This window comes from Piscinibacter gummiphilus (assembly GCF_002116905.1).
Classification (GTDB): domain Bacteria; phylum Pseudomonadota; class Gammaproteobacteria; order Burkholderiales; family Burkholderiaceae_C; genus Rhizobacter; species Rhizobacter gummiphilus.
Genome location: NZ_CP015118.1, coordinates 3,437,160 through 3,549,912 on the forward strand (window position 1 = coordinate 3,437,160; position 112,753 = coordinate 3,549,912).

General features: G+C 70.1%; 104 protein-coding genes and 1 tRNA gene (2 of these 105 only partly in view). 42 read left to right on the forward strand and 63 right to left on the reverse strand.

What is annotated here, in order from left to right; genetic code table 11:
- On the reverse strand, window positions 1-914 hold the 5' portion of the coding sequence (gntR, locus tag A4W93_RS15375; RefSeq protein ID WP_085751437.1) for an HTH-type transcriptional regulator GntR. The gene continues 145 nt to the left of window position 1, outside the view; only the first 914 of its 1,059 coding nucleotides appear in the window; its start codon is at window positions 912-914; its stop codon lies beyond the left edge, outside the window.
- Between the two features lie 181 nt (window positions 915-1,095).
- Here gntR and A4W93_RS15380 point away from each other — a divergent pair, with 181 nt between their 5' ends.
- The 6 genes from A4W93_RS15380 (at window position 1,096) to A4W93_RS15405 (ending at window position 6,656) form a co-directional block, all read left to right on the forward strand.
- On the forward strand, window positions 1,096-1,596 hold the full coding sequence (locus A4W93_RS15380) for a gluconokinase (protein WP_237357547.1): 501 nt from the start codon (window positions 1,096-1,098) through the stop codon (window positions 1,594-1,596).
- Window positions 1,593-2,105, forward strand: coding sequence for a TRAP transporter small permease (locus tag A4W93_RS15385; protein ID WP_085751439.1), 513 nt, complete (start codon window positions 1,593-1,595; stop codon window positions 2,103-2,105). Before A4W93_RS15380 ends, A4W93_RS15385 begins: the two co-directional genes overlap by 4 nt.
- Before the next feature lie 22 nt (window positions 2,106-2,127).
- Window positions 2,128-3,417, forward strand: coding sequence for a TRAP transporter large permease (locus tag A4W93_RS15390; protein ID WP_085751440.1), 1,290 nt, complete (start codon window positions 2,128-2,130; stop codon window positions 3,415-3,417).
- Between the two features lie 28 nt (window positions 3,418-3,445).
- Window positions 3,446-4,450, forward strand: a complete 1,005-nt coding sequence (locus tag A4W93_RS15395) for a TRAP transporter substrate-binding protein (RefSeq protein WP_085751441.1) — start codon at window positions 3,446-3,448, stop codon at window positions 4,448-4,450.
- Window positions 4,447-5,187: an SDR family oxidoreductase gene (locus A4W93_RS15400; protein WP_085751442.1), complete on the forward strand. Its 741-nt coding sequence runs from the start codon at window positions 4,447-4,449 to the stop codon at window positions 5,185-5,187. Before A4W93_RS15395 ends, A4W93_RS15400 begins: the two co-directional genes overlap by 4 nt.
- A 95-nt stretch (window positions 5,188-5,282) precedes the next feature.
- A complete protein-coding gene (locus tag A4W93_RS15405) occupies window positions 5,283-6,656 on the forward strand; it encodes an esterase-like activity of phytase family protein (protein WP_085751443.1) in 1,374 nt (457 codons plus the stop codon).
- A 31-nt stretch (window positions 6,657-6,687) separates the two neighbouring features.
- On the opposite strand, the gene A4W93_RS15410 is transcribed toward A4W93_RS15405, so the two are convergent.
- From A4W93_RS15410 to A4W93_RS15420, 3 genes are all read right to left on the reverse strand, one after another.
- Complete coding sequence (locus A4W93_RS15410) at window positions 6,688-6,867, reverse strand: hypothetical protein (RefSeq protein ID WP_085751444.1); 180 nt, start codon at window positions 6,865-6,867, stop codon at window positions 6,688-6,690.
- Between the two features lie 95 nt (window positions 6,868-6,962).
- On the reverse strand, window positions 6,963-8,393 hold the full coding sequence (locus A4W93_RS15415) for an aminotransferase-like domain-containing protein (RefSeq protein WP_085751445.1): 1,431 nt from the start codon (window positions 8,391-8,393) through the stop codon (window positions 6,963-6,965).
- 18 nt (window positions 8,394-8,411) lie between these two features.
- Window positions 8,412-8,627, reverse strand: a complete 216-nt coding sequence (locus A4W93_RS15420; protein WP_085751446.1) for a hypothetical protein — start codon at window positions 8,625-8,627, stop codon at window positions 8,412-8,414.
- 133 nt (window positions 8,628-8,760) lie between these two features.
- On the opposite strand from A4W93_RS15420, the gene A4W93_RS15425 reads away from it, so the two are divergent.
- Complete coding sequence (locus A4W93_RS15425) at window positions 8,761-9,600, forward strand: universal stress protein (protein ID WP_085751447.1); 840 nt, start codon at window positions 8,761-8,763, stop codon at window positions 9,598-9,600.
- On the opposite strand, the gene A4W93_RS15430 is transcribed toward A4W93_RS15425, so the two are convergent.
- On the reverse strand, window positions 9,601-10,056 hold the full coding sequence (locus tag A4W93_RS15430; RefSeq protein ID WP_157782167.1) for a universal stress protein: 456 nt from the start codon (window positions 10,054-10,056) through the stop codon (window positions 9,601-9,603).
- Window positions 10,057-10,268: 212 nt separating this feature from the next.
- On the opposite strand from A4W93_RS15430, the gene A4W93_RS15435 reads away from it, so the two are divergent.
- Together A4W93_RS15435 and A4W93_RS15440 are read left to right on the forward strand one after the other, a co-directional pair.
- Complete coding sequence (locus A4W93_RS15435) at window positions 10,269-10,688, forward strand: response regulator (RefSeq protein WP_085751449.1); 420 nt, start codon at window positions 10,269-10,271, stop codon at window positions 10,686-10,688.
- 55 nt (window positions 10,689-10,743) lie between these two features.
- Entirely contained in the window at window positions 10,744-11,808 is a 1,065-nt protein-coding gene (locus A4W93_RS15440) for a DUF4272 domain-containing protein (RefSeq protein WP_085751450.1), read from the forward strand.
- Between the two features lie 25 nt (window positions 11,809-11,833).
- On the opposite strand, the gene A4W93_RS15445 is transcribed toward A4W93_RS15440, so the two are convergent.
- Window positions 11,834-12,832, reverse strand: coding sequence for a zinc-dependent alcohol dehydrogenase family protein (locus tag A4W93_RS15445; RefSeq protein ID WP_085754188.1), 999 nt, complete (start codon window positions 12,830-12,832; stop codon window positions 11,834-11,836).
- Window positions 12,833-12,939: 107 nt separating this feature from the next.
- Between A4W93_RS15445 and A4W93_RS15450 the strand changes: the two genes are divergently transcribed.
- Window positions 12,940-13,851 (forward strand): LysR family transcriptional regulator, encoded by a 912-nt coding sequence (locus A4W93_RS15450; protein WP_085751451.1) that lies wholly within the window; start codon window positions 12,940-12,942, stop codon window positions 13,849-13,851.
- Here A4W93_RS15450 and A4W93_RS15455 read toward each other — a convergent pair.
- On the reverse strand, window positions 13,787-15,022 hold the full coding sequence (locus A4W93_RS15455) for a YbfB/YjiJ family MFS transporter (RefSeq protein WP_085751452.1): 1,236 nt from the start codon (window positions 15,020-15,022) through the stop codon (window positions 13,787-13,789). The two genes, A4W93_RS15450 and A4W93_RS15455, sit on opposite strands and share 65 nt — an antisense overlap.
- 117 nt (window positions 15,023-15,139) lie before the next feature.
- On the opposite strand from A4W93_RS15455, the gene A4W93_RS15460 reads away from it, so the two are divergent.
- Complete coding sequence (locus tag A4W93_RS15460) at window positions 15,140-16,012, forward strand: LysR family transcriptional regulator (protein ID WP_085751453.1); 873 nt, start codon at window positions 15,140-15,142, stop codon at window positions 16,010-16,012.
- Between the two features lie 194 nt (window positions 16,013-16,206).
- Here A4W93_RS15460 and A4W93_RS15465 read toward each other — a convergent pair whose 3' ends face one another.
- The 5 genes from A4W93_RS15465 to A4W93_RS15485 all read right to left on the reverse strand — a co-directional run bounded on the left by A4W93_RS15465 (window position 16,207) and on the right by A4W93_RS15485 (window position 22,328).
- The gene (locus A4W93_RS15465; protein WP_085751454.1) at window positions 16,207-17,574 is read right to left on the reverse strand and encodes an ABC transporter permease; all 1,368 of its coding nucleotides are present in this window, start codon (window positions 17,572-17,574) and stop codon (window positions 16,207-16,209) included.
- Window positions 17,571-18,989 carry an ABC transporter permease gene (locus tag A4W93_RS15470; protein WP_085751455.1) on the reverse strand — a complete coding sequence of 473 codons (1,419 nt, stop codon included), beginning with the start codon at window positions 18,987-18,989 and terminating at the stop codon, window positions 17,571-17,573. Before A4W93_RS15470 ends, A4W93_RS15465 begins: the two co-directional genes overlap by 4 nt.
- Entirely contained in the window at window positions 18,986-19,726 is a 741-nt protein-coding gene (locus tag A4W93_RS15475; RefSeq protein ID WP_085751456.1) for an ABC transporter ATP-binding protein, read from the reverse strand. Before A4W93_RS15475 ends, A4W93_RS15470 begins: the two co-directional genes overlap by 4 nt.
- 2 nt (window positions 19,727-19,728) lie before the next feature.
- On the reverse strand, window positions 19,729-21,864 hold the full coding sequence (locus A4W93_RS15480; RefSeq protein WP_085751457.1) for a TonB-dependent siderophore receptor: 2,136 nt from the start codon (window positions 21,862-21,864) through the stop codon (window positions 19,729-19,731).
- Window positions 21,865-21,992: 128 nt separating this feature from the next.
- Complete coding sequence (locus A4W93_RS15485; protein WP_085751458.1) at window positions 21,993-22,328, reverse strand: DUF2946 family protein; 336 nt, start codon at window positions 22,326-22,328, stop codon at window positions 21,993-21,995.
- Window positions 22,329-22,498: 170 nt separating this feature from the next.
- Between A4W93_RS15485 and A4W93_RS15490 the strand changes: the two genes are divergently transcribed.
- Window positions 22,499-22,921: a hypothetical protein gene (locus A4W93_RS15490; protein ID WP_085751459.1), complete on the forward strand. Its 423-nt coding sequence runs from the start codon at window positions 22,499-22,501 to the stop codon at window positions 22,919-22,921.
- 6 nt (window positions 22,922-22,927) lie between these two features.
- Here the strand turns inward: A4W93_RS15490 and arsC are convergent, their stop codons facing one another.
- From arsC to A4W93_RS15510, 4 genes are read right to left on the reverse strand one after another with little or no spacing between them, the layout of a single operon-like run.
- Entirely contained in the window at window positions 22,928-23,350 is a 423-nt protein-coding gene (gene arsC / locus A4W93_RS15495; protein ID WP_085751460.1) for an arsenate reductase (glutaredoxin), read from the reverse strand.
- Between the two features lies 1 nt (window position 23,351).
- Complete coding sequence (gene arsB, locus A4W93_RS15500; RefSeq protein ID WP_085751461.1) at window positions 23,352-24,437, reverse strand: ACR3 family arsenite efflux transporter; 1,086 nt, start codon at window positions 24,435-24,437, stop codon at window positions 23,352-23,354.
- A gap of 3 nt (window positions 24,438-24,440) precedes the next feature.
- On the reverse strand, window positions 24,441-24,866 hold the full coding sequence (locus A4W93_RS15505; protein WP_085751462.1) for an ArsI/CadI family heavy metal resistance metalloenzyme: 426 nt from the start codon (window positions 24,864-24,866) through the stop codon (window positions 24,441-24,443).
- Between the two features lie 21 nt (window positions 24,867-24,887).
- Window positions 24,888-25,214 (reverse strand): ArsR/SmtB family transcription factor, encoded by a 327-nt coding sequence (locus tag A4W93_RS15510; protein ID WP_085751463.1) that lies wholly within the window; start codon window positions 25,212-25,214, stop codon window positions 24,888-24,890.
- A 511-nt stretch (window positions 25,215-25,725) separates the two neighbouring features.
- Between A4W93_RS15510 and A4W93_RS15515 the strand changes: the two genes are divergently transcribed.
- The gene (locus A4W93_RS15515) at window positions 25,726-26,256 is read left to right on the forward strand and encodes a hypothetical protein (protein WP_085751464.1); all 531 of its coding nucleotides are present in this window, start codon (window positions 25,726-25,728) and stop codon (window positions 26,254-26,256) included.
- 46 nt (window positions 26,257-26,302) lie between these two features.
- Here A4W93_RS15515 and A4W93_RS15520 read toward each other — a convergent pair whose 3' ends face one another.
- The 3 genes from A4W93_RS15520 to A4W93_RS15530 form a co-directional block, all read right to left on the reverse strand.
- Window positions 26,303-27,751, reverse strand: a complete 1,449-nt coding sequence (locus A4W93_RS15520) for a DUF1254 domain-containing protein (RefSeq protein ID WP_174694888.1) — start codon at window positions 27,749-27,751, stop codon at window positions 26,303-26,305.
- Window positions 27,752-27,823: 72 nt separating this feature from the next.
- A complete protein-coding gene (locus A4W93_RS15525; RefSeq protein ID WP_085751466.1) occupies window positions 27,824-28,618 on the reverse strand; it encodes a hypothetical protein in 795 nt (264 codons plus the stop codon).
- 13 nt (window positions 28,619-28,631) lie between these two features.
- On the reverse strand, window positions 28,632-30,053 hold the full coding sequence (locus tag A4W93_RS15530; protein WP_085751467.1) for a DUF1254 domain-containing protein: 1,422 nt from the start codon (window positions 30,051-30,053) through the stop codon (window positions 28,632-28,634).
- 94 nt (window positions 30,054-30,147) lie between these two features.
- On the opposite strand from A4W93_RS15530, the gene A4W93_RS29685 reads away from it, so the two are divergent.
- Window positions 30,148-30,303, forward strand: coding sequence for a hypothetical protein (locus A4W93_RS29685; RefSeq protein WP_157131669.1), 156 nt, complete (start codon window positions 30,148-30,150; stop codon window positions 30,301-30,303).
- Between the two features lie 23 nt (window positions 30,304-30,326).
- Here A4W93_RS29685 and A4W93_RS15535 read toward each other — a convergent pair.
- The 3 genes from A4W93_RS15535 to A4W93_RS15545 all read right to left on the reverse strand — a co-directional run bounded on the left by A4W93_RS15535 (window position 30,327) and on the right by A4W93_RS15545 (window position 33,541).
- Window positions 30,327-30,403, reverse strand: a tRNA-Val gene (locus A4W93_RS15535).
- A gap of 31 nt (window positions 30,404-30,434) precedes the next feature.
- Window positions 30,435-32,678, reverse strand: a complete 2,244-nt coding sequence (locus A4W93_RS15540) for a RelA/SpoT family protein (protein WP_085751468.1) — start codon at window positions 32,676-32,678, stop codon at window positions 30,435-30,437.
- Complete coding sequence (locus A4W93_RS15545; RefSeq protein ID WP_085751469.1) at window positions 32,675-33,541, reverse strand: alpha/beta fold hydrolase; 867 nt, start codon at window positions 33,539-33,541, stop codon at window positions 32,675-32,677. Before A4W93_RS15545 ends, A4W93_RS15540 begins: the two co-directional genes overlap by 4 nt.
- A 97-nt stretch (window positions 33,542-33,638) precedes the next feature.
- On the opposite strand from A4W93_RS15545, the gene A4W93_RS15550 reads away from it, so the two are divergent.
- The gene (locus A4W93_RS15550; protein WP_085751470.1) at window positions 33,639-34,409 is read left to right on the forward strand and encodes a 3-hydroxybutyrate dehydrogenase; all 771 of its coding nucleotides are present in this window, start codon (window positions 33,639-33,641) and stop codon (window positions 34,407-34,409) included.
- Between the two features lies 1 nt (window position 34,410).
- On the opposite strand, the gene A4W93_RS15555 is transcribed toward A4W93_RS15550, so the two are convergent.
- From A4W93_RS15555 to A4W93_RS15565, 3 genes are read right to left on the reverse strand one after another with little or no spacing between them, the layout of a single operon-like run.
- Complete coding sequence (locus tag A4W93_RS15555; protein WP_237357548.1) at window positions 34,411-35,142, reverse strand: SIMPL domain-containing protein; 732 nt, start codon at window positions 35,140-35,142, stop codon at window positions 34,411-34,413.
- 40 nt (window positions 35,143-35,182) lie between these two features.
- Complete coding sequence (locus tag A4W93_RS15560) at window positions 35,183-36,340, reverse strand: DUF1501 domain-containing protein (RefSeq protein ID WP_237357549.1); 1,158 nt, start codon at window positions 36,338-36,340, stop codon at window positions 35,183-35,185.
- 7 nt (window positions 36,341-36,347) lie between these two features.
- The gene (locus A4W93_RS15565; protein ID WP_085751472.1) at window positions 36,348-37,802 is read right to left on the reverse strand and encodes a DUF1800 domain-containing protein; all 1,455 of its coding nucleotides are present in this window, start codon (window positions 37,800-37,802) and stop codon (window positions 36,348-36,350) included.
- Between the two features lie 161 nt (window positions 37,803-37,963).
- Here A4W93_RS15565 and ompR point away from each other — a divergent pair, with 161 nt between their 5' ends.
- Entirely contained in the window at window positions 37,964-38,698 is a 735-nt protein-coding gene (ompR, locus tag A4W93_RS15570; RefSeq protein WP_085751473.1) for an osmolarity response regulator transcription factor OmpR, read from the forward strand.
- Between the two features lie 58 nt (window positions 38,699-38,756).
- Window positions 38,757-40,115: a sensor histidine kinase gene (locus A4W93_RS15575; protein WP_237357550.1), complete on the forward strand. Its 1,359-nt coding sequence runs from the start codon at window positions 38,757-38,759 to the stop codon at window positions 40,113-40,115.
- A gap of 84 nt (window positions 40,116-40,199) precedes the next feature.
- Here the strand turns inward: A4W93_RS15575 and ispF are convergent, their stop codons facing one another.
- Both ispF and ispD read right to left on the reverse strand, forming a co-directional pair.
- The gene (ispF, locus tag A4W93_RS15580; RefSeq protein ID WP_085751474.1) at window positions 40,200-40,697 is read right to left on the reverse strand and encodes a 2-C-methyl-D-erythritol 2,4-cyclodiphosphate synthase; all 498 of its coding nucleotides are present in this window, start codon (window positions 40,695-40,697) and stop codon (window positions 40,200-40,202) included.
- Window positions 40,694-41,389, reverse strand: a complete 696-nt coding sequence (ispD, locus tag A4W93_RS15585; protein ID WP_085751475.1) for a 2-C-methyl-D-erythritol 4-phosphate cytidylyltransferase — start codon at window positions 41,387-41,389, stop codon at window positions 40,694-40,696. Before ispD ends, ispF begins: the two co-directional genes overlap by 4 nt.
- Before the next feature lie 99 nt (window positions 41,390-41,488).
- Between ispD and mfd the strand changes: the two genes are divergently transcribed.
- Together mfd and serB are read left to right on the forward strand one after the other, a co-directional pair.
- The gene (gene mfd / locus A4W93_RS15590) at window positions 41,489-44,917 is read left to right on the forward strand and encodes a transcription-repair coupling factor (RefSeq protein WP_085751476.1); all 3,429 of its coding nucleotides are present in this window, start codon (window positions 41,489-41,491) and stop codon (window positions 44,915-44,917) included.
- A 22-nt stretch (window positions 44,918-44,939) separates the two neighbouring features.
- Complete coding sequence (gene serB, locus A4W93_RS15595) at window positions 44,940-45,638, forward strand: phosphoserine phosphatase SerB (RefSeq protein ID WP_085751477.1); 699 nt, start codon at window positions 44,940-44,942, stop codon at window positions 45,636-45,638.
- A gap of 69 nt (window positions 45,639-45,707) precedes the next feature.
- Here serB and A4W93_RS15600 read toward each other — a convergent pair whose 3' ends face one another.
- On the reverse strand, window positions 45,708-46,100 hold the full coding sequence (locus A4W93_RS15600; protein WP_157782168.1) for a DUF1090 family protein: 393 nt from the start codon (window positions 46,098-46,100) through the stop codon (window positions 45,708-45,710).
- A 152-nt stretch (window positions 46,101-46,252) separates the two neighbouring features.
- Here A4W93_RS15600 and A4W93_RS15605 point away from each other — a divergent pair, with 152 nt between their 5' ends.
- Window positions 46,253-47,278, forward strand: a complete 1,026-nt coding sequence (locus A4W93_RS15605; RefSeq protein WP_085751479.1) for an aldo/keto reductase — start codon at window positions 46,253-46,255, stop codon at window positions 47,276-47,278.
- Window positions 47,279-47,281: 3 nt separating this feature from the next.
- On the opposite strand, the gene A4W93_RS15610 is transcribed toward A4W93_RS15605, so the two are convergent.
- The 13 genes from A4W93_RS15610 to A4W93_RS15670 all read right to left on the reverse strand — a co-directional run bounded on the left by A4W93_RS15610 (window position 47,282) and on the right by A4W93_RS15670 (window position 66,128).
- Window positions 47,282-48,406 (reverse strand): RCC1 domain-containing protein, encoded by a 1,125-nt coding sequence (locus A4W93_RS15610; RefSeq protein WP_099959914.1) that lies wholly within the window; start codon window positions 48,404-48,406, stop codon window positions 47,282-47,284.
- A gap of 64 nt (window positions 48,407-48,470) precedes the next feature.
- Window positions 48,471-50,222, reverse strand: a complete 1,752-nt coding sequence (locus A4W93_RS15615) for a family 2A encapsulin nanocompartment cargo protein cysteine desulfurase (protein WP_169726612.1) — start codon at window positions 50,220-50,222, stop codon at window positions 48,471-48,473.
- A gap of 41 nt (window positions 50,223-50,263) precedes the next feature.
- Complete coding sequence (locus A4W93_RS15620; protein ID WP_085751482.1) at window positions 50,264-51,199, reverse strand: family 2A encapsulin nanocompartment shell protein; 936 nt, start codon at window positions 51,197-51,199, stop codon at window positions 50,264-50,266.
- Window positions 51,200-51,316: 117 nt separating this feature from the next.
- Complete coding sequence (locus A4W93_RS15625) at window positions 51,317-51,556, reverse strand: helix-turn-helix domain-containing protein (RefSeq protein ID WP_085751483.1); 240 nt, start codon at window positions 51,554-51,556, stop codon at window positions 51,317-51,319.
- A gap of 8 nt (window positions 51,557-51,564) precedes the next feature.
- On the reverse strand, window positions 51,565-52,485 hold the full coding sequence (gene epsC / locus A4W93_RS15630; protein WP_237357551.1) for a serine O-acetyltransferase EpsC: 921 nt from the start codon (window positions 52,483-52,485) through the stop codon (window positions 51,565-51,567).
- Window positions 52,486-52,493: 8 nt separating this feature from the next.
- Window positions 52,494-52,961 (reverse strand): rhodanese-like domain-containing protein, encoded by a 468-nt coding sequence (locus A4W93_RS15635; RefSeq protein WP_085751485.1) that lies wholly within the window; start codon window positions 52,959-52,961, stop codon window positions 52,494-52,496.
- Between the two features lie 106 nt (window positions 52,962-53,067).
- Window positions 53,068-55,023, reverse strand: a complete 1,956-nt coding sequence (gene recD, locus A4W93_RS15640) for an exodeoxyribonuclease V subunit alpha (RefSeq protein WP_099959917.1) — start codon at window positions 55,021-55,023, stop codon at window positions 53,068-53,070.
- On the reverse strand, window positions 55,020-58,607 hold the full coding sequence (gene recB, locus A4W93_RS15645; RefSeq protein WP_085751486.1) for an exodeoxyribonuclease V subunit beta: 3,588 nt from the start codon (window positions 58,605-58,607) through the stop codon (window positions 55,020-55,022). Before recB ends, recD begins: the two co-directional genes overlap by 4 nt.
- Window positions 58,600-62,004 (reverse strand): exodeoxyribonuclease V subunit gamma, encoded by a 3,405-nt coding sequence (gene recC / locus A4W93_RS15650; protein WP_085751487.1) that lies wholly within the window; start codon window positions 62,002-62,004, stop codon window positions 58,600-58,602. Before recC ends, recB begins: the two co-directional genes overlap by 8 nt.
- Window positions 62,005-62,053: 49 nt before the next feature.
- The gene (gene rraA, locus A4W93_RS15655; protein WP_085751488.1) at window positions 62,054-62,551 is read right to left on the reverse strand and encodes a ribonuclease E activity regulator RraA; all 498 of its coding nucleotides are present in this window, start codon (window positions 62,549-62,551) and stop codon (window positions 62,054-62,056) included.
- Window positions 62,548-63,033, reverse strand: a complete 486-nt coding sequence (locus A4W93_RS15660; RefSeq protein WP_085751489.1) for an Lrp/AsnC family transcriptional regulator — start codon at window positions 63,031-63,033, stop codon at window positions 62,548-62,550. The genes rraA and A4W93_RS15660 overlap by 4 nt, the downstream gene beginning before the upstream one ends.
- Before the next feature lie 116 nt (window positions 63,034-63,149).
- Window positions 63,150-64,865 carry a thiamine pyrophosphate-binding protein gene (locus A4W93_RS15665; RefSeq protein ID WP_085751490.1) on the reverse strand — a complete coding sequence of 572 codons (1,716 nt, stop codon included), beginning with the start codon at window positions 64,863-64,865 and terminating at the stop codon, window positions 63,150-63,152.
- 9 nt (window positions 64,866-64,874) lie between these two features.
- Window positions 64,875-66,128 (reverse strand): MFS transporter, encoded by a 1,254-nt coding sequence (locus tag A4W93_RS15670; RefSeq protein WP_085751491.1) that lies wholly within the window; start codon window positions 66,126-66,128, stop codon window positions 64,875-64,877.
- A gap of 98 nt (window positions 66,129-66,226) precedes the next feature.
- On the opposite strand from A4W93_RS15670, the gene A4W93_RS15675 reads away from it, so the two are divergent.
- The gene (locus tag A4W93_RS15675; RefSeq protein WP_085751492.1) at window positions 66,227-67,060 is read left to right on the forward strand and encodes an AraC family transcriptional regulator; all 834 of its coding nucleotides are present in this window, start codon (window positions 66,227-66,229) and stop codon (window positions 67,058-67,060) included.
- A 6-nt stretch (window positions 67,061-67,066) separates the two neighbouring features.
- Here the strand turns inward: A4W93_RS15675 and A4W93_RS15680 are convergent, their stop codons facing one another.
- Together A4W93_RS15680 and A4W93_RS15685 are read right to left on the reverse strand one after the other, a co-directional pair.
- Window positions 67,067-67,840 (reverse strand): sialate O-acetylesterase, encoded by a 774-nt coding sequence (locus A4W93_RS15680; RefSeq protein WP_085751493.1) that lies wholly within the window; start codon window positions 67,838-67,840, stop codon window positions 67,067-67,069.
- Complete coding sequence (locus tag A4W93_RS15685; RefSeq protein ID WP_157782169.1) at window positions 67,824-68,840, reverse strand: acyltransferase family protein; 1,017 nt, start codon at window positions 68,838-68,840, stop codon at window positions 67,824-67,826. Before A4W93_RS15685 ends, A4W93_RS15680 begins: the two co-directional genes overlap by 17 nt.
- Before the next feature lie 199 nt (window positions 68,841-69,039).
- Here A4W93_RS15685 and A4W93_RS15690 point away from each other — a divergent pair, with 199 nt between their 5' ends.
- Entirely contained in the window at window positions 69,040-70,284 is a 1,245-nt protein-coding gene (locus A4W93_RS15690) for a roadblock/LC7 domain-containing protein (RefSeq protein WP_085751495.1), read from the forward strand.
- Between the two features lie 15 nt (window positions 70,285-70,299).
- Here A4W93_RS15690 and A4W93_RS15695 read toward each other — a convergent pair whose 3' ends face one another.
- On the reverse strand, window positions 70,300-71,112 hold the full coding sequence (locus tag A4W93_RS15695; RefSeq protein ID WP_157131670.1) for a PEP-CTERM sorting domain-containing protein: 813 nt from the start codon (window positions 71,110-71,112) through the stop codon (window positions 70,300-70,302).
- Between the two features lie 219 nt (window positions 71,113-71,331).
- Here A4W93_RS15695 and nadA point away from each other — a divergent pair, with 219 nt between their 5' ends.
- From nadA to A4W93_RS15715, 4 genes are all read left to right on the forward strand, one after another.
- Entirely contained in the window at window positions 71,332-72,438 is a 1,107-nt protein-coding gene (gene nadA / locus A4W93_RS15700) for a quinolinate synthase NadA (RefSeq protein WP_085751497.1), read from the forward strand.
- A gap of 8 nt (window positions 72,439-72,446) precedes the next feature.
- Complete coding sequence (gene nadC / locus A4W93_RS15705; protein WP_085751498.1) at window positions 72,447-73,313, forward strand: carboxylating nicotinate-nucleotide diphosphorylase; 867 nt, start codon at window positions 72,447-72,449, stop codon at window positions 73,311-73,313.
- Window positions 73,314-73,410: 97 nt separating this feature from the next.
- Window positions 73,411-73,698, forward strand: a complete 288-nt coding sequence (locus tag A4W93_RS15710; RefSeq protein ID WP_085751499.1) for a late competence development ComFB family protein — start codon at window positions 73,411-73,413, stop codon at window positions 73,696-73,698.
- Between the two features lie 42 nt (window positions 73,699-73,740).
- Window positions 73,741-74,142, forward strand: coding sequence for a DUF3192 domain-containing protein (locus tag A4W93_RS15715; RefSeq protein WP_085751500.1), 402 nt, complete (start codon window positions 73,741-73,743; stop codon window positions 74,140-74,142).
- A gap of 9 nt (window positions 74,143-74,151) precedes the next feature.
- On the opposite strand, the gene nadB is transcribed toward A4W93_RS15715, so the two are convergent.
- Complete coding sequence (gene nadB, locus A4W93_RS15720; protein WP_085751501.1) at window positions 74,152-75,801, reverse strand: L-aspartate oxidase; 1,650 nt, start codon at window positions 75,799-75,801, stop codon at window positions 74,152-74,154.
- A 226-nt stretch (window positions 75,802-76,027) separates the two neighbouring features.
- Here nadB and A4W93_RS15725 point away from each other — a divergent pair, with 226 nt between their 5' ends.
- A complete protein-coding gene (locus tag A4W93_RS15725; RefSeq protein ID WP_085751502.1) occupies window positions 76,028-77,260 on the forward strand; it encodes a roadblock/LC7 domain-containing protein in 1,233 nt (410 codons plus the stop codon).
- Window positions 77,260-77,910, forward strand: coding sequence for a hypothetical protein (locus tag A4W93_RS15730; RefSeq protein ID WP_085751503.1), 651 nt, complete (start codon window positions 77,260-77,262; stop codon window positions 77,908-77,910). The genes A4W93_RS15725 and A4W93_RS15730 overlap by 1 nt, the downstream gene beginning before the upstream one ends.
- A 21-nt stretch (window positions 77,911-77,931) precedes the next feature.
- On the opposite strand, the gene ilvD is transcribed toward A4W93_RS15730, so the two are convergent.
- From ilvD to A4W93_RS15785, 11 genes are all read right to left on the reverse strand, one after another.
- Window positions 77,932-79,791 (reverse strand): dihydroxy-acid dehydratase, encoded by a 1,860-nt coding sequence (ilvD, locus tag A4W93_RS15735; RefSeq protein ID WP_085751504.1) that lies wholly within the window; start codon window positions 79,789-79,791, stop codon window positions 77,932-77,934.
- Between the two features lie 166 nt (window positions 79,792-79,957).
- Entirely contained in the window at window positions 79,958-82,552 is a 2,595-nt protein-coding gene (gene clpB, locus A4W93_RS15740) for an ATP-dependent chaperone ClpB (RefSeq protein ID WP_085751505.1), read from the reverse strand.
- 49 nt (window positions 82,553-82,601) lie between these two features.
- Window positions 82,602-83,099 (reverse strand): hypothetical protein, encoded by a 498-nt coding sequence (locus A4W93_RS15745; RefSeq protein WP_085751506.1) that lies wholly within the window; start codon window positions 83,097-83,099, stop codon window positions 82,602-82,604.
- Window positions 83,100-83,177: 78 nt separating this feature from the next.
- Window positions 83,178-83,576 (reverse strand): fluoride efflux transporter CrcB, encoded by a 399-nt coding sequence (gene crcB, locus A4W93_RS15750; RefSeq protein ID WP_085751507.1) that lies wholly within the window; start codon window positions 83,574-83,576, stop codon window positions 83,178-83,180.
- Window positions 83,573-84,049, reverse strand: coding sequence for a molybdenum cofactor biosynthesis protein MoaE (locus A4W93_RS15755; protein WP_085751508.1), 477 nt, complete (start codon window positions 84,047-84,049; stop codon window positions 83,573-83,575). The genes crcB and A4W93_RS15755 overlap by 4 nt, the downstream gene beginning before the upstream one ends.
- Window positions 84,050-84,054: 5 nt before the next feature.
- Window positions 84,055-84,306, reverse strand: a complete 252-nt coding sequence (locus tag A4W93_RS15760; protein ID WP_085751509.1) for a MoaD/ThiS family protein — start codon at window positions 84,304-84,306, stop codon at window positions 84,055-84,057.
- On the reverse strand, window positions 84,303-85,547 hold the full coding sequence (locus A4W93_RS15765) for a molybdopterin molybdotransferase MoeA (RefSeq protein ID WP_085751510.1): 1,245 nt from the start codon (window positions 85,545-85,547) through the stop codon (window positions 84,303-84,305). Before A4W93_RS15765 ends, A4W93_RS15760 begins: the two co-directional genes overlap by 4 nt.
- The gene (mobB, locus tag A4W93_RS15770) at window positions 85,498-86,049 is read right to left on the reverse strand and encodes a molybdopterin-guanine dinucleotide biosynthesis protein B (protein ID WP_085751511.1); all 552 of its coding nucleotides are present in this window, start codon (window positions 86,047-86,049) and stop codon (window positions 85,498-85,500) included. Before mobB ends, A4W93_RS15765 begins: the two co-directional genes overlap by 50 nt.
- The gene (gene thrC, locus A4W93_RS15775) at window positions 86,046-87,461 is read right to left on the reverse strand and encodes a threonine synthase (protein ID WP_085751512.1); all 1,416 of its coding nucleotides are present in this window, start codon (window positions 87,459-87,461) and stop codon (window positions 86,046-86,048) included. Before thrC ends, mobB begins: the two co-directional genes overlap by 4 nt.
- A 1-nt stretch (window position 87,462) precedes the next feature.
- Window positions 87,463-88,773 carry a homoserine dehydrogenase gene (locus A4W93_RS15780; RefSeq protein WP_085751513.1) on the reverse strand — a complete coding sequence of 437 codons (1,311 nt, stop codon included), beginning with the start codon at window positions 88,771-88,773 and terminating at the stop codon, window positions 87,463-87,465.
- Between the two features lie 61 nt (window positions 88,774-88,834).
- Window positions 88,835-90,067, reverse strand: a complete 1,233-nt coding sequence (locus A4W93_RS15785) for a pyridoxal phosphate-dependent aminotransferase (protein WP_085751514.1) — start codon at window positions 90,065-90,067, stop codon at window positions 88,835-88,837.
- 72 nt (window positions 90,068-90,139) lie between these two features.
- Here A4W93_RS15785 and A4W93_RS15790 point away from each other — a divergent pair, with 72 nt between their 5' ends.
- The 12 genes from A4W93_RS15790 (at window position 90,140) to A4W93_RS15845 (ending at window position 102,437) form a co-directional block, all read left to right on the forward strand.
- The gene (locus A4W93_RS15790) at window positions 90,140-90,532 is read left to right on the forward strand and encodes an Mth938-like domain-containing protein (protein WP_085751515.1); all 393 of its coding nucleotides are present in this window, start codon (window positions 90,140-90,142) and stop codon (window positions 90,530-90,532) included.
- Window positions 90,533-90,655: 123 nt separating this feature from the next.
- Window positions 90,656-91,132, forward strand: a complete 477-nt coding sequence (locus A4W93_RS15795) for a peroxiredoxin (protein ID WP_085751516.1) — start codon at window positions 90,656-90,658, stop codon at window positions 91,130-91,132.
- Between the two features lie 231 nt (window positions 91,133-91,363).
- Window positions 91,364-93,016, forward strand: a complete 1,653-nt coding sequence (locus A4W93_RS15800; RefSeq protein WP_085751517.1) for a PhoH family protein — start codon at window positions 91,364-91,366, stop codon at window positions 93,014-93,016.
- Between the two features lie 139 nt (window positions 93,017-93,155).
- Window positions 93,156-94,019 (forward strand): flagellin N-terminal helical domain-containing protein, encoded by an 864-nt coding sequence (locus A4W93_RS15805; RefSeq protein WP_085751518.1) that lies wholly within the window; start codon window positions 93,156-93,158, stop codon window positions 94,017-94,019.
- 169 nt (window positions 94,020-94,188) lie between these two features.
- A complete protein-coding gene (locus A4W93_RS15810; RefSeq protein WP_085751519.1) occupies window positions 94,189-95,061 on the forward strand; it encodes a flagellin N-terminal helical domain-containing protein in 873 nt (290 codons plus the stop codon).
- A 143-nt stretch (window positions 95,062-95,204) separates the two neighbouring features.
- Window positions 95,205-96,059, forward strand: coding sequence for a flagellin N-terminal helical domain-containing protein (locus A4W93_RS15815; RefSeq protein WP_085751520.1), 855 nt, complete (start codon window positions 95,205-95,207; stop codon window positions 96,057-96,059).
- A 151-nt stretch (window positions 96,060-96,210) separates the two neighbouring features.
- Window positions 96,211-98,136, forward strand: coding sequence for an O-linked N-acetylglucosamine transferase, SPINDLY family protein (locus tag A4W93_RS15820; RefSeq protein WP_085751521.1), 1,926 nt, complete (start codon window positions 96,211-96,213; stop codon window positions 98,134-98,136).
- Entirely contained in the window at window positions 98,133-98,909 is a 777-nt protein-coding gene (rfbF, locus tag A4W93_RS15825) for a glucose-1-phosphate cytidylyltransferase (protein ID WP_085751522.1), read from the forward strand. Before A4W93_RS15820 ends, rfbF begins: the two co-directional genes overlap by 4 nt.
- 6 nt (window positions 98,910-98,915) lie before the next feature.
- Entirely contained in the window at window positions 98,916-99,467 is a 552-nt protein-coding gene (rfbC, locus tag A4W93_RS15830; protein WP_085751523.1) for a dTDP-4-dehydrorhamnose 3,5-epimerase, read from the forward strand.
- Window positions 99,464-100,687 (forward strand): class I SAM-dependent methyltransferase, encoded by a 1,224-nt coding sequence (locus A4W93_RS15835; protein ID WP_085751524.1) that lies wholly within the window; start codon window positions 99,464-99,466, stop codon window positions 100,685-100,687. The genes rfbC and A4W93_RS15835 overlap by 4 nt, the downstream gene beginning before the upstream one ends.
- Entirely contained in the window at window positions 100,684-101,790 is a 1,107-nt protein-coding gene (locus A4W93_RS15840; RefSeq protein ID WP_085751525.1) for a DegT/DnrJ/EryC1/StrS family aminotransferase, read from the forward strand. Before A4W93_RS15835 ends, A4W93_RS15840 begins: the two co-directional genes overlap by 4 nt.
- A 5-nt stretch (window positions 101,791-101,795) precedes the next feature.
- Complete coding sequence (locus A4W93_RS15845; protein WP_085751526.1) at window positions 101,796-102,437, forward strand: NeuD/PglB/VioB family sugar acetyltransferase; 642 nt, start codon at window positions 101,796-101,798, stop codon at window positions 102,435-102,437.
- 21 nt (window positions 102,438-102,458) lie between these two features.
- Here the strand turns inward: A4W93_RS15845 and A4W93_RS15850 are convergent, their stop codons facing one another.
- From A4W93_RS15850 to A4W93_RS15860, 3 genes are read right to left on the reverse strand one after another with little or no spacing between them, the layout of a single operon-like run.
- Window positions 102,459-103,679: a glycosyltransferase family 2 protein gene (locus A4W93_RS15850; RefSeq protein WP_085751527.1), complete on the reverse strand. Its 1,221-nt coding sequence runs from the start codon at window positions 103,677-103,679 to the stop codon at window positions 102,459-102,461.
- 34 nt (window positions 103,680-103,713) lie between these two features.
- Window positions 103,714-104,349 (reverse strand): LbetaH domain-containing protein, encoded by a 636-nt coding sequence (locus A4W93_RS15855; RefSeq protein ID WP_085751528.1) that lies wholly within the window; start codon window positions 104,347-104,349, stop codon window positions 103,714-103,716.
- Complete coding sequence (locus tag A4W93_RS15860; RefSeq protein WP_085751529.1) at window positions 104,346-105,404, reverse strand: NAD-dependent epimerase/dehydratase family protein; 1,059 nt, start codon at window positions 105,402-105,404, stop codon at window positions 104,346-104,348. Before A4W93_RS15860 ends, A4W93_RS15855 begins: the two co-directional genes overlap by 4 nt.
- Before the next feature lie 171 nt (window positions 105,405-105,575).
- On the opposite strand from A4W93_RS15860, the gene A4W93_RS15865 reads away from it, so the two are divergent.
- Together A4W93_RS15865 and fliK are read left to right on the forward strand one after the other, a co-directional pair.
- Window positions 105,576-106,436, forward strand: a complete 861-nt coding sequence (locus A4W93_RS15865) for a flagellin N-terminal helical domain-containing protein (RefSeq protein ID WP_085751530.1) — start codon at window positions 105,576-105,578, stop codon at window positions 106,434-106,436.
- Window positions 106,437-106,496: 60 nt separating this feature from the next.
- On the forward strand, window positions 106,497-107,591 hold the full coding sequence (gene fliK, locus A4W93_RS15870) for a flagellar hook-length control protein FliK (RefSeq protein WP_085751531.1): 1,095 nt from the start codon (window positions 106,497-106,499) through the stop codon (window positions 107,589-107,591).
- 5 nt (window positions 107,592-107,596) lie between these two features.
- Here the strand turns inward: fliK and A4W93_RS15875 are convergent, their stop codons facing one another.
- From A4W93_RS15875 to flhA, 4 genes are all read right to left on the reverse strand, one after another.
- Entirely contained in the window at window positions 107,597-108,202 is a 606-nt protein-coding gene (locus tag A4W93_RS15875) for a PAS domain-containing protein (protein WP_157782170.1), read from the reverse strand.
- 90 nt (window positions 108,203-108,292) lie between these two features.
- Window positions 108,293-108,763 (reverse strand): LEA/WHy family protein, encoded by a 471-nt coding sequence (locus A4W93_RS15880; RefSeq protein WP_085751533.1) that lies wholly within the window; start codon window positions 108,761-108,763, stop codon window positions 108,293-108,295.
- Window positions 108,764-108,869: 106 nt separating this feature from the next.
- A complete protein-coding gene (locus A4W93_RS15885; protein ID WP_169726548.1) occupies window positions 108,870-110,564 on the reverse strand; it encodes a pectate lyase family protein in 1,695 nt (564 codons plus the stop codon).
- 654 nt (window positions 110,565-111,218) lie between these two features.
- Window positions 111,219-112,753: the 3' portion of a flagellar biosynthesis protein FlhA gene (gene flhA, locus A4W93_RS15890; RefSeq protein WP_085751535.1), read on the reverse strand. The gene runs 553 nt beyond the window's last position; the window shows 1,535 of its 2,088 coding nt (coding positions 554-2,088); the start codon falls outside the window, past its right edge; it ends in the stop codon at window positions 111,219-111,221.

Consider the following 112,753-nt stretch of genomic DNA (forward strand, 5'->3'; position numbering starts at 1 on the left):
AGCATCTGGTCGCTGCCCTCGAGGTCGTTGAAACCGGTCACCGCGATGCGCTCGGGCACCGGAATCCCCAGCCGCAGCGCCGCCAGCAGGCCGCCCTGGCCCAGGTCGTCGTTGCAGAAGAAGATGGCATCGACGTCCGGGTGCCGGGCCAGCAACGCCTCGAACATCTCCGCGCCGAGCGCGATCGACGAACGCCGCGGGTCGAGCCATTCGAGCGCCGCATCGTGCCGCCCCGCATCGCGCAGGCAGCGGCGGTAGCCTTCGAGGCGCTGCATCACGCGCGCGTCGAGCTGGGCGCCCACGAAGGCGATGCGGCGGCGGCCCCGTTCGACGAGGTGCCGCGTGACGGCGTGTCCGGCGTCCTCCTGCGAGAACCCCACGCAGAAGACGTCCGGCTGGGCGCTCGTCTCCATCACGTGCACGCACGGCAGCCGGCTCGACGCCACGAGGCGGCTCCCCGCCTCGCTGCGGTCGAATCCGGTCACGATCAGGCCCGCGGGACGGTGGGCCATGTAGCTGCGCAGCAGCAGTTCCTCCTCGTGCGCGTCGTAGTGCGTCACGCCGATCAGGCTCTGGTAGCCGGCCGGGAGCAGCACGCTCTGCACGGCCTCCAGCAGGTCGACGAACAGGCGGTTCGTCAGCAGCGGCACGAGCACAGCCACGTGCGTGCTGCGGCTCGACGCAAGCGCCCGGGCCGCGGGGTCCGGCACGTAGCCGAGCGCGTCGGCGGCCGCCTGCACCTTGGCCACCAGCGCCTCGGCCACTCCCCGGTCCCGGCGCAACGCACGGGACGCGGTGATGGGGCTCACGCCCGCGGCCTTGGCCACGTCGGCGAGGGTCACCCGGCCGGAGGAACGCCGGCGTTTTTCCACGGGTGGAGCGGCGGGCGGTGGCGCGGAGGACTCGGAAGGCACGGGTTATCCCTAGGGTGTTTTGTTCTGATGCGAGGACTAGGATAGCGCTATCCAACCGGGAAGTGCAAGCCAGAAGCGAGCGACGGCCCGGGACCGGAAACTGGGCGCGTGTCACCACGCGCCTTTTTTGGCCCCGCTGGGACAGCGCTGTCCTGTTCCAGCCCACCTCCTGCTCCACACGATGAACTCGCTGGTTTTCATGGGCGTCGCCGGTTGCGGCAAATCCTCCCTCGGAGCGGCCGTCGCGTCCGCCGTCGGGCTGCCGCTGATCGAGGGCGACGACTTCCATTCCGACAAGAGCAAGCAGCTGATGCGCAGCGGCGTGCCCCTGACCGACGAGCTCCGGGCCGGCTGGCTGGAGACCCTCGGCACCGAGCTGGCCGCCCGCCCGGACGGTGCCGTGCTCACCTGCTCGTCGCTCAAGCGCGCCTACCGCGAGGTGCTCCGCCGCCACTCGCCGGGCCTGCGCTTCGTCTTCCTCGACATCACCCGTGACGAGGCGATGCGCCGCGTGGCCTCGCGCGCCGGCGCCCACCTCTTCCCCACCACCCTGGTCGACAGCCAGTTCGCCACCCTCGAGTCGCCGGTCGGCGAAGCGGGTGTGCTGCGCGTCGACGCCACCGCTCCGCTGCCCGACCTCGTCGCGCAGGTGTCGGCCTGGTTCCCGAAGGACCGTCCATGACTCCCGTCCCCTCCCTTCCCCCCCGCCCGCTGTGGCAGCGCGCGGCCGAGACCGCGATGGGCCTGTGCCTCGCGGTGATGGCCGTCGCCGTGTTCGTCAACGTCGTGCTGCGCTACGGCTTCGGCGACGGCGTGCCCGCGAGCGAGGAACTCTCGCGCCTGTTGTTCGTGTGGATGGTGTTCATCGGCGCCACCGCCGCCTACCCGCTCGGCGAACACATGGCCTTCACCGCGCTGCTGCGACCGTTCCAGCACCGCAGCCCCGGGTTCCTCGCGCTGATGACCCGGCTGATCCACGCACTGGTGGTCTTCACCTGCGTGCTGATCGCCTGGGGCTCCTGGCAGCAGGTGGTCGTCGGCATGGACAGCACGAGCGTCGTGATGGGCTATCGCATGGCCCTGCTGCCGCTGCCGGCCTTCCTCTGCTCGGTGGCCATCGGCGTGATGGCCACCGTCGACCTCGTCCGCAACAAACCCATCGACTTCGGACACGAGTCCGAGGTCGAGTGACCGGCCCCCAAGGAACCTCGTCATGAACCAAGGTCTCGTGGCCGTCATCTTCCTCGTCGGCATGCTGTTCTTCATGGGCATCGGCGTGCCGCTCGCGTTCGCGCTGGTGCTCACCGGCGCCTCGATGGCGTATGCCCTCGGGTTCTGGGACACCCAGCTCTTCGCGCAGAACCTCGTCGCGGGCGTCGACAGCTTCCCGCTGCTCGCCGTCCCGTTCTTCATCCTCGCCGGCGAACTGATGAACGCCGGCGGCATCTCGAGCCGCATCATCGGCATGGCGCAGGCCTGGGTGGGCCACATCAAGGGCGGGCTGGGCTTCGTCGTGATCGGCGCGGCCATCCTGATGGCCAGCATGAGCGGTTCGGCGCTGGCCGACACCGCGTCGCTCGCCACCATCCTGCTGCCGATGATGCGCCAGGCCGGCTACCCGCTCGACAAGTCCGCGGGGCTGATCGCCTCCGGCGGCATCATCGCGCCGATCATCCCGCCGTCGATGCCGTTCGTGGTGTACGGCGTGACCACCAACACCTCGATCTCCGCGCTGTTCCTGTCCGGCATCGTGCCGGGGCTCATCATGGGCGCCGGCCTCATCATCGCGTGGAAGCTCGTGGTCCGGAAGACCGACCTCGCGCCGGGCGTGCCGCTGCCGATGGTCGACCGCCTCAAGGCCACCGCGAAGGCGTTCTGGGCGATCCTGATGCCGGTGATCATCATCGGCGGCATGAAGACCGGCGTCTTCACGCCGACCGAGGCGGCCGTGGTGGCCTCGGCGTACGCGCTCGTCGTCGCGCTGTTCGTGCACCGTGAGATGAGCTTCGCGCAATTGCACGGCGTGCTGATCCGCGCGGCCAAGACCACCGCCATCGTGATGTTCCTGGTGGCCGGCGCCCAGGTGGCGAGCTACATGGTCACGCTGGCCGACCTGCCCGCCACGCTGACCGAATGGCTCGGCCCGCTCGTCGACCACCCGCGCCTGCTGATGGCGCTGATGATGTTCGCGCTGGTCGTGATCGGCACCGCGCTCGACCTCACCCCGACCATCCTGATCATGGCCCCGGTGATGCTGCCCATCGCCACGAAGGCCGGCATCGACCCGGTGTACTTCGGCCTGATGTTCGTGCTGAACGGCGCCATCGGCCTGATCACGCCGCCCGTGGGCACCGTGCTCAACGTGGTGGCCGGCGTGGGCCGCATGCGGCTCGAGCAGGTGGTGCGCGGCGTGAACCCGTACCTGTTCACCTACCTGCTGATCCTCGCCCTGTTCGTCGTGTTTCCCCAGATCGTGACCGCGCCCGTGGCGTGGATGCGCTGACCCCCGCTTTACCCAGAAGGAGTTCCCCATGAAGTTCATTCGTCGCACGCTGATCGCCGGCCTCGTGCTGGCCGCCGTGGCCCCCGCCTTCGCGCAGGACATCAAGCCCCGCCTGATCCGGTTCGGGTACGGTCTGAACGAGCAGTCGAACCAGGGCCGCGCGGTGAAAGTCTTCCAGCAGGAAGTCGAGAAGCTGTCGGGCGGCAAGATGAAGGTGCGCGCCTTCGGCGCCGCGAGCCTCGGCCCGGACGTCCAGATGCAGCAGGCCCTGATCGGCGGCGCGCAGGAGATGATGGTGGGCTCCACCGCCACCCTCGTGGGCATCACGAAGGAGATGGCGCTGTGGGACACGCCGTTCCTCTTCAACAACGTGAAGGAAGCCGACACGGTGCTCGACGGCCCGGTGGGCGAGAAGGTCAAGGGCAAGCTCGCCGAAAAGGGCCTCGTGGGCCTCGTCTACTGGGAGAACGGCTTCCGCAACCTGACCAACAGCAAGCGGTCGGTGACCAAGCTGGAAGACCTGAACGGCGTGAAGCTGCGCGTGATGCAGAACGCGGTGTTCCTCGACAGCTTCAAGGCCCTCGGCGCGAACGTGGTGCCGCTGCCCTTCCCCGAGCTGTTCCCGGCGCTGGAGACCGGCGCGGTCGACGGCCAGGAGAACCCGTACAACACGATCCTCTCCAGCAAGTTCTACGAGGTGCAGAAATACCTGAGCGTCACGAACCACGTCTACAGCCCGTGGATCGTCACGGTCAGCAAGAAGTTCTGGGACGGCCTGAGCAAGGACGAGCAGAAGGTGCTGATGGACGCCGCGAAGAAGAGCCGCGACTTCGAGCGCAAGGACACGCGTGACGAGGCCGCGAAGGCGCTGGCCGAGCTGAAGCAGAAGGGCATGGTCGTCAACGAGCTGAGCCCGGCCGAGACGGCCCGCATGCGCGACAAGCTGACGCGCGTGAACGCCACGGTGGCCAGCAGCGTCGGCATGGACCTGTGGAAGGAAACGCAGGACGAGCTGGCGAAGATCCGCAAATGAGCACCGGCGCCTCCCGCATCGCGTGGGTGACGGGCGGTGGCACGGGCATCGGCCTGGCCGGTGCCCAGGCGCTCGCGGCCGAGGGCTGGACGGTGGTGCTGTCCGGCCGCCGCGAGGACACCCTCGCCGAGGCCTGCGCATCGATCACGGCCCGAGGCGGGCGGGCCGAGGCGCTCGTGGTGGACGTGGCGCACGCCGCGGCCACCGCCGGCGCGGCGGCGTCCATCGCCGCGAGACACGGGCGCATCGACCTGCTCGTGAACGCCGCCGGCATCAACGTGCCGAAACGCAGCTGGTCCGACTGCACCGCGGCCGACTGGGACCGCGTCATCGACATCAACCTCAAGGGCGTGGTGAACGCGATGCGTGGCGTGCTGCCCGCGATGCGCGCGGCCCATGGCGGCACGATCATCAACGTGGCCTCCTGGGCCGGCCGCTTCGTCTCGACGATGCCGGGCGCCGCGTACACCGCCAGCAAGACGGCCGTGGCCGCGCTGACGCACGAATTCAACATCGAGGAGTTCCGCCACGGCCTGCGGGCGTGCTGCCTGCTGCCCGCGGAGGTCGCCACGCCGATCATGGCGCAACGGCCGGTGCCGCCGTCGCCGGAGGACCTCGCGCGCATGCTGCAGCCGGAGGACCTCGGGCGGACGATCGCGTTCGTGGCGGGCATGCCGCCGCACGTGTGCGTCAACGAGATCCTGATCAGCCCCACCTGGAACCGGACGTTCCTCTGAGCCTTCATGGAGTGTGAATTCCGTCACGGCGTCGTCATCGCCGGTCGGTAGCGTGCGCGGGTTCGTCGTCGAGAACCCATCCCACAGGACCCCGCATGACCCCCCTCCTCCGCCCGCTGCCGCTCGTCGCGGCCCTCGCCTTCGCGTGCGCCTCGGCCCACGCCGCGCCCACGCTCGTCGGTTTCGCCAGGCTCGACGCGAACACCTTCTCCGACGGTCCCACGTCCGGCCAGTTCGTCGCCCCGGCCAACGGCATCACGCCGCCGTTCGTGCGCAAGCAGCCGGTGCAGGGCTTCTCGGCCGTGCTCGACGGACCGCGCCACGGCACGTACTACGTGATGCCCGACAACGGCTTCGGCACCAAGCCGAACTCGCCCGACGCGCTGCTGCGCATGTACGCGGTGGAGCCGCAGTTCCGCACCCGCCGCGGCGGCCGCGGCACGGTGGAACCGGTGTCCTTCGACAAGGGCCACGACACCCGCTCGTTCCACGCCGCCTCGCGCATCACGCTGCGCGACCCGGACCGCAAGCTCGGCTTCCCCCTCGTCGCCGACGGCACGTACTACCCGTACGGCGGCACCGGCCCGGGCAGCGCCACGATCCCCGTGGACCCGGCCATCCGCGCGGGCCGCCTGCTGACCGGCGCCGACTTCGACATCGAATCGGTGCGCGAGGACCGCTACGGCAACCTGTGGTTCGGTGAGGAGTTCGGTCCGTTCCTGATCAAGACCGACCGCACCGGCAAAGTCCTCGCCCGCGAGTTCCCGCTGGCCGGCGTGCAGTCGCCGCAGAACCCGTACCTCGGCACCGCGACGCCCACGCTGCGCGGTTCCAACGGTTTCGAGGGCATGGGCATGAACTCGGCCGGCACGAAGCTGTACCCGCTGCTCGAAGGCCCCCTCGTCGCCGACACGAACCAGAAGCGCCTGATCATCAGCGAGTTCGACATCAAGACCGAGGCCTACACCGGCCGCAAGTGGGCCTACCGCCTCGACGCCCTCGGCACGAACATCGGCGACATGACGGCCGTGAACGACAACGAGTTCCTCGTCATCGAGCGCAACGTCACGGCGGGCGACCCGAACCGTCCGGAGACGTTCCCGACGCCCGCCAACTTCAAGAAGATCTACAAGATCGACCTGAGCAAGGTGGACGCCGACGGTTTCGTCGAGAAGAAGGAGATCGTCGACCTGCTGAACGTCGCCGACCCCGACGACCTCGACCGCGACGGCTTCAAGCGCTTCACGTTCCCGTTCGTCACGATCGAGGACGTGCTGATCGTCGACGACCGCACGCTGCTGGTCATCAACGACAACAACTACCCGGGCAACGGCGGCCGCACGCTGACCGCGCCAGACGGCACCGAGTTCATCCTCATCCGCCTGGACGATGCGCTCGACACGCCGATCGAGGCCGACAACGGCGACGGCCGCGAGGACCATCGCCGCCACCGTCCCTTCCGGGACTGAGCCCCGCGCCCGGTCGCTCGGTCTCAGTGTCTCAGTGATAGTGCAACGGCGACTCGGGCACGATCGGCTGCGCCTGCACCGACTCGGACTCGACGTCGTCGGGCGCCTGCGCCGGCGTCACCACCGGTGACACCGGCGTGGCGCGCATGCGGTCCCAGGCCTGCTTCGCCAGCACGGCAGTGATCGCGACGGTGATGAGCTTGCGCAACATGATGGGCTCCTCGTGATGGACGGGCAGCCTCCAGCGTAGGACCAGGAGCGCGCGGTGCGCATCGGGCGCCGTCGCGGCCGCCCGTAGGCAGCGCCCTACGGCTGTCGGGCCGTGGCCCGCGGCGTACCGGCCTGCGACAGGCGCGGCGTGAGGTACTCGGCGAGCCGCACGTTCTGGCACGTGACCGCGTTGAAGCGGATGTGCGGGTCGTCCTTGGCCCCGCCCGCGAGGAAGTTCGACCCCGGCGCGAGCACGATCTGCTGCCCGTACGCCTCCTTCACGAGCGCCTGCACGTCCACGCCCTCGGGCACGCGGCCCCAGAGGAAGATGCCGGCGTCGCCGATCGAGTCGAGCTGGATGCCCGCGCCGCGCAGCGCCTTCACCGCCGCCACGCGGGCCGCGCCCAGGCGCTGCTGCATGCGCTCGGCGTGCTTGCGGAAGCGCCCGGTCGACAGCAACTCGAGCAGCACCAGTTCGTTGAGCGTGGGCGTGGTCAGCACCGACGAGATCTTCTGGCGCAGCAGCGGTTTGAGCAGCGCCGGCGACGCCGCGATGTGCCCCATGCGCAGCGCGGGGCTCAGCACCTTGCAGAAGCTCGAGAAGTAGATCACCCCCTCCAGGCCCGACAGCTGCGCGAGGCGCGTTGGCTGGCCCGGCTGGAAGTGCCCGTGCACGTCGTCCTCGGCGATCAGCACGCCGTGGTGCTCGGCGATGCGCAGCACCCGGTGCAGGTTGGCCGGCGTGCTGCTCCAGCCCGTGGGGTTGTGCAGCACCGGCTGGAGGAACGCGAGGCGCGGCTGGTGCGCGACGCACGCGGCTTCCAGCTCCACCAGGTCGACCCCGTCGGCGCGGCGCGTGACCGGCACGGCGCGCACGCCCGCCTGGCGCAGCCGCTCGAACAGCAGGAAGTACCCGGGATCCTCGACGATCACGGCATCGCCCGGTTTCAGGAACGTGCGCACGATCAGGTCGATCGCGTGGGTGCTGCCGTACGTCGTCATGATGCGGCTGGCATCGACCCCGATGCCCTGGGCGCGCATCGACATCGCGAGCCGCTCGCGCAGCGGGCTCATGCCCTGCGGCGGGCAGCGCGAGGCCATGCCGAGGCCGCTGTGGCTCAGCGCGCGCTGCACGAGGGCCGTCGGGATGGCGTCCTCGAGCCAGGCCATGGGCAGCGCGCCGCCACTCGCCTGCAGCACGCCCGGGCGCAGGTCGTTCGCCTGCTGAGCGAGCCAGACGGGCTCGTGGGCCTCGCCCGCTTCGAGCGGCGCCGCGTCGATCACCGCACCGGCGGACTCGGCCACGAAGTAGCCGGTGGTGCCGCGCGAGAAGACCAGGCCGTCGGCCACCAGGCGGTCGTAGGCCAGCACGACGGTGTTCGGGCTGACCTGCAGCTGAGTGGCGAGCTGGCGGATCGACGTCAGCTTGACGCCGGGCAGCAGCTGCCGCTCCGAGATCATGGCCCGCAGGCGGATGTCGATCTGCTCGGAGAGCGGGACGGTGGAGTCGCGGTCGAGCGGGAACATGGGCCCGATTGTGACGGATCAGCGCATCGGCCAGCGGGGGTCGTGCAACCCGTCCCGCTCGAGCGCGTGCAGACGGCGTTCGAGGTCCGCGAGGTCGTCCGCCTCGGCGAGGAAGCGGGCTTCGGCGGTCAGTCCGAGGGTGGCGAAGAGCCCCGCGAGCCGGTGCAGCGCAGGACGCCACGGGATCGACGGCAACAGGGCGGCGGGAGCGAGGGGGGTCTTGAGCGTGTCCATGGTCGTGACGATAGGCCTGGGACCCTGCCCGAGGAAGGCACAAGCCGACCCGGTACAGCCATGACCTGTATCAGTGCGGGGACCCACACAGCGCGCTATGCTCGTTGACACACCGTCCACCGAGGGCCGAACGATGAACCTGCGAGGCATCCTGGTGCTGCTGGGCGACGACGCCCCGTCGGCCGCGCGCGAACACCTGGCGTCGCGGCTCGCGGTGGCCCACCAGGCCCACCTGACCGGCATCGCGCCCACCGGCCGCCCCGACATCGAGGGCACCGCATCGGCCGCCCACGCCATCGAGGTGGCCGACCATGCGCGCGACGACGCGTGGCAACACGCCGGCCACCTGGCCCGGCGCTTCCGCGAGGCCGCGCGGGCCGAGGGCGTGGTCTCGGTCGACGCCGAGGCCGCCGAAGGTGCGGCGCTGCCGCTGCTGATGCACCACGCCGCCTGCCACGACCTCGTCGTCGTGAGCCCGCCGCCGGCCGCCAGTCCCGGCTGGCGCAGCGGCGTGCACTTCGTCGAACAGGTGCTGGCCCACAACCCGCGGCCCACGCTCGTGGTGCCCGGCGCCGGCCGTTTCGAGCAGGCCGGGCGCAACGTCGTGGTCGCCTGGGACGACAGCCCCGCCGCGGTTCGCGCCACCACCGACGCGCTGCCGGTGCTGCGCCAGGCCGAACGGGTGCTGCTGTGCGTGTGGCGGCGCGCCAGCGAAGCCGCCGACAACGGCATCGCGATGCGCCTGGCCGAGGTGTGCCGCTGGCTCGAACGGCACGGCGTGACGGCCGACACCCGCGTGACACGCGCGGCCGGCGCCATCGGCGACACCATGCTGTCCGATGCGGCGAAGCTGGGCGCCGACCTGATCGTGATGGGCACCTACGGCCATTCGCGCTGGATCGAGCGCGTGACCGGGGGCGTCACGCGCACGGCGCTGCTGCACGCGCCGATGCCGCTGTGGATGTCGCGCTGATCAGGCGTGCTTCAGAGGGTCTCGCACGAGCAGCACCGGCACCGGGCTCTCGCGCAGCACCAGTTCGGCGTCGCTGCCGAGCGTCAGGCGACGCAGGCCCTGTCGGCCGTGCGTCCCCATGACGATCAGGTCCACGCGGCGGTCGGCCGCTTCCTTGACGATCACGTCGCACACACGCAGGCCAGGCTCGCAACGCACCGCCACCTCCACGGCCACGCCCTTCGCGCGCGCCGCCTCGGAGGCCTTCGCGACCAGCCGTTCGCCCTGCAGCTGCCAGCTGTCGAGCACGTCCTTCGGCGGCACGGCCATCTCGGCCTCGGCGATCAGCAGGCGGGCGTCGACGACGTTGACGACGTACAGCGACGACCCGAGCTTCTCGGCGAGAGCGAGGGCCTCCTCGAGGCCGCGTTGTGCGGTGGAACTGCCATCGATCGGGACCAGGATGCGGGCGTACATGGAAGGGCTCCGGAGGTGGATGTCGGCCCCAGCGTACGCGCGGACGGGAGGCCCCATGTTGCGCCCGGTCAAACCGGTGGCCGTGCAAGCGGTGCGGCAATCCTTGCCGCTCCCGCGCCGTCCACCGTCCGGTTCCCAAGGAACACCGGCATCGGCATGAAGCCTGCTAACGGCGGTCGCATCAGCAGTACGCGGCCCCGCGCCGGAACGCCATGCACACGTCGACCGCTCCCTCGTCCGCCCCCCTGCCCCTCGGCGCCTCGCGGTACAAGGTGCTCGTCGTCGACGACCAGGCCGATGCCGCGGACTCCCTCGGCCTGCTGCTCGCCCAGATGGGATACGACACCTCGATCGCGTACGGCGCCCTCGAGGGTGTGCGCCAGGCCACCACCTTCTTGCCCGACGTCGTGATGCTCGACGTGCACATGCCCAGCATCGACGGGCTCGACGCCGCGCGGGCCATCCGGTCGTGCCGGCTGTCGTCCCATCCCGTGCTGGTGGCACTCACCGCCGACACCCGGCCCGGGGCGAAGGAGGCGACGCTGGCCGCCGGCTTCGACTTCCACCTGACCAAGCCGCTGCCCGCGGGGGACCTCGCCGCCCTCATGCGGGACGTGTTGCCCGCCCCTTGATCCCGGGGTCGCCCCGGCGCCGCGGCATCGAACGGGCGTGCGAAGATGCGCGCCCATGTTGAAGCGCATTTTTCGCCATCTCGCCAGCGACCGGTCCGCGCCCGCGTCCGGCCCCGACGTCCTGGTCAATGCGTACGCCACCGTCGCCACGCTCCCGCCCTTCGACTTCCCGCACACGCCCCGCGCCGCCCGCAGCGCGCCCGACGCCGGCCTGACCGATCACCTCCAGGGCTTCTCCGAGTTCGTGATGCGCGACGGCAGCACGATGACCCAGGCGCGCTACCACCTGCTCAGCCACCTGAAGCGGGTGCGCCACCACACGAGCGTGATGGTCCCCGAGTCGGCACTCGACGCGTTCGGCACCTGGGCCGCGCGGGCGAACGCGATCATGTTCTTTCCCGATGCCAGCATCCGCGACCCCGCCGGCAACGTCCTGCTGGGCGGAGACGGCTCGTCCTGCGACTTCGAGGCGCGGGTGCCCCATCCCGCGGATGCCTGGGCGCGCAAGGCCCGGTCGGAAGCGAAGCTCGCCGAACACGGACTGCGGAGCACCGCGTCGCTTCCGCCGCGCGACGGCGAGTCGGAAGCGCGCCTGCGGCCGGTCGACGAGGTCTGGGCCCGCACCGGCGCGCTGACCATCGTGGGCGTGCGGGCCGAGTCGATCCGGCGCGGCAACCCCGTGCCCGTCGAGTCCCTGAAGGAGCGGCTGCCCGACGGCTTCGCGCACCTGAGCCCCGCCGAGGAGGTGTTCCTGCAGACGGCGTCCCCCGACGCGGCCCGGCTCGACCGCTTCGGCGGGCGGCTCGAGGCGGCGCGCACGCTCGCCTGGGCGTTGTCCCTCGACGGCGACCTCCCGTTCCCCGCCGCGGCGAGCGACGGCTCCGCGGTCGCCCGGCAGGTGATCGGCGCCAGCCCCCGTGGCCTGCGCCCCACCGCCGTGCTGCTGGACGCCCTCGACTTCCATCACCGCGTGCACTGGGTGGTGAGGCAGGCCCACATCAACGGCCGCAACACCGTGGCCGGCGTCGACGGCGGCGTGGTCGCGGAACGCACCCGCGCCTTCAACTGGCTGGTGCAGTTCAAGGACGCGGCCTGGGACGACGTGGACACACCGACCTGACACCGCGAGCACGGCGCCCCGGCGGTCAGGACATCGTCACGACGACCTTGCCGAAGGCGCCTTCGCGCACCGTCTCCAGCGCCTGCGGCACCTGCTCGAACGGGAACGTCGCGTCCACCACCGGCTCGAACGGCCGGGCCTCGACCGCCCGCACCAGTTCCTCGAGGCTGCGACGGTGGCCCACGCCGACGCCCTGCACCGTCGCCCGGTTGATGATCGTCGGGTAGAACGGCAGGCGCAGGTCGGTGCCGGCCAGCATGCCGATGGCGGCCACGCGGCCGCCGGGGGCCAGCAGTTCCACCGAAGCACCGAAGCTGTCGCCGCCAGCGGTGTCCAGCACGTGGTCGACGCCGCGGCCTTCCGTCCAGCCACGCACCCGGGCCGGCCAGTCGGCCTCGCTGCGCAGCACCGCGTGCGATGCGCCGAGGGCGAGCACGCGGTCGCGCTTGGCGGCCGACGACGTGACGACCACGGCGCGGGCGCCATGCATGGCCGCGAGCTGCAGCCCGAACAGCGCAACCCCGCCCGTCCCTTGGATCAGCACCGTCTGCCCGGCGCGCAACGCGCCGTTCTCGACGAGGGCGGTCCATGCGGTGAGCCCCGCACACGGCAGCAGGCTGGCCTGCGCCGCGGTCCAGGTTCGGGGTGCGGAGACGAGGTCGTGTTCGCCGAGGACGGCGTGGGTCGCGAGCACCCCGGGCCCGGGTGCGCCGGCCGGCACCGAATGCGCGGGCCGCGCACCGTCCCACCAGTCGCTCCAGAAGGTGTTGATCACGACGTCGCCCGGACGCCAGCGCGTGACCCCGGCGCCGGCCGCCACGACCTCGCCGCAACCGTCGGAGCCGGGCGTGAACGGCAGGCCCAGCGGCATGCCCATGCCGTCGCCCACGATCAGCAGGTCGCGGTAGTTGAGGGAGGCGGCGCGGAGCTTCACGAGCACCTGGCCGGGGCCGGGTTCGGGCACGGTCCCTCGTGTCCGTTCGAGACCGTCGAGCCCGTAGCGGGTCACCTGCCAGCGTTGCATGTCCATGTCCTGCGTCCTCGGTTCGTTGGAAGAGGCCGCAGGTTATTGCTTCCCATCAGGATGCAGTGCTGTAATCCCGGCACCGCCGTGTAGAAGGAAGTTCGCCAATGAGTTCGTTGCCCTTTGCCCTGCTGGAGGTGTTCGTGGCCGCTGTCGAGACCGGCAGCTTCGCGGCCGCCGCGCGCCGGTTGCACCGCACGCGCTCGGCCGTCGGCAAGGGCATCGCGCGGCTCGAGGCGCAGCTGGGCGTGCGGCTGTTCGTGCGGGACACGCGCCACTCCACGCTCACCGAACCGGGTCGCGTGTTCTACGACCATGCGCTGCGCGCATCGGCCGAGCTGCTGTCGGCCATGGCCGCGGTGGAGAGCAGCCGCGACGAGCCCCGCGGCCGCGTGCGCGTGACGATGCCGGTGGCCGTGGGCCGGCACTGCGTGGCGCCGCTGCTGATGGCGCTCGGGCGCCAGCATCCGGCCCTCGAACTCGACCTCTCCTTCACCGACCGCGTGGTCGACGTGATCCACGAAGGCGTGGACCTCGCGCTGCGCGTGGGCCCGCTGCGCGATTCGCACGACCTCGTGGCCCGCCGGCTCGGGCTGCACCGCATGGTGGTGTGCGCGTCCCCTGGCTACCTGCAGTCGGCCGGCACGCCGTCGGGGCCGGACGACCTGCCGTCCCACCGCTGCCTCGTCTACGCCCGCAACGGCCGCTTCAAGCACTGGCAGTTCCATGACGCGGAGGGGCGGCTGGTCGACATGGACGTGACGCACCGGTGGCGCTTCGACGACCTCGAGGCCTTGCGCGACGCGGCGCTCGCCGGCGACGGCCTCGCGCGCCTGCCCACGTGGCTCGTGGCCCACGACGTGAGCCGCGGCGCGCTGGTGGTGCCCTTCGACGAACCGCGTCCCCTCACCTACGAGATGCACGCCGTGTGGCCGCGCATGCAGGCCCTGCCCCTCAAGATCCGTGTCGTGGTGGATGCGCTGGTGACGCAGTTGCCGCCGCTGCTGGAGCCCGCCTGAAGTCGAGCGCCACCGCGGCCGCCAGCGCCACGGCGCTGATCGCGAACAGCGCCTGGTGGTGACCCCCGGTCAGCGCGTAGACCGTTGAATAGGCATAGCCGCTCACGGCCTGGGTCAGCGCGAAGAACACGGTCGCGCGGGACCACATCGCCTGGCGCGTGTGGGTGTCGTGCACCAGTTCGTCGAGGCGGCCCAGCGCCAGGGCCGGGATGCCTGGCGGGAACGAACCGATCAGCACCGCCAGCGCGAGCAGTGCGCCGGGCATGCTGACCGCCGAGAACGCGAGCACGGCGAGCGCCTGCAGGCCCAGCGTGTACCGCACGGCACGTCGCGCGCCGAAGCGGTCCGCGGCCAGGCCGTACAGCAGCGGCCCCACCATCGCCCCCGCGCCGTACGCGACCCAGCCGGCGGCGCCCCATGCGTAGCCGAGCGACAGGCCCCGGCTCAGGTAGTCGACGAGGAACATCATCTCGGGCACGAGCCCTGCCGCCATCAGCGCGTACTGCCACAGCAGGATGCGAAGCGCTGCCGGCGTGCGGGTGCGCTTCAGCGTGGCGAGCGCCTGCGGCCGGTCGTGGGGATCGGCGGGCGGCCACGCGAACCAGGCGAGCAGCGTCAACACGAGCGACACGGCACCCAGCGTCAGCCAGGTCGTTCGCAGGCTCTGCGCGAGCATCAACGGCACCAGCGTGCCCGACAGCACCACGCCCAGGCCCACGCCGACGAACACGGCGCCGCTCGCGAACCCGCGCCGTTCTGCCGGCACGTGGTTCAGCACCACCCCCGTCACCAGCACCATGATCGCGCCGCCGGCCACGCCCGAACCCAGCCGCCACACGAAGAACCACACTTCCGACAGCGGGAACGCGCAGGCGAAGAAGGCCACCGAGGTCAGCGCCATCATCTGCCGCAGCACCGTGACCGGCGACGTGAAGCGGGCCATCGCCCGCCCCGACAGCGCACCGACGAGGTAGCCCGCGAGGTTCGCGGCGCCGAGCAGCGCGACCCGCCCGGCGGGGAACCAGTGTTCCTGCACCATGGGTGGAATCAGCGGCGTGTAGGCGAAGCGGGCGAGGCCGATGCCCACGACGCTCGCGGCGAGGCCCGCGAAGATCGCGAGGAAGGCGGTGCGCTGGTTCGGCGCGAGCGCCGTGAACGAGGCCGTGTTCATGTCGATTCCTTGAGGGATCGGCGGACCCGTTGCCGCCATCGGCAATCCTAGGGTTAACCCGTTGATTTTTTTGATGCATCATCTCTGCAAAGCCATGCAGATTTGCATCAACCTCCAATGAACTGGGACGACGCCCGACTGTTCCTCGCGCTCGGCCGCGAGACCACGCTGCGCGGGGCCGCGCGTGTGCTGGGCGTGGACCAGGCGACGGTCGGCCGCCGCATCGCGGCGATGGAGAAGGCGCTGGGCACGAAGCTGTTCCTGCGCGCGTCCGACGGCTACGTGCTCACCGCCGCCGGCGAGGTCGCCTTCGGCGCCGCCTCGCGCATGGAGACCGCGGCGCTCGAACTGCAAAGCAAGCTCGAAGGCCAGGACGACGCCCTGTCCGGCGTCGTGAAAGTCACGAGCACCGACTCCATCGCCATCGACGTGCTGATCCCCGCGATGGCCACGCTGCGCGAGCGGCATCCGACCATCCGGGTGGACCTCGAGGTCACGACACAGGTGCTGAACCTGTCGCGACGCCAGGCGGACCTCGCCATCCGCAACCAGAAGCCCGAGAACCCCGACCTCTTCGTGCGGCGCCTGGCCTCGTGGCCTGTCGGGCTGTTCGCCAGCGAGGACTACCTCGCGCGGCGCGGGGAGCCGGTGCCCGGCACCGAGTTCGCGGGGCACGACGTGGTGGGCTTCCGCCCGCACATCGAAAAAGGCGGCTGGTTCACACTGGTGGACGAACCCTCGCGCCAGGGCACCGTCGCCGCGGCCCTCAATGCGGGGCTGCTGATCCGCCACGCCGTCGCCGCCGGCCTCGGGCTCGCCGAGATGCCGCTCGTGCACGGCATTCGCGACGGGCTCGTGCGCGTGTGGCCCGAGCGCGTGCGCAAGGCCAGGTACGACGTGTGGCTGGTGATGCACCCGGACCTGCGCAACACGGCGCGGGTGCGGGCGGTGGCGGACTTCTTCGCGCGGGCGCTGAAGGACGAGGGCTGAGCCGCTACGCCTTGCGCCGCCGTGCCGGTGCCTGCTGCCGCACCCGTTCGGCCTCCTCGGATCGGGCTCGGGCTGACCACCACACCCGCGACGAGCATGACCACCGCCCCGGTTCCCGCGAACCGGGCCGGCATGGCCTCGGGCATGGACGTCGGCGCGCGGCTGACTCACGGCCGCGTTCAGCCTCGCGGTGCTCACGTCCCGTCCCGCACCGACACCCGGCCTGCCGCTCGTGCCCCGAGACCCGCAGCCACCGCCGCGATGAGTCCGAGCGCCGCCAGCGAGGCCCACGGCATCGCCGCCGCGGCCATCGGCGGCGTGAACCTCGGCTGCGCCGCGAAGTCGGCTTCGCCGAACCGCACCTCTTCGAACAGGTACGGATAGAAGAAGCGGCGCAGCTCGGAGTGGTACGCCGTGACCGCGTCCTGGTAGGCCAGCTGCGCGGTGAGGTCGGTGCCCGCCTGCCGGTGCAGCACGGCCTGCACGCCGACACCGGGCAGCAGCCAGCCCAGGCGTTCGGTCCAGCGCTGGCGCGTTGCCATGCCGGCGCGGTACGCGGCCACGCGGTCGGCCACGTGTTCGTCACCGAGCTGCTGGAACGCGAAGTACCACTTCCAGTGGAAGCCCTCGGGCAACGGCGCCGTGCCGCGCCACTCGGGGTGGGTGCGGAAGAACCGGTCCATCGTGTCGCCGGGCGGCAGGTCCCACGCCCCGTGCACGGCCTGCCGCTGCGCGAGCATCAGCGCCACGCCCTGATGCACCGGCACGCCACGGGACAGCGCGGCGTTCGCGAGGGTCGGCAGCAGCAGCGTCAGCACGGCCCACGTGCCCATCAGCGCCGTGGCGTGGACCGCGGCGCTGCCGCGCGCCGAGCCGATCGCGAGCGACAGCCCGCCCCAGAACACCACGCTGGCCGCCGTGGCCAGCAGCACCGTCGCGACCGCGGCCATGGGCATGCCGCTGACCACCGCGCCCGCGAGCACCGGCAGCACGAGCGCCAGGAACACCAGCGCGGCCCGCAGGCCGGCACGCCGCATCCACAGGCGCCGGCCACCGCCGGGCAGCGACATCAGCGTGGCGAGGCGGCCGGCACGCCGCTCGCCCGAGACGACGTCGTGCAGCAGCGCGATGAGGAACAGCGGCGCGAGGTACACCAGCACGAAGGCGTAGTCGAACCGTCCCGCGAGCACGAGCTCGGGGTTGAAGGTCTCGCCCTCGTGCAGCTGGGCCTGCAGCGCGAGGGCCCGCACGCGCAGCACGCCGGGCGCGGCGTCGCGCAGGCCGAGGGCGGTGAACGCCGCGGTGGATGGCGGGTCCCAGGTCCCGTGGAAGGTGTAGTACGCCACCGTGCCCGCGTCCTGGCGCGCGAGCCGGGTGCGGGCCTGTGCCTGCAGGTCCTGCGCCTGCAGCACCGCCAGCCGCGAGAGGGTCGCGTGCTGGGCCGCCACCTCGCGCAGCCCCAGCACCACGGCCAGCGAGGACAGCAGGAACAGCGCGACCAATGCGGCCACGGACACCGGCGAACGCCAGAGCAGCCGGGCCTCGTGGAGGATCGTGTTCATCGGGTCTCCTTTCCGAGCCGGTTGGAGGCGACGATCAGCACGGCCGACAGCGCCACCAGCCACAGCAGCAGCGTCCCCGCCGCCGAGGCCGCCCCGCGCATCGACGGGTCGGGCTCGAAGTGGAAGTCCGCCGCGCCGTGCCAGTGGGTGCTGGCGATGCGACTGTCCCGGCTCGACTTGTCGTCGCGGAAGGTCAGCTGCTCGGCCTGCAGCCGGTTCAGGTGCTGCACCAGCGCATAGCGATGCCGTTCGGCCTGTTCGACGAACCGGCGGTATTGCCACAGGTCGGTGCCGGCCACGGCCATCGACAGGCGCCGCAGCGCCACCATCGGGCTGAGCCAGGCGAACTGGTCGACCTGGGCGAGCTGGCGCTCCTGCCGCTCGAACGCTTCCGTCGCGTACCGTGCGAACAGCTCGCTGGTCAGCCGTTCGCCTTCCATGCCCACCAGGCCCTTGTAGTTGACGGGCAGGTCCTCGATGCGCGCCACGCCGTACCGGGCCAGCACCTGCCGGCGGAAGCCCGCGAAGTACGGGTCGTCGGGGTTGTGGCTGTCGCCGATGGCCGCGAGGTCACGGGCGATCGCGATGTCGGTCTCGAAACGCGTGGGCAGCGCGGTGCGGGCCAGGGCCAGCTCCGGCCCGAGCCGGGGCACCACCACGACCCATGCGGTCCAGGCGGCCAGCAGCACGAGCAGCACGTCGCGCCCCCGCGGCAGCCAGGTCGATGCGGCCGTGATGCCGACCACCCAGATCGCGAGCCACGCGGCATGGGCGAGCGCCAGCACGGCGGCCGGGCCGCCCTGCTCCGGCGTCGTCCACGCGATCGCCGCGAGCGCGATCACCGCGGGCGCCAGCACGAGGACTGCGACGCCGCCGAGGGCCAGCGCCTTGCCGGCCACGAGCTGCGCGGGCCGCACGCCCTGGGCCAGCAGCACCCGCAAGGTGCCGGACTCGCGCTCGCGCGCCACCGCGGCGTGCCCGACGAAGATCAACAGCAGCGGTGCGAGCACCTGCAGCACGAAGGCCGGCGTCAGCTGCCCGAAACGCAGCAGCAGCGACGACTGCCGCACGTCGCCGAAGTTCGCGCTGTTCTGCCGGTGCCCCTCGAGGAACAGCGTGTGGCCCGTGAAGGCGTCCACGCCAGGATCGAACGCCGCGAGCGCCCCGGGCGCGCGGAACACGAAGTGGCCGTAGTGCACCATGCGGTGCGGGTGACGGTCGGGCTGGGTGTCGAACTCCTGGTCCACCTGCGACTGGTGCAGCGCACGCGCGGCGGCCGCGGCCTGCCGCTGGTCCCATGCCGTGAACGCGGCGGCCACCGTCAGCAGCACGAGCAGCACGAGGCCGCCCATGGCCACGCGGTCGCGCCGCATCAGGCGCCATTCCTCGAAGGCGATGCGTCGGACCGGGCTCATCGGATGGCCTCGGCGTCGGCGTACCGCCGGTGCAGCGCACGCACGTCGAACCGTTCGGCGCCGTCGGCCGCCACCGACTCCACGAGGCGGCCTCCGGCGATGAAGCCGATGCGGTCGGCCACGTCGGCCGCACCGAGCAGGTCGTGCGTGACCATCAGCACGGCGATGCCCTTCCCGCGGAGGCGGCCCAGCAGCTGGTTGAACTCCGCCGTCGCCTGCGGATCGAGGCCCGACGTGGGTTCGTCGAGCAGCAACGCCGGCACGTGGCGCGCGAGCGCCAGCGCGATCGACACCTTCTGCCGCATGCCCTTCGAGAAGCCCGAGACCCGCCGGCCGTGGGCGTCCGCCGCGAGCCCGGCAGCCGACAGCGCGGAATCGATGTCGGACACCAAGGCCGGTTGCCCGGCCAGGTCCAGCAGGTAGGCCACGTTCTCGCGGGCGCTCAGGTGCTCGTACAGCGCGACGTTCTCGGGGATGTAGGCGAGGCGCCGCCGGGCCTCCGCCGGCGCGGCGACCGGGTCGACGCCCTGCACGCGCACGCGGCCCTGCGTGGGCGACACGAACCCGAGGAACAGGCTCAGCGTGGTCGTCTTGCCGGCGCCGTTGGCACCGAGCAGCGCGCAGATCTCGCCGGCCTGCACGGCCAGGTCGAGCCCGTGGAGGATGGTGCGGCCGCCGTAGCCGGCGACGACGTCGGCGGCTTCCAGCACGGGGGAGTGGGTGGAGGACTGGGTCATGGTCAGAAGCGGGTGTGGAGTCCGAGGGAGATCGTTCGCGGCGTGCCGGGCATGACCCACAGACGGCTGTACGAACTGGCGTAGTAGGTGGTGTCGAAGAGGTTGTCGACGTCGGCGACGAGGCGTGTGGACGGCGTGACCGACCAGCGCGCCGACAGCCGCGCCGTCGTGTAGGCGGGCAGCTGGAACGGCGCACGGCCCGCGTCGGCCTCGGCCTGCGTGTAGACCTCGCCCAGGCGTTGGCCCACGTGGGTGACGCCGGCGCCGAGGCTCCAGTCCTGCCCGTTCGGCAAGGTGTCCTCGTAGACCGCCATCGCGCTGCCGGTGATCCGCGGCACGTTGCGCAGCGGGCTGCCCACGGCCAGCCGCTCGTCCTCGGTGACCGCGACGTCGGTGTAGGCGAGGTTCGCGCTCAGGCGCCAGTGCGCCGTCAGCTGCCCGGCCAGGTCGAACTCGATGCCACGGCTGCGCACCTTGCCCGCCGCGATCGACCGCGTCGGATCGGCCGGGTCCGGCGTCAGCACGTTGCGCTTGCGGATCTCGAAGACGGCGAGGCTCGCCGCGACGGAGCGCGCGGCGTTCTCCCACTTCGTCCCCGCCTCGGTAGCGACGCCCTCCTCGGGGTCGAAGGTGTTGCCCGCCGAGTCCGCCGTGTTCGGCCGGAAGCTGCGGCCCGCGTTCGCGTACACGGTCCACCGGTCGTCCGGCACCCAGCTGAAGCCGATGCGCGGCGACGTGGCCGTGGGCTGCTGCGCCACCGTGCGCCCGGTGCGGCGGTTGTCGAGGCTCTGGTCGAAGCGGTCGAACCGGAGGCCGGCGACCAGGCGCCAGTCCGGGGCGAGCTTCACCGCGTCCTGCACGTAGAAGGCGGTGTTGCGCTGGCGTTCGAGGGTGCTGGTGTTCAGACCGAGCGCGGGCCGCGGCTGGCCGTAGACCGGGTCGAAGACGTCGATGGGGATCGGGCTGCCGCTGAGCGCGATCGAGTCCATGCGGTAGCGGAACGTCTCCACGCCGAAGAGCAGCTCGTGCTCGACCGGGCCCGTGGCGACCGAACCTTGCAGCTCGGCCTGCAGCGCGGTGTCTTCCGAGTTGTAGTCGCGGAAGTAGTACTGGCGGGTCTGGACGCCGGTGGTCGTCGGCGACCCCGTCGCCTGCGTCGTGTAGCCATGGAGCGAGGTGTCGAGGTACGAGAGCCCGAAGCGGCTGCGCCAGGCCGGGCTCCATTCGTGCGACAGCATCAGCTGGTGGCGTTCGTTCACGAGCGTGATGTCGCCGTCACCCGGTTCACCCAGGAATCGCTCGCGCGGCAGCGCATCCGGCCGGTCGCCCACCGCGACGACACCGCGGTCGAGCGGAACGGACTGGCGGATGAACTCGCCGCGGTAGTCGAGCACGGTGTCGGGGCCGAGCTTCCAGGTGATCGCCGGCGCCGCGATTTCACGCCGGGACTCGACGAAATCGCGGAAGCCGTCGCGCTCCTCGTAGGCCACGTTCAGCCGGTAGGAAAGCTGCTCGTCCACCGGCCCCGTGCTGTCGAAGGCCCCGCGGCGGAAGCCGAAGCTGCCCGCCTTCAGCTCGAGGTCGTTCGCCGCGGTGCGGCGCGGCCGCTTCGAGACGATGTTCAGCGTGCCGCCGGGTTCGCTGCTGCCGTACAGCGCGGCCGCCGTGCCCTTCAGGAACTCGATCGACTCGACGGCGGCGAGGTCGCGTGGCGCGTTGTAGCCGCGGTTGGCCGACAAGCCGTTGAACAGCGTCGCCATGCCGGTGTTGTCGTGGCCGGGCATGCCACGGATCGCGATGTTGTCCCACAGGCCGCCGAAGTTGTTCTGGCGGGAGACGCCGCTGACCTGGTCCAGCACGTCGTCGAGGCGCGTGGCGCCGAGGTCCTCGATGGCCTGCGGGGTCACGACCCGCACCGATTGCGGCAGTTCGCGCAGGGGCAGGTCGGTCTTGGTGCCGGCGGCTTCGTCCGCGACGAGCCCTTTCGAGGACGCGCGGTCCGTCACGAGGACGGGGCTGAGTTGCGGGGTGTCGGCCGCAGGGGCCTGCGCGCTCGCGAACGGCGGCAACAGCAAGGCGGAACACACGAGGGCGTGCGAGAGCGGCGTGCGGCGAAGCACGAAGGTACGTTGTTTCATGGACGGACGAGGAACGGCGCCGCGCGCGGTCCTTCCGCGCGCAGCGAATGCACAGGGCGGCCCGGTTCAGGCCGAACCGGGCCGCGGCGAGGGAGTGGGGAAAGCGCGCCGCGAACGCGGCGGCGGGGTCAGGCGCGTGGGGGGTCGCGCGAGGCGAAGGTCCACGGCCGGGCAGACCGGACGAGGGTGTCCGATGCCGGCGGGGCGAAGCGGTCCGCGGCAGGCGCCGGCGGCAACGTGACGGGGCCGGCCGCGACGGGCGCGAAGGCCTGCGCGTACGCATGGCACCACTCGCAGAGCTCGTGCAGCCCGTCGTCGTCCGGGGACTCGCTGTCCCCGTCCGCCTGCCAGCCCGCCACCGCCTCGCCGAGGTTTGGCAGGTGCTTCGCCTCGTGCGCGGGCAGGCCGATGGCCGTGTTGAAGAACACGGCGAGCAGCAGGAAACGAAGCAGGAGGCGGGTCATGGGGGACGGGGGAAGGCCGGGATCATAGCGGATCGACATCGGGCGTCACGATGCGCGAGCCTCTACATCGCCCATGACGGCATGCCATCCCCAACCTGGATGATGGGCCACGAAGCGGCATCGATAGACTGCGACACATCCCCCTGCCCCACCACTCCGGGAGCGCCCGCATGGCCGTCTCGTCGAACCCCTTTTCGCCCTGGACCGAGAACCCCTGGCAGCACTGGCTGCCATCGCCGTCCTTCGGCGGCAGCACGTTCGTGCAGCCCATCAACCCCTGGAACTTCACGATCAACCACATCAACTCCCGCGCACCGGCCACCGAGGCCGCGGTGGTGGCCAAGCACAGCTACGGCCGGCAGATCGGGCGCATCTCCGACCTGCTGCACACGCTCCTCACGAAGCACCACGCCGACTTGCTCGACGAGTCGTCCGCGGCGGAGTTCATGGCGATGTGGCGAGAGGTCGAGGCGATCAAGGCCACCGGCGCCGCCGAACGGGTCCGGCAGCTGGCGAAGGACCTGGCCGCGCTGAAGGTCGACGACCCGCTGGAACACGCTCGCCTGCGCAAGCTGGTCCAGGGCAGCCTGTAGCACGGATCAGGTCCGCCGAGCCCCCGAGTCCTCGACCACCTCGCCGTCCTCCTTGGTGAACGGCGCCAGCCTGCCGACCGGCAGCAGCTCCAGCACTGCCTCCGACGGGCGGCACAGCTTGGTGCCCAGCGGCGTGACCACCAGAGGCCGGTTCAGCAGCACCGGGTGTTGCCCGATGAAGTCGAGCAGTTCGTCGTCGGACCACTTCGGGTTGGCGAGGTCCAGTTCGGCGTAGGGCGTGCCCTTCTCGCGCAGCAGCTCGCGGACGGACAGGCCCGCGTCGGCCAGGAGCTGCTTCAGCTGGGCCTGGGTCGGTGGCGTCTTCAGGTACTCGACCACCGTGGGTTCGAGGCCGGCGTGACGGAGGAGGCCCAGCACGTTGCGGGAGGTGCCGCAGGCCGGGTTGTGGAAGATGGTGATGTCGGTCATGTCAGTTTCCCTTGAGTCCGCGTTCGTACCAGCCCTGCGATCGGTTCACCACGCCGACGACGGCCAGCATGATGGGCACCTCGATCAGCACCCCCACCACCGTCGCCAGCGCCGCGCCGGACTTGAAACCGAACAGGCTGATGGCCGCCGCGACGGCCAGTTCGAAGAAGTTGCTGGCGCCGATCAGGGCCGACGGGCCGGCCACGCAGTGCTGTACGCCCATCTTGCGGTTCAGCCAGTATGCGAGCCCCGAATTGAAGACCACCTGGATCAGGATGGGCACGGCCAGCAGCGCGATGACCAGAGGCTGTTCGATGATGGCTTCGCCCTGGAATGCGAAAAGCAGTACCAGCGTGGCCAGCAGCGCGCCGATGGACAGCGGGCCCAGCTTGGCAGCGACGCGCTGGAAATGCGCCGAACCTTTGCGCAGCAGGTGCTTTCGCCAGAGCTGCGCGAGGATGACCGGCACCACGATGTAGAGCACGACCGAGGTAAGCAGCGTGTCCCACGGTACGGTGATCGACGACAGCCCGAGCAGCAGCGCCACGATGGGCGCGAAGGCGACGACCATGATGGCGTCGTTCAGGGCCACCTGCGTGAGCGTGAAGTACGGGTCGCCCTTGCACAGCTGGCTCCACACGAAGACCATCGCGGTGCACGGTGCGGCGGCCAGCAGGATGAGACCCGCGACGTAGCTGTCGAGCTGATCCGGCGGCAGGAGCGGGGCGAAGACGTGCCGGATGAAGAGCCACCCGAGCAGCGCCATCGAGAACGGCTTCACGGCCCAGTTGATGAACAGCGTCACCCCGATGCCGCGCACGTGGCCCTTCACCCGCCCGAGCGCCGCGAAGTCGATCTTCAGCAGCATCGGGATGATCATCACCCAGATGAGCACCCCGACGGGCAGGTTCACCCGGGCCACCTCGAGCGCGCCCACGGCCTGGAAGAAGCCGGGCGCCAGCTGCCCGAGCACGACGCCCGCGGCGATGCACAGGCCGACCCACACCGTCAGGTAGCGCTCGAAGAATCCGATGGCGGGCCTGGCCTCGGCTGCGGCGAGACTGGGAGCGATGGGTGAGGTCGTCATCGTTCAGCAGCAGGAGCGGGTGCCGGTGCCGCACACGGCGGCAGGCACACGCGGCTCGTTGAACACGGGAATGGCCCCCAAGGTGTGGAACTGCTCCCACGGGATCCCCTGGGGGTCGGTCACCCAGTACTTCTCGCTGCGCGCGTAGCAGCACGTCGTTTCGCCCTCGCCGTGCAGCGCCACGTCGGCCGAAACCGCCCGGGCCTTCATCTCCGCGAGTTCCGCCTCGGTGTCCGCCTGGATGCCCAGGTGGTCGATGCCCGGTGTGCTGCCACGGGTCGAGATCGCGAAGTTGATGCGGGGGTCCTCCAGCATCCACTTCGCATAGTCGCCCTCGACACGCGTGGGCGGCGCGCCGAACAGCTTCGAATAGAAGGCGATGTTCGCCTGCAGGTCGTCGACATGGGCGTGCACGTGAAAGCGCTTCATGGTGGGTCTCCGGTCATGGGGTCAGCAGTCGCAGGCCTGTTCGCCCGGCGCCAAGGCACACGCCTCGCCGGCGCAGCAGTTTTCCGTGAGGTAGCCGAGCAGGCCGTTCATCTGTTCGAAAGAAGCCCGGTAGACGAGGTTTCGGCTGGCCCGTTCCTGCTTGACCAGGCCGGCAGCCACCAGTTCCTTGAGGTGGAACGACAGCGTGGTGGGCGGGATGCCCAGCCCCTCCTGCATGACACCCGGGGTCAGCCCCTGCGCCCCCGAGACGACCAGTGCCCGGAACACGCGGAGCCGCACCGGATGAGCCAGCGCCGCGAGGGCACGAACGACGAGTTCTTCTTCCATGGTGCGACTATACCAATATTCTGGAACTAACGTACTAAACGGAGGTGCGCAGAAGCAGGCGCACCACTGTTTGAACGAACTTCACTTTCATGACGAATCACCCTTTTCCAGCGCATTGATCGAGCAGTCATAGCCGCACCGAGAAGGCTGGTCGATGCCGCACGCTATGGCGGCCGGCGCGGCCACTCCAGCTCGCCGCGCGCCGGAGGCTACGGCGCGGTCGGCCTGTGGGCCAACGTCGACACCAGCGATGCGGCGGTGGTGCTGATCGCCATGCGTCGAAGACGCACAAGGCGTGGACAACATCCACGAGGCTTGCTGCGCACCGCCGCCCGGCGGGCCGTGGGCGCGTTCGACGGCTGGCGCCCTGGCAGCGGCCTGTTGCCTGCGAGGTCTTTTCTTGCAGGCGGGAAGGAGTCGGCAAAAATGCTGCAGTGCATCATCGTGCACACCCTGGACTTCGCCGCCGCATCACGAGTGCGACCCGTGCCCTCTCTGCGAGACCTGCCCCATGAACTTCCGGACCTCTCTGGCGGCCGTGAAGCTTCTCTTTCGAAGCATGGATGCGGTGCGCGACATTCCCGAGCGTGCCAGCGACCTTCGGCAGCGAGCGCTGGCCCTTCGAGATCCCGCGGTCCCCATGGACCGTTCGCGTGAGCCCACGCTCCTCCCCTCCGCCGAAGACGACCAGGCCGACTACGTCGCCCTGCTGGGCCTCACGAACGACGATCCGCCGGCGGTCTTCTCCAACGGCATGGCCCTCCTCTCGAACCGCGCGGCCAGGCTCGCCGCTCGCACGGGACTGAGTCCGCGCAGGGCTTTCGTGAGGCTGCTGGACGATCTCAAGGACGCCGGCCACCTCGACTTCGAGGCCTATGCCTTGCTGCGCGACCTCGCCAGCCTCGCGTCGGATGCGCTTCGGGCGCCGCCCGAGCACATCACGCGGACGGCTGCGCTCGACGTCGCACTGGCGGTACGCGGTGCCCATCGTCTTCTCGCGCGGCTGATCGCCGCGGAGCCGGACAAGGCCCGCCGCGGTTGAAGTCCCCACGCCCGCCCGAGGGCACCGGATGGAAGCGCCCGCAGCGTCAGTCCACGGCCACGAAGTCCGGCAGCTTGAACGTCCTGTCGTTGAACTCCGCCGTCGGCCCGTACAGGCGCATCGCCGGCAGCGGACGCGCCCCCGCGGTCGGGATCCAGTTGGACTCCAGCCCCGCCGGCGCTTTCGGCCCCACGTAGATCGTCACGCCGCCATCGCTGTTCTTCGTCATCTTGTCCAGGTCGTAGGAAGACAGCGTGGTGCGGTTCGTGTCGCTGTAGATGAACGACATGGTCGCGCGGTTGTAGACGGTCAGGGCCCAGAACTGCTTGACGGGCATCCGGGCGGGCACGTCGAGCTTGTACAGCTTGCCGGCCTCCAGCAGCTTGCCGTCCCGGTCGGCCATCGCCATCATGTACTGCGTGGCCGGCGTGTCGCTCAACTCCTTCGGCATGAAGGTGCACCAGAAGTACTCGGCCGCGCGGTCGATCAGGTCGATGCGCTCGTCGTCGGTGAACGTGAAGCGCCGGTTCCGATCGGTCATGAGCAGCGAGGCGTAGTGCCGGTCGGGCCAGTAGAGCCGGTCCTTCGGGATGTGGTCGAACCATTGCTGGAGATAGAACCACGCGTCGATGGCCGCCTGGCGCATCGCCCGCTTCGTGGTGTCGTCGGGCGCGAACGGTTTGCCCTTCTCGATGCCCAGCGACGCCAGCATTCCCATCATCACCTTGTCCTGCGGGTAGACGGGTTCCACGCTCATGACGGCGTGCAGATCATCGAAGTGTCGTTCGTCGTAGTACGGCAGCGTGGGGTACCGCTTGCCCAGCGACAACGGGTCGATGAAACGCTGCGCAGGGGGCTTCGCGGCTTCGGACAAGTAGTACATCCGCAGCTTCTTCGCATACTGGTAGGCGTCCGCCACGGTCTTGCCGGGCGCCGGCACCGACCGCAGCGCCAACCCGATGCGATAGTTCGGCGATGCGACGTGGAGGTAGCCCTTCGGAACCTTGCCCCGGTACCCCGGCGGGGTGAAGAGGACCTTGCCGCCCTTGCCCTTGTCGATGCCGGACGGCCCCACGTCCGCGATCGTGAACTGCCACGCGTCGACGACCTGCCCGTAGACGCTGCCCTGCGCGCCCGCGGCCGGCACCTCGAGCACCACCGGTCCCTTGCGAAGATCGGTGAACGAGGCGATGTACGGCGTGGTGCTGTTCGCGGTGATGGCTTCGAGCGTCGGCGTGGCGGTGCCCGAGTAGGAAATGATGTCGTTGTCCTTCAAGCCCAGCTCCTGGACCGCGCCACGCCGGAAGCTGTAGATCGCGATGGCCGGCATGTTCCACAGCACGGCCTCGAAGGCGCGCTGGTACTTGATCTGGTAGTCGAAGTCCTTGACGGAGGGGGTCGACCCCGGTGGCGGCTGCCCGCCGTTGGGCAGCTTGCCGTCCTGGGCGAGGCAGCCGGTCGCTGAAAGAAAGGCCACCACGAATCCCACGACCATGGTGAATCGATGTGTCGAGCGCATCTTCCAACTCCGGTTGACGGGGACCTGCCTCTTCGCGGTGACCCATTGCTACTTCGGGAACAGGAACGTGACGAGCAGGCGCGCGCCCCAGCCGTGCGGCCCGGACTCCGGACCGTCGGCCCAGTAGCGCGCGCCCACGCCGAGGCTGACCGGTTGGCCACCGAACTTCACGAGCTTGGAGACGACCAGGTTGACGGGCACCGCCCACTGCTCGTTCTTCCAGTCGTAGGTCGATTCGGTGTTGAGCAGGAAGGTCCATGCATGGGGCGTCGTGTAGGACACGAAGGGCTGCAGGAACGTGCTGCTCACGTCCTGCCGGGAGTCCACGCCGCCGAACCCCCAGATGTGGTTCGCCAGCGCGCCCAGGGTCCACGGGCCGTCCTGCTTCAGGAGCACGCCGGTCGGTCCGAGCCCCCACTTGCGTGCACTCAGCAGCGGGTCGGTGCCCGTGGGCAGCAGCAACACCGGGCCGACACCCCAGATCAATCCGCCGGCCGTCGGCGCCTTGGGAGAGAAGAAGAAGCTCTGCGTGGTATCACCCAGGCCCGACTGGCTCGTCCCCGGAGTGACGTCCTTCTGGTCGACGAGGGGCAGGATGGTCCGGGAGATGACGTTCCATTCGGCGTTGAGCGAGATCGGCACCACCGGCTGGACGTTGAGGTAGGTCTTGTGCCCCTGTCGGCCGGGTCCGAAGTCCTGGTCGTGGTTCAACTGGAACGGCACGCTGATCAGCGCCGCCACGGGGTTGCTCAGTTTCTTGGCGAGGTCCTGGGCGTCCTGGGCAGAGGCGGACGAAACACAGGCGACGCCGAGGGCCGCAAGAAGCGAGGAGAGCTTGTGCATCTGGCCCCTCCGTTCAAGGCACCGCATCGACTTGCGGCAGCGGCCACTGCCCATCGAGCAGCCCGCGCTGCGGCTGGTACAGGCGCAGGATCATGTAGAAGCCGCCCGCAGGCGTCGGCACCCAGTTGGACGTGTCGACCGGCCTGTCGTGCTGGAGCGCCAGTGTGAACGAACCATTCGGCCCGCGCACGAGCCCTGGCGTGCCGGACCCGAACTTGTAGCGCTGGATCGGGTTCTCGACCAGCATCTTGTCGTCGGCGTTGTAGATCGTGAGCGACCAGAACGCATCGACGGGCGGGTCCGAAGAGAAGCTCACCGTGTACTTCTTCGCGCCGGTCAGCGGCTGGCCCTTGCTGTCGGTGTACCGGATGGGGTACATGGCTTCCCGCTCACCCTGGCCGCCGAGGTACGGGCCAGCCACCGCCGCGCGAAGCGGGTAGTTGTAGCCGAAGCTGTCCAGGCCCTTCACCCAGTTCCAGCCGTTGCGCACCTCGGACGTGCCGATCACCGATGCCACCGCCACCGTTGGCGCGTCCTGCATGGCACGACGCATGCCGCGCAGGGTGGGCTCGCTGAGCTTGCCCGGGTCGAAACCCTTGTCGGTCAGGCCGATGCGGGCGAACTGCCCAAACAAGGCCATGTCCTGCGGGCGGACCGGGTTGTCCTTCAGCACCGCGGCCAGCTGGGTGAAGAGCCCGAACTCGTTGCCCTGGATGTCGGGCAGCGGTGCCAGGGTCTTCAGCGGGCTCGGCTTGCCATCGAGCCGCTTGACCGAGAACCCGTGGGTGAGCGTGACGACCGGTTTCGGATCCTCGCTGGCCTTCACCTCCAGGCGCCCCCAGAGCCAGACCTTGCTGGTCGAGACGTCGAGACGGCGGGCATCCTTCGGCAGCCGGCCTTTCCAGCCCGGCGGGACCAGCACGAACTTGCCCGCCCGGGTCCCGGTCACTCGCCGCCCGACGTAGTGTTCGAGTTCCTGCCACATGCTGAACACATCGACGACGTAGTAGCGGCCGTGGGTGTCGGGCACGGTCAGCACGTAGGGCTGATCGAGCACGAGCACGGTGCTGGTGTAGAGGGTGTCGTTGTTGGCGGTGGGCATGTCCCGGGCCGCTGGTGTGGCGAGCTGGGTCGCCCAGCCCATCTGGTTGAGCGGCGCCCTGTAGCTCGTCGGCGGCCGCGGTGACTGCACCTCGATGTACTCGCGCATCACGCGTTCCATCCGGACCAGCGGGTATCCCCAGTTGTAGGCCAGCACGGCCAGCGAGTACGCATCTGCCTCGCTGCCCTTCTCGACCACGTCGGGTGTCGATCCGAGTGTCAGGATGGGATCTTCGTACGCGGGCCCCGCCCATGCGACCGCCGACGACAGCGCAAGCAAAAGAAGCGCGCACCGGGAACGGAAGAGACAGACACCTTCGAGCCACTTGAGCATTTCGCCGTTCCTTTGGTCGAACGCCACATGCCCATGACCATCTGGTCCCTTCGGCCCGGATGAAAACCTTCGCCATGCGTCGTTTCGACGGATCATGCCGACGACGAAACGCGACCGCCATTGCACCTTGGTGCAGATCGAATGTGCCGAAGTTGCCGGCTGGTTGCAGGAGGCTCAACAGGCCTTGGCGAAGGACCGCGCCGCCTCGGGCGCCAGGCAACGAAAAAAGGCACTCAGCTTTTTGAGCTGAGTGCCTTTTCTTCCTACCGTCTGTGGTAGGCGCGATTGGACTCGAACCAACGACCCCCACCATGTCAAGGTGGTGCTCTAACCAGCTGAGCTACGCGCCTGCAAGACCACGACTATAGCACCCTTTTTGGGTCACCGTCTACGGGCAGATCGAACTCCTTCGATTTTTCCAACGAGACCCAGCACGTGGTTCAGTCTCGCGGAGTCCGCGACCTCGACCGTGAAGCTCATGCGTGCCGTGCTGCCGCGCAGGTCGCGGGCCGATTGGGTGTTCACGTTGGTGACGTTCATGCGCTCCTTCGTGAACACCTCGGAGATGTCGCGCAGCAGGCCCTGGCGGTCGGCCGCCTCGACCTGCACGTCCACGGGATACACCACCGCCTTGTCGCTGCGCGGGATGCCCCACTCCACCGCGATCACGCGTTCGGGCACGCGCTGGCCCATCTCGCGGAAGTTGGTGCAGTCGGCGCGGTGGATGGCCACGCCGCGGCCGCGCGTGACGTAGCCGCCGATGGCGTCGGGCGGCGCGGGACGGCAGCAGCGCGCGAGGTTGGTCAGCAGCGATTCGAGGCCCACCACGAGCACGCCACCCTTCGGCGCCTCGCCGTCGGGGCGCGAGCGGCGCTGAGCGATGACCTCGTCGGGATCGGGTGCGGCCTCGGGCGGGCGCAGCAGCGTCTCGATGTTGCGCAGCGAGTACTCGTCCTTGCCGATCACCTCGAACAGCGCGTCGGCCTGGCGGAAGCCCAGCTGCGTGGCGATGTCGTCGAGCTTCACCGCGGTCTTGCCTTCGCGCTGCAGCAGTTTCTCCACGGCCTCGCGGCCGCGGGCGATGGTGTGCTGCTGGGCCAGCGCGTTGAACCACGCCCGCACCTTTGCCCGCGAGCGGTGGCTCTGCAGGTAGTTCAGCTCGGGGTTCAGCCAGTCCATCGACGGGCCGCCCTCCTTCACCGAGATGATCTCGACGGTCTGGCCGCTCTGCAGCGGTGTGTTGAGCGGCACCATCGTGCCGTCCACCTTCGCGCCGCGGCAGCGGTGGCCGAGGTCGGTGTGCACCGAGTAGGCGAAGTCGATGGGCGTGGCATCCACCGGCAGCTCGACCACCGAAGCCTGCGGCGTGAAGACGTAGATGCGGTCGTCGAAGACGGCGTCGGCGCTCGGGGCGTCGCCGCCGCCCGCGAAGTCTCTCTCCCATGCGAGCAGCTGGCGCAGCACGGTCTTGCGCGCCTCGGCGATCTGGGCGTCGAAATCGCCCGCGGCGCTGACGCCGGCGTAGCCCTTGGTGCCCGCCTCCTTGTAGGCCCAGTGCGCGGCCACGCCGTGTTCGGCGTGGTCGTGCATGGCCTGCGTGCGGATCTGCACCTCGACCGCGCGGTGCTGGTCGTCGTACACGACGGTGTGCAGCGACTGGTAGCCGTTGGGCTTGGGGCGCGCGATGTAGTCGTCGTACTCGCCCGGCACCGGCGTCCACAGCGCATGCACGTGGCTCAGCACCGCGTAGCAGTCGGGGATGTCGGGCACGATCACCCGCATCGCGCGCACGTCGAACACGCGCTCGAAGTCGAGGCCCTTGCCGCGCATCTTCTTCCAGATGCTGTAGATGTGCTTCGGGCGACCCTGCACCTCGGCGTGGATCTGGTGCTGGGCCAGCACCTCCTCGAGCCGCGTGCGGAAGCGCTCGATGCCCTGCTCGCGCTCCAGGCGCTTCTCGTCGAGCAGGCGCGCGACGGTCTTGTACTGCGCGGGCTCGGTGAAACGGAACGCGAGGTCCTCCAGCTCCCACTTGATCTGCCAGATGCCCAGGCGGTTGGCGAGCGGTGCGAACACCTGCATCGACTCCCGCGCGAGCGCCACCGGGCACTCGGTCTTGGTGCTGGCGAAGTGGCGCAGCGTCTGCAGCCGCGAGGCCAGGCGCAGCAGCACCACGCGCAGATCGCGCGAGAACGCGAGCAGCATCTTGCGCACGCGTTCGGTCTGCTCCGCGCGCTTCTCCTCGTGCACCTGGGCCTCGCGCGCGGCGCGCTGGATCTGCACCAGCTTGCGCGTGTGCATCACGAGGCCGGCGTACGACGGGCCGAAGGCCTTGCTGACGACCTCCTCGGGCTTGTTCAGGAAGTCGCCCGCGTAGACGAGGTAGGCCGCGGCGCGCATCGACGGCGCGGCACCGATGCCTTCGAGGATGGCCGCGACACCGTCGGCGTGGACGAGCGCGTCCTCGCCGGTGTCGAGCAGCTGGCCGCCGAGCAGCGGCTCGGCGAAGGCCCGGGCCCGCGCGAGCTGCGACTGTTCGGCGGACGTGGCTTCGCCATGCCTCTCGTCGGTCAGCTGGACGATGGGCGCGGCGGTCTGGGTGCGGTCCAGCAGTCCGGTCTTCATGCCGACAGGAGGAAGGTGCGCACGGCCCCGATCTGTTCGTCGTTGGTCAGCATGGGCGCGTGGCCGACGCCCGCGAATTCACGCAGTTCGGCGCGGGGACCGCGCTCGCCCATGGCGCGCGCGGACGCGGGCGACAGCAGGTCGGAATCGGCGCCGCGCAATACGAGTGTGGGCGCGGTGATCTGGTCGTACATCGCCCACATCACCGCCTCGCCCGCCTTCGCGTTGGCCGGGGTCAGGTTCTTGAAGGCGACGGCGATGCTCGGGTCGTAGTGCAGCTTGAAGCCGGTGCCATCCGGGCGCAGCATGGGGCGCGTCAACGCGAGCCACTGCTCGGGCGTGTGCGGGCCGAACCCCTTCGAGATGGCCCACAGCGCCTCGGCGGCCTCCTGCTCGGTCTCCCAGTGCGCCGGCTGGCCCAGGTACGTGCCGATGCGCGTGACGGCGTCGGCCTCGATGGCCGGGCCCACGTCGTTCAGCACCAGGCGGGTGATGGGTGAATGGCCCAGCGCGGCCACCACCATGCCGATGATGCCGCCCATGGACGTGCCCACCCAGTGCACCTCGGGCACGTTCAGCCGGGCGATGAGCGCGACCATGTCGGCCGCGTACAGCGGCACCTGGTAGCCGTTGGGATCGGGCAGCCAGTCGGAGTGGCCGCGGCCGAACACGTCGGGGGCCACCACGCGGTACTGGTCCTTCATGGCCTGGGCGAAGGCGTCGAAGTCGCGCCCCTGGCGGGAGAGGCCGTGCACGCAGACGAGCACGCGGGGGTTGGCCGGGTCGCCCCACTCCCAGTAGGCCATGCGCTGGACCGCACGCCCGCGGAGGACGGGGACGTGGTGAAGGCGCGGTTCGTGCATGCTGATTCCTGTCTTGTTCCGAAGCCCGCCGTGCACACGAAGTTCACGAGGGGCCGACATAATGTCCCGCACTGTATCAACCCCCAGGAGAATCTTCATGCTGAAAGGGAAAACCGCCCTCGTCACGGGCTCCACCAGCGGCATCGGCCTCGGCATCGCGCTGACGCTCGCGAAACAGGGCGCCAACGTGGTGCTGAACGGTTTCGGGGCGTTCGAGGCGGCGCGCGACGAGGTGGCGGCCGCCGGCGTGAAGGTGGGCTACCACGGGGCGGACATGAGCAAGCCCGGCGAGATCGCCGAGATGATCGAGTATGCGAAGAAGGACTTCGACGGCGTCGACATCCTCGTCAACAACGCCGGCATCCAGCACGTGGCCAACGTCGAGGACTTCCCCGTCGAGAAGTGGGACGCGATCATCGCGATCAACCTCACATCGGCCTTCCACACCACCCGCCTGGCACTGCCCGGCATGAAGGCGCGCAACTGGGGGCGCGTGATCAACGTGGCGTCGGCGCACGGGCTCGTGGCCTCGGCGCAGAAGTCGGCCTACGTGGCATCGAAACACGGCATCGTGGGCTTCACGAAGGCCGTGGCGCTCGAGACGGCCACCACCGGCATCACGGTCAACGCCATCTGCCCGGGCTGGGTGCTGACCCCGCTCGTGCAGAAGCAGATCGATGACCGCGCCGCGCGCGAGAGCATCCCGGTCGAGCAGGCGAACCGCGAGCTGCTCCAGGAGAAGCAGCCCTCGCTGCAGTTCGTGACGCCGCAGCAGCTGGGCGAACTGGCGGTGTTCCTGAGCTCGCCGGCCGCCGACCAGATCCGCGGCGTGGCCTGGAACGTGGACGGCGGCTGGGTGGCTCAGTAACTCACTTGGTCATCTGCACGGTGCCGTTGACGTTGACGACCACCGTGCCCTTGCCCAGCTCCACGGGCAGGCCTTCATCGGCCTGGCCCGCCATCGCGCTCTTGGCACGCACCATCGGCGCGGCATACGCCACCTGATCGTTCGAGCCCACGTTCACCTCACGGATCACGTAGCCGGTGTAGCCGAAGTGCTTCGCGTACTCGGCGGCCTTCGCGCGGTAGGCCGAGATGGCCTGCGCGGTGAGGTCGCTCTCCACCTTCTCGCGCTGCTCGCGCGACAGGTTCGTGCCCACGCGGCCGATGGTCAGCGTGGTGATGCGCCCGGTCAGCTTGGCGATGCCCGGGATGTCGCGGCCTTCGACCAGCAGCTCGGCGGTGCCCTGCCAACCATTGATCACGCCCTTGTTGGTGTAGCGGGGGAACAGCGAGAAGTTGCCGGTCTGCACGTCGATCTGGCCCGGCTTGGCGGCCTTCTTCGCCTCGGCGAGCGCGGCGTCCAGCGCCTGCTTGAGCTGGGCCTGCACCTGGGCGGCCTCGGTGCCTTCGCGGGTGGTGGTGAGGGCCACGCTCAGCAGGTCCTTCGTGACCTCGGCGGTGGCGCTGGCCGACAGGCCCACCACGCCGACGGGCTGGGAGGAAGCGGGGTCGGCGGCCCACGCCGCCGAGGCGGACAGGGCGACGGCCAGCGTTGCGGCGCGGGTGGCCAGCTTCTTCATCGTTTTCGTTGTTTTCATTCGGATCTCCGGCAAGGGTCGAGCGGGAAACACGTGCGGGTCACGCACGCAGGAACGGCAGCGGGTCGAAGCGGCCCCGGATCACCTTCTCGGGAGGCACGCCCCACCACTGCCGGGCAATCGTCGCATACACCTGACGGAAGTCAGACGTGTGCACCAGGTTCTGTGTCGCGTCGAGGCGTTCGAGTTCCGGCATCGTGCCGATCAGCCCGCCCTTGACCGCACCGCCGAGGGCGAAGTGGGACGAGGCCGTGCCGTGGTCGGTGCCGCGGCTCTGGTTCTCGCGGGCGCGGCGGCCGAACTCGGAATAGGTCAGCACGAGGGTGCGGTCCCAGGCGCCGGCCTCGACCAGTCCCGCGCGCAGCGCGACCAGGCCCTCCGCCAGTTGCTTGAGCAGGCCCGCATGGGTGCCGGCCTGCTGCTGGTGGGTGTCGAAGCTGCCGAGGCTCAGGTGGAACACCGGCACGCCACCCTGCCCTGCCTGGCCGGCGACGATGCGGCACGTGGCACGCACCGCCTGGCCGAAGGCTCCGGCCGGGAACTCGGTGGCGAGCGGTGTGGCCGGCGGTGTGCGAAGGCCGTCGGCGGCCTTCATCACGTCGGACTCGACGCGCAGCACGTGGGCGAGCGCGGGCGAGCCGCCCCCGTCCACCGATCGCACCAGGCGCGACTGCGCGACGAAAGCGTCCACGTTGCCGATGGCCACCGCCCGCGCGCCCCGCAGCGCGCCGGGCCCGGCGCTGCCCAGCGCGACACCTTCCGTGGTGAAGTGCGCGCGGTCGCGCAGGCCGGCGGCCATCGCGCGGGCCACCCAGCCGTCGTCGAGGTACTCGTCGGAGGCGGATGCGCTGTCCCAGATCTCGATGGAGCGGAAGTGCGAAAGGTTCGGCGACGGGTAGCCCAGGCCCTGCAGCACCGCGAGTTCGCCCTGAGCCCACAACGGCATCAGCGGTGCGAGCGCGGGATGCAGGCCGACCTTTTCATCGAGGGGCAGCACGACGTCGGGCTTCAGCGCGAGCGTGGGCCGCAGCGCGGCGTAGGCCGGGTCGGCGTACGGCACGACGGTGTTGAGGCCGTCATTGCCGCCCTTCAACTCCACGAGCACGAGCACGCGGTCGACCACCGAGGCGGCACGGGCCCAGCCCGGCAGCCCGGCGCAGGCGGCGAGGGACAGCAGGTGTCGGCGATGCAGCTTCATGGCGGATTCACTTCAACTGGTAGGCCGGGTCGAGCGTCATCGCCCGCAGGTACGGCAGGCCCACGGTGCCGGCCGGCACGGGGTTGACCGGAGGCACCGGCAGCACGGCGGCCTGCAGGCGGGACGCGGTGGCCGCGTCCGGCTCGCGATCGGGCCAGGCGCCCAGCGGCCGCAACCAGCCGCCCGCATCGAACGCCACGCGGGCCGGGCCGAGGCGTCCGCGGCGCGCGCCGTCGGCCATCATGCCGGCGCCGTTCTCGAGGGCGAGGAACACCCGTTCGGTGAACCGCTTGCGCTCGAGCAGCGTGGCGCCGTCGATCCACGCGGTGTAGCCGGTCCAGCCCTTCACGTTGGGCGGTTGGAACAGGTCCTGGCCGAGCCGCCCGGTCAGCGCCTCGACGGGTCCGAAGTCATCGAGCGCGAGGTCGAACTGCCGCAGCGTGCCCACGGCCAGTTCCACCGGCGATTTGACCAGCACGCCGCGCGTGGCCGGGGCCCAGAAGGGGTCGCTCAGCAGCAGCACGCGCAGCGCGGCCGACGTGCGCCAGCCGTTGGCCCGCAGTTCGGCGGCGGCGCGCCCCGCGACGCGCAGGTCGGGCGTGGGCGACACGAACTCGCGCCACAGCTTGTCGACGATGAAGCGCGCCGACGCGGGCTGAGCCAGGATGTGGTCGAGCGCGGAGCCCATGTCGTAGCGCGCCGTCACCCCGAAGAGCGTCTTCGGGCCGGTGTCGAACTGCCTCGGCTGGAACGTCGCCTGCCAGTCGGTGCGGCGCACGCCCCAGCCCGAGAACGCGCGGGCGGCCTCGCGCACGTCGGCCTCGGTGTAGTGGCCTTCACCCAGCGCGAACAGCTCCATCACCTCGCGCGCGAAGTTCTCGTTCGGTGCCTTGGCGCGGTTGCTGCCGCCGTCGAGCCACACCAGCATCGCCGGGTCGCGTGCGACGGCCTGCAGCAGGTCGCGGAACGAGCCCAGCGCGTACCGGCGGAACAGCAGGTGCTGGACGTACATGCCCTGGGGCTGCCGCACCTTCTGCTCGGAGGTGGCGAAGTGGTTGTGCCAGAACAGGGTCATGCGCTCGGTGAGCGGCGTGGGCGACTCGCGCATCTCGACGAGCCACCAGGTCGACAGCGCCCGCGTGTCCGCGCGGTCGCGCACCCTCGCCTGGCGGCGCGCCGCCTCGTCGGGCAACTGGCCGTACGGCACGTGCACCGGCTCGGCCGTGAACGCCGGGGCCGGATGCCGCGGCGTGGCCACCTCCGCTTGCGCGAGCAACCGGTCGACCGCCGCGGCCGGGGTCATGCCCACCCACGGCGCGACCTCGGCCGGCGACGGGGCGAAGCCGGTGCGCCCCAGCAGGTGACGGACATCGGCTTCCGACAAGCGTTCGGGCACCTGCGCACCCGCCACCCCCAGCAGCATCGCCAGCCACCACCCCACGAGGAACCGGACTGAAATCATGGATGCCTAACGCCGCAATCGGCGGACCCGACGACACCCGGGCCCCGAAATTCGAGGCGTCCACGGGGTCAAACCAGTTTGTAACAAGTGGTCAGGGGTGCTAAAACTGAGTGTGAACATGCGCACAATCGGCGCTGTTACAAATGACCAGGGAGTACCCGATGACCACCACGACCAACCAGCGCCCCGACCGCATCGTCGTCGTGGATGATGACGCCCGCATCCGCGACCTGCTCCGCCGCTACCTCACCCAGGAAGGGTTCGAGGTGCTGCTGGCCGAAGACTCCAAGGCGCTGAACCGCGTGCTGACGCGCGAGACGGTCGACATGATCGTCCTCGACCTGATGCTGCCCGGCGAGGATGGTCTTTCGATCTGCCGCCGCCTGCGCGCCGCGAACGACCTCACCCCCATCATCATGCTGACCGCCAAGGTGGAGGACGTCGACCGCATCGTCGGCCTCGAGGTCGGCGCCGACGACTACCTGCCGAAGCCGTTCAACCCGCGCGAACTGCTGGCCCGCATCCACGCGGTGCTGCGCCGCCGCCCTGCCCTCGAGGCCCCGGGCGCGCCGGCCAAGGACGCGCTCACGGTGACCTTCGGTCCGTTCGAGTTCGACCTGGCGCTGCGCCGCCTGTCGAAGGACGGCGAGCAGATCGCGCTGACCACCGGCGAGTTCTCGATGCTCAAGGCGCTGGTGCGCCACCCGCGCCAGCCGCTGTCGCGCGACAAGCTGGCCCAGTTGGCCCGCGGCCGCGAGTTCGAGCCGTTCGACCGCAGCCTCGACGTGCAGATCTCGCGCCTGCGCAAGATGATCGAACCCGATCCGGCCCAGCCGCGCTACATCCAGACGGTGTGGGGTGTCGGCTACGTCTTCGTCCCCGATGGCGCTGCTTAAACGCAAGTCCCGCCGCAAGGGGCCCCAGAAGGGCCCTTTTTTTGCACCCACGGTGCAGATGAACGGCAACGCGATGCTCGAGGCGCCCGCCGCCCGGGGGACGGTGGCGCTGAGCCTGTTCTGGCGCACCTTCTTCCTGCTGGCGGTGCTGCTGATGGGCGGCGTGTTCGCGTGGGTGCAGACCTTCCGCGCGCTCGAGTTCGAACCGCGCGCGGTGCAGTCGGCGCAACAGATCGCGAGCCTCGTGAACCTGAGCCGCGCGGCGCTGAAGAACGTCGACGGCATCGACCGCGTCACCCTCGTCAAGACCATCTCGGCCGGCGAGGCCGTGAAGGTGCTGCCGCGCGAGCCGGGCGACAAGTGGGAGCCCTTCGAGCAGGACCGCTTCTCACGCGCCATCGGCGCCGAGCTGCGCTCGAAGCTCGGCCCCGACACGCTCGTGGCCAGCAGCGTCAACGGCGTGGGCGGCCTGTGGGTGGGTTTCCTGATCGACCGCGATCCCTACTGGCTGCAGGCCGATCCCACCCGCGTGCAGCCCATGGCCGGCAGCAGCGTGGTGCTGTGGGTCACCATCGCGCTGCTCGCCACCGTGCTGGGTTCGGCCGGCATCGCCCGCCTGATCAACCAGCCGCTGCGCGACCTGTCGTTCGCGGCCAGCCGCATCCGGGACGGCGAGTACGAATCGCAGCTCGACGAGAACACGCTGACCAGCGAGATCCGCCAGGTCAACATGGGCTTCAACCGCATGGCGCGTGAACTCGCGAAGGTGGAGGAAGACCGTGCCGTGATGCTCGCGGGCATCTCGCACGACCTGCGCACCCCGTTGGCCCGGTTGCGCCTGGAAGCCGAGATGAGCGTGTACGACGAGGAGGCCAAGCGCAACATGGCTCTCGACATCGACCAGCTCGACGCCATCATCGACAAGTTCATGGACTACGCCCGCCCGGGCGAGGTCAAGCTCGTGCCGGTGCACGTGAGCAGCCTCGTCGAACGCGAGATGGCGGGCTTCCGCGACCCGACGCAGATCCGCATCAGCTCGCGCGTGGCCATCGACACCAAGGTCATGGCCGACGAGACCGAACTGGGGCGTGTCTTCCAGAACCTGTTCGAGAACGCCCGGCGATACGGCCGCACCACGGAAACCGGCGTTGCCCGCGTGCAGGTGACGTACGCACGCACCGGCCCGTGGGTGATCCTGAGCGTGCGCGACTTCGGCCCGGGTGTGGCGCCCGAGAAACTCAAGCAGCTGACCACGCCGTTCTTCCGCGGCGATGCGGCGCGCACCGCGGCCACCGGCGCGGGGCTGGGCCTGGCCATCGTGGAGAAGGCGGTGCAGCGCATGGGGGGGCACTTCGAGCTGGCCAATGCGCTCGATGGCGGGCTGGTGGCCCACGTGAGGTTGAAGAAGGCCCCCTGAAACAATGTCATCCCGGCGCATGCCGGGGCCCTGGGCTTCGTTCACCGCACAGTGTCCCGGCATGCGCCGGGATGAGATGGCGGGTCAGGGCTTCAGCAACGTGCAGATCGCCCGCGTCTCGATCGACTCGAGCCTTCCGACCGGCCCCATCTTCTCCGCCGTCTTCGCCTTCACGTTGACCTGATCCAGCGAGATCAGCATCGCCGTGCACAGCCGCTGACGCATCGCCGGAATGTGGGGCGCCATCTTCGGCGCCTGCGCGACGATGGTGCTGTCGACGTTGCCGATCTGCCAGCCGGCGGCGCGCACGCGGCGCGCCGCCTCGGTCAGCAGCGCGATGGAGTCGGCGCCCTGGAACTGCGGGTCGGTGTCGGGGAAGTGGCGGCCGATGTCGCCGAGCGCGGCGGCGCCCAGCAGTGCGTCGGTGATGGCGTGGCACAGCGCATCGGCGTCGGAGTGGCCGAGCAGCCCGTGGGTGTGCGGGATCTCGATGCCGCCGAGGATGAGCTTGCGGCCCTCCACCAGCGCATGGGTGTCCCAGCCTTCGCCCACGCGGAACTTCGGAACGGGGCCTTTGATCATGGTCGGGTCCTCAGCAGGCGTTCGGCCAGCGCGAAGTCGGCCGGCCAGGTGATCTTGAAATTCTCGAGCGAGCCCGGCACGAGCAGCGGACGCTGGCCCGTCGCCTCGATGGCGCTCGCCTCGTCGGTGACGTTGCCGGTGGCCGAGGCCAGCGCGGCCATCAGCGGACCCAGCCGGAACATCTGCGGTGTCTGGGCCTGCCACATGCCGCCGCGGTCCACGGTCTCGCCCACGCGGCCGTCCGACTCGCGCTTGAGCGTGTCGGGCACCGGCAGGGCCAGCAGGCCGCCCACCGGGTCGGGCAGGCACGCGTCGATCAGCGTGTCGATCCACTCGGGCCGCACGAGGCAACGCGCCGCGTCGTGCACCAGCACCCAGTCGTGCAGCCGCGCCCCGCGGGCGAGCAGTTCGCGCAGGCCCTGGGCCACGGTGTCGGCGCGGGTGGCCCCGCCGCCGTGGCACACCCAGCCCGCGAAATCCGGCGCATGGACCGGGAACGCGGTGTCGCCCGGGCTCAGCACCACGAGCACGGCCTTCAGGCGGGTCACCGCGGCGAGCGCCTCGAGCGTGTGGGCCACGAGGCTGCGCCCCGCCACGTCGGCGTACTGCTTGGGGCCGCCGGCGCCGGCGCGCTGCCCCACGCCCGCGCAGGGCACCACGGCATACAGGTCAGGAGGGATGTGTTCGGTCATCGGGTCGTCGGAAGCATGCGAATTCTATAATCCGTCATTCACCGCCCCGGGGCCGTCACAGGCCTTCCGGGGCGTTCTGGTTTGGTTCGTCGACTCCGCATGCAACTGCCCACCCTCGCCCCCGGAAAACGGTTCACGCTGCCCCGCCCGGTCGGTTCGTCCGACGCCCTGCTGCTCGCGCGGTTCGCGCAGGCCCAGAAAGAGAGCGGCCGCCTCACGGCCGTCTTCACCGCCGAGCCCGCCGACACGCAGCGGCTCGAAGACGAACTCGCCTTCTTCGCGCCCGAGCTGCGCATCGCCGTGTTCCCCGACTGGGAGACGCTGCCCTACGACACGTTCTCGCCGCACCAGGACCTGATCTCCGAGCGCCTGGCCACGCTGTGGCGCATCCAGCAGCGCGAGGTCGACGTGGTGCTGATGCCCGCGTCCACCGCGCTCGTGCGCCTCGCACCACCCAGTTTCCTCGCCGCGTACACGTTCCACTTCAAACAGAAGGAAAAGCTCGACGAGGCCGCGCTGAAGTCCCAGCTCACGCTGGCCGGCTACACGCACGTGAGCCAGGTGGTGTCCCCCGGCGAGTACGCCGTGCGCGGCGGCCTGATCGACCTGTTCCCGATGGGCTCGCTGGTGCCGTACCGCGTGGACCTGTTCGGCGACGAGGTCGACAGCATCCGCACCTTCGACCCCGACAGCCAGCGCAGCCTGTACCCCGTGCCCGAGGTGCGCCTGCTGCCCGGCCGCGAGTTCCCGATGGACGACGACGCCCGCACCGCGTTCCGCGCCCGCTGGCGCGAGCGCATGGAGGGCGACCCGACCAAGGTGCGGCTCTACAAGGACATCGGCACCGGCATCGCCACCGCCGGCATCGAGTACTACCTGCCGCTGTTCTTCGACCAGACCGCCACCATCTTCGAGTTCCTCGGCGAGGACGCGGCCGTGGTGCTGCACGGCGAGGTCGACGAATCGCTCAAGCGCTTCTGGACCGACACCCGCGAGCGCCACCGCTTCCTGCAGCACGACAAGGAGCGCCCCATCCTGCCGCCGGAGGACCTGTTCCTGCGCGCGGAGGACTTCTTCACGCTCGCCAACGCCCATCCCGCGCTGGCGGTGCGCGGCAAGGAGCCCGTGGACTGGGCCCGCCCGCTCACCGACCTCAGCATCGACCGCGGCGCACCCGAGCCGCTCAAGCGCCTGCAGCAGCACCTTGCCAGCACCGCCCACCGAGTGCTGATCGTCGCGGAGAGCGCCGGCCGCCGCGAGAGCCTGCTGGAGCTGCTGCGCGACAGCAAGATCGACCCGCCGAGCGTCGAGGGGCTGATCTCGTTCGAAAGCGGTGACGAGAAGTTCGCGATCGCCGTGGCGCCGCTCGCCGAGGGGTTCTTCTGGACCGAGCCCGGCATCCAGTTCGTCACCGAGACGGAGCTGTTCGCCACCACGCCGACCACCCGCCGCCGCCGCAAGCAGGAACAGGTCAGCGACGTCAACGCGCTGATCAAGGACCTGTCCGAGCTGAAGGTGGGCGACCCGGTCGTGCACTCGAACCACGGCATCGGCCGCTACGTGGGCCTGATGAACATCGACCTGGGCGACGGCCCGAGCGAGTTCCTGCACCTCGAATACGCGGACAAGGCCACGCTGTACGTGCCCGTCGCGCAGCTGCACCTGATCAGCCGCTACACCGGCGTCAGCGCGGAAGAGGCGCCGCTGCACAAGCTGGGCTCGGGCCAGTGGGACAAGGCCCGCCGCAAGGCCGCCGAACAGGTGCGCGACACCGCGGCCGAGCTGCTGAACCTGTACGCCCGCCGCGCCGCGCGCGAGGGTTACGCGTTCCGTTTCACGCCGCACGACTACGAGGCCTTCGCGTCCAGCTTCGGCTTCGAGGAGACGCCCGACCAGAAGGCGGCCATCCACGCGGTGATCCAGGACATGATCTCGCCGAAGCCGATGGACCGGCTGGTGTGCGGCGACGTGGGCTTCGGCAAGACCGAAGTGGCGCTGCGCGCCGCGTTCGTGGCGGTGAACGCCGGCAAGCAGGTGGCCATCCTCGCGCCCACCACGCTGCTGGCCGAGCAGCACTACCAGAACATCTCCGACCGCTTCGGCAAGTGGCCGGTGAAGGTGGCCGAACTCTCGCGCTTCCGCTCCGCCAAGGAAATCAAGGTCGCGATGGAAGGCATCGCCGACGGCACGATCGACATCGTCGTCGGCACCCACAAGCTCATCAGCCAGAGCGTGAAGTTCAAGCGCCTGGGCCTGCTGATCATCGACGAGGAACACCGCTTCGGGGTGCGCCACAAGGAGGCCGTGAAGGCGATGCGCGCCGAGGTCGACGTGCTGACGCTGACGGCCACGCCGATCCCGCGCACGCTGGGCATGGCCCTCGAAGGCCTGCGCGACCTGAGCGTGATCGCCACCGCGCCGCAGCGGCGCCTGGCCATCAAGACCTTCGTGCGCAGCGAAAGCAGCGGCACCATCCGCGAGGCCGTGCTGCGCGAACTCAAGCGCGGGGGTCAGGTCTACTTCCTGCACAACGAGGTCGAGACCATCGGCAACCGCCTGCAGAAGCTGCAGGAGCTGCTGCCCGAGGCCCGCATCGCCATCGCCCACGGCCAGATGCCGGAGCGCGAGCTGGAACACGTGATGCGCGACTTCGTGGCCCAGCGCCACAACGTGCTGCTGTGCTCCACCATCATCGAGACCGGCATCGACGTGCCGAGCGCCAACACCATCGTGATCAGCCGCGCCGACAAGTTCGGCCTCGCGCAGCTGCACCAGCTGCGAGGCCGCGTCGGCCGCTCCCACCACCAGGCCTACGCCTACCTGCTCGTGCCGGACGTCGAAGGCCTCACGAAGCAGGCCTCGCAGCGCCTGGAAGCCATCCAGAACATGGAGGAGCTGGGCTCGGGCTTCTACCTCGCGATGCACGACCTGGAGATCCGCGGCGCCGGCGAGGTGCTCGGCGACAACCAGAGCGGCAACATGATGGAGGTGGGCTTCCAGCTCTACAACGAGATGCTGTCGGAAGCCGTGCGCTCGCTGAAGGCCGGGCGCGAGCCCGACCTGCTCTCGCCGCTGTCGGTCACCACCGAGATCAACCTGCACGCCCCCGCGCTGCTGCCCAACGACTACTGCGGCGACGTGCACACGCGCCTGAGCCTCTACAAGCGGCTGGCCTCGGCCGAGAAGGCCGACCAGATCGACGCGATGCTCGAGGAGATCACCGACCGCTTCGGCAAGCTGCCGCCGCAGGGCCAGACCCTGTTCGACGTGCACCGCCTGCGCGTGCTCGCCAAGCCCTACGGCGTGGTGAAGATCGACGCCGCGCCGGCGCTGATGGTGCTCAACTTCAAACCGAACCCGCCCATCGACGCCATCCGCATCATCGAGCTCGTGCAGAAGAACCGCCACATCAAGCTCGCCGGCAACGACAAGCTGCGCATCGAGCGCGAGACCAAGGACCCGAAGGACCGGGCCCAGCTCATCCGCGACGTGCTGCGCCAGCTCGGCCAGCCGAAGGCCGAGGCCTGACCCCTACCCATCCCACGCCACCATGACCACCGAATTCCAACCCGGCCTCGTGATCCAGGGCTTCACCGCCCCCCTGCCCCTGTCCCGCTTCAAGGTGATCGCGTTCGACATGGACTCGACGCTGATCAACATCGAGTGCATCGACGAGATCGCCGACGCCGCCGGCAAGAAGGCCGAAGTGTCGGCCATCACCGAGGCCGCGATGCGCGGCGAGATCACCGACTTCAAGGACAGCCTGCGCCGCCGCGTCGCGCTGCTGAAAGGGGTGCCCGCCACGTTCCTCGAACAGGTCTGGACCGAACGACTGCGCCTGAACCCGGGTGCCGAGACGCTGCTGGCCGCGGTGCACGCCGCGGGCCTGAAGAGCCTGCTGGTGTCCGGCGGCTTCACGTTCTTCGCGGACCGCGTGCGCGACCGCCTGAAGATCCATCGGGCGCAGTCGAACGTGCTCGGCATCAACGCGGCGGGGCTGCTCACAGGTGAGGTCATCGGCGACATCGTCGACGGCGCCGAGAAGAAAAAACAGCTGCTGCTCGCCTGCGAGCAGGCCGGCTGCACGCCGGCCGAGTCCATCGCCGTGGGCGACGGGGCCAACGACCTCCCGATGATGGGGGCGGCCGGCCTGTCCGTGGCCTTCCACGCGAAGCCGAAGGTGCGCGAGCAGGCGATGGTCGCCATCAACGAGGGTGGCCTGGACCGGCTGCTCGACGTGCTGCGCTGACGCGCACGAACACGACCGGGCCCCGGGAGGGGCCCGGCAAGGCCTGCCGGACGGCAGGCCGTCGACCCATCACTTGAGCGGGTCGGTCGCCTTCAGCTTGTCGAGCTTCGCCTGGGCAGCGTTCAGCTTGTCCTGCGCCTTCTTGGTCTTGCTGGCGTTGCCGCCGGCCGTGGCCTTGTCCAGCTCGGCCTGGCGCTTGGCCACCGTGGCCTCCTGCTTCTTCACCGCCGAATCGTGCATCGACGTGAGCTTGGCGTCGGTGCACTGCGAATCGATCGCGGCGAGAGACTTCTGCAGGCTGGACTGTTCTTCCGAGTTGCCGGTTTCCTTGGCCTTCGCGATCTTCGCTGCGACGGCGTCGTGCTTGGCCTGGCAGGCCGGGCTGAGCGTCGCGGCGAAGCCCGAGACGCTGGTGACGAGCAGAATGGCGGCGAGGGCCGCGGGACGGACAAGATTGGTCATTTTCAAGAAGTCCTCGAGTGTTTTTGGAGGCTGACTGTGCGGCGCCGTCTGAAACTCCCACGTCGCCACAACAGTATGTTGGAACCGCATCCATTCCACAACAATGCGGGTAATCTCGCGTCAGCCCTCAGTACCTCGAAGGAGTCCCTCGAATGGAGTACCGCCGCCTCGGAGGCTCAGGCCTCAAGATTCCCGCCCTCGTGCTCGGCACCGCCACCTTCGGCGGCGGCACGGAGTTCTTCCGGAAGTGGGGGGACACCGACTCGAACGAAGCCACGTCGCTCGTGAGCGTGGCCCTCGAACACGGCTGCAACATGTTCGACACGGCGGATGCCTATTCGCTCGGCCAGTCCGAGGAGATCCTCGGCGCGGCCATCCGCGGCCGCCGCGACAAAGTCCTGATTGCGACAAAAACCGGCATGGCGATGGGTGATGGTCCCAACGACATCGGCACGTCACGCGAGAAGATCATCCGCTCGTGCGAGGCCAGCCTGAGGCGCCTGGGCACGGACGTCATCGACCTGTACCAGCTGCACGCGTTCGACGCGCAGACGCCCGTCGAGGAGATGCTGCACGCGCTCGACGTCCTGGTTCGGTCGGGCAAGGTGCGCTACGTGGGCGTGTCGAACTACTCGGGATGGCACCTGATGAAGATGCTGGCCCTCGCCGACCGGCACGGCCTGCCCCGCCCGGTCGTGCACCAGGCGTACTACTCGCTGGTGGGTCGCGACTTCGAATGGGAGCTGATGCCCCTCGGCCTCGACCAGGACGTGGGCACGCTCGTGTGGAGCCCGCTCGCCGGCGCGAAGCTGAGCGGCAAGATCGGCCGCAACCGCCCGGCGCCGGCCGGCAGCCGGCTGGCCACCGACGCCACGTGGGACGTGCCGGAGGATCGCCTGTACAAGGTGACCGACGTGCTGGAGACGGTGTCAGCCGAGACGGGCCGCTCGGTCCCGCAGGTGGCGCTGGCCTGGCTGCTGTCGCGCCCCACCGTGTCGGGCATCGTGATCGGCGCGCGCAACGCGGCCCAGCTCGTCGACAACCTGGGCGCGTCGGACTTCCAGCTCGACCCCGCCCAGGTCGCGCGGCTCGACGAGGCGAGCGCGGTGACCCCGGCCTACCCCTACTGGCACCAGCGGCGCACGTTCACGAAACGGAACCCGCCGCCCGTGGGCTGACCGTCAGGCACGGGCAAACCCGTAGGCCGTGTGGAAGGCCGAGAAGGCGGGGGCGAGGTCCAGCGGCACCCGGGCCAGGCCCCGCACCTCGTCGAGGTCCGGTGTGCCGTCGCCCAACGCCCCGCACTGCGCGTGGCCGAAGCTCCACACGGCGCCGCTCGACTCCACCGCGAACCCGCACTGGCGGCCGAGCACGAAGTGCGCGAAGCGGTCGAGGTCCAGGCGTCGCACGAGGCCTCGCGGCACCGGGTCGGCCGGGTACAGCCGGTCGGTGCCGATGCCGGCGGTGAAGGTGTCGCCCGTGGCCGTGCGGTAGATCGCCAGCACGCCGCCGCCGAGCCAGAGGTGTTCGACGGCGTCGATGCCTTCGACACGCACCGGCGCCATCACGCGCAGCGTCTTCGCGGTGGGCGGGAGGAAACCGATCTCCGACTCGCTGTGCCCCCAGCCGTGGACACGGCCGTCGACCAGCAGTGCGAGGCAGGCGCTGGGCGCCGCGGCGATCGTGCGAACCGGGGCGGGCAACTCGACGCGGCCTGGCACGAGGTCGGCCCGGCGTTTGCCGCGGCCCAGTTCGCCCTCCCAGCCGCCGCCCCAGGACCAGAGGCCACCGTCGGCGTCCCGCGCATACACCGTGCCGGACTGGGGGTCGGTGGCCAGCTGCACCACCGGTGGCAGGCCATCCACGGGCTGCGGACCGGCGTCGCTCGGGCGTGCCTGGTGGTGTGGACTGCCCCAGCACCACACGCGCCCGGCGCGGTCGCGCACCCAGGCGTTGTCGGCGTGCATCGTGACGTCGACGATGTCGGCCAGCCCCTCGATGCGGGCCGGCGGACACACGGCCAGTTCGGGTTCGGTGACCAGGCCGCCATCGAGCCCGCAGCCCTCGGCCGCGCCGATCCGCCGGCCGGGCAGGCCGTGCATGCCGAGGCCCCATCCCCACACCTGCCCGTCAGCATCCAGCGCGAGTGCCGCGGTCCCGTTGCCGGTGACCGCGACCACGGGCGGCAGTCCGGGCACCGGCTCGGGCCGGAGCACGTCGGGCCCGGGACGGCCGGTGACCTGCCCCGTCCTGTTGGCGCCCCAGGCGAGCAGCGTGGCGGGGGTCGAACGAAACGATGTCACCATGGCAGGCGCCCTCCCCGGCGCCATCGGCATGCGATGGCCCCGGACTCTGCCACAACCCCCGTCGTCAGCGGCGGTTGCCCGACAGGCGTTTCACCACGGCCACGAGGCGGTCCACCTCCTCGCACGTGTTGTAGAAGGCGAGCGACGGCCGCACCGTGGTCTCCAGGCCGAAGCGGCGCAGGATCGGCTGCGCGCAGTGGTGGCCCGTGCGCACCGCGATGCCCTCCTCGTTCAGCGCCTGCCCCACCTGCTCGGTGGTGTAGCCGTCGAGCACGAAGGACAGCACACTCGCCTTGTCGGCCGCCGTGCCCACGAGGCGCACCCCGGGGATCGGCTTGACATGGTGCGTCGCGTACCCGAGCAGCTGGTGCTCGTACCGGCCGATGTTCTCGATGCCGATGCGCTCCACGTACTCCAGCGCCGCGCCCAGGCCCACCGCGTCGGCGATGTTGCCTGTGCCCGCCTCGAACCGCGTGGGCGGTGCGTGGTACACGGTGCGCTCGAAGGTGACGTCGGCGATCATGTTGCCGCCGCCCTGCCACGGGGGCATGTCCTCCAGCACGTCCCGCTTGCCGTAGACCACCCCGATGCCGGTCGGGCCGAAGATCTTGTGGCCCGAGAACACGAAGAAGTCGGCGCCGAGGGACTGCACGTCCACCTTCATGTGCGAGACCGACTGCGCGCCGTCCACCAGCGCACGGGCGCCGGCGCGGTGTGCCAGGTCCACGATCTCCTTGACCGGCACCACGGTGCCGAGCGCGTTCGAGACCTGCGTCACCGAGACGATCTTCGTGCGGTCGTTCAGGAGCTTCCGGTACTCATCCAGGAGGACTTGCCCCGAGTCGTCCACCGGGATCACGCGGATCTTCGCGCCCTTCTCGGCCGCGAGCTGCTGCCACGGCACGATGTTGGCGTGATGTTCCAGGTGGGACACGATGATCTCGTCGCCCGGCCCGACGTTCCTGGCGCCCCAGCTCTTGGCCACGAGGTTGATGGCCTCGGTGGTGCCGCGCACGAAGATGATCTCCTCCGTGGAGGACGCGCCGATGAACCGGCGCACCGTCTCGCGCGCCTTCTCGTACGCGTCGGTGGCCCGGGCCGCCAGCGCGTGGGCCGCGCGGTGGATGTTCGAGTTCTCGTGCGCGTAGAAATGCGCGATGCGGTCGATGACCGACTGCGGCTTGTGCGTGGTGGCTGCGTTGTCGAACCACACCAGCGGACGGCCGTTCACGCGCTCCCGCAGGATCGGGAAGTCGCGGCGCACGGCGTTCACGTCGAACGGCGGATGGGCCGACGCGGGCCCCTGCGGGATCTCGCGGCCCGTGTGGGTGCGGGCCGACGTGGTGTCCACGAAGTAGAAGCCGCCCGGCGCGGCGGGCAGCGGCGCTTCCGGAATGCCCGTGTCCTGCAGGAAGTAGAACGGGCCCGAGGTCTCGCGTGCACCCGGCAGGTCCAGCGGCGGCAGTCCGGTGGCATGGCTGCCCACGCGGCCGTCGTAGGCCGGCGCCGCGCCGAGCACGTCGTCGGGCACGTGGTTCGGTGCCTGCGCGTGCGGCACCAGAGACGGCGCCTGCGCGGCGACGTTCGCGGGCGGCTGCGGCGACGTCGGCACGAGGTTCGCGCCCGGGGCCAGTGCGCCGAACGGCACCACGGACGGCGTGGCCGGCCCGGCGGCGCCCGGCGGCAGCGACAGGCCCGGGGGTTGCGGGTTGGAGGGCACCGGCACACCACCGGCGGCGCTGCGGCCCGGCAGCGCGGCGAACAGTTCACCGGCCAGCCGCGCGATGGCGGCCGGGTCCGGCGCGCCCGGCGGCAAGCCCGGGCTCAGCACGTCGGCGTTCGACACAGGGCCTCCGGTCACTTGTAGGTGTCCGGGTACTCGTGGTACTTGCCGATCTCGACGTCCTCGAGCACGGCCAGCGCGTCCGGCGTCTGCACGGCCAGCGAGCAGTACAGCGAGATCAGGTACGACGAGATCGCGTTGCGGTTGATGCCCATGAACCGCACCGACAGGCCCGGGCTCTGCTCGCCCGCGAGGCCCGGCTGGTACAGGCCCACCACACCCTGGCGCTTGTCACCCACGCGCAGCAGCAGCACCTTGGTCTTGCCGTCGGCGACGGGCACCTTGTCGGACGGGATCAGCGGGATACCGCGCCACGTCAGGAACTGCGACCCGAACAGGCTCACGGTGGGCGGCGGCACGCCACGGCGCGTGCACTCGCGGCCGAACGCGGCGATGGCCAGCGGGTGGGTCAGGAAGAAGGCTGGCTCCTTCCACACCTTGGTCAGCAGTTCGTCGAAGTCGTCGGGCGTCGGAGCGCCGGTCAGCGGGTAGACGATCTGGTCGGGGTGGACGCTGGCCAGCAGGCCGTAGTCGGCATTGTTGATCAGCTCGCTTTCCTGGCGTTCCTTGATCGTCTCGATCGTCAGGCGCAGCTGTTCCTTGATCTGGTCGTGCGGGCTGCTGTAGAGGTCCGACACGCGGGTGTGCACGTCGAGCACGGTGCTCACCGAGTTCAGGAAGTACTCGCGCGGCTGCTCCTCGTAGTCGACGAAGGTGCTCGGCAGTTCGGCCTCGTCACGCTTGGCGCACAGCACCTGCACGTCCTGCGGGTTGCGCACGGTGTTCAAGCGGTAGATGCCCGCCTCGACCGGCAGCCACTGCAGCAGGTGCGTGAGCCAGCGCGGGCTGATGGTCGACAGGACCGGGGCGGTCTTGGTCGCGTTGGCCAGCTGGCGGGCGGCGTTGTCGCCGAGGGCGCGCTGGCCGCTCGCGGTCTGAAGGTCCGACATGGAAGCTCCTATGGAAGAAAAACGAGGATCGATCTCTGGAAAACGACTGAGACCAGTGTCGAGGGGCGCCGTCGCGTCCTCAACCGGCTATCGCCACCACACGCGGAAAATCGTTCGTCAGGCCGCGGCCGGGTCTTCGCAATGCGCGATGAGGTGCGACAGCGGCACCTGCAGCGCCTGCGCGAGCTTCGCGGCCGTGGCGAGCGACGGCATCGCCGTGGCGCGCTCGATCTCGCCCATGTACGAGCGGTTCAGCTCGGCTTCACCCGCCAGGTGTTCCTGCGACCACCCCCTCGCCTCGCGCAGCCGGCGCACCGCCGCCCCGAAGCGTTCCCCCATGTTCTTGTCGCTCGACATGCCATCCCCTACAGCAGCGTGCGCCCGGTGTCCGGGTCGCCTTCCCTCGACTGCGCCTGCGTGATGCGGCTGCCCGGCGGCACGCTGCGCGTGAGCCACACGTTGCCGCCGATGGCCGAGCCCCGGCCGATGGTGACGCGCCCGAGGATCGTGGCCCCCGCGTAGATCACCACCTCGTCCTCGACGATCGGGTGGCGTGCGCCGCCCTTCTGCAGCTGGCCGTCCTCGTCGGTGACGAAGCGCTTGGCGCCCAGCGTGACGGCCTGGTACAGCCGCACGTCGCGGCCGATCTCGGCGGTCTCGCCGATCACGACCCCGGTGCCGTGGTCGATGAAGAAGCCAGGCCCGATGCGGGCGCCGGGGTGGATGTCGATGCCCGTTTCGCCGTGCGACAGCTCGGCGACGATGCGGGCGAGCAGCGGCACGCCCAGCCCATGCAGCTGGTGGGCGATGCGGTGGTGGATCATCGCGTGGATACCCGGGTAGCACAGCAGCACCTCGTCGACGCTGTGGGCCGCCGGGTCGCCGCGGTACGCGGCGAGCACGTCGCTGTCGAGCAGTTCGCGGATGGCCGGCAGCGCGGCGCCGAACTCACGCACCACCTCCAGCGCCCGCGCCTCGGTGGCCGCGGCCTCCTCCGTGCCGCTGCGCGCCTGGTGGCGCAGCTCCAGCTGGACCTGGCCGTGCAGCGCACCGAGCGCGGTGTCGAGCGTGTGGCCGACGTAGAAATCCTCGTGGTCCTGGCGCAGGTCGGGTGGGCCGAGGCGCATCGGGAACAGCGCGCCACGCAGGCCGGCGACGATGGCCGACAGCGCTTCACGCGACGGCAGCTCGCGGCCACCCACCTCGCGCACGCGGTGCTGCCCATCGCGCCAGCGTTCTCGGGCGCGGCGCAGCTGGGCGACGATGTCGGCCAGCCCCGGAGTCACACCGCCGCTCACTCCTGCACCCACGGCAGGCCGCGGAAACGCCAGCCGTCGGCGCTGCCGCGGTGGTTGGCGCCGTCGAGTTCGCCCTCGAAACCCTCGAGCACGTTGAAGGCGGCGGCGAACCCGGCCTTGGTCGCGGCCTCGGCCGCCAGCGCGGAGCGCCTGCCGCTGCGGCACAGCAGCAGCACCACCTGTTCATGCTTCACCTTGGCCTCGAGCTCGCGCACGAAGCGCGGGTTGCGCGTCAGGGCCGTGCCGCTCGCCCAGGCGACGTGCACGGCACCGGGCACCTGGCCCACGAACTTGCGCTCCTCGGCCGAGCGCACGTCGACGAGCACGGCGTCCCCGGACTGCGCCAGGGACCAGGCCTCACCGGGGGCGATGCCACCCGCGTAGGGCAGGCCGATGCCTCGCGCGGCCTCGCGGGCCCGCTCGAGCACGGGGTGGAGGGCGATGTCGTCTGCGGTGATCGTCATGGTGCGCCGGGCCTTCTCTCGGTACTGAACACCAGCGAGAGCGTAGGCATTCGGGCGCGAGCGAGGAACGAACCGATGCGCCGGACGATATGAGGAAAGCGAGGGTTCAGGTCACCGCTTCGGCCAGCACGTCGAGCAAGCCGCTGAACCGCTGCGTCCGCTCCGCCAGCGCCTCCGCGAACGCCCGCTCCCGCCCGCTCACCAGCGTGAAGCGCTTGCGCGCCCGCGTGATGCCCGTGTAGACCAGCTCCCGCGTCAGCACCCGGCTGGGTGCCTCGGGCAGCACGAGCACGGTGTGCTCGAACTCGGAGCCCTGGGACTTGTGCACCGTCATCGCGAACGCGGTCTCGACGTCGGCGAGGCGGCTCACGCCCACCGACCGCACGGTGTCGCCCTCCAGGAAGTGCACGCGCAGCGCCCCCCCGGGAACGCGCAGCGCGATGCCGATGTCGCCGTTGAACACGCCGCTGCCGGCGATGTTGCGGGTCACCATCACCGGCCGGCCCTCGTACCACTCGCCCGACGGGCGCAGCAGCCCGGCATCGGCCAGCGCACGCTGCACCGCCGCGTTGAGGTCCACCACGCCCCACGCGCCGTCGCGCACCGCGCACAGCAGGCGGAAGCGATCGAACGCGGTCAGCACGGTGATGGGGTCGGCGCCGTCGCGCACGGCCTCGAAACAGCCGCGGTAGCCGTCGACGGCCAGCCGCACGGCCACGGTGGCCGAGGGATCCGCGGGCCAGCCGAGTTCGGCCGCGTGGGCGCGGTCGCGCAGCAGCGCCGACGCGCGGGCCGCGTCGCCGTCGTTGACCGCGAGCGCGAGCTGGCCGATGGCGCCGTCGAAGCGGCGGCTGCGGCGCAGCATCACCGTCTGCTGCGCGAGCGGCGGGCCGCCCGTGGCGAACGCCGGCGGCAGGACCTGGCCCGTCACGGCCTCGGCGTACCGCAACGTCTCGGCGTCGTAGCGCCCCTGCTCCGCGCCGCGGCAGAGGTCACCCAGCACGGCGCCGGCCTCCACCGAGGCCAACTGGTCCTTGTCGCCCAGCAGCACGATGCGCGCGTGCGGCGGCAGCGCGTCGAGCAGCGACGCCATCATCTCGAGGTGCACCATCGACGCCTCGTCGACCAGCAGCACGTCCACGTCGAGCGGATGGGCCGCGTCGTGCTGCAGCCGGCGCGTGCCCGGGCGTGCGCCCAGCAGCGAGTGCAGCGTGCGGGCCGACTCGAGGTGCCCCACCCACTCGGACAGCGCGAGCGAGTCCCCCACCCGCCCCTGCAGTTCGATGAGCGCACTGGAGATCGACTGCTTCAGCCGCGCCGCCGCCTTGCCCGTGGGCGCCGCGAGTGCGATGCGCAGCCGCGCGGGCGCCGGGTCCACGGCCCACAGCAGCGCGAGCAGGCGGGCCGCGGTGTACGTCTTGCCCGTGCCCGGGCCGCCGGTGATGACCGACAGGCGCGAGCGCAGCGCCACGGCACACGCGAACTTCTGCCAGTCGAAGGTGTCGTCGGGCGGGAACAGCGCGTCGAGCCAGCGGCGGGCCACGGCCTCGTCGACCGGCGCATGGTGGGACACCCGGCGCGACACCTGCGTGGCCACGCGCTGTTCGTCGACCCAGTAGCGGCGCAGGTAGAGCCGCCCCGCGGACAGCACCAGCGGTTCGCTGCCACCGGACCCCTCGCCCACCACGGGGCTGTGGCGCAGCGCGTCGAGCCAGTCCGCAGCCGTTCGCGGCAGGCGTGCGGCGACCGCTTCCCAGGCTTCGGCCTGCGTGCCGGTCCAGCCCAGCAGGTCGGCCACCTTCGCGATGCCGTCGTCGATCACGAGGCACGTGTGCCCGCGCCCTTCCATGTGCACGAGCAGCGCCGCCGCCATCAGCACCGGCGCGGGATCGTGCGGCGAGAGCTCGGCGACGAAGCGCGCGAACATGTGGTCGAGGTGGCGGATCCAGCCCGCGTCGGCCCAGCGGTGCAGTTCCTCGAGCGCCTCCGCGCCCGACAGCGGCGGCCGACGCTCCGGCGGCAACAGGTCGTCGAACGCGTCCATCTGGATGCCGGGGGTCATCGTGCACTCCCGAAAGCGGCGTCGAGCGCGTCGAGGAACACGCGGTCTGCCGGCACGTGGCAGCAGCCGCCGGCCGGGCCGTGCACGCCGCGCAGGTACAGGTAGACGGCGCCGCCGAGGTGCAACCCGGGGTCGTAAGTCTCGCCGAGGCGCACCGCGAGCAGCCGGTGCAGCGCGAGCATGTACAGCGCCGCCTGCACGTCGTAGCGGTGCTCGGCCATCGAGGCCTGCAGCGCGGCCGCGGTGTAGTCACCGTCGCGCGGGCCCAGCGCGTTCGACTTGTAGTCGAGCACCCAGTACTTGCCGCCGTGGAAGAACACGAGGTCGGCGAACCCCATCAGCAGGCCGCGCAGCTCGCGCTCGGGCAGCGGCGGGCGCGGCGCGCCGTTCAGCAGGTGCAGCTGGCACAGCCGGTCGACCTCGGCCGTGGGCAGCGCCTCGCTCGGGAACCAGAATTCCATCTCGGGCAGGCGCTGTTCGATGCCGTCGAGCGCCACGCCCAGCGGCGGCAGCGGCTGCGACACCACGTCGCCCAGCCACTCCAGCACGTCGTCGGCACGGTGGCCCCACCCCTGGCGGTCGCAGCGCTTGCGCAGGCGCTCGCGCAGCACCTCCGACCGCGCGAGGCCGAACTGCTCGTCGGCCAGCCATTCGAGCTGGTCGTGCAGGAAGTTGCCGGGCATCGCGCCGCGCGGGAAGGTGTGCCATGGCCGCGTGGCCGCGGCCGGCAGCGGCGCGGCGTCGTCCTCCGACAGGGCCAGCACCTCGTCTTCCCGCACGACACCGGCCAGCGCGGGCAGCGGCGCCGCGCCGATGTGGCGCACGAGCCCCGAGAAGCTCGACACCGACCAGCGCCGCTCGAACTTCCCGGCATACGCCGGTGCATCGCGCAGCGGCGGCGGCTCGTCGTGTCGGCGCAGCCGCGTGCGTTCGGCCGCGGGGTCGAGGCGCTCGGCGACGATCTCGCCGTGGCCCGACACCACGTGCTCGACGGCCATCGCGACCCCGTCCTCGGTGACCGCCGTGGCCCCCACCAGCACGTGCCCGAGCGCGCTGCGGTGCACGACACACGCCTTGCCCGACTTCGGCGCGGCCACGCCCACCCACAGCGCATGCCGCGCCCGCGTGAGCGCGACGTACAGCAGGCGCAGGTCCTCCTGCAGCCGCTCGCGGTCGGCGAGGTCCATCACCTCGGCCGACGGATCGAGGTGCAGCTCGCGGCCCTCCACGCCCATCACCGACACCACCGCATGCCCGCGCGACGACGGCAGGCGCGCGAGCGTCGCGAACGGCAGCAGCACCACCGGGTACTCGAGGCCCTTGGACTTGTGCACGGTGACGACCTTGACCAGGTCGGCATCGCTTTCGAGCCGCACGATCTGGTCCTCCGCCCCTTCGGCGTCGTCGGCGATGCGGTCGGCGAGCCAGCGCACCAGCGCGTGTTCGTTGTCGAGGTGGCTGCTGGCCGACTGCAGCAGCTCGGCGAGGTGCAGGTAGTTCGTGAGACGGCGTTCGCCTTCCGGCGCCGCGAGCCAGCGCGCCGGCAGCGACAGCACGTGCAACGTCTGCCGCAGCATCGTCAGCACGCCCTGGCTCAGCCAGGTGCGGTGCAGTGCCCGCAGCGCCTCGGTCTGGGCGTCGAACACGGCGTCGTCGTCGGCCAGCTCGGCGAGTTCGGCGAGCGAGCGGGCGAAGGTGTCGCTGGCGAACGCGGCCCGCACGAGGCGGGCGTCGAGCGGCGACATCACCGCATGCAGCCACCGCAGCAGGTCGCGCGCTTCGGGGCTCGCGAACACCGAGTCACGGTCGGACAGGAACACCGACGCCACGTGGCGCCGCCGCAGCTCGCGCCGCACGGCGTCGGCCTCGTCGCCCTTGCGCACCAGCACCGCGATGTCGGCCGGGCGCAGGCGCTGGAAGCCCAGCTCGCCCCCTTCGAAACCGGTCTCGGGGTCGTTCAGCCAACCGACGATGCGTTCGGCACAGGCGGCGGCGAAGCGGCGCTGGATCGATTGGGCGTCGAGCAGCTCGCCGTCCACGCACAGCGTGACCGCCGGCACCTCGCCGCCGGCCGTGCGCAGGTGCTCGGCGCGGCCCTTCGCCTTCACGGACAGGAACGGCAGCGGGTCGTCGCCGCCCGCACGCAGCAGGAACGCGCCCGCGCCGGGCCGCTGCTCGGCGATGTCGAACAGGTGGTTCACGGCCGACACCAGCGCGCCCGTGGAACGGTGGTTGGTGTCGAGCACGTAGTGCCGCCCCTCGGTCGCCCGCCGGGCCGCGAGGTAGCTGTGGATGTCGGCGCCGCGGAAGCCATAGATGGACTGCTTCGGGTCGCCGATCAGCAGCAGCGCCGTGGCCGGGTCGTTGGCCGCGGTGCGGTACAGGCGGTCGAAGATGCGGTACTGCACCGGCGACGTGTCCTGGAACTCGTCGATCAGCGCGACCGGGTACTGCGCGACGATGCGCTCGCGCAGGCGCTCGCCGTTCGGGCCGGCCAGCGCGGTGTCGAGCCGGTCCAGCATGTCCTGGAAGCCGAAGCGGCCGGACTGGCGCTTGAGGTCCTGCAGGCGCGCCGCGACGTGTGACGCCGCGTGCAGTCGCAGCGGGGCGGCCCAGTCCGGCAGTGCCATCAATTCGGCGAAGGCTTCGAAACCCGGAGGAAGGTCGAGCGGTGCAGGTCCGGTCCACACCTCGGCGAGGAACGTGGGCGTGAGCCGTTCGCAGCCCTTGTCGCCCAGGTCCTTGCGCAGCGCCGCGGGGCTGCCTGCACCGGCGGCCAGCGTGTCGAGGTTGGGGTTGAACCAGCGCGGCTGGAACTTGCTTTTCACGAAGTGCCCGGCCGCGTAGTGCGCCTCGAGCCATTCGCGCATCTCCGTCACCCGGCCCTGCACGCCGGCAAGCACCTCACGGAAGCGGCCCGCCTCGCGGTCCACCACCACCGCCAGCGGCTCGCCGGTCTCCGCGCGCGCCACCTGCGGCAGCAGCGCCCGCATGTCGGCGCGCAGCGCGTCCACGTCCTTCCACACCGACAGCGCCACGTCGAGCTGATCGGGCGAGAGCCGATAGAAGTGCTGCCGCCAGTAGTCACGCACGGCCTCGTCGCGCAACACGCCGTCGTCGGGCACCAGTTCCTCGTCGAACAGGCTGCCGCTGTCGAACGCGTGTTCGCGCAGCATGCGCTGGCACCAGGCGTCGATGGTGAACACGGCCGCGTCGTCCATGCTCTCCGCCGCGGCAGCCAGGCGCCACGCGGCGGCCGGGCGGGCCGCGCCGTCGTGGGCGGCCAGCAGTTGGGTGAGGAGACCGTCCGACGCCTCGGCGTCGCCGCGGAACACCCGCGCCGCCTCCAGCAGCCGGGCGCGGATGCGGTCGGACAGCTCGCGCGTGGCCGCGCGGGTGAAGGTCAGCACGAGGATCTCGGACGGCACGAGGGCCCTCGCATGGGCCTCGCCCTCCTCCCCATGGCCCAGCACCAGGCGCAGGTACAGCGCCGCGATGGTCCACGTCTTGCCGGTGCCGGCGCTGGCCTCGATCAGGCGGCTGCCCCACAGCGGCAGCGAGAGGGCGTCGAGCGGCTCACTCATCGCCGTCCTCCTCCGCGTCGCCACTGCCGTGCGGCATGACCTTCACGGCGCCTTCGATCCAACGCGCCACCGGGCCGTAGAGCTGCTCCGCCAGCGCGGCGAAGCGGCCGTCCGCCACCAGCGACTCGAACTCGGGCCACAGGCGCGACAGGCAGGCGTCCGCGGACTCGCCGGGCAGCCGCCCGCCGTCGTAGACGGCCGCTGCGCGGGTGGCGTCGGCCACGAACGCCAGCGCCGTCTTCGCGGCCACCGGCAGCGGCTGGGCCATGCCCTCGCGCCAGACATCGATCAGTTCGTCGAGCAGCGCCCGGGCCTCGTCGGGCGCGACGGGCTCGACCACCACGGTGGCGTCGCGCGCGACGAGCACACCGCCCACCGGCGCGCGGATGGAGCCGGCCACCAGCGCACGCACCCAGGCCGACAGCAGCCGCTCCTGGCGCACGCCCTTCTTGCTCGACACCCGGCCCGGGGTCAGCTCCAGCCACACGGTGCGGTCGCCGTCGGTGACGAGGCCGTCGAGCCAGTCCTCCAGCACGACGCCGCGGTGCGCGTGGTGCACCGGCACCTTCGGCGCCGGGCGCGGGTACGCCGCGCGCACCTCGGCCCAGCGTTCGAGCATGGGCGCCACGCCGGCCACCAGCTCGCCCTGCCGGCGCGCACCTAAAGCGCCGATGGGCAGGCGACCCGCGCGCCGCAGCGCCTCGGCGCGCGTGGCCAGCGTGGCGGCCACGTCGCCGGTGTCCGGGTCCGCGATGAGTTCGTCGACGAGCTGGTACTCCTGCAGCGCGTTCAGCGAGAAGGTTTCTTCGTCCTCGGGCACCGCGTCGCCGTCGCTGAACACCACCTGCAGCCGCCGGCGGAAGAACTCGCGCACCGGCTGGCGCAGGAACGCGACGAGGTTGGCGACGGACAACGGCGTGTCGGTGTCGACGTCGACCGGCGCGAAGGCCTCGGCGGCCTCGCGGCCGTCGTGTGCGGCCCGCCACTCGCGGGCGTGCGTGAACAGCGCCCCGCCCTCGAAGTAGCGGCGGCTGAACGGCTGCAGGGGGTGTTCGGTGGTGCGGGCGTGCAGCACGTCGCCGGTCCAGCCCGCCGCGAGGTAGTCGCGGAACTGCGAGACCAGCACCGACGGCGGCCGTTCGCTGTTGTCGCGCACGTTGCGGCCGGTCCAGCTGATGTAGAGCAGCCGCCGCGCGCTGAGCACGGCCTCGAGCATCAGCTGGCGGTCGTCGTCGCGCCGCGAGCGGTCGCCGGGGCGCGTCTGGCCTGGCAGGCCCATCAGGTCGAAGTCGCTGCGGGACGTGGAGCGCGGGTAGTCGCCGTCGTTCATGCCGAGCAGGCACACCACCTCGAACGGGATGGAGCGCATGGGCATCAGCGTGCAGAACGTGACCCCGCCGCCGAGGAAGCGACGGCCGAGGCCCGGTTCGTCGACGCCGGACAGCCAGGCCTCGCGCATGGCGGCCAGCGGCACGCGCTCCTCGAACGCGGCCGTGTCGCAGGCCTCCAGCCAGCGGCGCAGCGCATCGTCCAGCGTGGCGAGCGTGACCCGGTCGCGTTCGTCGGCGGGCTTGACCAGGGCCACCAGCAGAGCGCGCACGCGCTCGGCCCACTCGGCCGGCGGCACGGGCACCACGGCCTGCTGCCACCAGTGCGTCAGCGCGTCCACCATGGCCGCGAGCGACCCGGCGAGCGACGCGTCGAGCCCGCCCACCTCGGCGTACGGCTCGATGCCGTCGAACGCCGCGCCGGCCACCATGCCGCTGGCATAACCGAGCAGCATGCGGCGCAGGCCGAAGAGCCAGGTGTTCTGCTCGCCGCAGGCTTCCAGGCCCAGGTCGGCGCGCTGGGCCTCGTTGAGGCCCCAGCGCACGCCCGAGCCGGCGATCCACGCGGTGAGCTGCGGCAGGTCGGTGTCCTGGATGCCGAAGCGGTTCGCGATGGCCGGCACGTCGAGCAGGTCGCGCACGTCGTTGAGCCGGCAGCGCTCCTGCGGCAACCGCATCAGCCAGTCGACGGCCACCACCAGCGGGTTCGTGCCGCGGTCGTTCACGTCGGCGATGTCGAACGGGATGTACCGCGCGTCCGAGCGGGCGTACTGGCCGAACACGGCCCGGATCGCGGGTGCGAGGGTCTCGACGTCGGGCACCATCACGACGATGTCGCGCGGGTGCAGCGGCCGCTCTTGTGGCGTTCCACCCGGTGTGGCGAGCAACGCGAGCAGTTGGTCGTGCAGCACCTCCACCTCGCGCTGGCCGCTGTGGGTGACGTGGAAGACGATCGAGCGGTCGTCCGCCCTCGCCGCCACCGGCGGGTGTTCCGCGATGGGCACGAGGTCGCGGATGCGGTTCTGCACCTGGGCCAGCAGCGTGGAGCCATCCTCCTCGTCGAACAGGTCGACGCGGGGAATGGCGAACCGGGCGCGGGCCGCGGCGTCGTCGAAGGCGTCGAGCTGGCGGATGAAGTCACCACCCTGCCGGCCCCACGCGGCCAGCAGCGGGTGGCCGTGCAGGTGCATGTCTTCCAGCGGGATGGCGGCGAGGTCGCGGCCCCCGCGCAGCGGATGGCGGCCGCGCGACGGGCGCAGCGCATCGCGGCCCTGGAGGATGTCGGCCCAGTGGAAACGGCACGGGTTGGGCACGGCCAGCAGCACCTGGGCGTGCGTCGACAGCGCGGCCAGTGCCTCCATGGTCTGCAGCGGCACGTGCGACATGCCGAACAGCACCACGCGGCGCGCCACCGGGGACACCGGTGTGCCGTTTTCCATCGCCGAGACGAAGCGCCGGTGCAGCTGGGGGCGTGTGCCCGATCGCTCGGACGGGCTCAGCAGGCCCAGCACCTCGCGCCACAGCAGCGGCTGCCAGCGCTGGTCGTCGGGCACGGGCCGGTCGGGCGCGCCCGGGTTCGGCAGCACGTCGCGGCCCGCCGCCCAGGTGTCGAGCCAGTCGCTTCGGTAGACCTGGTACTGGTCGAAGAGGTCGGCCAGGCGCTGGCACAGCTGCAGGCGCCGCACCACGTCGTCGCCGTGCAGGAACCGCGCGAGCGGCTCGTACCCCGGCCGGGACAGCAGCGTGGGCACGTGCGCCATCAGCCGCCACGTGAGCGCGGCCTTGTCGAGGGGCGAGACCGGCGGCACCGCATCGCGTCCCAGGGCCTGCCGGAAGGTGCGCCACATGAACCGCGCGGGCAGTTCCACTCGGGTGGCCGCGCACACGCCCAGCCGCTCGGCGAGCGCCATCTTGAGCCACTCGGCCACGCCGTTGCTCTGCACGAGGAACACCTCCTCCTCGAGCGGGCCCAGCGGCTGGCGCTGGATCCACTCGAACAGGGCGTCGCGCAGCAACTCGGAGCGGTTGCCGTGGAGCACCAGCAGGCCGGGCTGGATGGACGGGGTCATGCCCGGATTCTGGCGTGCGCCAGGCTCGCCAGGTGAGCCAGCACCGGGGTCAGGTCAGCGCCTGGGCCGAAACGACGATGCCGTCCTCGTCGGCGTAGAGCCAGTCGCCCGGGCGCACCCACACGCCCTGCACCTTCACGGCCACGTCGCGCTGGCCTTCGTTGCGGCGTTCGGTGGGCAGCGGGATCAGCGCGAGCGCGCGGATGCCCACGTCGCACACGGCCAGCTCCGCGGCATCGCGCACGCAGCCGTCGACCACGACACCGGCCCAGCCGTTCTTCGCGGCGGCCGCGCCGATGTTGCCGCCGACCAGCGCGCGGCGCAGCGAGCCGCCGCCGTCGACGACCAGCACGCGGCCGTCACCGGGGGATTCGAGCAGCGCCTTGACGTGGGTGTTGTCCTCGAAGCACTTGACCGTGACGACCTGTCCGTGGAACTTGCGGCGCTGGCCGTAGTCGTGGAACACCGGGGGCAGCACGCGGAAGGTGTCGTCGGTGCTGCCCTTGTGGGTGTCGCAGAAGTCGCAGGTCGCGAAGGTCGTGGTCATGCGAGGGAGACTTTCCTGATGATCGTTCGGGGATCATCCCGCGGCACGGGCAGCATGGGCTGGTGCTCGCGCACCGGGTGCAGGATGACGGCGGTGGACACTTCGGTCAGCTGGCCGAACTTCGAGATCACGGCATCGAGGTGGGCCACGTCCATCACCGCGATCTCGAGCAGCCAGTTGTCCTGCCCGGCGACATTGTAGGCATTGACCACCTCGGGGGTCTGCTGCACCACCTTCGTCACCCGCGCCGATTCCGCCCGCCCCAGCCGCAGCAGCGCACGGATGCCGTACCCGAGCTTGCCGAGGTCCACCTTGGCCGTGTAGCCCGTGATGACCCCCGCGGATTCGAGCTTGCGCACGCGTTCGGTGACCCCGGGCTGGCTGAGCTGCACCCGGCGGCCCAGCTCGGCCATCGACAGGCGGGCGTCGCGCTGCAGTTCGGCCAGGATGCGCGTGTCGTGATCGTCGAGATGGGGAATCAAGGCGGGCCTCCACGAAGAATCGGGTACATACCCAGGGTTCGATTCTCGAACCGAGGAGCCGGATACCCGCTCCTCAAAAGATCATACCGCGCCTTCCAAACTCACCAAACCCCCGTTCATTTCTCCTGCCGTGCCTCGGCGGCCTGGCGCAGCGCCGTCAGCGTGGTGCGGCTCGTGCTGACGTCCGCGTCCAGGCGCAGGTGCAGCAGCGTGGGCTTCCCGCTCGCCAGCGCGGCGGCGAAGGCCGGCTCGAAGGCCGCGGTGGTCGACAGCGTCTCCGCCCGCCAGCCGTAGGCCCGCGCGAGCGTCGCGAAGTCGGGGTTGAACAGGTCGCTGCCACTCACCCGCCCAGGATATTCGCGCTCCTGGTGCATGCGGATCGTGCCGTAGGTGCCGTTGTCCACCACGATGCTGATCAGGCGCGTGGCGCCGTAGCCCGTGGCGGTGGCGAGCTCCTGGCCCGTCATCAGGAAGTCGCCGTCGCCGGCGACGTTGACCACCGTGCGGTGCGGATACAGCAGCGAAGCCGCGACCGCCGCCGGCACGCCGTACCCCATTGCCCCGGCCGTGGGCGCGAGCTGCGTGCGGCCGTGGAGCTGCAGCCCGGGGTACTTCACGAAGCGGTGCAACCAGCCCGAGTAGTTGCCGGCACCGTTCGTGTAGACCGTGTCCTCGGGTGCGAGCCGCTGCACCGTCTTCATCACGACGGCCATGTCGAGCGGCTCGACCGCATGGGTCTCGTGGTTCGCGACGTAGTCGGCCTGGGCCGCGGCGGTCCACGCCGTCCACGGCAGCGACACCGGCGCCGTGAGCGACTCCAGCGCCTTCGCGGCGTTCTGCATCGACGCGTTCAGCAGCAGGTCGGCGGCATAGACGCGGCCCAGTTCCTCGGCGCCCGAATGCACGTGGATCAGTTTCTGCGCCGGACGCGGTGCTTGCAGCAGCGTGTAGCCGCCGGTGGTCATCTCGCCCAGGCGCGGCCCCACGGCCAGCACGAGGTCGGCCGAGCGGATGCGTTCGGCGAGCTTCGGGTTGATGCCGATGCCCACGTCACCCGCGTAGTTCGGGTGGCGGTTGTCGAAGAGGTCCTGGAAGCGGAAGGCACAGCCCACCGGCAGCTGCCAGTTCTCGGCGAAGCGCTGCAGCGCCTGGCAGGCCTGGGCGTCCCACCCCGCCCCGCCGGCGATCACGAAGGGTCGTTCGGAGGCGAGCAGCATCGCCCGCACGTCGCGCAGCGCGCCCGGCGCCGGCCAGGCGGTGGCCGGCTCCACGCGCGGCAGCACCGGCGAGGCCGTCATCTGCGTCAGCATGTCCTCCGGCAGCACCAGCACCACGGGGCCGGGACGGCCCTGCATCGCGGTGTGGAACGCACGCGAGACGTACTCGGGCAGGCGGTCGGCGTCCTGCACCTCGCCCACCCACTTGGCGAAGCCGAGGGTGCCGGGGCCGAACACCTGGCGGTAGTCGAGTTCCTGGAAGGCCTCGCGGTCGCGCTGGTCGCTGGCGACCTGGCCGATGAACAGCACCATCGGTGTGCTGTCCTGGAAGGCGGTGTGCAGCCCGATGCTGGCGTTGGTGGCACCCGGCCCGCGTGTCACGAAGCAGATGCCCGGGCGCCCGGTGAGCTTGCCCTGGGCCTCGGCCATGAAGGCCGCCCCACCCTCCTGCCGGCAACCGATGAAGCGGATGTGGTCGCGGTGTTCGTGGAAGCCGTCGAGCACGGCCAGGAAACTTTCACCGGGGACACCGAACACGGTGTCGACACCCTGGGCGACCAGGGCTTCGACGAGCGCGTGCCCGGCCAGGCGGGGGGAAGGCGTGGGCTGGGTCATGCGGCGACTTTAAGCCGCTTTCAGCACCCCGCGCGAGCGGGCCACGCCGGCCCCGACCATCGAGGCCGACAGCACGCCGAGCGCCAGCGCCAGCGCCGAGCCGTAGAACACGCCGTTCGACTGCCCGTGGTCCAGCAGCGAGCCGAAGATCGGGGCCGCGAGCGCGAACCCGAGGTCGAGGCCCGAGTACACCGTGCCGTAGACGCGGCCCGTGGCTCCGGGCGGCGCGGCCTGCTTGATCAGCATGTCGCGCGACGGGCCGGCCAGGCCGGTGCCGAAGCCGGCGATGGCCGCGAGGGCCGCGGCCACCATGCCCGGCAGCCAGCCGGTGCCCACCACCGCCAGCAGCACGGCCGAGGCCAGCAGGCAGGCGCCGATGATCTTCTCGAGCCGCTCGGCCCCCGCCGCGAGGAACCCGCCGACGACCATGCCGGCCGCCCCGAACAGCATGTAGCCGGTCACGACGAAGGCCGTGGCCGTGAGCGGCAGGCCGTACATGCCCTCGAGCGCCGGGCTCGCGAAGCTCTGGATCGCGCTCAGCGCCGCGGTCGAGAAGAAGAAGAACGAGAAGCACAGCCACACGGACGGCAGGCGCAGGAACGCGAGCGGATGTTCCGCCACCACGGCGCGGGCCGCCGGACCCTTGGCCGTCTCATGGGCCCAGGCACCCGCCTTGTCGTCGATGGCATCGCGGTTGAACCACAGGATCGCGATCACGATCAGCGCGTAGGCGGCCATGCTCGCCGAGGCGATGCGCCACGACCCGGTCAGGTTCGTCAGGCCCAGCAGGAAGACGGGCGCGACGGCCCAGCCGAGGTTGCCGCTGATCCCGTGCACCGAGAACGCGTGGCCCAGCCGGGGCTGCGAGACGCGCTTGTTCAGGATGGTGAAGTCGACCGGGTGGAACGGCGCGTTGCCGAGGCCCGCGAGCGAAGCGCCCACGAACAGCCCGGCGTACCCGTTCGCGGTGGCGGTGGCCACGGCCCCGAGCGCGAAGCAGCCCAGCGCGGCGAAGAGGATCGGGCGGGCGCCGATGCGGTCCACCAGGAAGCCGGACAGCGCCTGGCCGACGCCCGAGATCACGAAGAACGTGGAGACCAGCAGCCCCAGTTCGGCGTAGCTGAGCCCGAAGTCGCGGATGAACAGCGGGAACAGCGGCGGCAGCATCAGGTGGAAGAAGTGCGAGGAGCCGTGCGCCAGGCCGATGAGGCCGATGGTGCGGGCGTCCTGCCGGAGGGGGACGGCGGCAGTGGGAGCGGTCATGCGGAACGAAAGAGGGAACCAGGATCGGGATGTGAACTCTAGGCGCCCCGGCCGCGTCCGGGTTACGATAACTCGTCAAGTTCTGTCGAGATCCAGCCATGACCCACCCCGCCGACCGTCCGCGCGCCAGTGTTCCCCCGGTGGATCCGTACCAGTTCGCCCCCACGCCGGAGCATCCCGTGCGGGCGAAACACCGCCGACTGAACGCCGAGACCCGCATCGACCCGCACCAGCATCCATGGGCCCAGCTGGCGTTCTCGATCACCGGGGTGATCCGCCTCACCGCCGACCACGGCACCTACATCGTCCCGCCGTCCCGCGCGGTGTGGATCCCGCCGGGCGTGGAACACGCGGTCAGCGTGCTCGAGGACGCCGAGCTGCGCACCATCTACATCCACCAGGACGAGCACCACTGCGGCCCCGACAACGGCCGCGCCGCCCCGGATTCGCCGTGGCGCACGTGCCGCGTGCTGGAGGTGTCGAGCCTGATGCGCGAACTGGTGATGCAGCTCACCGTGGCACCGGGCGAGCTGGCCCCGTCCGACCGGGAGTACCACCTGAGCGCGCTGGTGCTCGACGAGCTGCGCCGGGCCAAGCCCGTGCCGCTGGGCGTCGCCCTGCCCCGCGACAAGCGGCTGCTGTCGCTGTGCGAAGCGGTGATCGAGGACCCGGGCCGCTGGGCCACGCTGGACGACTGCGCCCGGGGCACCGGCGCCAGCCCGCGCACCGTGGCCCGCCTGTTCCGCAGCGAACTGGGCACCACCTTCCTGCAGTGGCGCCAGCAGGTGCTGCTCGCGAAGGCGCTGGCGATGGCCGCCCGGCGGCTGCCCATGGCGGTCATCTCGGCCGAGCTGGGCTACGCGAGCCCGAGCGCCTTCACGGCGATGGTGCGCCGCTCGGTGGGCGCCCCGCCCAGCCGGTTCTTCAACTGACCGGCGTCAGAACCAGTACAGCAGCGTTTCCTTGCGGATCGCGTCGGACGCCTTGTCGGCCGCGTCGATCGCCTCCACCCAGCGCCGGGCCATCTCCTCCTGCCCCACGGCCTCGAGGTGGCACGACTCCGAGCGGAAGGTGCTGCCCACCGCATCGGCGTCCGGGCCCGGGAAGATGCGCAGGTGGGCGTTCCGCGCGAACTCGGTCTGCGCGTGCCACAGTGCCGGATCGTTCTGACCGCCACACCCCGAATGGCGCGCCACCAGGATCTTGCCGGCGTCCGCGCCCAGGCGGATCTGCTTGAGCACCTGGCCCAGGCCCTGCTGGTACCGGCGGGCGTCGCCGCCCCGGTCCGACGCCCCCTGGAGCCACAGCACGTAGTCGAAGTGGATCTGCTTCCCGCGGGCCACCTGCAACGCAGCCGCGAGGCGCGCCTGCGCCGGGCCCTTGCCGAGCCAGTCGGCCATGCGGGCGCCCTCCACGCCCACCGGCAGGAAGACCACCTTCTCCGCATGCCGCGCCGCCCTCAGGCGGCGGCCGAGCGGCGTCCAGAGGGAACCCTTCGCGCAGTCGGCACCCGCGAGCGGGTCGGCCGCCGGACGCTCCACCCCGTCGGGGCCCAGCTGGTACACCCCGGCCTCGGGCGGGGACACCTGCGCGTGGCAGTTCGACGCCATCGTCTCGCCCACCGCCAGGATGTAGAGCGGCTCGGCCCGCGCCGCGCCGACACAGGCCCAGGCAACGAGCCCGGCCAGCAGCGCCCTAGTAGCCGATGACATAGCGGCTCCTCGCCTTCAGCGTGAACTTCGCGGCCTCCGCGAGGAGCACCGACAGGCCGAGCACGAACGCCGTCTCGACCGCGAAATAGACCAGGGACGGCGACTGCGCGATCGGGGCGCGCTCGAGCACCTTCTGGAAGATCAGCATCAGGAACCCGTGGATGAAGTACAGCCCGAAGCTCAGGCGCGCGAAGTAGCCCAGCACGGGGTTCGGGCGATCGAGGAACTCCTGGAACAGCAGGAACACCGTGACCAGCAGGCCCACCTTCCCGAGCTGGCGGAAGTTCAGGTGCCCGAGCCCCTCGGCGAAGGTGTTGGCGGTCTGGCCGAAGGTGAAGAAGCCGGTGGCGGCGACGGCGAACCACACGGCCCCCGCCACCATCAGGACCCGTGACGCCGGGGTGCCTTTCAGCCGCGCGATGGCGGGCGCATGGACCGAACACACGATGCCGGCCAGGTAGAAGCCGATGAAGTGCAACAGGGCCAGCAGCGGGTTCAGGTTCTCGAAAGGCCGCTCGGAAAACACCGTGAACACGAGCCCCACGAGGGCCAGCCCGTGGATCAGCCACGTGCGCGACAGCCGGATGAACACGAACGACAGCCCGAAGACCAGCGAGATCATCGGGATGAACCACAGCGGCGGGACCATCGCCCCGCCCACCACGAGCGACCAGGCGACGTACCCCGGTACGGACACCCCCAGGAACTGCGGCCGGGACAGCGCGATGCCGAGCGCGATCGCGATCACCGACAGCAGCAGGTACGGGAGCACGATGACCTGGAACTTCCGCGCGAGGTACCGCGGGTACGAGAAGCGGTCGTGCTGGGTGTGGTGGAACAGGAAGCCCGAGATGAAGACGAACCAGGAGGTGGCGTCGGACAGGAAGAAGTGCACGTACTCCCCCACCCCCGGCATGCCGCGCACCGAGCCTTCATGGGACAGCACGACGAAGAGGATCGCGAGGCCCCGCAGGTTCTCGACCGGATAGCTGTGTTTCATGTGGGCGGGCCTGGGCGCGACGGGCGTACTTGTAACACGCGGAAGGACGGCTGCGGCGCGGCACCGCCCACCCCGATGGGGGTGAAATCGCATCAGCCTGTGTCAGGGCCACACCATTGGTTGCACGTCCCCGCCACGCGCGGGGCTAGACTGGTGTGACAAATTGCGCACTTCGTGGCATCGCGCAGAAGGACACACCATGCTCTCATCCCTCTTCGGCGACCTCCGTTCCATCCGGGGCACCCACCCGGATGGTCCCGACGGCGAGGAAGGCGGCTTCGCCGCCACCGCCCTGATGGAAAGCACCGCCACCGAGGTCAACGACCAGGGGCAAATGGTCGACAACCACCAGCGCGACCTGGTGGTGGTCGGTTCCCCGGCGCAGGCCATCCGCGACCAGTTCGCCAACACCCGGGCCGACCTGGAAACAGCCACCCGCCAGATCACGCTGCTCGACCCCACCGGGGTCTGGGCCACGTCGGTCATCAAGGCGCTGTCCGATGCCACCGGCCGCCCCATCGAGCGGCTCCACCTGCGCGAGCAGGGCACGCTGCGCACGCTGGCCGTCATCGAACGCACCACGCTCGACCGCCGCAACGAAGACACGCTGCGCATCTACCACGCCGACGTGCGCGCCCCGGGGGCCGACAACGCCGCGATCCCCACCGCCCTGATGGAACGCAGCCACATGACCGCGGTGATCGTGGGCGCCATGTCCCCGAGCGCCATCGACGCCATGCTCGAGGCGCTGCAGCAGGCGGTGGCCCAGCCCAACTGGCGCTGCCCCACCCTGCTCTTCATGCTGCCGCCCAACGCCGTCTGGATCGCCAACAAGGTGGCCATGTACACCTGGCCGCCCGCACTGCGGGTGCAGGTGCTCAACGAGGCGCTCACCAGCGCGTCGTCCGTCTGGAACTCGCTGCTCGGCATCTGGAACCGCGTGAAGACCGTGCCCACGTGGCAGCCGCCCCAGGCGCCCGAGGAACACGGCCTCGAAGGCTTCCCCATCAAGGTCGCCGACCTGCCGAAGGCCGACGCCCCGGTGGTCGTGTCCGCGCCGGCCCGCAAGCACCACCTCGCGCCCCAGGCGGCCGACCGCGCGGTGGCGGCCATGCTGGGCATTGAGGGCCTGCTCGGCTGCGCCGTGGTCGACGCCGCCACCGGCTTCACCCTCGCCCGCCAGAGCCGCGAAGACCAGCCCGTGCACCTCGAACTGGCCGCGGCCGGCAGCGCGCAGGTGCTGCGCGCCCATCAGCAGTCGGCGCGCAGCATGGGCCTCGACGACGAGATCGAGGAGATCATGACCAGCGCCGGCGGCCGCCACCATGTGCTGCGCATGGTGTCGCACCACAAGGGGCTGTTCCTCTTCGCGCTGCTGGACAAGCAGCGGGCGAACCTGGCGCTCGCCCGCTACAAGCTCATGGAAGCTGAACAGGGTCTTTGACGGGTGGGGCCGCGCTCAGCCGCGGCGCGCGCGGCGCCGTGCGGCGAACGCCGCCAGGCCGCCCACGGTCAGCAGCGCGAGGCTGCCCGGCTCCGGCACGGCAGCCGTCTGGATCGTCAACGTGCTGCCGTCGAACGTCACGATGCTGCCATAGGCCGTCGCCCCGTCCGTGTTGTCGATGTACCAGAGGCGGGCGGCCTGCCCGACCGGGTTGCTGAACGCCAGACCATAGGCCGCGTCGGCCTGAGGACTCCAGTAGCCATAGCCGCTCGCCGCGATGATGCTCTCTCCGTTCAAACTCCAGTTTCCCGGGTAGTCTTGGGGACCCCCATGAGTTCCGGTCCGATCGATCGGTGCCAAGACGGGGTTCAGCACCATGGAGGCCAGCGAGCCGAGCCCCGTGGCGACATGCGACGCGGTGGCCGTGGCCTCGTTCACCTGCAGCGTGGCCATCGCCCTGCCCCAGGCCGGTGAGTTGGGGCGAGCGCCCCCGCCCCGACTGCCCGTCACGTTCGCCAGCAGCCAGCGGGTGCCGGACGTGGCCGTCCCGTCGAACAGATTGGTGTCGAGCCCGCGATACGTCTCGAACATCGGACCCAGGTCGATGATGTGGGTGCCGACGGTGCTGGTGTACGCGTCCAGCTCGTACCAACGGATGCCGGTGTCCATGACGTACGAGCGCTGTTCGTCGAAGACGACGATGAAGGTTTCCGTGAAGGGGGCCGACCCTTCGTAGTTCCCGTCGTTGAAGATGGCGGCATGCGAGGCCGCCGGCAGTGCCACGGCGAGCATCGCGACGGTTGTCGCGTCGAGCGGGTGAAGTTTCACGATGATGGTTCTCCCTGAGGCTGGTGCAGTCACCCCTCCGCACGGAGGTGGCGATCCGGGAGCACCTTAAAAGGCTTGCGTGTCGCGCCGCGCTCGCACCGAACCGCGGCGATGAGCCATCCGGACATGTCCACCACCATCCCGGCGCCGGCGCGTGACCATGCTCTCGGCTACCATTGACCACCGGCGGGCCTGTGCCGCCTGCAGCCAGGTTGTTCCATGAGCCAAGTTCTCTTCGACTATCCCCAGCAGGACGCCAGCGGCGCCACCTGCACCGCCCACGCCTGGGCCAAGGTCCCCGAACCCCTCACCCCCGACCGCCGCACCGCGCTGATGGCCCGCGCGAAGACGCTGCTGAAGGAGCGCAACGCGGTGCTCGTCGCGCACTACTACGTCGACGGCGACCTGCAGGACCTGGCGATGGAAACCGGCGGCTGCGTGGCCGACTCGCTGGAGATGGCCCGGTTCGGCCGCGACCACGCGAGCCAGACGCTCATCGTGGCGGGCGTGAAGTTCATGGGCGAGTCCGCCAAGATCCTCAGCCCCGAGAAGCGGGTGCTGATGCCCGACCTCGACGCCACCTGCTCGCTCGACCTGGGCTGCCCGGCCGACGACTTCGCCGCCTTCTGCGACGCCCACCCCGACCGAGAGGTGGTGGTCTACGCGAACACCAGCGCCGCCGTGAAGGCGCGGGCCGACTGGATGGTCACGAGCTCCTGCGCACTCGCCATCGTCCAGCACCTGAAGGACCAGGGCAAGAAGGTGCTGTGGGCCCCCGACCGCCACCTGGGCCGCTACATCCAGGAGAACACCGGCGCCGACATGCTGATGTGGAACGGCGCGTGCATCGTGCACGACGAGTTCCGCGGCGTCGAACTGGACCTGCTTCGGGCCGAGTACCCCGACGCCAAGGTGCTGGTGCACCCCGAGTCGCCGCGCAGCGTGGTTGAGCAGGCCGACGTGGTGGGTTCCACCTCGCAGATGCTCAACGCGGTCACCTCGATGGACGCGCAGACCTTCATCGTCGCCACCGACAACGGCATCCTGCACCGCATGCGGCAGATGGCGCCCACCAAGACGCTCATCGAAGCCCCCACCGCGGGCAACAGCGCCACCTGCAAGAGCTGCGCGCACTGCCCGTGGATGGCCATGAACGCGCTGCAGGGCGTGGTCGACTGCCTGGAGCGCGGCACCGGCGAGATCTTCGTCGACGAGCCCATCCGCTCGCAGGCGCTCGGCTGCATCGACCGAATGCTCGACTTCGTCAAGAACAACCCGGCGAGCGTGCAGAAGCCCGGCTTCGTCAAGAACATCGGCGCCGCCTGAACCCATCCATGTACGACTTCAACGAATCGCTCGAGCAGGCCCGCACCCGCAACATCCGTGACGCCCTGGTCGAGGACATCGGACGCAACGACTGGACCGCGCAGCTCGTCCCCGCGGGCCAGCGCGTGCGCGCCCGCGTGCTGGTGCGCGAGGACGCCGTGCTGTGCGGCCGCGACTGGTTCGACGGCTGCTTCGCGGCCCTCGACCCCACGGCCACCGTCACCTGGCAGGCCGCCGAAGGCGCCCGCCTCGCCCCCGACACGGTCGTGTGCCTGATCGAGGCCGACGCCCGCGCCTTGCTCACGGCCGAACGCCCCGCGCTGAACTTCCTGCAGCTGCTGTCCGGCGTCGCCACCACCACGCGCCGCCACGTCGACGCGATGGGCAACGCCTCCACGAACCCGAAGGGTTGCGCCGTGCTCGACACGCGCAAGACCCTCCCCGGCCTGCGCCAGGCCCAGAAGTACGCGGTGCGCGTGGGCGGCGGCCAGAACCAGCGCCTCGCGCTGTGGCACGGCATCCTGATCAAGGAGAACCACATCGCCGCCGCCGGCGGTGTGGCCCAGGCCCTGCGCAACGCGCAGGCGCTGCAGTCGGGCGTGGACATCCAGGTCGAGGTCGAGTCCATCGAGCAGCTGCGCGAGGCGCTGGGCGCCGGCGCCACCAGCGTGCTGCTCGACAACTTCACGCGCGAGATGATGATCGAGGCGGTGGCCGTCACCGCCGGCCGCGCGCTGCTCGAGGTGTCGGGTAACGTGAAGATCGAGCAGATGGCAGACATCGCCGCCACGGGCGTCGACCGCATCTCGATCGGCCGGCTGACCAAGGACGTCAAGGCCACCGACTACTCGATGCGGGTGCTCGAACGCCTCTGATCGCGCCCGGGGCGTGGCAGCCGTCACGCAAACGGCACCCACGCCGCCCGGCGCGCGCCTACAGTGGAAGTCCATCGGTTTTCCCGGCGCGACACCCATGAGTGCAGATTTCGAATCCATCCACAACTACCACGAACACGCCGTGTTCGACGCCGTGATGGCGGCCCTGAAGGACCACCCGCACCTCCAGGGCAGCGAGCTGCTGGCCGACATCGCGTGCGTGGCGCTGAACCGCCTCCCGCCGCGCTACATCCGCCACCCGGTGGACTTCTCGTTCTACCTGAGCGAGAAGGAACGCGCCGAGATCGAGAAGCAGATCGCCGAATCCGTGGCCTTCGCCTTCCAGTTCGTCCAGGCCCGCGCGGCCATGCGCGCCCGCACCTGACCTCCCGCTTCCTCAACCCGCTCGCCCCCTGACCAGAGCCTCATGACCCGTACCTTGACCGCCGCCCTCCTCGCGGCGCTGCTGACCGCCTGCGCCACCGGTGCCAACGAAGTCTCCCTCGCGCAGCTCGCGAAGGAAAACCAGGCCAACGTGGGCCAGCTCGCGATCGGTGCCGACCGCGCGCAGACGATGGCCCTGATGGGCACGAAGACCGCCAAGACACGCGACGGCCTGGTCACCAACCCGTTCCGCACGGAAGCGTTCAAGGACGCAAAGGGTGCGCGCTACGAGATCCACTACTACGTGGTGGCGCCCAACCGCAAGTTCCAGACGCTGAAGCAGGGCCAGATGACCCCGCTCGTCTTCAAGAACGACACACTGGTCGGCTGGGGCGACGAAGCCCTGCAGCAGGCCAAGAGCGTCCAGCCAGGCGCGGCGCGTTGACCCGAGGGCTCAGTTCCCCCAGCCCGACAACAAGCTGTCCGGCCGCTGCGCCCCGCTGGCCGCGGGACGCACCAGCACCGTGGGGAAACTCACCGGCAGCGTGAGCGGGAAGTCGCGGCTGTAGTGCAGGCCGCGGCTCTCGTGGCGCATCAGCGCCGAGCGCACGATGAGCTCGGCGCAGTCGACGAGGTTGCGCAGTTCCAGCAGGTCGCGGCTCACGCGGAAGTTCGCGTAGTAGTCCTGGATCTCGCTGCGCAGCAGCAGGATGCGGTGCAGCGCCCGTTCCAGCCGCTTGGTGGTGCGCACGATGCCCACGTAGTTCCACATCAGCAGCCGCAGCTCGTCCCAGTTGTGGGCGATGACCACCTGCTCGTCGGCGTTCTCGACCTTGCTCTCGTCCCACGCCGGCAGCACCGGGTGCGGGCCGTGGCGGCGCGAGAGGATGTCCTCCGCGCAGGTGCGGCCGAACACCACGCATTCGAGCAGCGAGTTGCTCGCCAGGCGGTTCGCCCCGTGCAGGCCCGTGTAGGTGGTCTCGCCCACCGCGTACAGCCCCGGCAGGTCGGTGCGCCCCTGCAGGTCGGTGACCACGCCGCCGCACGTGTAGTGCGCCGCGGGCACCACCGGGATGGGCTGGCGCGCGATGTCGATGCCCAGTTGCAGGCAGCGGGCGTGGATCGTGGGGAAGTGTTCCTTCAGGAAGGCTTCGCCGAGGTGCGTGGCGTCGAGCAGCACGTAGTCGACGCCGTGCTTCTTCATCTCGAAGTCGATGGCGCGGGCGACGATGTCGCGCGGGGCCAGTTCGCCGCGTTCGTCGTGGGCCGGCATGAAGCGCGTGCCGTCGGGCAGCAGCAGCCGCCCCCCCTCCCCGCGCAGCGCCTCCGTGATCAGGAAGCTGCGTTCCTGCGGGTGGTACAGGCAGGTGGGATGGAACTGGATGAACTCCATGTTGCCCACCCGGCAACCCGCCCGCCAGGCCATCGCGATGCCGTCGCCGGTGGAGGTCTCGGGGTTCGTCGTGTAGCGGTACACCTTGCCCGCGCCGCCCGTGGCCATCACCACCGCCGACGCGGCGAGGGTCTCGACCCGCTGGGTCTCGATGTCGAGGGCATAGATGCCGTAGCAGCGCGCCGGCTCGTCGCGCTTGAGGTGGCGGGACGTGATGATGTCGAGCGCCATCCAGCGCTCCAGCAGGCGGATGTTCGGGTGGCGCGAGACCTCGTCGAGCAGCGTCTGGTGGATGGCCTTGCCCGTGGCGTCGGCCGCATGGGCGATGCGGCGCACCGCGTGGCCGCCCTCGCGGGTCAGGTGCAGGCCCAGCGGGCCGTCGGGGTCCGGCGAAAACGGCACGCCCCGGGCCACGAGCCACTCGATGACCTCGGCGCTGTGCTGGGCGATGAAGCGGGCGGTGTGTTCGTCGACGAGGCCGGCGCCGGCGTCCTGCGTGTCGCGCACGTGGGACTCGATGCTGTCATCGGTGCCGAGCACGCCCACGATGCCGCCCTGGGCCCACGCGGTCGCGGCTTCGTCGAGGCCGCGCTTGGCCAGCACGACGACGGGCCGGTCCTGCGCGAGGTGGAGCGCCACGGTGAGCCCCGCCAACCCGGCCCCCACGATCACCACGGGCAGGTCGGACACATCGGCGGGATTCGAGGACATGGCAGGGAAGCCGCCCGGACAGCCGCTTCGGAGTTCAGTGAGTCGCCGATTCTATCGGGGTGTCACAAAAACTTCGCAGGGGCCCGCTTCGGAGGGATTTCCGCCCGGGTGCGGCACATGACACGATCGCGGCCGTCACATTCCGAAACAATCAGCGATACTTCGCGAACAGGGGCCGGACGGAGTCGGCGACGGCGCGTCTTCGGGCATCGGGGGAATTTCAATCATGGCAGTGTCAGCCACAGGGGCGGATGGCGAAGCGGAGGCCTGGCAGGCCACGCGATCGCAGACCAACATCGCCACGCAGATCGCGGGCGACGAGAACGACTACCTGGCGAGCCAGGCCGATGTGGGGAACATCGGGCGGCACGTCGGCGGGGACCAGCACGAGTTGTTCGTCTCCTGCGCCCCGGCGGAAGCGCTGCAGCAGCAGTTGGACCACCTGCGGCCCGACTACATCGCGCTGCACGACCTCGGCACCACGTCCACACGCAAGCTGCTCGCGAGCGTCGCCGCGGCCAGCCAGCGTTCGCTGCAGAAGCTCGTGATCCGCCGCCAGGGCTACGGGACGCCGCTCGCCGCGCTCGAGTTCCTCGACCTGCCGACGGGCGACGGTTCGTCGCTGCGCCTCTACACCACCGAGACCGACGCCGACACCCACACGCGCCAGGACATCGCCCGCGTGCTGCTCGCGTACAGCCGGCTGGGCGTGCTGATGGTGGGCGACCTGCCGGCCCACCTGCTGAAGTCGTCGCTCGAGCCGCTGCACGAGGCCATGGTGGTGGGCCCTTGGATCAACCGCAACGTGCTGCTGCTGCCCCTCGCGTCGTCGGCCACGCTGGCCCACGAAGGCATGTCGCTCGGACGCGGCACCGGCGTGCAGGTGCGCACCACGCCGCAGGTGACCCGCCCGGCCGACGCCTGGTCGTTCGTCAGCGGCACCTGGAACAAGCTGCGTGAGCAGTGGCGCCCGGCCGCGCCGCCCCCGCCCGCGCCGGCCCCGACGCCCATCGCCGCCGCACCGGCGCCGATGACCCCCATGCCGGCCGTGCGCCCGGCCGCCCAGGCGCCCGGCACCTCGCCGGCCGTCGAGTCCACGCTCGGCCGCTACGTGCGCCTGCTGGCCGACCTGCCCGGGGTCGTCAGCTGCTGCGTCTTCGACGTGCAGAACGCCCGTCCCCTGGTGCACGCCGGCGCGCGCCCGGGCCCGGAGGAACTCGCGGCCAACGGCAGCGCGATGCTCGCCGCCCTCGGCACGGCCAGCCGCACGCTGGGCCTCGGCCATGCGCTGCCGGAAGCGGCCGTCACGCTCGGTGCGCACCACCTCGTGCTGCGCGGGGTGCCCAAGCACCCGGGCGTGGCCCTGCACGCCGTGCTCGACAAGACCCACGCGAACCTGACCCTGGCACGCCTGCAGATCGGCAGAATGGACAGCCTGTTCGACGAACCCACCAGCTGATGTCCCGACTCGCCTCCCAGAAGCAGCGCCTGTACGGCGCGGGCCGCGCCCTCGTGCTGTCCCTGGGCCGGCCGGCCGACTGGGAGCTCGTGGCGGCGGTCTGGCAAGGCGTGCAGCTCGACCTGGACCTGCCCGCGCCGGCCATCGCCGTGTCGGGCACCGATGCATACCAGCTGTGGTTCTTCCTGGCCTCGCCGGTGTCCGAGGCCGACGGCCTGGCGTTCCTCGACGCCCTGCGCCAGCGCTACTGGGCCGACGTGAAGCCGGCGCGTGTCTCGGCCTTCGCGGGCGATGCGCTGCCGGTGGTGCCGGCCGTGGTGGATGCCGAGGGCAACTGGTCGGCCTTCGTGGCCCGCGACCTCGCCCCGGTGTTCGCCGACACGCCGTGGCTCGACATCCCGCCCAACGAGGACGGGCAGGCCGACCTGCTCCAGGGGCTCGCGGCCATCACGCCGGAGGCCTGGTCGGAAGCCTGGGCGACGCTGTCGCCGGTGGAGGTGCCCGCCCCCGCCACGGCGCCCGCGGGCACGGCAGCGCCCGCCGGCACGACCACGGACCCGAGGGAATTCCTGCTGCGGGTGATGAACGATCCCGCGGCGCCCCTCGCGCTGCGCATCGAGGCGGCGAAGGCGCTGTTGCCGGCGCGCTGAGCGCGCCGGCGGATCCCCCGGTCAGTCGTCCAGCTGCGACAGGTCGCGCACGGCGCCCTTGTCGGCCGACATCACGAGCTTGGCATAGGCCTTCAGCGCGGCCGACACCTTACGCGGACGCGCCTTGGCCGGCTTCCAGCCCTTGGCGTCCTGCTCGGCGCGGCGGCGCGCCAGTTCCTCGTCGGACAGCAGCACGTCGATCGTGCGGTTCGGGATGTCGATGCGGATGCGGTCGCCGTCGCGCACGAGGCCGATCGCGCCGCCCGCCGCCGCTTCCGGCGAGCAGTGGCCGATGGACAGGCCCGAGGTGCCGCCCGAGAAGCGGCCGTCCGTCAGCAGCGCGCACGCCTTGCCCAGGCCCTGCGACTTGATGTAGCTGGTGGGGTACAGCATCTCCTGCATGCCGGGGCCGCCCTTCGGGCCTTCGTAGCGCACGATCACCACGTCACCCGCCTTGACCTTGCCGGCGAGGATGTTCTCGACGGCTTCGTCCTGCGACTCCGTCACGTGGGCCGAGCCTTCGAACACGAGGATGCTCTCGTCGACGCCGGCGGTCTTCACGACGCAGCCGTCGAGCGCGATGTTGCCGCGGAGCACGGCCAGACCGCCTTCCTTCGAGAACGCGTGTTCGTTCGAGCGGATGCAGCCTTCGGCACGGTCGGTGTCGAGGCTGGGCCAGCGGGTGTTCTGGCTGAACGCCACCTGCGTCGGGATGCCCGCGGGGCCGGCCATGTAGAACTTGCGCACCGCCTCGTCCTGCGTGCGGACGATGTCCCACTGGTCGAGCGCCTCGCCCAGGGTCTTCGCGTGCACGGTGGGCACGTCGGTGTGCAGCTTGCCCGCGCGGTCCAGCTCGCCCAGGATGGCCATGATGCCGCCGGCGCGGTGCACGTCTTCGATGTGGTACTTGTTCGTGTTGGGCGCCACCTTGCACAGCTGCGGAACGACGCGCGACAGGCGGTCGATGTCGGACATCGTGAAGTCGATGCCGGCCTCGCTGGCGATGGCCAGCAGGTGCAGGATGGTGTTGGTGGAGCCGCCCATCGCGATGTCGAGCGTCATCGCGTTCTCGAACGCCTTGAAGCCCACCGAACGTGGCAGGATCGTGTCGTCCTCCTGCTCGTAGTACTGGCGGGCCAGTTCGACGATGCGGCGGCCGGCGCGCTTGAACAGCTGCTCGCGGTCGGCGTGGGTGGCCACCACCGTGCCGTTGCCCGGCAGCGAGAGGCCCAGCGCCTCGGTCAGGCAGTTCATCGAGTTGGCCGTGAACATGCCCGAGCACGAGCCGCACGTCGGGCAGGCCGAACGCTCCACCTCGGCCACGTCGGCGTCGGAGTAGGACTTGTCGGCGGCGATCACCATCGCGTCCACGAGGTCGAGTTTCTTGAACTCGATCTGCTTCGTGACGGGGTTCGCAAGGCGCGTCTTGCCGGCTTCCATCGGGCCGCCGGACACGAACACGACGGGGATGTTCAGCCGCATGGCGGCCATCAGCATGCCGGGGGTGATCTTGTCGCAGTTGGAGATGCACACCATGGCGTCGGCGCAGTGCGCGTTGACCATGTACTCGACCGAGTCCGCGATGATGTCGCGGCTGGGCAGCGAGTACAGCATGCCGTCGTGGCCCATCGCGATGCCATCGTCCACGGCGATCGTGTTGAATTCCTTGGCGACACCGCCCGCCGCCTCGATCTCGCGCGCGACCAACTGGCCCAGGTCCTTCAGGTGCACGTGGCCGGGCACGAACTGGGTGAAGGAGTTGACGACCGCGATGATGGGCTTCGAGAAATCTTCGTCCTTCATGCCCGTGGCGCGCCACAGGGAACGGGCACCCGCCATGTTGCGGCCGGCGGTGGAGGTCTTGGAACGGTAAACGGGCATCGTGAGGGCTCGGGATGAGGCGTTGCGGACGTAACTAGTGATTATCGCCGCAATGCCAAAAAGGCGTCATCCCGGCGGATGCCGGGACCCCGGGCTCCTCAACGAAGGCACGGGGTCCCGGCCTGCGCCGGGATGACGGGGGTGGCGGGGCGCCGAGCGGCTCGCGTCAGTGCACCACCCTGCTGAACGTGAACTCCCCTTCCTCGAAGTCGACGGGAATCACGTCCTTCGGCGCGAACCGCCCCTCGAGGATCAGCTTGGCCACCGGGTTCTCCAGGTGCTGCTGGATCGCCCGCTTCAGCGGCCGTGCGCCGAACACCGGGTCGAAGCCGGCCTTCGCCAGTTCCGTCAGGGCCGCGGGCGACACGTCGAGCTTCATGTCCATCTTCTCGAGGCGCTGCTCCAGCACCTTGAGCTGGATCTTCGCGATGGACTCGATGTTCGACCGGTCGAGCGCATGGAACACCACGGTCTCGTCGATGCGGTTCAGGAACTCCGGACGGAAGTGCTGCTTGAGCTCGCCCCACACCGCGTCGCGGATCTCCTCGGCCGGTTGGCCGGCCATCTGCATGATGTGGTGCGAACCGAGGTTCGACGTCATCACGATCACCGTGTTCTTGAAGTCCACGGTGCGGCCCTGGCCGTCGGTCAGGCGACCGTCGTCCAGCACCTGCAGCAGCACGTTGAACACGTCCGGGTGCGCCTTCTCCACCTCGTCGAGCAGCACGACGCTGTAGGGCTTGCGCCGCACGGCCTCGGTCAGGTGGCCGCCCTCGTCGTAGCCCACGTAGCCCGGGGGCGCACCGATCAGCCGGCTCACCGAGTGCTTCTCCATGAACTCGCTCATGTCGACGCGGATCAGGTGGTCCTCGCTGTCGAACAGGAACCCGGCCAGCGCCTTGCACAGTTCGGTCTTGCCCACGCCCGTGGGGCCGAGGAACAGGAACGAGCCGGTCGGCCGGTTCGGGTCGGACAGGCCCGAACGCGAGCGCCGGATGGCGTTCGACACGGCGGTGATGGCCTCGTCCTGGCCGATCACGCGGTCGTGCAGCTTCACCTCCATCTGGAGCAACTTGTCGCGTTCACCCTGCATCAGCTTGGCCACGGGGATGCCGGTGGAGCGCGCCACCACCTCGGCGATCTCCTCGGCGCCCACCATCGTGCGCAGCAGCTGCGGCCGGCCGTCGGCGGACGCGCCCTTCTTCAGCTCCTTCGCCTGGGCCTCCTTCAGGGTGCGCTCCAGGTCGGGCAGGCGCCCGTACTGCAGCTCGGCGACCTTGTTGAAGTCGCCCTTGCGCTTGAGTTCCTCGATCTGGAAGCGGATGCGGTCGATCTCCTCCTTCACGTGGGCCGAGCCCTGGGCGGCGGCCTTCTCGGCCTTCCAGATCTCGTCGAGGTCGGCGGCCTCGCGCTGCAGCTTGGCGATCTCCTCCTCCAGCAGCGCGAAACGCTTCTGCGAGGATTCGTCCTTCTCGCGGCGCACGGCCTCGCGCTCGATCTGCAGCTGGATCAGCCGGCGGTCGAGGCGGTCCATCAGCTCGGGCTTCGAGTCGATCTCGATCTTGATCTTGGCCGCGGCCTCGTCGATCAGGTCGATGGCCTTGTCGGGCAGGAAGCGGTCGGTGATGTAGCGGTGGCTCAGCTCGGCCGCGGCCACGATGGCCGGGTCGGTGATCTCCACGCCGTGGTGCACCTCGTACTTCTCCTGCAGCCCGCGCAGGATCGCGATGGTGGCCTCGACGGTAGGCTCGCCCACCAGCACCTTCTGGAAGCGGCGCTCGAGCGCGGCGTCCTTCTCGACGTACTTGCGGTACTCGTCGAGCGTGGTGGCGCCGATGCAGTGCAGCTCGCCGCGCGCGAGCGCGGGCTTGAGCATGTTGCCGGCGTCGATGGAGCCCTCGGCCTTGCCGGCGCCCACCATCGTGTGGATCTCGTCGATGAAGAGGATGGTGCGGCCCTCTTCCTGGGCCACTTCCTTCAGCACGCCCTTCAGGCGTTCCTCGAAGTCGCCGCGGTACTTGGCCCCGGCGAGCAGCAGCGCCATGTCGAGCACGAGCACGCGCTTGTTCTTCAGCGAGTCGGGCACCTCGCCCGCGACGATGCGCTGGGCCAGCCCCTCGACGATCGCGGTCTTGCCCACGCCGGGTTCGCCGATGAGCACCGGGTTGTTCTTCGAACGGCGCTGCAGCACCTGGATGGCGCGGCGGATCTCGTCGTCGCGGCCGATCACGGGGTCGAGCTTGCCCTGGCGGGCGCGTTCGGTGAGGTCGAGCGTGTACTTCTTCAGGGCCTCGCGCTGGCCTTCGGCGTCGGCGCTGTCGACCTTCTGGCCGCCGCGGACGGCCTCGATGGCCGCCTCCAGCGACTTGCGGGTCAGGCCATGGTTCTTCAGCACCTGGCCAATGGAGGCCTTGCTGTCGGTGGCGGCGAGGATGAACATCTCGCTCGCGATGAACTGGTCGCCGCGCTTGGTGGCTTCCTTGTCGGCCGCCTGCAGCAGCGCGCCGGTGTCGCGGCTGGCCTGCACGGGCTCGCCGCCCTGCACCTGGGGCAGCTTCTTGATCTCGCCCTCGAGCGAGTGCTGCAGCGCCACGGTGTCGACGTTGGCACGCTGCAGCAGCGCCTTCGGGCCGTCGGCCTCGGCGAGCATGGCCACGAGCACGTGCGCGGGTTCGATGTACGGGTTGTCGCGCGTGACGGCCAGGCTCTGGGCCTCCGACAGCGCGGTCTGGAACGGGGTAGTGAGTTTGTCGAGTCGCATGTGAGCAAATCCTCCGATTGCTCATCATGTGAGGAGACTGCCCCGGTTTTCAAGCGGACGGCGCAAGCATCCCTGATGTCTTCTCCAGGAACCGCTGCGCCCGCTCGGGGCCGGCATGGGTCTCGACCGCCCGCGCCGCCATCTCGCACCAGGCGACCAGCGCCTCGCGGGTCTGCACCTCGGTGGCCAGGGCCCGCAGGTCCTGGTCACGGCCGCCGAGCATCAGGGTGGCGAGGTCGATCGCGTACATCTTGGCCGCGGCCAGCGACGGCTGCGGGGCGGCCGGCTTCGGCGCCGGAGGGGGCGGCGGCGGTGGAACGGGCGCCGCGATCACCGTGGGCCAGACGATCAGGCCCTGGCGGTGCAGGTCGGCGATGGCCTCCTGGTCGAGGCCCAGCCCCTGGGCCAGCGCTGTCAACTCATGGCCGCTGCGCCGGCCGTCCACCGTGATCAGCAGCGCCCGGCGCGCCCGATCGAGCCGGTGGTCCCGGGCGTCCAGCCATTCACGGGCGAGCGGGGTCTTGCGGGGTGACAGGTGACGGTCCATCGGGCGGTGTCGTCTTCATCCGGAAGCCGCCGAGTGTGAACATCCCGTGTGACCGTCCCATGACCCGAACGGCTCCCGTCACACGGTCGTGAACCAGTTCCGTGCGAGGGCGGCCCCAGCGGCCGCGCACACCAGCGCGCCGGCCACGTGGGCCAGGGTGTGGACCAGCGCCGCGCCGTAGGCGCCGCGCTGCAGCAGCACGAGCGACTCGCCCGAGAATGCCGAGAAGGTGGTCAGACCTCCGAGGAAGCCGGTGACCAGCAGCAGCTTCAGCAGGTCGTTGGGGGCCCGGTCGAACGCGACGAGGGCGAAGCCGATCAGCAGGCCGCCCACGCAGTTGACGAGCAGCGTGCCCACCGGCAGCGACGAGCCCGACCGGTTGAACCACACCCCGGCCTGCCAACGCGCCAGCGCCCCGGCCGACGCACCCGCGGACACCGCGAGCACCTGCCACCACGAGAAGACCTGTCCGTTCATGCGTTCCTTCCCTCGATGCCCCAGCGGGCGAGCGCCTCGTCGTCCTGCACCCGGGCGTCGACCCAGTGCGCGCCTTCCGCGGTGTGTTCCTTTTTCCAGAACGGGGCCTGGGTCTTCAGGTAGTCCATCAGGAATTCGCAGGCCTGGAAGGCCTGGCCACGGTGGGCCGACGTGACGGCCACCAGCACGATCTGGGCCCGCGCATCGAGCACGCCCACGCGGTGGATGACCCGGGCGCCGCGAATGTCGAAACGCTCGAAGGCGGCGTCGACCATGGCCTCGATGGCCTTCTCCGTCATGCCGGGGTAGTATTCCAGCTCCATCCGCACCACGTCGTGCCCGTGGGAGGTGTCGCGCACCGTGCCCACGAAACTCACCACGGCCCCGGTGCCGCCGTCGCCCTCGCGCAGCGCGGCCACCTCGGCGCCAAGGTCGAAGTCGGCTTCCTGCACGGACACCCTCGGCGCGGCCATGGCGTTCAGCCTCCGGTGACGGGCGGGAAGAAGGCCAGCTCGGCCCCCTCGGTCACCACCGTGCCCTCTGGGCACAGGGCCTGGTTCAGCGCGCAGCGCAGCGCCCTGCCCTCGGCCAGCGCCTGGGCGTGGGCGGCGTCGCGCGCCTGCAGCAGGCGGCGCACGTCGGCGATGGTGGCGCCGTCGGGCACCTCCAGCGGGCCGCCGGCGCCCAGCGCCTCGCGCAACGACGCGAAGAACTTCAGCGTGACCTTCATGCGAACCACTCCGAGAACGGCACGTAGCGCACGAGGTCGCCGCGCTGGATCGCGGTGCCGATCGGGTTGTCGACCAGGCCGTCGCCCCAGACGGCCGACGTCAGCACGCCCGAGCCCTGGTTCGTGAAGCGGTCGAGGCCGCCGTCGGCGTTGCGGCGCACGCGCAGGAACTCGCGGCGGCGGTCGGCGGGCCAGTCGAAGTCGGCGCGCAGCATCAGCGGGGCCGGCAGTTCGCTGCTCGCGCCCTGCAGGCGGCGCAGCACGGTGCGTCCGGCCAGCAGGAACGTGATGAAGCTCGACACCGGATTCCCCGGCAGGCCGAGGAACCAGGCCTGGCCGCCATCGTCGCGCCGCACGCGGCCGAAGGCCAGCGGCTTGCCCGGCTTCATCGCCATCTGCCACAGGTCGAGCGTGCCCTCGGCCAGCACCGCGGGCCGCAGGTGGTCTTCCTCGCCCACGGACACACCGCCGCTGGTCACGATCAGGTCGTGTCCTTCGGCGGCGCGGCGCAGCGCTTCCTGGGTGGCGTCGAGCCGGTCCGGCACGATGCCGAGGTCGGTGCACTCGGCCCCGGCGGCCTCGATCAGCGCACGCAGCGTGAAGCGGTTGGAGTTGTAGATGGCGCCGGGCTTGAGCGGCTCGCCGGGCATCGCCAGTTCGTCGCCGGTGGAGAACAGCGCCACCTTCGGGCGGCGCACCACGTCGAGCGTGGCCGCGCCCACCGAGGCCGCGAGCCCCAGCGCCTGAGGCGTGAGGCGGGTGCCGGCGGGCAGCACCACGCTGCCCAGGCGCACGTCCTCGCCGCGGCGGCGGATGGCGAGGCCCTCCGCCGGCACGATGTTCACCCGCACCGCGCCGTCGAGCGCGTCGCACTGCTCCTGCATCACGACGGCATCGGCGCCCTCGGGCACCGGGGCGCCGGTGAAGATGCGTGCGGCGGTGCCGGGCTGGAGAGGCGCACCGACATGTCCGGCCGCCACGCGCTGGCTCACGGGCAGCACGGTGCCCGCGGCGGGCACGTCGGCCCGGCGCATCGCGTAGCCGTCCATCGCGCTGTTGTCGGCGGGCGGCACGTCCACGATCGACACCACGTCGTGGGCAAGCACGCGGCCCAGGGCCTCGAAGGTCGAGACGGTGGTGCTCTGGCAGCCCGGCAGCGGCGCGACCGCGGCGTTCAGCCGCGACAGCACCTCATCCAGAGAAAGGAGTGGCGGGCGGGAAGTCGGGGAAGGTGTACTCATAACGGTTCGGATCGCTCAGCAGGAAGGCCGCCACCGCGTCGGCGTCGTCCACGTCCAGCAGCGGCAGCCCCGTGGGTTCGGGCAGGCCGGCGGGCGTGTCGGTGGCGACGGCCACGATGTACGGATCCACCGGATATTGCACCGGATGCCCGGTCTCCGCTCGCCACACCTCGATCTTCGGGAGGTCGGCGTGCTTGAAGCCCTCGACGAGCGCCCAGTCGCACCCGGACAGCTCGGCGAGCATCTGGTGCACGGAGGTGTCCGCCTGCACCTCGTACTCGCGCACGATGGCCAGGCGCCGGTCGGAGGCGATCACCACCTCGAAGGCGCCGGCCTTCCGGTGGCGCCACGAGTCCTTGCCCGGGTGGTCGATGTCGAAGTCGTGGTGCGCGTGCTTGACCACGGACACACGCTGCCCCGCGGCACGCAGGGCGGGAATCAGGCGCTCGAGCAGCGTCGTCTTGCCCGCCCCCGAGCGGCCGCAGAAGCCGATGACCTTCACGCGTGGTCGACGATGAATCGCTTGACCCGCTCGGCGTCGGCCGGCATCGCCTCGAAGCGCTTGGGCAACTGCTCGATGCCCTCCAGCGCCGCCGGGCGTTCTGGCTGGCGGCCGAGGGCCTCCACGATGGTGTCGGCGAACTTCACCGGCAGCGCGGTCTCGAGCACGATCATCGGCACGCCCGCCTCCAGCACCTCGTGCGCCACCTTCAGGCCGTCGGCCGTGTGGGTGTCGATCATCGTGCCGAAGCGTTCGAACGTGTCACGGATGGTGGCCAGGCGGTCGGCGTGGGTGCTGTGGCCCGACTGGAAGCCGTACACCGCGATGCGCTCGAACTGCTCGGGCGTGAGGGTGAAGTGGCCGGTCGTCTCGAGCTGCGTCTTGAACAGGTCCTGCGTCACCGCGCCGTCGCGGCCCAGCAGGTCGAACACGAAGCGCTCGAAGTTCGAGGCCTTCGAGATGTCCATCGACGGGCTCGACGTTTCGTACGTCTCGGCGCTGGCGCGCGGGCGGTACGTGCCGGTGCGGAAGAACTCGTCGAGCACGCGGTTCTCGTTCGTGGCGAGCACGAGGCGCTTGACGGGCAGGCCCATCATGCGGGCCACGTGGCCGGCGCAGATGTTGCCGAAGTTGCCCGACGGCACCGCAAAGCTCACTCGCTCGTCCTCGCTCTTCGTGGCCTGGAAGTAGCCGGCGAAGTAGTAGACCACCTGGGCCAGCAGGCGGGCCCAGTTGATCGAGTTGACGGTGCCGATCTTGTACTGGCGCTTGAACGCGAGGTCGTTCGAGACGGCCTTGACGATGTCCTGGCAGTCGTCGAACACCCCTTCGACACACAGGTTGTGGATGTTCGGATCCTGCAGGCTGAACATCTGGGCCTGCTGGAACGCGCTCATGCGGCCCAGCGGCGACAGCATGAAGACGTTGACGCCCTTCTTGCCGCGCATCGCGTACTCGGCCGCGCTGCCCGTGTCACCGGACGTGGCGCCGAGGATGTTGAGCGTCTCGCCGCGGCGGCCCAGTTCGTATTCGAACAGGTTGCCGAGCAGCTGCATCGCCATGTCCTTGAACGCCAGCGTGGGGCCGTTGGACAGGGCCTCCAGGTGCAGGCCCGGCTCCAGCGTCTTCAGCGGCACGATGGCGTCGGTGCCGAACACCTCGCGGGTGTACGTCTTCTGCACGAGGGCGCGCAGGTCGTTTGCCGGGATGTCGTCGATGAAGCGCGACAGGATCTCGAACGCGAGGTCCGGGTACGACAGGCCGCGCCACTGCGCGAGCGTGGCCTTGCCGATCACCGGGTAGTGCGTGGGCAGGTACAGGCCGCCGTCCGGGGCCAGGCCTTCCAGCAGGATGTCGGAGAAACCGCGGGGTGTCTGCTGGTCGGCCGGGGTGCGCGTGCTGATGTACTTCATGTCAGCTCAGCTCTTCCTTGCGGATGCGCACGATGGGGGCGAGCACCGTGGGCAGCGCCTGCATCGCGGTGATGGCCTGGTTCATGTCGCCTTCGCGCGTGTCGTGCGTGAGGATGATGACGTCGGTCTTCGATTCGCCCTCGGCCGACTCGCGCTGCAGCAGCGCGTCGATCGAGATGTTGCGGTCGGCCAGGATGCCGGTGATCTTCGCAAGCACGCCGGCCTGGTCGGCCACCTGCAGGCGCAGGTAGAACGACGTGACCACGTCCTCGATGGGCAGCACCGGCGTGGCGGCGAGCTGGCCCGGCTGGAAGGCCAGGTGCGGCACGCGGTGGTCCGGGTCGGCGGTGTGCAGGCGGGTGATGTCGACCAGGTCGGCGACGACGGCCGACGCGGTGGGTTCGCTGCCCGCGCCCTTGCCGTAGTACAGCGTGGTGCCCACGGCATCGCCATGGACCACGACGGCGTTCATCGCGCCTTCGACGTTCGCGAGCAGGCGCTTGGCCGGCACGAGCGTCGGGTGCACGCGCAGCTCGATGCCGGTGTCGCGGCGCTTCGTGATGCCCAGCAGCTTGATGCGGTAGCCCAGCTGCTCGGCGTAGGTGATGTCGGCGGCGGCCAGCTTCGTGATGCCCTCGACGTGGGCGCGGTCGAACTGCACCGGGATGCCGAACGCGATGGCGCTCATCAGCGTGACCTTGTGGCCGGCGTCGATGCCCTCGATGTCGAAGGTGGGGTCGGCTTCGGCGTAGCCGAGGCGCTGCGCTTCCTTGAGCACGACGTCGAAGTCGAGGCCCTTGTCGCGCATCTCCGACAGGATGAAGTTCGTGGTGCCGTTGATGATGCCGGCGAGCCACTGGATGCGGTTGGCCGACAGGCCTTCGCGCAGGGCCTTGATGATGGGGATGCCCCCGGCCACGGCGGCCTCGAAGGCCACGACCACGCCCTTGGCCTGCGCCGCGGCGAAGATCTCGGTGCCGTGCACGGCCAGCAGCGCCTTGTTGGCGGTGACCACGTGCTTGCCGGCCGCGATGGCTTCCATGACCAGCGCCTTGGCGATGCCGTAGCCGCCGATCAGCTCGACGACGATGTCGATCTCGGGGTTCGCGATCACCTGGCGGGCGTCCGCCACCACTTCGACGTCGCTGCCGACGACCGACTTCGCCCGGGCCACGTCCAGGTCGGCCACCATCGAAATGCGAATGCTGCGGCCCGCGCGGCGGCGGATCTCTTCTTCGTTGCGAAGCAGCACGTTGTAGGTGCCGCTGCCGACGGTGCCGATGCCCAACAGGCCGACTTGGATGGGTTTCATGGTCTAACCGGCCTTGTGGGCCGCAGTGGTGGAACGTTGAGGGAAGGAGTTGCCGGGGTGTTCAGGTGCCGTGGCGCTTGCGGTAGCCATGGAGGAACCGCGCGATGCGGCCCACGGCGTCCGTCAGGTCGTCCGAGTTCGGCAGGAACACGAGGCGGAAGTGGTCGGGGTGGATCCAGTTGAAGCCCGTGCCCTGCACGATCAGCACCTTCTCCTCGGCCAGCAGGTCGTACGCGAACTGCTGGTCGTCGGCGATGGGGTACACCTTCGGGTCGAGGCGCGGGAACATGTAGAGCGCACCCTTCGGCTTCACGCAGGTGACGCCGGGGATGTCGGTGAGCAGCTGGTGCGCGAGGTCGCGCTGGCGGCGCAGGCGGCCGCCCGGCGCGACCAGGTCGTTGATGCTCTGGTAGCCACCGAGCGCGGTCTGGATCGCGAGCTGGCCGGGCGTGTTCGCGCACAGGCGCAGCGAGGCCAGCATGTTCAGGCCCTCGATGTAGTCCTTCGCGCGGCGCTTGTCGCCCGACACCACCATCCAGCCGGCGCGGTAGCCGCACGAGCGGTAGTTCTTCGAGAGGCCGTTGAAGGTGACGAAGAACACGTCGTCGGCGAGCGAGGCGATGCTCGTGTGCGTGTTGCCGTCGTACAGCGTCTTGTCGTAGATCTCGTCGGCGAACACGATCAGCTGGTGCTCACGCGCCACCTGCACGATCTCGCGCAGCAGGCTGTCGGGGTACAGCGCGCCGGTGGGGTTGTTCGGGTTGATGACGACGATGCCCTTCGTGCGGGGCGTGATCTTCGCGCGGATGTCGGCGATGTCGGGCATCCAGTCGCTCTGCTCGTCGCAGATGTAGTGCACCGGCGTGCCACCCGACAGGCCGGCCACGGCCGTGTGCAGCGGGTAGTCGGGCGACGGGATCAGCAACTCGTCGCCGTCGTTGAGCAGCGCGTTCATGCTCATCGCGATCAGCTCGGATGCGCCGTTGCCCAGGTACACGTCGTCGACGGTCACGCCGGCCACGTTCTTCTGCTGCATGTAGTGGACGATGGCCTTGCGCGGAGCAAAGAGGCCCTTGCTGTCGGTGTAGCCGGCGGCCACCTGCGACGGCAGGTTGCGGATCATGTCCTGCACGATCTCGTCGGGCGGCTCGAGGCCGAACGCGGCGACGTTGCCGATGTTCAGCTTGATGATGCGGTGCCCCTCTTCCTCCATCTGCCGCGCCTTGTCGAGCACGGGCCCGCGGATGTCGTACGCGACGTTGGCCAGCTTGCCGGACTTGAGGATGGGCTTCAACACGGGGTCTCCGGAGGGGGTGATGGTGCGCGGGGCGATGCGATACACCAGCGAAACCTATAATTTAACCATATGAAGCTGCATGCCGACCGCCTCGAAGGCGTCAACGCCGTGTTCGGGCACGGCCCGGGCGAGATCTCCGTCAACAACACGGTGTTCCGTCACAGCGTGATCGTGCCATGGAAGGGCGACATCGTCGCCTGGGACGCCGACACGTTCGAGGCCCTCACGCCCGCGCATTTCCAGCGCATCGCCGACCTCAAGCCCGAGCTCGTGATCTTCGGCAGCGGCCCGCGCATCCGCTTCCCTGCCCCGTCGCTGCTGCGCCCGCTGATCGAGCGTGGCGTGGGCCTCGAGACGATGGACACGGGCGCCGCCTGCCGCACGTACAACGTGCTCGCGGCCGAGGGACGCTCCGTCGTGCTCGCGGCGCTGCTGCCGTCCACGACGCCCCCGGGGCCGTGAGCTTCGCGAGTGTCGGGCTATCCCCCTAAGTGACGACCGGGTTGGTCGGGGATCGATAACGGCCGAGGCCTTATAATCACGGGCTACGCCTCCCCAGACGGCGCAACTTCCCCGAAATTCTTCATGACGCCAGCCCTCAACAAACCCCTCCCGGAATTTGAAGCGCTCGCAACCGGTGGCGTGAAGTTCACGCCGCAGGCTTTCGCCGGGCAAACTGTCGTTTTGTACTTTTACCCGAAAGACAATACTCCTGGATGCACCACGGAGGCCATGCAATTCCGTGACCGCCACAAGGATTTCGTGAAAGCGGGCGCCATCGTGTTCGGTGTCTCGCGCGACAACATGAGCTCGCACGACAAATTCAAGCAAAACCTTGAATTGCCCTTCGAGCTGATCGCCGATACCGAAGAAAAGCTCTGCCACATGTTCGGCGTCGTGAAGAACAAGATCATGTACGGCAAGAAGGTCAAGGGCATCGAGCGCAGCACCTTCCTGATCGACGGCAGCGGCGTGCTCCGCGCCGAGTGGCGCGGCCTCAAGGTCGCCGGCCACGTCGACGAGGTGCTCAAGGAAGTCAAGGCGCTCAAGAAGACCGCCTGAACTTTCACTTGAACTTTCCGTTTCCCCGGATACTCCCGGGCAAACACGCGAAAAGCCGGCCCTGTGCCGGCTTTTTTCATTTCCATACTGCGTGTGTCAAACGGCGCTTGAGCCGCCAACCAAGATGTGCATAATCAAATCATGTTTGTGAGCCGTGATACACGCCACCCCCCATCGAAGCCGCACGGGCGACTGTGCGGCTTTTTTGTTTCCCAGCCCACCTGAACGCCCATGCCACTGCCCAAGCCGCCTGCCAAACGTGCCAGTCTCCTGACCCCCGCCGACTTCGAATCGCAGGCCGCGCCCAAACCGGGCAAACGGACCACCCAGAAACACCCCGCCTCCGAGCCCGCGCCCGCCGCGCTCGACCTGTACGAGCCGCCGCGTGAAGCGGCCCCGGTCGTCGCCCCGGTGCTGGCCCGCCCTGCCCCCGCTGCGCAGCGCCCCGTCGCGCAGCCGAAGCCGCGCAAGCCGAAGAGCACCGGCCCGGCCAAGCTGTTCGTGCTGGACACCAACGTGTTGATGCACGACCCGATGTGCCTGTTCCGCTTCGAGGAACACGACGTCTACCTGCCCATGATCACGCTCGAAGAGCTGGACGATCACAAGAAGGGCATGTCGGAAGTGGCGCGCAACGCCCGCCAGGTCAGCCGCGACCTCGACGCGCTGGCCGCGAGCCTGTCCGAGCGGCCGGGCGGCGACATGGCCGACGGCCTGCCGCTCTCGGGCACCGGCCACCGCGAGGCCGGCGGCAAGCTGTTCTTCCAGACGAAGCTGCTCAACGTGGAACTGCCGGCCGGACTGCCCCAGGGCAAGGCCGACAACCAGATCCTCGGTGTCGTGAAGGCCCTGCGCGACGCGCACCCGGGCCGCGAGGTGGTGCTGGTGTCGAAGGACATCAACATGCGCATCAAGTCCCGTGCACTGGGACTGGCCGCGGAAGACTACTTCAACGACAAGACCCTCGACGACGGCGACCTGCTCTACACCGGCGTGCAGGCCCTGCCCCCGGACTTCTGGGACCTGCATGGCAAGACCATGGAGAGCTGGAACCAGGGCGGCCTCACGTACTACCGCATCAGCGGCCCGCTCGTGCCGTCGCTGCTGATCAACCAGTTCGTGTTCCTCGAGGCGCCGGGCGCCACGCCGCTCTACGCGAAGGTCACCGAGATCACCGGCAAGACCGCGGTGCTGCGCACGCTGCGCGAGTACACCCACCAGAAGAATGCCGTGTGGGGCGTCACCGCGCGCAATCGCGAGCAGAACTTCGGCCTCAACCTGCTGATGGACCCCGACTGCGACTTCATCACGCTGACCGGCACTGCCGGTACCGGCAAGACGCTGATGACACTGGCCGCCGCGCTGTCGCAGGTGATGGACGACCGCCGCTACACGGAGATCATCGTGACGCGTGTCACGGTTCCCGTGGGCGAGGACATCGGCTTCCTGCCGGGCACCGAGGAAGAGAAGATGTCGCCGTGGATGGGCGCGCTCGACGACAACCTCGAGGTGCTGTCGAAGACCGATGGCGCCGCGGGCGAATGGGGCCGCGCCGCCACGAACGACCTCGTGCGCAGCAAGATCAAGATCAAGAGCCTGAACTTCATGCGCGGGCGAACCTTCCTGAACAAGTTCGTCATCATCGACGAGGCCCAGAACCTGACGCCGAAGCAGATGAAGACGCTGATCACCCGCGCCGGCCCCGGCACGAAGATCGTGTGCCTCGGCAACCTGGCCCAGATCGACACGCCGTACCTCACCGAAGGCAGCTCCGGCCTCACCTACGCGGTGGACCGCTTCAAGGGCTGGCCGCACAGCGGCCACGTCACGCTCGCGCGCGGGGAACGCTCGCGGCTCGCCGACTTCGCGTCCGAAGTGCTCTGATCCTTCCCGCTCCCGCGAAGCCCGGCCTCGGCCGGGCTTTTTTTCGCGCGGCGCTTAATGCCGGCCGGACACCCGCCGCCTTGTGCTGGGGACGGCATCCGATACCTGGGTGCCTCACCCCACCCAGGAGCACTCCACCATGCTGAGCCTCAATACCAACGCCGCCGCCCTGTCGGCACAAAGCTCGGTCGGCAGCACCCAGAAGTCGCTGTCGACGTCGATGACCCGCCTGAGCACGGGCTACCGCGTCAACTCCGCGATGGACGACGCCGCCGGCCTGCAGATCGCCACCCGCCTGAACGCCCAGACCCGTGGCCAGGCCGTTGCCCAGCGCAACACGCAGAACGGCATCTCGATGATGCAGACCGCCGAAGGCGCGTTCAACGAAGTCACCGACATGCTGCTGCGCATGAAGGACCTCGCCACCGAAGCCTCGAACGGCACGGCCAGCACGAAGGACCAGCAGGCCATGCAGCTGGAATTCGACGCGCTGGGCCAGGAAATCGACAACATCATGAAGAACACCTCGTTCGGCGGCGCCAAGCTGCTGGCGGGTGGTTCGCTGACCGCGGCCGTGTCCTTCCAGATCGGCGCCACCTCGGCCGAGAAGATGTCGCTGAACCTCGCGGCCGACATGACCCAGCTGGGCACCGACCTGAGCGCGTCGACGGCCAACTACAACGTCACCGCCGGCGTGACGGGCACGGAAATCTCGACCGCCACGGCCGCGAACGGCACGATCGACAAGATCAACACGGCCATCGACAGCGTCGGCAAGGTCCGCGCGCAGCTCGGCGCCGCGTCGAACCGCCTCGACCACGTCTACAACAACCTGTCGAACATGAGCACGAACACCACACAGGCGCGTGGCCGCATCATGGACGTGGACTACGCCACGGAAACGGCGAACATGACGTCCAAGCAGATGCTGATGCAAGCCGGCACCTCGATGCTCAAGCAATCGAGCAGCATGTCGCAGCTCGTGATGTCGCTGATGCAGTAAGCCGCATCACCGCAGGAAGAAGCCGGGCCGAGCGCCCGGCTTTTTTCTTTTCCCGCCCTCGTCTTTTTCTTCACGCGGCATTTAACGCCCGGTCACAACCAGCCGCCTTGTGATCGGGAGGGCATCCCGAACGGTGGTGCCTCGAACCCACCCCCAGGAGCAATCCACCATGCTGAGCCTCAATACCAACGCCGCCGCTCTGTCGGCACAAAGCTCGGTCGGCAGCACCCAGAAGTCGCTGTCGACGTCGATGACCCGCCTGAGCACGGGCTACCGCGTCAACTCCGCGATGGACGATGCCGCCGGCCTGCAGATCGCCACCCGCCTGAACGCCCAGACCCGTGGCCAGGCCGTTGCCCAGCGCAACACGCAGAACGGCATCTCGATGATGCAGACCGCCGAAGGCGCGTTCAACGAAGTCACCGACATGCTGCTGCGCATGAAGGACCTCGCCACCGAAGCCTCGAACGGCACCGCCAGCGTCAAGGACCAGGACGCGATGCAGCTCGAGTTCGACGCGCTCGGCCAGGAAATCAGCAACATCATGAAGAACACCTCGTTCGGCGGCGCCAAGCTGCTGGACGGCGGTTCGCTCGCGACCACCGCGGGCGTGTCGTTCCAGATCGGCGCCACCTCGGCCGAGAAGATGACGCTGACGGTCGGCACGGACATGACCACGCTGATCAACAGCATCACCGCCGCCACGTCGAACTACACGGCCGCGACCGCCCACGCCACCGGCACGGGTGAAATCAACGCCACGAACGCGAACGGCACGATCGACAAGATCAGCACGGCCATCGACAACGTCGGCAAGGTCCGCGCCCAGCTCGGCGCCGCGTCGAACCGCCTCGATCACGTCTACAACAACCTGTCGAACATGAGCACGAACACCACGCAGGCGCGTGGCCGCATCATGGACGTGGACTACGCCACGGAAACGGCCAACATGACCAGCAAGCAAATGCTGATGCAGGCCGGCACCTCGATGCTCAAGCAATCGAGCAGCATGTCGCAGCTCGTGATGTCGCTGATGCAGTAAACCGCGTCACCATTCACGGAGAAGCCGGGCCTCGCCCGGCTTTTTCTTTTTTCCGCCACCGGATTTAATGCCCGCCCTCGCCCGGTCGTCCTGTACAGGTATCGGCGCCGAACGCGGTGCCGCCGCAACAACCGGAGATCGCCATGCTGAGCCTGAACACCAACGCCGCCGCCCTGTCCGCCCAAAGCTCGGTGGGCAGCACCCAGAAGTCGCTGTCGACGTCGATGACCCGCCTGAGCACGGGCTACCGCGTCAACTCCGCGATGGACGACGCCGCCGGCCTGCAGATCGCCACCCGCCTGAACGCCCAGACCCGTGGCCAGGCGGTCGCCCAGCGCAACACGCAGAACGGCATCTCGATGATGCAGACCGCCGAAGGCGCGTTCAACGAAGTCACCGACATGCTGATGCGCATGAAGGACCTCGCCACGGAAGCCGCCAACGGCACCGCGAGCACCAAGGACCAGGACGCCATGCAGCTCGAGTTCGACGCGCTGGGCCAGGAAATCAAGAACATCATGACCAACACCTCGTTCGGCGGCGCCAAGCTGCTGGCGGGTGGCACGCTGACCGCGGCGGTGTCCTTCCAGATCGGCGCCACGTCGGCCGAGAAGATGACGGTCAACCTGTCGGCCGACATGACCACGCTGGGCACCGACCTCGGCGCCGCCAGCGCGAACTACACGACCGCAGGCACCGGCACGGAAATCAACGCGACGAACGCGAACGCCACGATCGACAAGATCAACACGGCCATCGACAGCGTCGGCAAGGTCCGCGCCCAGCTCGGCGCCGCCTCCAACCGCCTCGACCACGTCTACAACAACCTGGCCAACATGAGCACCAACACCACGCAGGCGCGTGGCCGCATCATGGACGTGGACTACGCCACGGAAACCGCCAACATGACCAGCAAGCAGATGCTGATGCAGGCCGGCACCTCGATGCTCAAGCAGTCGAGCAGCATGTCGCAGCTCGTCATGTCGCTGATGCAATAAGGCCTCCGAACGAACCAGCGGGACCAGCAAGGCCGGGCATTCGCCCGGCCTTTTTCGTTTCAGACGGCCCGCCGCCTCACAAATTGAGCTTCAAAACCCCACGGGTCCGGCCGAAATCACCGGAGACCCCGTTCCTGGAAACGACGAACCCATGCATGCTGCCAACCCTCACGCGCGACACCCGCAGGCGCAGGCCTCCTGGCTGGCTGGCCAGCGCGCGGAGAAGAAGAAGCGCTGGCGCGACGCCGAGCGCGAGTACACGAACGGGGCCAGCCTCGACCCGGACGACATCCGCTTCTGGATGAAGGTCTCCACGCTGCGCTTCAAGCTCGGCGAACGCGTCGAGGCCCTGGAAGCCGCGCGCGAAGCCTGGAAGCGCGCCCCCGAGAACCCGCTCACCTGCGAACTGCTGTCGGTCACGCTCACCAACCAGCACCGCCACAGCGAAGCCGCCGACGTGATGCTGGCCATGCCGCCCGGCCCGGGCCGCACGACCGAACACCTCCTGAACCTGGCGCAGGCGCTCGCGCGTGCGCACCGCTGGTCCGAGGTGATCTCGCCCTGCCTCGAGATCCTCGGCAAGGACGTCTTCAACGCCTCGGCCCACCTGCAGATGGGCCTGGCCTTCCACAAGATGGGCCGCCCGCGCGACGCCGCCATCTGCTTCGAGACCGCCGCCGCGGCCGACAAGACCGGCCGCGTGAAGGCGCTGGCGCTGTCGCAGCTGGTCGAGCAGCTGCGCTACGCCGCCGAATGGGCCGACCTGCCCCGCCACACGGCCGCCCTGCTCACCGCGCTGCGCGACAGCGACGACACCACGCTCGCGCAACTCGTCGCCTTCCCGCTGCTGTCCATCGATTGCCCGCCCGACCTGCAGCGCCGCATCGCACGACTGAGCACGAACCGCATGGCCGCCGACATCGAGCCGTTGCCCCCGCGCCCGCCGCGCGCCCCGGGTCCGCTGCGCATCGGCTACCTGTCGAGCGACTTCCACAGCCACGCCACCGCGCTGCTGATCGTCGAGATGCTCGAGCACCACGACCCCAGCCGCGTCGAGGTGTTCCTCTACTGCCACAGCGAACAGGACGGCAGCGCGATGCAGCAGCGGCTGCGCGCCACCGCGAAGTGCTTCCGCGACGTGCGCCACCTGGGCGACGCCGAGCTGGCGAAGCTCATCCGCGACGACGGCATCGACATCGTCATCGACCTCAAGGGCCAGACCACCGACACCCGCTTCCACCTGCTGGTCTCGCGTCCCGCCCCCGTGCAGGTGAGTTTCCTCGGCTACCCCGGCACCTGCGGCGCCAACTTCCTCGACTACATCGTCGGCGATCCGATCGTCACGCCGCTCGACACCGCCGACCACTACAGCGAACGCATCGCGCAGATGCCCGTCTGCTACCAGCCGAACGACAGCCGCCGCATCCTGCCCCCCGCGCCCACCCGCGCCGAGCTGGGCCTGCCGGACGACGCCGTCGTGCTGTGCTGTTTCAACCAGACGTACAAGATCCTGCCGGCGATGGCCGACCACTGGGCCCGCATCCTGAAGGGCGCGCCGAAGGCCGTGCTGTGGCTGCTGGTATGGAACCAGCAGGCCTCGGCCAACGTCGTGCGCGAGCTGCAGGCCCGCGGCGTGTCGCCCGAGCGCATCTTCTTCTCGCCGCTGGCCACCGTGCCCGAGCACCAGGCCCGGCTGCAGTGCGCCGACCTCTTCCTCGACACCTGGCCCTACAACGCGCACACCACCGCCAGCGAGGCGCTGTGGGGCGGCGTGCCGGTGCTGACCGTGCCCGGCGCCACCTTCGCCGCGCGCGTCGCCGCGAGCCTGGTCACCGCCTGCGGCCTGCCCGAGTTCGCCTGCGACACGCCCGACGCCTACGTGGACCGCGCCATCGCACTCGCCAACGACCCGGCGCCGCTCCGGGAAGCCCGGCGCCACCTCGTCGAGAACCGCCACCAGCTGCCGCTGTTCGACGGCGCCCGCTTCGCGCGCGACTTCGAAGCCCTCCTCCAACGCATGTGGGACCGCCACGCGGCGGGCCTCGCTCCCGACCACCTCACCGCCATCACGCCATGAAAGCCGTCATCCTCGCCGGCGGCCTGGGCACACGCCTCGCCGAAGAAACCACCGTCCGTCCGAAACCCATGGTCGAGGTCGGCGGCAAGCCCGTGCTGTGGCACATCCTCAAGCTGTACTCGCACCACGGCATCAACGACTTCATCATCTGCCTCGGCTACAAGGGGTACGTGATCAAGGAGTACTTCGCGAACTACTTCCTGCACATGTCCGACGTCACGTTCGACCTGGCGGCCAACCGCATGGAAGTGCGCCACCGCCATTGCGAGCCGTGGCGCGTGACCCTCGTCGACACCGGCGAACACACGCAGACCGGCGGCCGCCTGAACCGCGTGCGCGACTACCTCGATCCGCACGAGCCCTTCTGCTTCACGTACGGCGACGGCCTCTCCGACGTGAACGTGCGCCGCCTGATCGACTTCCACCACACCCAGGGCCGCAAGGCCACCGTCACCGCGGTGCAGCCGCCCGGCCGCTTCGGCGCGCTCGACCTGGAAGACCAGCGCATCACCCGCTTCGCCGAAAAGCCCCAGGGCGATGGCAGCTGGATCAACGGCGGCTTCTTCGTGCTGGAGCCGTCCGTGCTCGACCTGATCCAGGACGGCGACGAGACCATCTGGGAACGCGGCCCGATGGAGACCCTGGCCCGCGACGGCCAGCTGTCGGCCCACGCCCACGCCGGCTTCTGGCAGCCCATGGACACCCTGCGCGACAAGATCAAGCTCGAGGAACTGTGGCAGTCGAACCAGGCGCCGTGGAAGGTGTGGAACTGAGCGTCGATGAAGTTCCACCCGACCCCGCTCGCCGGCCTGTGGGAGATCGAAACCGCCCCGCGCGGTGACGAACGCGGCCGACTCACGCGCCTCTTCTGCCGCGACGAGCTCGCCGCCATCCGCCCCGGCCTGCAGTTCGTGCAGGTGAACCTGTCGGCCACCACGCACCGCGGCACCGTGCGCGGCATGCACTTCCAGCGCGGCCCCGCGCTCGAGGCCAAGCTGATCCGTTGCCTGCGCGGCCGCGTGTTCGACGTGGCCGTGGACCTGCGCGCCGGCTCGCCCACCTTCGGCCGCTGGCACGCCGTCGAACTCGCCGAGGACAACGACCGGCAGGTGTTCATCCCCGAAGGCTTCGCGCACGGATTCCAGGCCCTCACCGACGGCGTCGAGCTGCTCTACCAGCACACCGCCGCGTACGCACCCGACTTCGAAGGTGGCGTGCGCCACGACGACCCGGCCCTCGCCATCGCCTGGCCGCTCCCGGTGGGCGTCGTGTCCGCCCGCGACCGCGCCCACCCCCTCATCGATTCCCAGTTTCCAGGAGTGCAGGCATGAAGTGCCGCCACTGCCAGACCGACCTGCGCGACGTCTTCATCGACCTCGGCGCCGCCCCGCCCTCCAACGCGTTCCTGCGCCCCGAAGACCTCGACCGCCCCGAGCCGCACGTCCCGCTCAAGGTGTTCACGTGCCATGCGTGCCGCCTGGTCCAGATCGACGAGGTGCAGCGTCACGACGAGATCTTCTCGAACGACTACGTCTACTTCTCGTCGTACTCCAGCTCGTGGCTCGCCCACGCGCGCGCCTACGTCGACCGCGTCACCGAACGCCTGGGCCTCGGCCCGCGTTCGTTCGTGATGGAGATCGCCTCCAACGACGGCTACCTGCTGCAGAACGTCCGTGAACGCGGCATCCCGTGCGTGGGCATCGAGCCCACGGGCAGCACCGCCGCCGTGGCCCGCGGCAAGGGCATCGAGTCCATCGAACGCTTCTTCGGCCACGACTTCGCCCGCGAGTTCGTGCAGCAGCGCGGCAGGGCCGACCTGATCCTCGGGAACAACGTGTACGCGCACGTGCCCGACATCAACGATTTCACGGCCGGCCTCAAGGCCGCGCTCGCCCCCGCCGGCACCATCACGCTGGAGTTCCCCCACCTGCTGCGGCTGGTGGAGGAGAACCAGTACGACACCATCTACCACGAGCACTACTCGTACCTGAGCCTCGGCACCGTGCGGCGCATCCTCGCGATGCAGGGCCTGACGGTGTGGGACGTCGAGCAGCTGCCCACGCACGGCGGCTCGCTGCGCGTGTGGGCGCAGCACGCCACCCACGACCGCCCGGTCGAACCGTCCGTCGCCGCGCTGCTCGCGAAAGAAGCGGCCGCCGGCATGGAAGGCGACGCGTTCTACGCGGGTTTCCAGGCCCGCGCCGAACGCATCAAGGACGACCTCGTCGCGTTCCTCATCGAACAGAAGCGCGCCGGCCGCACGGTGGCCGCGTACGGTGCCGCGGCCAAGGGCAACACGATGCTCAACCACGCCGGCGTGCGCCCCGACCTGATCCGCTGCGTGGCCGACGCCTCGCCGCACAAGCAGGGCCGCTTCATGCCCGGCTCGCGCATCCCCGTGGTCTCGGCCGACGAATTGCGGGCGCTGCGTCCCGACGTCGTGCTGATCCTGCCCTGGAACCTGCGCGACGAGATCGCCACCCAGCTCGCCGACGTGCGCTCCTGGGGCGGCCGCTTCGCCGTCGCCATCCCGTCGCTGCAGCTGCTATGAACGCCCGCATCCACTACACCCTGCCCTCCATCACCGAGCTGGAGGTGGCCTACGTCACCGACGCCGCGCGGCACGGGTGGGGCGAGCGTTGCTACGACTACATCAAGCGCTTCGAAGGCGCGTTCGCCGAACACCTCGGCGTGCGCCACGCCATCGCCACGTCCAGCTGCACCGGCGCGCTGCACATGGGCATGGCGGCGCTGGGCATCGGCCCCGGCGACGAGGTCATCCTCGGCGACATCAACTGGATCGCATCGGCCGCGCCCGTCACGTACCTGGGCGCGAAGCCCGTGTTCGTCGACGTGCTGCCCGACACCTGGTGCCTCGACCCGGCGCTCGTCGAAGCCGCCATCACGCCGGCGACGAAGGCCATCCTCGCGGTGCACCTGTACGGCAACCTGTGCGACATGGACGCGCTGCTCGACATCGGACGCCGCCACGGCCTGCCCGTCATCGAGGACGCGGCCGAGGGCATCGGCTCGCAGTACCACGGCCGCCGCGCCGGGTCCATGGGCGCGTTCGGCGCGTTCTCGTTCCACGGCACCAAGACCCTCACCACCGGCGAGGGCGGCATCTTCGTCACGCAGGACGAGGCGCTGTTCCAGAAGGTGCTGGGCATGAGCAACCACGGCCGCTTGCCCGGCCAGACGAAACAGTTCTGGGCCGATGTGATCGGCTTCAAGTACAAGATGTCGAACCTGCAGGCGGCCGTGGGCTGTGCGCAGGTCGAGCGCATCGACGAGCTGATCGCGGCCAAGCGGCGCATCTTCGCCGCGTACGCCGAACGCCTGTCCGACCTGCCACTCGCGCTGAACCCGCAGCAGCCCGGCACCGTCAACGGCTGCTGGATGCCCACCGCGGTGGTCCACGAGGGTGTGGCCTTCGACCGCGAGGCGCTGCTGGCCGACTTCAAGGCCGACCAGATCGACGGCCGCATCTTCTTCTGGCCGCTGAGCATGCTGCCCATGTTCGAGGACCGCCCGGAACACATCGTGAGCCACGGCCTCCAGTTCCGCGGCATCAACCTCCCGAGCTACCACGACCTCGGCGAGGCCGAGATCGACCGCGTCTGCGCCCACGTGCGGCGCCACGTGCGCGGCTGAGTCCCGTGGACGACATCCTCTTCTGGGGCGCTTCCGGGCAGGCCAAGGTGCTGCACGAGGCCCTCGCCGGCAGCCGCTGGCGGCTCGTCGCGCTGGTGGACCGGATCGCGCTGGCCTCCCCCTGGCCCCACGTGCCCGTGCTGCGGGGCGAGGACGGCCTGGGCGACTGGCTGGCCGCACGGCCCGGTGGCACGACCGGGCTGCACGCTGCGGTGGCCATCGGCCGCAACGATGGGAGCCGGCTCGACACGATGGCACTGCTGCGCCGCCACGGCCTCGCCATCGCCACGATCATCCATCCCCGCGCCTTCGTCGCGGCCGATGCCGCGCTGGGCGACGGCTGCCAGGTGCTGGCCCTCGCCGCGGTGTCCAGCCATGCCCGGCTGGGCGACGGTGTCATCGTCAACACGTCGGCCTCGGTGGACCACGACTGCGAACTGGGCCACGGCGTGCACGTCGCCCCGGGCGCGCGCCTCGCGGGTGAGGTGCGCGTGGACGACGGTGCGTTCATCGGCACCGGTGCCGTGTTGCTGCCGCGGCGCCACATCGGCGCGGGCGCCGTCGTGGGCGCGGGCGCCGTGGTCACGCGCGACGTGCCCGCCGGGGCCACGGTGGCCGGCAACCCGGCCCGTCCGCTGGCGCGCTGACCTCCAGCGCGCCCCGCCCGGTCAGACCGGGAACTTCGTCATCAGCTGCAGTTCGCTGACGAACCGCGCCGAGCTCCCTGCCGGCAGCACGTCGGCCGTCTGGGCACCCCGCGCGAACACCAGCGTGTTCGCGCCGAGCGGCTCGAGCTGGCTCGCGTGGGCGACGAAGCGCGGCGTGTGCTTCATCTTGCTGACGATCAGGTCGCGCAGGTCCGGCTCGAACGTGCCGAGGCACACGAGGTCCGTCACGTCGCGGTTCAGTTCGGGGTCCTCGGCCAGGAAGGCGAGCACCGCGAGCAGGCGCAGCGACGACAGCGCCATCGACAGCTTGGCCTCGGCGCCCAGGGCCTTCAGGCGGTAGGCCAGGTAGTAGGTCTCGACCGGGTCGCGTTCGCTGCGCATGCGCAGCCGCACGGCGGTGGCGATGCGTTCGGCCACGTGATCCTGGATGCGCAGCAGGAAGCCCAGGCGCTCCATGTCGCTGACCTGGCCGGAGGCGCGGCCCAGGATGTACTCGAGCCCCGACCGGTAGCGGTCCCAGGCCATCTCGGCTTCCTCGGTGCCACCCTGCACGCGCTGGTGGTCGGCGAAGTAGTTCGTCATGGACACGTAGTACGAGTCCTTCATGAACAGCACCGACGAATGCTCGACGAACTCGGAGGCGTGCACGAACGCGTAGTACGCCTGTTCGTGGATGCGCGGCATCACCGACTGCACCATCTCGCGCCGGCAGATGTAGATCTCCGGCCAGATGCCGTAGCGCAGCAGCGTGTCGAGCAACATGCGGTGCTCGCCCTGCGGGATCAGCACGTCGCGGTCCTGGCGATAGAACTGGCCCAGGTCCTTGTCGGCCACGAGGTCGAGCAGGCGCCACGGCGCGTAGGCGATGCCGATCTGCGGGTTCGCCTCCATCACCTCGATCGCGCGGGCCACCTCGGCCCCCATCACGCAGTCGTCGTCGGCCACGTAGATCACGTAGCGGCCCTTCGCCTGGGCCATCATGTACTGGTAGTTCGCGCGGCCGCCGCGGTTGGTCTCGTGCCGCACGCTGCGCAGCGGCAGGCGGTCGGCGTAGCGGGCCACGATCTCGGGCGTTTCGTCGGTGGAGGCGTTGTCGGAGATGAACACCTCGTGCGAGAACGGGAACTCCGCGAGGTGGTCGGACAGGCTCTGCAGGAGCGAGTCGAGGTACCGGCTGCGGTTGTAGGTCGGGATGCAGAAGCTGACCAGGGGTGCGTTCATCTGGGTGTACCGGTAGGGGTTGGGTGGGGCCGCTTCAGCTCGTGAAGTAGCGGCGCCAGAACTCTTTCTTGTGCGGCTTGATGACCGGGCGGCCCGGTCCCGGCAGCACGTAGCAGTCGCCGGGCGTGTCCGTGTCCACCAGGCAGACGCCCGGGGCGATCACCGTGTTGCGACGGATGTGGCAGTGGCCGATCACCATCGAGCCCGGGAACATCACGATGCGGTCTTCGAACACCGGCCGGTGCCCGTCGAGCTTGTGGCCGATGGTGCAGTTCTGGTGGAAGACGAGGTGGCTGCCGAACGTGGCCTTCGCGAACACGAGGCCCGGCGTGTGCCCGATCAGGAACACCTCGGGCAGCGGCACCTCGTAGAACAGCTCGAGGCCGTGCAGCGCCTTGTTCAGCAGGAACAGGCGCGTGGCGGTCACGCCGTCCTTCAGGTTCATGCCGATCTCGTTCGACAGGAAGTACAGGAAGCTCGCGTACTGGCCGGAGTACTGCGGGTCGAACCCCTGCGGCCAGGCCACCACCTGCGACACGCAGCGGCGGATGCGGTCCAGCGCGGCGGGCATCGCGGCCGTCACCGACGGGCGGCTGTCGTGGTCGTCCGGGTAGAAATTCTCGAGCTGCCGGCAGACGAACGCGGCCAGCTTGACGGGATCGGGGCTCATGCCGCGGCGGCCTGGCGCCAGCGCAGCTGCTCGTCGAGCGCACCCGTGGCGATGTGGCGCTCCAGCACCTTCAGCCGCATGTGCTGCGACGAGCGGAAATCCGCATCGGCGAAGCCCATGCGCTGCAGCCCGGTCTTCAGGCCCTCGATGGCCTCGGCCAGCTCCACCAGCGGCTGGTGGTCCGGGGCCACCTGCTCGAACAGCGAGAAGTCGACGCGGTACGAGCGCTTGTCCGGCGGGGCCTCGGTGTTGATGCTGACCCGCGTGCCCGGCACGGCCTGCGCCACGGCGGCCGCGAGGTCGCGCACCTGGTAGTTCCAGCGGTTCGAACCCACGTTCACCGCGAGGTACGGCGACGTCTCGGCCGGGTCACGCACCAAGGCCCACTCGACGGCCCGGGCCATGTCGCGCACCTCGATCAGCGGGCGCCACGGGCTGCCGTCGCTGAGCACGGTGATCTCGCCACGCGTCAGCGCGCAGGCGACGAAGTCGTTGAGCACGAGGTCCAGGCGCAGGCGGTCCGACATGCCGCAGGCGGTGGAGAACCGCAGCGAGGTGACGGCGGCGCCATCGGCCGGCAGGCGCGACAGGGCGGCCTCGCAGGCCACCTTCGAACGGGCATAGGCCGTGAGCGGGTTCAGCGTGTCGCCCTCGCGGCGCGCGGGGCCGTCGGCAGCGCCGTACATGCTGCAGCTGGACGCGAACACCACGCGGGTCACGCCGGCCTGCAGCGCGCGGCGGGCGATGTCCTCGTGGGCTTCGTGATTGATTTCACGGGTGACGGCTTCGAAGCGCGACCCCATCGGGTCGTTCGAGACCGCGGCCAGCGCCACCACCGCATCCACGCGGCGCAACAGCGCGTCGGGCAGGTGGCGCACGTCACCGTAGACCTGTTCGTCGAGCAGGCGCTCGGGCAAGTCGATGCTGCCGGTCAGGCAGTGGGCGAAGTAGCCGTTGTCGTACCCGATGAGGCGAACGCCGGGCATCGTCGCCCGCAGGTGGCGCACCAGCACCGGACCGACATACCCCAGGTTCCCCGTGATCAGAATTCTCATGCTTGCTCGCAGACGTGCCGACGGCGGGACCGACTGTCCCTCTGGAGTTGTCGGCCGTTCGGGGCCGCGACTGAAGTCATTGCAGATCGATTTAATGAATCCGCAGCCCCGGTCGTCCTGTACTCATGACGGCGCCGAAACCGGTGCCACCGCAACAACCTGGAGATCGCCATGCTGAGCCTGAACACCAACGCCGCCGCCCTGTCCGCCCAAAGCTCGGTGGGCAGCACCCAGAAGTCGCTGTCGACGTCGATGACCCGCCTGAGCACGGGCTACCGTGTCAACTCCGCGATGGACGACGCCGCCGGCCTGCAGATCGCCACCCGCCTGAACGCCCAGACCCGCGGCCAGGCCGTTGCCCAGCGCAACACGCAGAACGGCATCTCGATGATGCAGACCGCCGAAGGCGCGTTCAACGAAGTCACCGACATGCTGATGCGCATGAAGGACCTGGCCACGGAAGCCGCCAACGGCACCGCGAGCACCAAGGACCAGGACGCCATGCAGCTCGAGTTCGACGCGCTCGGCAAGGAAATCAAGAACATCATGGACAACACCTCGTTCGGCGGCGCCAAGCTGCTGGTCGGGGGCTCGCTGACCGCCGCGGTGTCCTTCCAGATCGGCGCCACGTCGGCCGAGAAGATGTCGATCGACCTCTCGGGCGACATGACCACGCTGACGGCCAGCATCACCACGGCCTCGGCCTACGGCTACGGTGGCACCGGCACGGGCGGCGCGGAAATCAACGTCACGAACGCCAACGGCACGATCGACAAGATCAACAACGCCATCGACTCGGTCGGCAAGGTCCGTGCCCAGCTCGGCGCCGCCTCCAACCGCCTCGACCACGTCTACAACAACCTGGCCAACATGAGCACCAACACCACGCAGGCACGTGGCCGCATCATGGACGTGGACTACGCCACGGAAACGGCCAACATGACCTCCAAGCAGATGCTGATGCAGGCCGGCACCTCGATGCTCAAGCAATCGAGCAGCATGTCGCAGCTGGTCATGTCGCTGATCCAGTAACGCTGAACCCCGGGCGGCTCCGGCCGCCCTCGCCCCTCCTCCACGCCCGGGTCTCCCACGATGGCGATCGACAAGGTCCCTTCCTCCGGGGCGTCCCCCTGGCCCCGCATCGGCAGCACGCCCCTCGTGCGGCCGCCGGCCGGGCAGGCCACGAACACCGCGGTGCCCGCGGTCGTGCGGGCCGCCGAGATCGACCCACTGCTGGCGATGCCCTCGCGCTTCGAGGCCCCGCCCACCCCCGCGCCCGCCACGCTCCACGGTGTCTCGGCCCAAGGCGTGCCCGTCTCCGTCGGTGGCCTCGTCAACGGCGGCCAGGGCCTCTCCCGCGGCGACGTGCTGCTGGTGCAGGTGCAGTCCACCACGCCGCGCCTCGAACTGGGCCTCTTCGACGTGATCGCCCGGCCCGTCGTCGGCCGCTCCGCGCTCTTCGACACCCTCTCAGCCCCGGCGCAGGAAGCGCTGCCCGCGGCGATGCGTTCGGACCAATTGGCGCTGCGCCAGCTCACGTGGCGGCTGCCCGAACCGCTGGCGCTCGCCACGCAGTGGCGGCTGCTGGTGCTCAACACGCTGGCCCAGACCGCGCCGAAGGCCCACGCCGCACCGAACGCGACGTCCCCGTTCACGGAGCCCCCGCTGCAGGCCGCGATGCGCGAGGCCGCGCCCTCCCCGCTGCTGCCGATCCCCGACCGCTGGCTGTACCCCGCCTACGCCTGGGGCGGACTGCACGCGATGCTGCGCGTGCTGGAGGCCGACAGCGACCCACCGCCTCCGCCCCGGCGCCGCCAGGGCCGCTCGCTCGCGCTGAGACTGGAGGTCGACATCCCCGGCCTCGGCCGCATCGCCGTGCTCGTGCAACTGGCCGACGACGGCGTGCAGCTGCTGATCTTCGTCGAGGAACCCGACGCGCTGCCGCGGGTGCGCGACGTGCTGCCGGTGCTGTCGTCCGCCCTCGAGCTGGCCGACCTCACGCTCGTGCGCTGCCGGCTGGTGCAGGGACAGCCGGCGCCCGCGCGGGCGCCGGTGCTGATGAACGAATCGACGCCGGTGCCGGCGGCGGCGTGGCTGTCGCCGCCACTGTTCCGTGCGGCGGCCGAGGTGATCGTGGTGTTCTCCGGGGCGTTGGCGCCTCATGCCGAGGAGAAGGCGTTTCGCTGACGGCGCTACCCGGCAGCGCCCGCCCCTCGGCTCTCGAGGTCCTGCAGTTGCCTGCAAGCCTCCTCCAGCAGATCCAGGACCGACGCGACGAGCCGCTCGTTCGCCTCGGCCACGGCCACGTCGGCGGTCGGCTCGGGAGCCGTCAGGAGGAGGTGGAACGGCCGACCGCCGGACGGTGCCGTGTCGGCCAGCGGCACCTCGTCCACCAGGCCTCCGCGCGGCGTGCAGGGGCGTTCGGTCAGGTCGATCATCGTGCCCACCATGCGCGACACCCGGCCGGCGTCGTCGCGCTCGACCACGCGGCCTCGTGACTGGAGCAGCCGGTACCCCGAGCCGTTGCTGCGCAGGCGGAACCGGGCTTCGTAGGTCGGGGTGTCGCCGGCGCCGTGCGCGCGCATGGCCTCGAGCATGGCCTCGAGGTCGTCCGGATGGACACGGCAGCGCCAGAAGTCCGTGCTGTCGGCCTCGTGCAAGCGGGGGAAGCCGAACCGCTCCTTCCACCGCGGCGAGTGGTGAACGGTCTCCTGCAGCGGACGCAGGTCCCAGACGCCCAGGTCTCCCCGTTCGATGGCCTGTCGCCAGGCCGGCCCCGCACGAAACTGCAACTCCATGGATCGCATTGTCCGCGAAGCGGAGTGCCCGCAGGGACCATCTCGCCTCCAGCGGTCGCGGGCGGGCGAGCCGGCACCGAGGGCCGTCGGTCAGGGCAAGGTTCCAGCCGGCCAGTCGACCTTGCCGCTCGCCTCGAACGACTGCCCACCCAGGCCCCCGCCGAGGCGGCCCCGCAGCACGTAGTCGAGCGACCGGCTGCTGCCTGTGGCGAACCCGAACACCTGGCGCAGCGCCGCCATCGCGCTCACCGTCACCGGCAGCTCGATCACCTGCTCACCGAACCCGGGCACCGTGCCCGCCTCGGGGCTGACGCCGCTTGCAAGCGTCGAACCACGCAGGTCCAGCGTCACCGAGATCCCCTGGTAGTCGATCGCGCCCTCGTTCGGGTTCTGCACCCGCAGCTTCAGCCGGAAGCGGACCTCCAGGCCCTCGCCGGGCAGCGGCTCCACGCCCGCGAGGGTGACCCGCACCGGCTCGCCGCCGGGCCAGCCGGCGCAGCCGGTGAGGGCCACGGTGAACAGTCCGGCCAGGCGGACGAGGGTCGATCGGCGGGTGTCCATGCGAGCAGCCTCCCACGAAGAAGCCCCGAATCATGCGGCTTGCCGGATCCTTTTGAAAGCGGGACGTGGGGACCGAGCCGCAGGCCCGGCGTTCGGGATGGAGCCCCTATCGCTTGCCGACCCCCGCCTTCGCGAGCACCTCGGCCTTCACGGCCGCCGCCGGCTGCGCGGTGTAGGCATAGCTCGCGGACGGCACCCAGTACGTGGCATCCAGCTTGTTGACGACCGCGTTGCTGCCGGTGCCCTTCTTCTGCGCCGCCGTCAGCAGGTCACCTTCGACGAGCGCGGTGTCGTTCAGCAAGGTGCCCGTCTCGAAGAAGTAGGTGCCGCAGTCGGCCGCCGCATAGGCGGCGTCGGTGCATTTCGTCTGGTTCGCGACGGTGGACGAGATCGAGTCGCCGAAGGTCAGTTGCGCCGCGGTCTTCGTGTTGCCGTTCTGGGCGATCTCGAGCACGTTGTTCTCGACATAGAGCTTCGACGCCGTGCCGATCTGCCACGCGACCGACCAGGCGTAGTCGGGCGCCACGGCGGTGCTGCCCGACGTGGGCTTCAGCGCGCCGGTCGAGTAGTTGTTGTAGACGTGGACCTTGCCGAAACGCACGCGCGGCTGGCGTTGCACGGTGTTTTCGTAGCGGTTGTGGTGCAGCGTCAGCGCGAGCTTGTCCGGGCCGTAGCCGAGCGCCAGCGTGCCATCGGTGTAGCGGCCCGCGACGTCGATGCCGCCGATCAGGTGCGTCTTGTCGTGGTTGCGGAAGTGGTTGTACGAGACCGTCACGTGCGTGGCGAACAGCGTCACGTCGACCAGGCCGTCGTGATGCTGCACCTTCTGCTCGGGCACGTTGAACGGTGCGGCCCAGCCGGGCACCGGCGGGTCCAGCTTGTCGGGGCGGTCGCCGTCGTCCAGGGTGTTGCCGTCGATCCACACATTGGCCGCGTTGAACACCGAGACCAGGTCGTACTCCGAGTTCCAGCGACCGCCCTTTCGGGACGGGCACTGGTGCGGGCCCTGGTTGGTCGCCGCGTCATAGACCCGGTTGCACAGGCCGACGCCGAAGTCGGCAGTCGCGATGCTGAACGAATCCTTCGGATCCCAGCTCGGGAACAGGTCGTACGAATCCGAGAGGTGCAGGTTGCGCAGCACGATGTTCTTGGCCTGGATGTGGTCCTTGACCAGCATCCGGCCCGCGGCATCGACATCGGTCGTCAAGGTGGCATCGCCCAGGCGCAGGCTGCCGCCGGTCAGCCCGGCATCGGTGCCGACACCGATGATCGAGGTGTTGGAGCCGACGCGCAGCGCGATCCGCTTCGCCTGCTGCGCGCCGAAACACGCGCGCTGCCCTTCCAGCGTGAGCGAGCCGTCGCCCGCCGTCTGCGGCAGCGCCGGCGGGCGGCCGTCGGCTTCCAGCGACTGCTTGATCCACTCGTTCGGGTTGTAGGCGACCTTGTAGTCGGCATCGAACGCCGCGAAGCTGGTGTACGCGGTGACCGTCGGGCCGCACAAGGCCATGTAGGCCTCCTTCGTCATCGGCGCGTTCGCGTCGTCGACGTTCAGGTCGATGCGGCCCTTCACATAGATGAGCTTCGGCGTGTTGTCGGGTGCCTGCGCCAGCGTGTCGGTGACGGCGCGGCCGTACAGCGCCCGCACCAGCTGGGCACGGTTCTCGACGATGTGCACCACCGTGCCCTGCTGGTCCCCGCCGGTCACGGTGAAGGTCCCGCCACCCACCGCGGCCGCGGCCCAGCCATCCGCCCCGAGCGAACTCAACGCCCCGGCAGGTCGGGCCACCGGCGGCGGGGACACGGTGTCATCGTCGCTGCCACCACACGCAGCGAGAGCGCCCAGCACACAGGTTGCGGCAAGGGCCGGGCGCACGGTGCGGACGGACAGGCGAGACAAGGGTCGGTTCATGGCGAGGGCCTCGGAGGAGTGGCTGCACAGGCAGCGGTGAAGACGAGCCGCGACGCGTGGCATCGCGGACACGGGGGGACGTCCCGCAGTCCGGGACGGGGAAGAATCGGTCGCGCAGCGCGCGGACGTTCAGGGCTTGCGCATGGCGCGACGGTGTGCCCGGAAGCGATGGCCTCCGGCACGCCACACGTGACCCGGCGCCGACGTGACACTCGGCGCGGTGGAGGCAAAGGCTGCCGCGAGGGCGGCCGTGTCTTGCATGTTCATCGTGTGGTTCCCTGTCGCACTCGCCGCGGAGTCGTCGCCCCGGGTCAAGAGATGCGACATCGTACGACTCGACTTTTCAGGCTCGAATGCGGGCAAACCCGGGAACTTCGCTCGGAATTTCCCGAATGGCGGCGGGTTTGAGGGTGTGCTTTGACCGAAGGATGCCGATTTGCGCCGCAGTGGTACGACAACAAACCGCCATGCGGGTGAGCGCGGCGATCGCACGGATCAAGGTGGCAGGTCCCTCGCCCGGCACCTTTCGTCGTGAAGGCGAACGCCTCAGCCGAGCGTTCCGATCACGCTGACTTCGCGCTGCTCCGGGATCTCGTTGTACGAGAGCACATGCAACCCCGGCGCGAACAGTCGCGCATAGCGGGCCAGCAGCGGCCGGATCTGCGGCATGACCAGCAGCAGCGGCGGCGTGGCCTGCTGCTTCATCTGCTCGCGCGCCATCGGCATGTTCGACTGCAACTGCGACAGCAGGTGCGGGTCGACCGGGTAGTTGTCCAGCGCGACCTTCCCCGCCTGGCGGGCCTGGTTCAACGACGCGAGCAGCATGTTTTCCAGCTCACCACCCAGGTTGAACGCCTTCATCTCCGGACGCTGCCCGAAGAGCTGGGCGACGATCTGGCGGCGCACGGCGCAGCGCACCTCGGCGGCGAGCAGGATCGGGTCCTTCGTGGTCTCCGACGCGTCGAGCAGCGTGGTCGCGATGGGCACGATGTCCTTCAGGGACACGTTCTCGGCGAGCAGCACGCGGTAGACCTTGAGCAGCTGGGTCGGCGTCAGCGCCTTCTCGAGCGATGTGGCGAGCTTCGGCGACAGCGAGGCCAGCCGTTCGTTGAGCGCGTTCACGTCCTCGTGGCGCAGCAGTTCGGCGAGGTGGTCCTTCAGCACCTTGGAGAGGTGCGTGGCGATCACGCTCGGGGTCTCGATGACCTGGTAGCCGAGGCCCAGCGCATGGGCCTTGTCCTCCGGCGCGATCCAGGTGACCGGCATGCCGTACGCGGGCTCCAGGCCCGGGATGCCGTCGAGTTCGCCGTACACCTTCGGCGACGGGATGGCCATCAGGCGGTCGGCGAACACCTCGGCCTGGGCCACCACGGTGCCGCTCAGCAGCACGGAGTACTGCGACGGCTTCAACGCGAGGTCGTCGCGCACGCCGATGGGCGGCAGCAGGAAGCCCATCGACTCGCTGACGCTCTGGCGCACGCCCTTGACCCGGTGCGACAGCACCGCCCCCTGGGCGGTGTCGATCATGCTGACGAGCTTGTAGCCCACGGCGATGGAGAGCGGCTCCACCACGGGCAGGCTGTGCCAGTCGAGTTCGGGCGGCTTGTCGGTGAGCAGCGCGGCCTCGATGGCCGCCATCGGGTTGGCCGCGGGCTTGGCCACCCGCCCCTGCAGCCGCCAGCCCACGTAGGCGAGCACCGCGGCGAACAGCATGAACATCAGCCACGGCATGCCCGGGATGATGGCCAGAACGACCATCATGCCGGCCGCGCTGAACATCACGACCGGCGAGGTCAGCAGCTGGCCGCTGACCTGTTCCTCGAAGTCGCCCGAATCGCTGATGCGGGTGACGAGGATGGCGGCGGCGGCCGACAGCAGCAGCGCGGGAATCTGCGCGACGAGGCCATCGCCGATGGTCAGCAGCGCATACTGGCGGAACGACTCGCCGAACGACAGGTCGTGCATCAGCGCGCCGATGGCCACGCCGCCGATCATGTTGATCAGCAGGATCAGGATGCTGGCGATGGCGTCGCCGCGCACGAACTTCGACGCACCGTCCATCGCGCCGTAGAAGTCCGCCT

Coding starts and splice junctions, on each gene's coding strand:
- A4W93_RS15380 (WP_237357547.1), top strand. CDS start 1,096: ATGAACTCGCTGGTTTTCATGGGCGTCGCCGGTTGCGGCAAATCCTCC.
- A4W93_RS15385 (WP_085751439.1), top strand. CDS start 1,593: ATGACTCCCGTCCCCTCCCTTCCCCCCCGCCCGCTGTGGCAGCGCGCG.
- A4W93_RS15390 (WP_085751440.1), top strand. CDS start 2,128: ATGAACCAAGGTCTCGTGGCCGTCATCTTCCTCGTCGGCATGCTGTTC.
- A4W93_RS15395 (WP_085751441.1), top strand. CDS start 3,446: ATGAAGTTCATTCGTCGCACGCTGATCGCCGGCCTCGTGCTGGCCGCC.
- A4W93_RS15400 (WP_085751442.1), top strand. CDS start 4,447: ATGAGCACCGGCGCCTCCCGCATCGCGTGGGTGACGGGCGGTGGCACG.
- A4W93_RS15405 (WP_085751443.1), top strand. CDS start 5,283: ATGACCCCCCTCCTCCGCCCGCTGCCGCTCGTCGCGGCCCTCGCCTTC.
- A4W93_RS15410 (WP_085751444.1), bottom strand. CDS start 6,867: ATGTTGCGCAAGCTCATCACCGTCGCGATCACTGCCGTGCTGGCGAAG.
- A4W93_RS15415 (WP_085751445.1), bottom strand. CDS start 8,393: ATGTTCCCGCTCGACCGCGACTCCACCGTCCCGCTCTCCGAGCAGATC.
- A4W93_RS15420 (WP_085751446.1), bottom strand. CDS start 8,627: ATGGACACGCTCAAGACCCCCCTCGCTCCCGCCGCCCTGTTGCCGTCG.
- A4W93_RS15425 (WP_085751447.1), top strand. CDS start 8,761: ATGAACCTGCGAGGCATCCTGGTGCTGCTGGGCGACGACGCCCCGTCG.
- A4W93_RS15430 (WP_157782167.1), bottom strand. CDS start 10,056: ATGTACGCCCGCATCCTGGTCCCGATCGATGGCAGTTCCACCGCACAA.
- A4W93_RS15435 (WP_085751449.1), top strand. CDS start 10,269: ATGCACACGTCGACCGCTCCCTCGTCCGCCCCCCTGCCCCTCGGCGCC.
- A4W93_RS15440 (WP_085751450.1), top strand. CDS start 10,744: ATGTTGAAGCGCATTTTTCGCCATCTCGCCAGCGACCGGTCCGCGCCC.
- A4W93_RS15445 (WP_085754188.1), bottom strand. CDS start 12,832: ATGCAACGCTGGCAGGTGACCCGCTACGGGCTCGACGGTCTCGAACGG.
- A4W93_RS15450 (WP_085751451.1), top strand. CDS start 12,940: ATGAGTTCGTTGCCCTTTGCCCTGCTGGAGGTGTTCGTGGCCGCTGTC.
- A4W93_RS15455 (WP_085751452.1), bottom strand. CDS start 15,022: ATGAACACGGCCTCGTTCACGGCGCTCGCGCCGAACCAGCGCACCGCC.
- A4W93_RS15460 (WP_085751453.1), top strand. CDS start 15,140: ATGAACTGGGACGACGCCCGACTGTTCCTCGCGCTCGGCCGCGAGACC.
- A4W93_RS15465 (WP_085751454.1), bottom strand. CDS start 17,574: ATGAACACGATCCTCCACGAGGCCCGGCTGCTCTGGCGTTCGCCGGTG.
- A4W93_RS15470 (WP_085751455.1), bottom strand. CDS start 18,989: ATGAGCCCGGTCCGACGCATCGCCTTCGAGGAATGGCGCCTGATGCGG.
- A4W93_RS15475 (WP_085751456.1), bottom strand. CDS start 19,726: ATGACCCAGTCCTCCACCCACTCCCCCGTGCTGGAAGCCGCCGACGTC.
- A4W93_RS15480 (WP_085751457.1), bottom strand. CDS start 21,864: ATGAAACAACGTACCTTCGTGCTTCGCCGCACGCCGCTCTCGCACGCC.
- A4W93_RS15485 (WP_085751458.1), bottom strand. CDS start 22,328: ATGACCCGCCTCCTGCTTCGTTTCCTGCTGCTCGCCGTGTTCTTCAAC.
- A4W93_RS15490 (WP_085751459.1), top strand. CDS start 22,499: ATGGCCGTCTCGTCGAACCCCTTTTCGCCCTGGACCGAGAACCCCTGG.
- arsC (WP_085751460.1), bottom strand. CDS start 23,350: ATGACCGACATCACCATCTTCCACAACCCGGCCTGCGGCACCTCCCGC.
- arsB (WP_085751461.1), bottom strand. CDS start 24,437: ATGACGACCTCACCCATCGCTCCCAGTCTCGCCGCAGCCGAGGCCAGG.
- A4W93_RS15505 (WP_085751462.1), bottom strand. CDS start 24,866: ATGAAGCGCTTTCACGTGCACGCCCATGTCGACGACCTGCAGGCGAAC.
- A4W93_RS15510 (WP_085751463.1), bottom strand. CDS start 25,214: ATGGAAGAAGAACTCGTCGTTCGTGCCCTCGCGGCGCTGGCTCATCCG.
- A4W93_RS15515 (WP_085751464.1), top strand. CDS start 25,726: ATGAACTTCCGGACCTCTCTGGCGGCCGTGAAGCTTCTCTTTCGAAGC.
- A4W93_RS15520 (WP_174694888.1), bottom strand. CDS start 27,751: ATGGTCGTGGGATTCGTGGTGGCCTTTCTTTCAGCGACCGGCTGCCTC.
- A4W93_RS15525 (WP_085751466.1), bottom strand. CDS start 28,618: ATGCACAAGCTCTCCTCGCTTCTTGCGGCCCTCGGCGTCGCCTGTGTT.
- A4W93_RS15530 (WP_085751467.1), bottom strand. CDS start 30,053: ATGCTCAAGTGGCTCGAAGGTGTCTGTCTCTTCCGTTCCCGGTGCGCG.
- A4W93_RS29685 (WP_157131669.1), top strand. CDS start 30,148: ATGCCGACGACGAAACGCGACCGCCATTGCACCTTGGTGCAGATCGAA.
- A4W93_RS15540 (WP_085751468.1), bottom strand. CDS start 32,678: ATGAAGACCGGACTGCTGGACCGCACCCAGACCGCCGCGCCCATCGTC.
- A4W93_RS15545 (WP_085751469.1), bottom strand. CDS start 33,541: ATGCACGAACCGCGCCTTCACCACGTCCCCGTCCTCCGCGGGCGTGCG.
- A4W93_RS15550 (WP_085751470.1), top strand. CDS start 33,639: ATGCTGAAAGGGAAAACCGCCCTCGTCACGGGCTCCACCAGCGGCATC.
- A4W93_RS15555 (WP_237357548.1), bottom strand. CDS start 35,142: ATGAAAACAACGAAAACGATGAAGAAGCTGGCCACCCGCGCCGCAACG.
- A4W93_RS15560 (WP_237357549.1), bottom strand. CDS start 36,340: ATGAAGCTGCATCGCCGACACCTGCTGTCCCTCGCCGCCTGCGCCGGG.
- A4W93_RS15565 (WP_085751472.1), bottom strand. CDS start 37,802: ATGATTTCAGTCCGGTTCCTCGTGGGGTGGTGGCTGGCGATGCTGCTG.
- ompR (WP_085751473.1), top strand. CDS start 37,964: ATGACCACCACGACCAACCAGCGCCCCGACCGCATCGTCGTCGTGGAT.
- A4W93_RS15575 (WP_237357550.1), top strand. CDS start 38,757: ATGAACGGCAACGCGATGCTCGAGGCGCCCGCCGCCCGGGGGACGGTG.
- ispF (WP_085751474.1), bottom strand. CDS start 40,697: ATGATCAAAGGCCCCGTTCCGAAGTTCCGCGTGGGCGAAGGCTGGGAC.
- ispD (WP_085751475.1), bottom strand. CDS start 41,389: ATGACCGAACACATCCCTCCTGACCTGTATGCCGTGGTGCCCTGCGCG.
- mfd (WP_085751476.1), top strand. CDS start 41,489: ATGCAACTGCCCACCCTCGCCCCCGGAAAACGGTTCACGCTGCCCCGC.
- serB (WP_085751477.1), top strand. CDS start 44,940: ATGACCACCGAATTCCAACCCGGCCTCGTGATCCAGGGCTTCACCGCC.
- A4W93_RS15600 (WP_157782168.1), bottom strand. CDS start 46,100: ATGACCAATCTTGTCCGTCCCGCGGCCCTCGCCGCCATTCTGCTCGTC.
- A4W93_RS15605 (WP_085751479.1), top strand. CDS start 46,253: ATGGAGTACCGCCGCCTCGGAGGCTCAGGCCTCAAGATTCCCGCCCTC.
- A4W93_RS15610 (WP_099959914.1), bottom strand. CDS start 48,406: ATGGTGACATCGTTTCGTTCGACCCCCGCCACGCTGCTCGCCTGGGGC.
- A4W93_RS15620 (WP_085751482.1), bottom strand. CDS start 51,199: ATGTCGGACCTTCAGACCGCGAGCGGCCAGCGCGCCCTCGGCGACAAC.
- A4W93_RS15625 (WP_085751483.1), bottom strand. CDS start 51,556: ATGTCGAGCGACAAGAACATGGGGGAACGCTTCGGGGCGGCGGTGCGC.
- A4W93_RS15635 (WP_085751485.1), bottom strand. CDS start 52,961: ATGACGATCACCGCAGACGACATCGCCCTCCACCCCGTGCTCGAGCGG.
- recD (WP_099959917.1), bottom strand. CDS start 55,023: ATGACCCCCGGCATCCAGATGGACGCGTTCGACGACCTGTTGCCGCCG.
- recB (WP_085751486.1), bottom strand. CDS start 58,607: ATGAGTGAGCCGCTCGACGCCCTCTCGCTGCCGCTGTGGGGCAGCCGC.
- recC (WP_085751487.1), bottom strand. CDS start 62,004: ATGACCCCGTCCATCCAGCCCGGCCTGCTGGTGCTCCACGGCAACCGC.
- rraA (WP_085751488.1), bottom strand. CDS start 62,551: ATGACCACGACCTTCGCGACCTGCGACTTCTGCGACACCCACAAGGGC.
- A4W93_RS15665 (WP_085751490.1), bottom strand. CDS start 64,865: ATGACCCAGCCCACGCCTTCCCCCCGCCTGGCCGGGCACGCGCTCGTC.
- A4W93_RS15670 (WP_085751491.1), bottom strand. CDS start 66,128: ATGACCGCTCCCACTGCCGCCGTCCCCCTCCGGCAGGACGCCCGCACC.
- A4W93_RS15675 (WP_085751492.1), top strand. CDS start 66,227: ATGACCCACCCCGCCGACCGTCCGCGCGCCAGTGTTCCCCCGGTGGAT.
- A4W93_RS15680 (WP_085751493.1), bottom strand. CDS start 67,840: ATGTCATCGGCTACTAGGGCGCTGCTGGCCGGGCTCGTTGCCTGGGCC.
- A4W93_RS15685 (WP_157782169.1), bottom strand. CDS start 68,840: ATGAAACACAGCTATCCGGTCGAGAACCTGCGGGGCCTCGCGATCCTC.
- A4W93_RS15690 (WP_085751495.1), top strand. CDS start 69,040: ATGCTCTCATCCCTCTTCGGCGACCTCCGTTCCATCCGGGGCACCCAC.
- nadA (WP_085751497.1), top strand. CDS start 71,332: ATGAGCCAAGTTCTCTTCGACTATCCCCAGCAGGACGCCAGCGGCGCC.
- nadC (WP_085751498.1), top strand. CDS start 72,447: ATGTACGACTTCAACGAATCGCTCGAGCAGGCCCGCACCCGCAACATC.
- A4W93_RS15710 (WP_085751499.1), top strand. CDS start 73,411: ATGAGTGCAGATTTCGAATCCATCCACAACTACCACGAACACGCCGTG.
- A4W93_RS15715 (WP_085751500.1), top strand. CDS start 73,741: ATGACCCGTACCTTGACCGCCGCCCTCCTCGCGGCGCTGCTGACCGCC.
- nadB (WP_085751501.1), bottom strand. CDS start 75,801: ATGTCCTCGAATCCCGCCGATGTGTCCGACCTGCCCGTGGTGATCGTG.
- A4W93_RS15725 (WP_085751502.1), top strand. CDS start 76,028: ATGGCAGTGTCAGCCACAGGGGCGGATGGCGAAGCGGAGGCCTGGCAG.
- A4W93_RS15730 (WP_085751503.1), top strand. CDS start 77,260: ATGTCCCGACTCGCCTCCCAGAAGCAGCGCCTGTACGGCGCGGGCCGC.
- ilvD (WP_085751504.1), bottom strand. CDS start 79,791: ATGCCCGTTTACCGTTCCAAGACCTCCACCGCCGGCCGCAACATGGCG.
- clpB (WP_085751505.1), bottom strand. CDS start 82,552: ATGCGACTCGACAAACTCACTACCCCGTTCCAGACCGCGCTGTCGGAG.
- A4W93_RS15745 (WP_085751506.1), bottom strand. CDS start 83,099: ATGGACCGTCACCTGTCACCCCGCAAGACCCCGCTCGCCCGTGAATGG.
- crcB (WP_085751507.1), bottom strand. CDS start 83,576: ATGAACGGACAGGTCTTCTCGTGGTGGCAGGTGCTCGCGGTGTCCGCG.
- A4W93_RS15755 (WP_085751508.1), bottom strand. CDS start 84,049: ATGGCCGCGCCGAGGGTGTCCGTGCAGGAAGCCGACTTCGACCTTGGC.
- A4W93_RS15760 (WP_085751509.1), bottom strand. CDS start 84,306: ATGAAGGTCACGCTGAAGTTCTTCGCGTCGTTGCGCGAGGCGCTGGGC.
- A4W93_RS15765 (WP_085751510.1), bottom strand. CDS start 85,547: ATGAGTACACCTTCCCCGACTTCCCGCCCGCCACTCCTTTCTCTGGAT.
- thrC (WP_085751512.1), bottom strand. CDS start 87,461: ATGAAGTACATCAGCACGCGCACCCCGGCCGACCAGCAGACACCCCGC.
- A4W93_RS15780 (WP_085751513.1), bottom strand. CDS start 88,773: ATGAAACCCATCCAAGTCGGCCTGTTGGGCATCGGCACCGTCGGCAGC.
- A4W93_RS15790 (WP_085751515.1), top strand. CDS start 90,140: ATGAAGCTGCATGCCGACCGCCTCGAAGGCGTCAACGCCGTGTTCGGG.
- A4W93_RS15795 (WP_085751516.1), top strand. CDS start 90,656: ATGACGCCAGCCCTCAACAAACCCCTCCCGGAATTTGAAGCGCTCGCA.
- A4W93_RS15800 (WP_085751517.1), top strand. CDS start 91,364: ATGCCACTGCCCAAGCCGCCTGCCAAACGTGCCAGTCTCCTGACCCCC.
- A4W93_RS15805 (WP_085751518.1), top strand. CDS start 93,156: ATGCTGAGCCTCAATACCAACGCCGCCGCCCTGTCGGCACAAAGCTCG.
- A4W93_RS15810 (WP_085751519.1), top strand. CDS start 94,189: ATGCTGAGCCTCAATACCAACGCCGCCGCTCTGTCGGCACAAAGCTCG.
- A4W93_RS15815 (WP_085751520.1), top strand. CDS start 95,205: ATGCTGAGCCTGAACACCAACGCCGCCGCCCTGTCCGCCCAAAGCTCG.
- A4W93_RS15820 (WP_085751521.1), top strand. CDS start 96,211: ATGCATGCTGCCAACCCTCACGCGCGACACCCGCAGGCGCAGGCCTCC.
- rfbF (WP_085751522.1), top strand. CDS start 98,133: ATGAAAGCCGTCATCCTCGCCGGCGGCCTGGGCACACGCCTCGCCGAA.
- rfbC (WP_085751523.1), top strand. CDS start 98,916: ATGAAGTTCCACCCGACCCCGCTCGCCGGCCTGTGGGAGATCGAAACC.
- A4W93_RS15835 (WP_085751524.1), top strand. CDS start 99,464: ATGAAGTGCCGCCACTGCCAGACCGACCTGCGCGACGTCTTCATCGAC.
- A4W93_RS15840 (WP_085751525.1), top strand. CDS start 100,684: ATGAACGCCCGCATCCACTACACCCTGCCCTCCATCACCGAGCTGGAG.
- A4W93_RS15850 (WP_085751527.1), bottom strand. CDS start 103,679: ATGAACGCACCCCTGGTCAGCTTCTGCATCCCGACCTACAACCGCAGC.
- A4W93_RS15855 (WP_085751528.1), bottom strand. CDS start 104,349: ATGAGCCCCGATCCCGTCAAGCTGGCCGCGTTCGTCTGCCGGCAGCTC.
- A4W93_RS15860 (WP_085751529.1), bottom strand. CDS start 105,404: ATGAGAATTCTGATCACGGGGAACCTGGGGTATGTCGGTCCGGTGCTG.
- A4W93_RS15865 (WP_085751530.1), top strand. CDS start 105,576: ATGCTGAGCCTGAACACCAACGCCGCCGCCCTGTCCGCCCAAAGCTCG.
- fliK (WP_085751531.1), top strand. CDS start 106,497: ATGGCGATCGACAAGGTCCCTTCCTCCGGGGCGTCCCCCTGGCCCCGC.
- A4W93_RS15875 (WP_157782170.1), bottom strand. CDS start 108,202: ATGGAGTTGCAGTTTCGTGCGGGGCCGGCCTGGCGACAGGCCATCGAA.
- A4W93_RS15880 (WP_085751533.1), bottom strand. CDS start 108,763: ATGGACACCCGCCGATCGACCCTCGTCCGCCTGGCCGGACTGTTCACC.